Annotated in this window: 70 protein-coding genes and 9 pseudogenes; 36 read left to right on the top strand and 43 right to left on the bottom strand. The window is 59.4% G+C overall.

The window, feature by feature from the left end:
- Window positions 1-274: 274 nt before the first annotated feature.
- From tnpA to AC1VNY_RS18960, 3 genes and pseudogenes are all read left to right on the top strand, one after another.
- Window positions 275-610 (top strand): IS66-like element accessory protein TnpA, encoded by a 336-nt coding sequence (tnpA, locus tag AC1VNY_RS18970; protein ID WP_482406338.1) that lies wholly within the window; start codon window positions 275-277, stop codon window positions 608-610.
- Between the two features lie 23 nt (window positions 611-633).
- Window positions 634-954, top strand: coding sequence for an IS66 family insertion sequence element accessory protein TnpB (gene tnpB / locus AC1VNY_RS18965; protein WP_445707308.1), 321 nt, complete (start codon window positions 634-636; stop codon window positions 952-954).
- A gap of 47 nt (window positions 955-1001) precedes the next feature.
- Window positions 1002-1553: pseudogene (locus tag AC1VNY_RS18960) on the top strand (transposase domain-containing protein); the annotation flags it as partial.
- Between the two features lie 168 nt (window positions 1554-1721).
- Here the strand turns inward: AC1VNY_RS18960 and AC1VNY_RS18955 are convergent.
- The 13 genes and pseudogenes from AC1VNY_RS18955 to AC1VNY_RS18895 all read right to left on the bottom strand — a co-directional run bounded on the left by AC1VNY_RS18955 (window position 1722) and on the right by AC1VNY_RS18895 (window position 17622).
- Complete coding sequence (locus tag AC1VNY_RS18955; protein ID WP_482406337.1) at window positions 1722-3098, bottom strand: ISNCY family transposase; 1377 nt, start codon at window positions 3096-3098, stop codon at window positions 1722-1724.
- A gap of 230 nt (window positions 3099-3328) precedes the next feature.
- On the bottom strand, window positions 3329-5017 hold the full coding sequence (locus AC1VNY_RS18950) for an MFS transporter (protein ID WP_482406336.1): 1689 nt from the start codon (window positions 5015-5017) through the stop codon (window positions 3329-3331).
- A gap of 456 nt (window positions 5018-5473) precedes the next feature.
- A complete protein-coding gene (locus tag AC1VNY_RS18945) occupies window positions 5474-6340 on the bottom strand; it encodes an amino acid ABC transporter ATP-binding protein (protein WP_482406329.1) in 867 nt (288 codons plus the stop codon).
- Window positions 6333-6980, bottom strand: a complete 648-nt coding sequence (locus AC1VNY_RS18940) for an amino acid ABC transporter permease (RefSeq protein WP_482406328.1) — start codon at window positions 6978-6980, stop codon at window positions 6333-6335. The genes AC1VNY_RS18945 and AC1VNY_RS18940 overlap by 8 nt, the downstream gene beginning before the upstream one ends.
- The gene (locus AC1VNY_RS18935; protein WP_482406335.1) at window positions 6977-7618 is read right to left on the bottom strand and encodes an amino acid ABC transporter permease; all 642 of its coding nucleotides are present in this window, start codon (window positions 7616-7618) and stop codon (window positions 6977-6979) included. Before AC1VNY_RS18935 ends, AC1VNY_RS18940 begins: the two co-directional genes overlap by 4 nt.
- A gap of 86 nt (window positions 7619-7704) precedes the next feature.
- Window positions 7705-8550 carry a transporter substrate-binding domain-containing protein gene (locus tag AC1VNY_RS18930; RefSeq protein WP_482406327.1) on the bottom strand — a complete coding sequence of 282 codons (846 nt, stop codon included), beginning with the start codon at window positions 8548-8550 and terminating at the stop codon, window positions 7705-7707.
- Between the two features lie 414 nt (window positions 8551-8964).
- Window positions 8965-10044 carry an alpha/beta hydrolase family protein gene (locus AC1VNY_RS18925; RefSeq protein ID WP_482406326.1) on the bottom strand — a complete coding sequence of 360 codons (1080 nt, stop codon included), beginning with the start codon at window positions 10042-10044 and terminating at the stop codon, window positions 8965-8967.
- A 1855-nt stretch (window positions 10045-11899) separates the two neighbouring features.
- Window positions 11900-13516 carry a class I adenylate-forming enzyme family protein gene (locus AC1VNY_RS18920; RefSeq protein WP_482406325.1) on the bottom strand — a complete coding sequence of 539 codons (1617 nt, stop codon included), beginning with the start codon at window positions 13514-13516 and terminating at the stop codon, window positions 11900-11902.
- Window positions 13517-13539: 23 nt separating this feature from the next.
- The gene (locus AC1VNY_RS18915) at window positions 13540-14637 is read right to left on the bottom strand and encodes a hypothetical protein (RefSeq protein ID WP_482406324.1); all 1098 of its coding nucleotides are present in this window, start codon (window positions 14635-14637) and stop codon (window positions 13540-13542) included.
- Window positions 14638-14767: 130 nt separating this feature from the next.
- Window positions 14768-15409: a helix-turn-helix domain-containing protein gene (locus AC1VNY_RS18910; protein ID WP_482406323.1), complete on the bottom strand. Its 642-nt coding sequence runs from the start codon at window positions 15407-15409 to the stop codon at window positions 14768-14770.
- 137 nt (window positions 15410-15546) lie between these two features.
- A pseudogene (locus AC1VNY_RS18905) lies at window positions 15547-16709 on the bottom strand (acetyl-CoA C-acyltransferase).
- A gap of 87 nt (window positions 16710-16796) precedes the next feature.
- Window positions 16797-16946, bottom strand: coding sequence for a cupin domain-containing protein (locus AC1VNY_RS18900; RefSeq protein ID WP_482406334.1), 150 nt, complete (start codon window positions 16944-16946; stop codon window positions 16797-16799).
- Window positions 16876-17622 carry an FAD-dependent oxidoreductase gene (locus tag AC1VNY_RS18895; RefSeq protein WP_482406322.1) on the bottom strand — a complete coding sequence of 249 codons (747 nt, stop codon included), beginning with the start codon at window positions 17620-17622 and terminating at the stop codon, window positions 16876-16878. The genes AC1VNY_RS18900 and AC1VNY_RS18895 overlap by 71 nt, the downstream gene beginning before the upstream one ends.
- Here AC1VNY_RS18895 and AC1VNY_RS18890 point away from each other — a divergent pair.
- Entirely contained in the window at window positions 17603-17905 is a 303-nt protein-coding gene (locus AC1VNY_RS18890; protein ID WP_482406321.1) for a hypothetical protein, read from the top strand. The genes AC1VNY_RS18895 and AC1VNY_RS18890 overlap by 20 nt on opposite strands.
- A 316-nt stretch (window positions 17906-18221) precedes the next feature.
- Here the strand turns inward: AC1VNY_RS18890 and AC1VNY_RS18885 are convergent, their stop codons facing one another.
- The 4 genes and pseudogenes from AC1VNY_RS18885 to AC1VNY_RS18870 all read right to left on the bottom strand — a co-directional run bounded on the left by AC1VNY_RS18885 (window position 18222) and on the right by AC1VNY_RS18870 (window position 20363).
- A complete protein-coding gene (locus AC1VNY_RS18885) occupies window positions 18222-18401 on the bottom strand; it encodes a hypothetical protein (RefSeq protein ID WP_482406341.1) in 180 nt (59 codons plus the stop codon).
- A 125-nt stretch (window positions 18402-18526) separates the two neighbouring features.
- Window positions 18527-19267: pseudogene (locus tag AC1VNY_RS18880) on the bottom strand (ABC transporter ATP-binding protein); the annotation flags it as partial.
- Between the two features lie 58 nt (window positions 19268-19325).
- A complete protein-coding gene (locus AC1VNY_RS18875) occupies window positions 19326-19829 on the bottom strand; it encodes an ABC transporter substrate-binding protein (protein WP_482406320.1) in 504 nt (167 codons plus the stop codon).
- Window positions 19830-19887: 58 nt separating this feature from the next.
- Window positions 19888-20363 (bottom strand): annotated as a pseudogene (locus AC1VNY_RS18870) (ABC transporter substrate-binding protein).
- Here AC1VNY_RS18870 and AC1VNY_RS18865 point away from each other — a divergent pair.
- The gene (locus tag AC1VNY_RS18865) at window positions 20274-20534 is read left to right on the top strand and encodes a hypothetical protein (RefSeq protein ID WP_482406340.1); all 261 of its coding nucleotides are present in this window, start codon (window positions 20274-20276) and stop codon (window positions 20532-20534) included. The pseudogene AC1VNY_RS18870 and the gene AC1VNY_RS18865 overlap by 90 nt on opposite strands.
- A gap of 152 nt (window positions 20535-20686) precedes the next feature.
- Here AC1VNY_RS18865 and folD read toward each other — a convergent pair whose 3' ends face one another.
- The 3 genes from folD to AC1VNY_RS18850 all read right to left on the bottom strand — a co-directional run bounded on the left by folD (window position 20687) and on the right by AC1VNY_RS18850 (window position 25024).
- A complete protein-coding gene (folD, locus tag AC1VNY_RS18860) occupies window positions 20687-21571 on the bottom strand; it encodes a bifunctional methylenetetrahydrofolate dehydrogenase/methenyltetrahydrofolate cyclohydrolase FolD (protein WP_482406333.1) in 885 nt (294 codons plus the stop codon).
- A gap of 26 nt (window positions 21572-21597) precedes the next feature.
- Entirely contained in the window at window positions 21598-22401 is an 804-nt protein-coding gene (gene purU / locus AC1VNY_RS18855) for a formyltetrahydrofolate deformylase (RefSeq protein ID WP_482406332.1), read from the bottom strand.
- A gap of 136 nt (window positions 22402-22537) precedes the next feature.
- Window positions 22538-25024 carry a GcvT family protein gene (locus AC1VNY_RS18850; RefSeq protein ID WP_482406319.1) on the bottom strand — a complete coding sequence of 829 codons (2487 nt, stop codon included), beginning with the start codon at window positions 25022-25024 and terminating at the stop codon, window positions 22538-22540.
- A 186-nt stretch (window positions 25025-25210) separates the two neighbouring features.
- Here AC1VNY_RS18850 and AC1VNY_RS18845 point away from each other — a divergent pair, with 186 nt between their 5' ends.
- The 3 genes from AC1VNY_RS18845 (at window position 25211) to AC1VNY_RS18835 (ending at window position 28986) form a co-directional block, all read left to right on the top strand.
- Window positions 25211-25903 carry a helix-turn-helix domain-containing protein gene (locus AC1VNY_RS18845; RefSeq protein ID WP_482406318.1) on the top strand — a complete coding sequence of 231 codons (693 nt, stop codon included), beginning with the start codon at window positions 25211-25213 and terminating at the stop codon, window positions 25901-25903.
- Between the two features lie 641 nt (window positions 25904-26544).
- Complete coding sequence (locus AC1VNY_RS18840) at window positions 26545-28008, top strand: amidohydrolase (protein ID WP_482406317.1); 1464 nt, start codon at window positions 26545-26547, stop codon at window positions 28006-28008.
- 9 nt (window positions 28009-28017) lie between these two features.
- Window positions 28018-28986: a CobW family GTP-binding protein gene (locus AC1VNY_RS18835; RefSeq protein ID WP_482406316.1), complete on the top strand. Its 969-nt coding sequence runs from the start codon at window positions 28018-28020 to the stop codon at window positions 28984-28986.
- A 49-nt stretch (window positions 28987-29035) separates the two neighbouring features.
- Here AC1VNY_RS18835 and AC1VNY_RS18830 read toward each other — a convergent pair whose 3' ends face one another.
- Window positions 29036-29923 carry a LysR family transcriptional regulator gene (locus AC1VNY_RS18830; protein WP_482406315.1) on the bottom strand — a complete coding sequence of 296 codons (888 nt, stop codon included), beginning with the start codon at window positions 29921-29923 and terminating at the stop codon, window positions 29036-29038.
- A 105-nt stretch (window positions 29924-30028) separates the two neighbouring features.
- Here AC1VNY_RS18830 and AC1VNY_RS18825 point away from each other — a divergent pair, with 105 nt between their 5' ends.
- The 4 genes and pseudogenes from AC1VNY_RS18825 to tnpC (AC1VNY_RS18810) all read left to right on the top strand — a co-directional run.
- Window positions 30029-31528: a CoA-acylating methylmalonate-semialdehyde dehydrogenase gene (locus AC1VNY_RS18825; protein ID WP_482406314.1), complete on the top strand. Its 1500-nt coding sequence runs from the start codon at window positions 30029-30031 to the stop codon at window positions 31526-31528.
- A gap of 298 nt (window positions 31529-31826) precedes the next feature.
- Window positions 31827-32081: a group II intron maturase-specific domain-containing protein gene (locus tag AC1VNY_RS18820; RefSeq protein WP_482406313.1), complete on the top strand. Its 255-nt coding sequence runs from the start codon at window positions 31827-31829 to the stop codon at window positions 32079-32081.
- Window positions 32082-32114: 33 nt separating this feature from the next.
- The gene (gene tnpB / locus AC1VNY_RS18815) at window positions 32115-32309 is read left to right on the top strand and encodes an IS66 family insertion sequence element accessory protein TnpB (protein WP_482406312.1); all 195 of its coding nucleotides are present in this window, start codon (window positions 32115-32117) and stop codon (window positions 32307-32309) included.
- Window positions 32310-32362: 53 nt separating this feature from the next.
- Window positions 32363-33514, top strand: a pseudogene (gene tnpC / locus AC1VNY_RS18810) (IS66 family transposase); the annotation flags it as partial.
- A gap of 138 nt (window positions 33515-33652) precedes the next feature.
- Here the strand turns inward: tnpC (AC1VNY_RS18810) and AC1VNY_RS18805 are convergent.
- On the bottom strand, window positions 33653-33868 hold the full coding sequence (locus AC1VNY_RS18805; protein WP_482406339.1) for a hypothetical protein: 216 nt from the start codon (window positions 33866-33868) through the stop codon (window positions 33653-33655).
- On the opposite strand from AC1VNY_RS18805, the pseudogene istA reads away from it, so the two are divergent.
- The 4 genes and pseudogenes from istA to AC1VNY_RS18785 all read left to right on the top strand — a co-directional run bounded on the left by istA (window position 33765) and on the right by AC1VNY_RS18785 (window position 36753).
- Window positions 33765-35239 (top strand): annotated as a pseudogene (gene istA, locus AC1VNY_RS18800) (IS21 family transposase). The gene AC1VNY_RS18805 and the pseudogene istA overlap by 104 nt on opposite strands.
- An 11-nt stretch (window positions 35240-35250) precedes the next feature.
- Window positions 35251-35994: an IS21-like element helper ATPase IstB gene (istB, locus tag AC1VNY_RS18795; RefSeq protein ID WP_482406311.1), complete on the top strand. Its 744-nt coding sequence runs from the start codon at window positions 35251-35253 to the stop codon at window positions 35992-35994.
- Window positions 35995-36252: 258 nt separating this feature from the next.
- Window positions 36253-36414 (top strand): annotated as a pseudogene (locus AC1VNY_RS18790) (transposase domain-containing protein); the annotation flags it as partial.
- A gap of 30 nt (window positions 36415-36444) precedes the next feature.
- The gene (locus AC1VNY_RS18785) at window positions 36445-36753 is read left to right on the top strand and encodes a DUF3024 domain-containing protein (protein ID WP_482406310.1); all 309 of its coding nucleotides are present in this window, start codon (window positions 36445-36447) and stop codon (window positions 36751-36753) included.
- 211 nt (window positions 36754-36964) lie between these two features.
- Here the strand turns inward: AC1VNY_RS18785 and AC1VNY_RS18780 are convergent, their stop codons facing one another.
- From AC1VNY_RS18780 to AC1VNY_RS18765, 4 genes are all read right to left on the bottom strand, one after another.
- Window positions 36965-38614, bottom strand: a complete 1650-nt coding sequence (locus tag AC1VNY_RS18780; RefSeq protein WP_482406309.1) for an MFS transporter — start codon at window positions 38612-38614, stop codon at window positions 36965-36967.
- Window positions 38615-38898: 284 nt separating this feature from the next.
- Complete coding sequence (gene ccrA / locus AC1VNY_RS18775) at window positions 38899-40179, bottom strand: crotonyl-CoA carboxylase/reductase (RefSeq protein ID WP_482406308.1); 1281 nt, start codon at window positions 40177-40179, stop codon at window positions 38899-38901.
- A 1560-nt stretch (window positions 40180-41739) separates the two neighbouring features.
- Window positions 41740-41898 carry a hypothetical protein gene (locus AC1VNY_RS18770; protein ID WP_482406307.1) on the bottom strand — a complete coding sequence of 53 codons (159 nt, stop codon included), beginning with the start codon at window positions 41896-41898 and terminating at the stop codon, window positions 41740-41742.
- Window positions 41899-43131: 1233 nt separating this feature from the next.
- Window positions 43132-43620 carry an SET domain-containing protein-lysine N-methyltransferase gene (locus AC1VNY_RS18765; protein WP_482406331.1) on the bottom strand — a complete coding sequence of 163 codons (489 nt, stop codon included), beginning with the start codon at window positions 43618-43620 and terminating at the stop codon, window positions 43132-43134.
- 422 nt (window positions 43621-44042) lie between these two features.
- Here AC1VNY_RS18765 and AC1VNY_RS18760 point away from each other — a divergent pair, with 422 nt between their 5' ends.
- From AC1VNY_RS18760 to AC1VNY_RS18745, 4 genes and pseudogenes are all read left to right on the top strand, one after another.
- On the top strand, window positions 44043-44438 hold the full coding sequence (locus tag AC1VNY_RS18760; protein ID WP_482406306.1) for a transposase: 396 nt from the start codon (window positions 44043-44045) through the stop codon (window positions 44436-44438).
- Window positions 44435-44779: an IS66 family insertion sequence element accessory protein TnpB gene (gene tnpB, locus AC1VNY_RS18755; RefSeq protein ID WP_482406305.1), complete on the top strand. Its 345-nt coding sequence runs from the start codon at window positions 44435-44437 to the stop codon at window positions 44777-44779. The genes AC1VNY_RS18760 and tnpB (AC1VNY_RS18755) overlap by 4 nt, the downstream gene beginning before the upstream one ends.
- Window positions 44780-44853: 74 nt before the next feature.
- Window positions 44854-46457: pseudogene (gene tnpC / locus AC1VNY_RS18750) on the top strand (IS66 family transposase).
- Between the two features lie 229 nt (window positions 46458-46686).
- A pseudogene (locus AC1VNY_RS18745) lies at window positions 46687-46933 on the top strand (IS5/IS1182 family transposase); the annotation flags it as partial.
- Window positions 46934-47587: 654 nt separating this feature from the next.
- Here AC1VNY_RS18745 and AC1VNY_RS18740 read toward each other — a convergent pair.
- The 5 genes from AC1VNY_RS18740 to AC1VNY_RS18720 all read right to left on the bottom strand — a co-directional run bounded on the left by AC1VNY_RS18740 (window position 47588) and on the right by AC1VNY_RS18720 (window position 54998).
- Window positions 47588-48058 (bottom strand): GNAT family N-acetyltransferase, encoded by a 471-nt coding sequence (locus AC1VNY_RS18740; protein ID WP_482406304.1) that lies wholly within the window; start codon window positions 48056-48058, stop codon window positions 47588-47590.
- Window positions 48059-48223: 165 nt separating this feature from the next.
- Window positions 48224-49495, bottom strand: coding sequence for a diaminobutyrate--2-oxoglutarate transaminase (gene ectB, locus AC1VNY_RS18735; RefSeq protein ID WP_482406330.1), 1272 nt, complete (start codon window positions 49493-49495; stop codon window positions 48224-48226).
- 486 nt (window positions 49496-49981) lie between these two features.
- On the bottom strand, window positions 49982-51493 hold the full coding sequence (locus AC1VNY_RS18730; protein ID WP_482406303.1) for a porin: 1512 nt from the start codon (window positions 51491-51493) through the stop codon (window positions 49982-49984).
- 579 nt (window positions 51494-52072) lie between these two features.
- Window positions 52073-53473 (bottom strand): aminotransferase, encoded by a 1401-nt coding sequence (locus AC1VNY_RS18725; protein WP_482406302.1) that lies wholly within the window; start codon window positions 53471-53473, stop codon window positions 52073-52075.
- Between the two features lie 10 nt (window positions 53474-53483).
- Entirely contained in the window at window positions 53484-54998 is a 1515-nt protein-coding gene (locus tag AC1VNY_RS18720; RefSeq protein ID WP_482406301.1) for an NAD-dependent succinate-semialdehyde dehydrogenase, read from the bottom strand.
- A 156-nt stretch (window positions 54999-55154) separates the two neighbouring features.
- Here AC1VNY_RS18720 and AC1VNY_RS18715 point away from each other — a divergent pair, with 156 nt between their 5' ends.
- The 6 genes from AC1VNY_RS18715 (at window position 55155) to mauJ (ending at window position 62668) form a co-directional block, all read left to right on the top strand.
- Window positions 55155-55631 carry an Lrp/AsnC family transcriptional regulator gene (locus tag AC1VNY_RS18715; protein WP_482406300.1) on the top strand — a complete coding sequence of 159 codons (477 nt, stop codon included), beginning with the start codon at window positions 55155-55157 and terminating at the stop codon, window positions 55629-55631.
- 866 nt (window positions 55632-56497) lie between these two features.
- A complete protein-coding gene (locus AC1VNY_RS18710) occupies window positions 56498-57367 on the top strand; it encodes a MurR/RpiR family transcriptional regulator (RefSeq protein WP_482406299.1) in 870 nt (289 codons plus the stop codon).
- The gene (locus tag AC1VNY_RS18705; protein WP_482406298.1) at window positions 57357-58667 is read left to right on the top strand and encodes a type I glutamate--ammonia ligase; all 1311 of its coding nucleotides are present in this window, start codon (window positions 57357-57359) and stop codon (window positions 58665-58667) included. The genes AC1VNY_RS18710 and AC1VNY_RS18705 overlap by 11 nt, the downstream gene beginning before the upstream one ends.
- A gap of 262 nt (window positions 58668-58929) precedes the next feature.
- A complete protein-coding gene (locus tag AC1VNY_RS18700) occupies window positions 58930-59373 on the top strand; it encodes a hypothetical protein (protein WP_482406297.1) in 444 nt (147 codons plus the stop codon).
- Window positions 59374-59729: 356 nt separating this feature from the next.
- Window positions 59730-61118, top strand: a complete 1389-nt coding sequence (locus tag AC1VNY_RS18695; protein ID WP_482406296.1) for a hypothetical protein — start codon at window positions 59730-59732, stop codon at window positions 61116-61118.
- A gap of 227 nt (window positions 61119-61345) precedes the next feature.
- Entirely contained in the window at window positions 61346-62668 is a 1323-nt protein-coding gene (gene mauJ, locus AC1VNY_RS18690) for a methylamine utilization protein MauJ (RefSeq protein WP_482406295.1), read from the top strand.
- Here the strand turns inward: mauJ and AC1VNY_RS18685 are convergent.
- From AC1VNY_RS18685 to AC1VNY_RS18670, 4 genes are all read right to left on the bottom strand, one after another.
- Complete coding sequence (locus AC1VNY_RS18685; RefSeq protein WP_482406294.1) at window positions 62628-63368, bottom strand: Fic family protein; 741 nt, start codon at window positions 63366-63368, stop codon at window positions 62628-62630. The genes mauJ and AC1VNY_RS18685 overlap by 41 nt on opposite strands.
- Complete coding sequence (locus tag AC1VNY_RS18680) at window positions 63365-63619, bottom strand: hypothetical protein (protein WP_482406293.1); 255 nt, start codon at window positions 63617-63619, stop codon at window positions 63365-63367. The genes AC1VNY_RS18685 and AC1VNY_RS18680 overlap by 4 nt, the downstream gene beginning before the upstream one ends.
- Before the next feature lie 663 nt (window positions 63620-64282).
- Complete coding sequence (locus AC1VNY_RS18675; RefSeq protein WP_482406292.1) at window positions 64283-64906, bottom strand: hypothetical protein; 624 nt, start codon at window positions 64904-64906, stop codon at window positions 64283-64285.
- A 22-nt stretch (window positions 64907-64928) separates the two neighbouring features.
- Complete coding sequence (locus AC1VNY_RS18670) at window positions 64929-66092, bottom strand: lipase family protein (RefSeq protein WP_482406291.1); 1164 nt, start codon at window positions 66090-66092, stop codon at window positions 64929-64931.
- A 797-nt stretch (window positions 66093-66889) separates the two neighbouring features.
- Here AC1VNY_RS18670 and AC1VNY_RS18665 point away from each other — a divergent pair.
- Entirely contained in the window at window positions 66890-67909 is a 1020-nt protein-coding gene (locus AC1VNY_RS18665; protein ID WP_482406290.1) for a phenylacetate--CoA ligase family protein, read from the top strand.
- 158 nt (window positions 67910-68067) lie between these two features.
- Here the strand turns inward: AC1VNY_RS18665 and AC1VNY_RS18660 are convergent, their stop codons facing one another.
- On the bottom strand, window positions 68068-68724 hold the full coding sequence (locus tag AC1VNY_RS18660) for a cysteine hydrolase family protein (protein WP_482406289.1): 657 nt from the start codon (window positions 68722-68724) through the stop codon (window positions 68068-68070).
- Window positions 68725-68998: 274 nt separating this feature from the next.
- Entirely contained in the window at window positions 68999-69709 is a 711-nt protein-coding gene (locus AC1VNY_RS18655) for a hypothetical protein (protein WP_482406288.1), read from the bottom strand.
- Window positions 69710-70313: 604 nt separating this feature from the next.
- Between AC1VNY_RS18655 and AC1VNY_RS18650 the strand changes: the two genes are divergently transcribed.
- The 4 genes from AC1VNY_RS18650 to AC1VNY_RS18635 all read left to right on the top strand — a co-directional run bounded on the left by AC1VNY_RS18650 (window position 70314) and on the right by AC1VNY_RS18635 (window position 75815).
- Window positions 70314-70595 carry a hypothetical protein gene (locus AC1VNY_RS18650; RefSeq protein WP_482406287.1) on the top strand — a complete coding sequence of 94 codons (282 nt, stop codon included), beginning with the start codon at window positions 70314-70316 and terminating at the stop codon, window positions 70593-70595.
- A gap of 56 nt (window positions 70596-70651) precedes the next feature.
- On the top strand, window positions 70652-71563 hold the full coding sequence (locus AC1VNY_RS18645; RefSeq protein WP_482406286.1) for a hypothetical protein: 912 nt from the start codon (window positions 70652-70654) through the stop codon (window positions 71561-71563).
- A gap of 828 nt (window positions 71564-72391) precedes the next feature.
- Window positions 72392-73633 carry a hypothetical protein gene (locus AC1VNY_RS18640; protein WP_482406285.1) on the top strand — a complete coding sequence of 414 codons (1242 nt, stop codon included), beginning with the start codon at window positions 72392-72394 and terminating at the stop codon, window positions 73631-73633.
- The gene (locus AC1VNY_RS18635) at window positions 73623-75815 is read left to right on the top strand and encodes a hypothetical protein (RefSeq protein ID WP_482406284.1); all 2193 of its coding nucleotides are present in this window, start codon (window positions 73623-73625) and stop codon (window positions 75813-75815) included. Before AC1VNY_RS18640 ends, AC1VNY_RS18635 begins: the two co-directional genes overlap by 11 nt.
- 71 nt (window positions 75816-75886) lie before the next feature.
- On the opposite strand, the gene AC1VNY_RS18630 is transcribed toward AC1VNY_RS18635, so the two are convergent.
- Entirely contained in the window at window positions 75887-79669 is a 3783-nt protein-coding gene (locus tag AC1VNY_RS18630; protein ID WP_482406283.1) for a trypsin-like peptidase domain-containing protein, read from the bottom strand.
- 1299 nt (window positions 79670-80968) lie between these two features.
- Here AC1VNY_RS18630 and AC1VNY_RS18625 point away from each other — a divergent pair.
- The 3 genes from AC1VNY_RS18625 to AC1VNY_RS18615 are packed head-to-tail and all read left to right on the top strand — an operon-like array spanning window position 80969 to window position 84121.
- Window positions 80969-81649 (top strand): M12 family metallopeptidase, encoded by a 681-nt coding sequence (locus AC1VNY_RS18625; RefSeq protein ID WP_482406282.1) that lies wholly within the window; start codon window positions 80969-80971, stop codon window positions 81647-81649.
- Complete coding sequence (locus AC1VNY_RS18620) at window positions 81649-82704, top strand: caspase family protein (protein ID WP_482406281.1); 1056 nt, start codon at window positions 81649-81651, stop codon at window positions 82702-82704. The genes AC1VNY_RS18625 and AC1VNY_RS18620 overlap by 1 nt, the downstream gene beginning before the upstream one ends.
- Entirely contained in the window at window positions 82691-84121 is a 1431-nt protein-coding gene (locus tag AC1VNY_RS18615; protein WP_482406280.1) for a hypothetical protein, read from the top strand. Before AC1VNY_RS18620 ends, AC1VNY_RS18615 begins: the two co-directional genes overlap by 14 nt.
- Window positions 84122-84636: 515 nt before the next feature.
- Here AC1VNY_RS18615 and AC1VNY_RS18610 read toward each other — a convergent pair.
- Window positions 84637-84885, bottom strand: a complete 249-nt coding sequence (locus AC1VNY_RS18610) for a hypothetical protein (RefSeq protein ID WP_482406279.1) — start codon at window positions 84883-84885, stop codon at window positions 84637-84639.
- A gap of 48 nt (window positions 84886-84933) precedes the next feature.
- A complete protein-coding gene (locus AC1VNY_RS18605; RefSeq protein WP_482406278.1) occupies window positions 84934-86118 on the bottom strand; it encodes a S8 family serine peptidase in 1185 nt (394 codons plus the stop codon).
- A 382-nt stretch (window positions 86119-86500) separates the two neighbouring features.
- Here AC1VNY_RS18605 and AC1VNY_RS18600 point away from each other — a divergent pair, with 382 nt between their 5' ends.
- Window positions 86501-86695 (top strand): hypothetical protein, encoded by a 195-nt coding sequence (locus AC1VNY_RS18600; protein WP_482406277.1) that lies wholly within the window; start codon window positions 86501-86503, stop codon window positions 86693-86695.
- Between the two features lie 1019 nt (window positions 86696-87714).
- Window positions 87715-90171, top strand: a complete 2457-nt coding sequence (locus AC1VNY_RS18595) for a hypothetical protein (protein WP_482406276.1) — start codon at window positions 87715-87717, stop codon at window positions 90169-90171.
- 368 nt (window positions 90172-90539) lie between these two features.
- Here AC1VNY_RS18595 and AC1VNY_RS18590 read toward each other — a convergent pair whose 3' ends face one another.
- From AC1VNY_RS18590 to AC1VNY_RS18580, 3 genes are all read right to left on the bottom strand, one after another.
- Complete coding sequence (locus tag AC1VNY_RS18590) at window positions 90540-91103, bottom strand: murein hydrolase activator EnvC family protein (protein ID WP_482406275.1); 564 nt, start codon at window positions 91101-91103, stop codon at window positions 90540-90542.
- Window positions 91104-91187: 84 nt separating this feature from the next.
- Window positions 91188-99314 (bottom strand): hypothetical protein, encoded by an 8127-nt coding sequence (locus tag AC1VNY_RS18585; protein ID WP_482406274.1) that lies wholly within the window; start codon window positions 99312-99314, stop codon window positions 91188-91190.
- Window positions 99315-99317: 3 nt separating this feature from the next.
- Window positions 99318-103073 (bottom strand): hypothetical protein, encoded by a 3756-nt coding sequence (locus tag AC1VNY_RS18580; protein ID WP_482406273.1) that lies wholly within the window; start codon window positions 103071-103073, stop codon window positions 99318-99320.
- Window positions 103074-103166: the final 93 nt, after the last annotated feature.

Raw genomic sequence — 103166 nt, 5'->3', positions numbered from 1 at the left:
CTGTCAACGCTTCGAAGTCGCCCTCACGGACGCCTCCGCATGACTCGGGGTCAGGGTGGGTCGCTACTCCTTTCCTGTATCGAACTTTCATCGACTATCCTTCGCCAGTTTCACTGGCGCACTACGCATCCGACGGGGGCCGTCTTGCGTGACGGATGGTAATTGGCGAAGCGTGTGACCTTAAGTCTAGCTTTAAGGTCATCAGGCGATGCGGGTCGAGGTTTTGGGCGGGCTGGAGCGGCGGCGGCGCTGGTCGCAGGACGACTAGGCACGGATTGTCGAGGAGACGTTGGCGCCGGGCGCGAAGGTGACTGAGGTTGCGCGTCGCAACGGAGTAGCGGCCAGCCTGGTGTTTACCTGGCGTCGACAAGCACGGACATCGGAACAAGTTGTACCATCTTTTACGCCGGCGCAGATCGCCGCCGTGGCGGCATCGGCTGAGGAAACTCCGAAGCTTTTGCCTACGGTTGACGGCCGAGTTCGCTCCGTGGCAGCCGCGCGTACTGGATTGATAGAGATCGATCTCGGCAACCGACGGTGCATCCGGGTGGATGCGCACGTCGATCCGGAGGCGCTGGCGCGGGTCCTCGATGTGCTTGGACGCCGATGATTGCTATACCGGGGAATGTGCGAGTGTGGCTCGCGACAGGCTACACGGATATGCGCAGAGGCTTTCCGTCGCTGGCACTCCAAGTGCAGGAGGTGCTGCACAAAGACCCGCTCAGCGGTCATCTGTTCGTCTTCCGCGGTCGCCGCAGCGATCTTGTGAAGGCGATCTGGCACGATGGCCAGGGCGCCTGCTTGTTCACAAAAAGACTCGAGAGAGGAAAGTTCATCTGGCCATCGGTTGCCGGTGAATCGGTAACGATCTCGCCGGCGCAGTTGAGCTATCTGCTGTCCGGGATCGATTGGCGTAACCCTCAAGAAACCCAGCGTCCGACGCGGGTCGGATAGCCATTTTACGGGTTTGAATCTGCTGCTTGATCTGATTCAATGGCTTCATGATATCGAAGCCGGACGATCTTCCATCGGACCTTGCGAGTGCCCTGGCGGCGCTGCAGGCCGAGCGTGAGGCGCGGCTGCGAGCCGAGGCGGTGGCTGCCAGTGCGCGGGCGGAGCTGTCGGACAACGAGGCGCTGATCGCGCATCTCGAGCTGCGGATCGAGAAGCTCAAACGCGAACTGTATGGGCAGCGCTCCGAGCGCACGGCACGGCTGCTCGAGCAGCTGGAGTTGGAGCTCGAAGACCTCGTCACCACGGCGAGCGAGGATGAGCTTGCCGCGCAGGCCGCAGCGGCGAAGACGCAGAACGTCCGCCCCTTCATGCGCAAGCGGCCGGTGCGCAAGCCATGGCCGGATGACATCGAACGCGAGCGCGTCGTCATTGAGGCTCCAACGACCTGTGCCTGCTGCGGTGGATCGCGGCTGGCGAAGATCGGTGAGGATTTGACCAAGACGCTGGAGGAGATCCCGCGCCGCTTCAAGCTGATCGAGACGGTGCGCGAGAAGTTCACCTGCCGCGATTGCGAGAAGATCAGCCAGCCGCCCGCGCCTGCCGCGCGGCAATCTGGATGGAAGCGCGTATTGCCTCACATATTGATGCTCCCGGGTGCGATCGGTTGCCTCATTTATTTTGCTCCTGGCTTGGGTTGAGGAGGAGGCCGGGTGCGGAGATGGCCGGGGTTTCGGAGCGCCCGGCCTCCTCCGCCGGCACCTCGCACGTCATTGGGGTGTTGTGACCTCATACCCTGGCAGCAGTTTTTCGCTAGGAGCGAACAGCAGCGCATTCGCTTGCTCGCTGCGCCAGGATTTCAGCCGACGTTGAAGGGTTCGAAGAAGCTTGTTCGGATAGACTCCAGGATATTCCACCTGCAAGCGCGAGAGGAGTTCGCTGCCAGTTCGCCAGGGCTCGGCTTCAAACCATTTTCGCAAATCTGGCGTTGCCCGGATGAGCGGGTCGGGACGACGTCGGCCTCTTTTCGCCTTCACGATTGGCCGATCCGTCGGTCGCATGGCTCCATCCTTCCAGGCCGTGCGCAGGCTTGCCAGGAAGCGATCGATCGATTGCGATGCCGCCGCAGGATGGGTGATTGGTTGGATATCCGCGAGCGCCGCGAGGCGATCCTGCGCGTCGCGGATGTCGCGCAACAACGCGACCGGATCGAGAGCGGCATAGATTTCTTTGAGATGCTGGCGGACCGCATCAGGCGTGCGGGAGTCCGCGGTCAGGCGCTGGTGAGGTGTTGCCGGCGCGCTGTATGTCTTGCGCACACGAGCACCGTCGCGTTGCTTGGCTATCAGTTTGAACGAGGGTTGGAAGAAGTTTACGAAGAGCCGCGCTGATCGATAGAGTTCGGCCAGCAGCTCGGCCGCTTCCAGGCCTTCGAACCGACGATAGCCAACCATCCTGCGCACGACCGCGCCGTTCTTCTGCTCGACGAACGCCTGGTCATTCTTCCGGTAGGGACGGCAACGCGTGAAGACAATGTTGCCCGCCTCGCAGTAGGCTTTCAGCGTCTCGTTCATGAACACGGTATCATTGTCGGTATCGAGGCCGAGCAGCGCAAAAGGCAAATGTTTGCGCAATTCCGTCAGTACCGTGCTCAACAGCGTCTGTTCGCGCACGATCAGAGGAGCGCACTCTGTCCAGCCGGTAGCAATGTCCGTGAGCACGAGGGTCTGGATGAAGCTGCCGCGCGCAGATGGACCGCTATGCGCTACAAGGTCAGCCTCGACGAACCCCGGCGCAGGATCGTTCCAATCTGCCGACGTCCGTATTGGAACACTGCGACGCAGGGAATGCGCTGTGTGCCGTCGGCGCTTGCGACCTAATTGTTCTCGGACCCGCACCAATGCGCGATCGATCGTCGCAGCGCTCATCGCCAAAAGTTTGTCGCGGATCTCAGGGGCAAGGTCGAGGTGGCCGTGCCGTTCCATCGCCTCAATCAGCGCAGGCATTAACACCTTCAACCGCTTCCCGCAGATCCGGTCTGACGCTTCCCAAAGGAGCACGAGCGCGTTGTGTTCTGCCTCATTATAGATCCGACGTCGCGCCCGTCGGCCTGGGCATACGTCTTCCTGGCCTCGAAGTAGACGCATCGCATGCTTGCGATGGCGACATGAATTGCTCGCGGTGCCGCGGCCAGCATGCTCGACGATAACGGAGCGGCTGGCCCTCCCGCTTCGCTGCTGCGCGACTGAGATGTGCTGGTCGCTTTCACCGAACAAAGCCGCAACCTAATTCGGCTGAGGAAAGTCATGTACCTGATCGGGCCGCCCTGCACGCTTTCTCATGAATCGTGTTCACATCGTCTTCTCTTCACGCCAGACTACGTACTGCCGCCCGCCGCGCTTCCGATCACCGGCAGCACGTCGGGGACCGCGCGATCGGGCGTGTCGTCCTTCCAGCGCACCGAGCCGAACGGTCGCTCCAGCATGCGGCGGATGCGCACTGGGTCGGTGCCGACGTGAAAGGCCATGGCCTGCTGTTCTAGCGCACGCTCTGAATGGGTCGAGCGGTTGCGCTGGCGCAGATAATCGAGCCAGGTCGGGCAATGATAGCGCTCAGTCCACAGTTGGGGGTCTGCGATGTCGCGTGCAATCGACCAGCCATAGGCGCCGTTGCGCTGTCGCGACAGCTGCACGTCCTGCATTACGTTGTGGAAGGCCCGTGCGTTCTCCTGCGCAACCCGATATTCGATTTCAACAACCAAAGGCCCGCTGCGCGCGGTCAGCGCCAAGCGCACCTGAGGATCGTCAAGCACCTCGGCCTCTTCACCACGAGCGCCAGTGCGTGGCATGCCCAACCAGCGCCCCAAGAGCGGGGAAGCCAGCATCAGGACGGCAGAGACTAGGAGCGCCGTTTCGACCCCGGCGGCATCGGTCAGATGCCCCCACCCCCAGCTGCCAACGGCAATCCCGCCTGAGCTCGCCGCTTGATAGGCCGCGAGCGAACGCCCGGCGACCCAACGCGGCGCCGATAGCTGCACACCAATATTGAACAGCGCCCAAACCATCATCCACGCGGCTCCCACGACGACCAATGCAGCCGCCGTCAAAAATGGTTCGCGGCTCAGCGCGACTGCGGCAATGGCCCCACCTATCGATAGCGCGCATGCGCGGATCGCCGCTTCCCCGGTCATGCGCTTGCGTACCTCGTTGATGTTGAGAGCGCCGATTACTGCGCCCAGACCGAAGGCGCTGAGCATCAGGCCGTAGGTCTCTGCACCGCCATGCAGGAGATCGCGCGCCACGAGCGGCATCAGTGCCGTGATCGCGCCACCGATCACGCCCGTCACCATGGTGCGGGTCAACACAATCTTGATCGGTGGTGAATTGGTGATGTAGCGCACGCCCGAAATAATTGCGCGGCTCAGCCGTTCAGGCGGTAGACGTGACGATTCGGAGGCGCGTTTCCACAGCAATAGCGCGACTATCAGCGGTAGGTAGAGCAGCGCGTTGAGCGCGAACGCAGCTACCGCACCTGCGGAAGCAACAACCACCCCCCCGATCGCAGGGCCCACGCTTCGCGCGATGTTGTAGCTGATGCCATTTAGCGCGATTGCGGACGGCAGCGCCTCCGTGGGGACCTGCTCACTGACAGAGGATTGCCAGGCCGGCCCCATCAGCGCCATGCCCGTGCCAACGGTGAAACAGAGCGCCAGCAAAAGATTCGGCGTGACCAAGTGAAGCCAAGCGACCATCGTCAGCGCGGTCGCGCCGGCGAGCGCTATGCCCAGCGAGACTATCGCCACAATGCGCCGGTCGTGCATGTCGGCAATGGCGCCGGCCGGCATCGAGATTAACATGACCGGCAGCATCAAGGCGGTCTGGACCAGTGCGACCTTGTCGGCGGATGATGTCATCTGGGTCATCGCCCAGGCCGCACCGATGCCCTGGATCAGAATGCCGAGATTGGAGAGCAGGCTCGCGAGCCAGATGCGCCGGAAGGTGGTATGATGCAACGGCGCGGTGATGCCATCGGCGTTGACCGTCTTGGGCCTGAGTGGACCGGTCATATTGGCCCGTATCTGGCCTGAGCTGGCATGGTTCTGGACCAAACCCATGAAGGAGGTTCCGGCGCGGTATCGCGGTCGAGATAGTGACGCAGTCGTGAGGGGGCAATACGCAGATCGCCTGCGATATGGGCGACAGCCCTGCTGCCTTTCACCGCGCTTAACATTTAACAGCATCGTTCTCGGCGTTCACGAGAAAACCCTGTAGAGCGAGCTCCTACGCCCATCACCGATCCGCTACCACATCGGCCAGTGCCAAACGTCCGCCTTACCTCGGGTTCACGTTCGTCTGCCACACCTGCTTCCGATGCGACCACGTAGTTGCAGCGCTGTAATTGGAAGTCGATCCTGCGGAAGTGCCATTTAGCTTTTTCGCTATCCCTCGAAACGAACACAAGATACTTCGACGGCTATCTTGGAAACAAGTTAAGAGGCACTCAGATACAGGACGTTTTGGATTCAGTGGTTCAGCACGGAATGCAGAAATGCGCGCGTGCGCGGGGATTCCGGATCGGTGAAAATCTTGTCTGGCGAGCCGTGCTCGATGATGCGGCCTCCGTCGAAAACCGCAATGCGGTCGGAGATGTCGCGTGCGAAACGCATCTCGTGCGTGACGATCAGCAGCGTCACCTTCGTCTCGTGCGCTATACCTCGCACCACGTCGAGAACTTCCCCCGCAAGCTCAGGATCAAGCGCCGAGGTGATTTCGTCGAGCAGTAGTATCTGGGGTTTCAAGATCAGCGCTCGCGCGATCGCGATACGCTGCTGCTGCCCCCCGGAAAGCTGGGCGGGATATGCCTGCACTTTGCCTTCTAGGCCTACCATCCGAAGGTACTCGAGCGCGCTCTTCTCAGCCTCCTCCCTGGACTGGCCCAACACGGTCGTTGGCGCCAACAACAGGTTCTGCAGCACTGTCAGATGTGGAAAGAGATTAAATTGCTGGAAAACCATGCCGCACCGACGGCGGATCCGCGCCTCCTGTGAGCTCGAGATCGGTTTGCCTGCCGCATCAAATATGATACTTTCGCCAAAAACCCGAATGTCACCGCTGGTGGGCTTCTCAAGGGTCATCGCCAGTCGCAGCACAGTCGTCTTTCCTGAACCGCTTGGACCGATAAGGGCGAGCTTTTCGCCGGGTCGCACTTGCAGATCGAGATCGACCAGTACGCGGTGAGCCCCGAAGGATTTCGACACCTTATCGAATTCGATAGCCCACCTGGCATCTAACGAGTTGGGGCCGAATGCATGTGCCTCCCTGGGATTGGAAGCAGCGCCCGACGTGCGCTTGAACGATTCTGTCTGGCCTGGTTCCACGGTTTTAAGCATGCTTGTCCTTGAATCTAGAAACGAGATAGAGGCACGGCATATTCATGGCGACATAAATTGCGCCGGCAAGTGTGAAGGGCTCAAGATAGCGGAAGCTCTCGTAGCCGGCCACTTGAGCCTCGCCCAGCAACACCGGCACGCCGATCGCAAAAAGATAGGCGGTGTTCCGAAACAAGCTGAGTACGTAATTGAGCAAGGCTGGGATTGCCCGTTTGATCATCAAAGGAACGAGCACGCGTTGCCATGTAATATACGGGCTCAAATTGAGCGCCACACACGCGTCGCGCAGCTCGACCGGGATCGTGATCAGGCTGCCTCGGTACACCTCAGAGCAGAAGGCAGCATAGACAATACTTAGCACGCCGATGCCAATGGGCAATGCCGGAAGCGTAATCCCGACCTCCGGTAGGACATAGAACGCGAAATAGAGCAGCACCAGGATGGGCACCCCCCGGAAGAGTTCGAGCAGGAAGCGTACGAATGCCCGCCCGAGCTTTGTACTCACACTCTCCAAGATCGCAAGCAAGAGACCGAGTGTTAGCGCAATCGCCGAACTCGCAAGCGTCACCAGAACGGTGTACCATACGCCCACCATCAGCCGCGGCAGGATCTGCACGGCATAGGTCCAATCCCACGTCATCGGGCCGCTCCTGCAATTTGAGCCGACTCTGGGGCAACCTGGACCACGCGCGCGGCTCGCAACGCACGGTTTAGCGGGAGAACCCGCTCAATCGCTCGAAAACCCGCAGCGCAAAGAAGGCACAGGATCCAGTAAGATGCGCCAAGCAGACAAAACACAACTACCGTCTCGTACGTTTGCCCGCGAACGTAATTGCCAACATAGAGCACGTCGTGCACCCCGACGAAGCTCACGATGGATGTCCAATGAACCATATCCCTCGCCATGCTCCCGAACGCAGGCACGATCTGCGAAAGCGCCTGTGGCAGGATAACCTTTACAAGGCTCTGAATTTTGTTCAGCCCAAGCGCATGACACGCATCGATTTGCCCCCTATGCACAGCCTCAATGCCGGCACGAACGATTTCGGCGCCGTACGCGGCTCCGTAGAGTGATAGCACAAGGATCGACGCAGCAAGTGAGCCCAGATGCGGCATGCGGGGTATTAACGGCAACACATAATAGACCCAGAACAAGAGAACTAGAACTGATGGGCCACGAATGAACTCAATCAAGAATATAGACGCCGTTCGTATAGCCGGCGTCCTCGCGAGCCTTAGCGGACCAAGGACTAGCGCTCCTAGCGCACCACCGAGCATAATGCACAACGCCACCGACGCTGTGACCCACAAACCCTGCGCGAATAAGGGCCAATACTCCAATACTGCCGCCACTGCAGCTACCCTCATTCGCAACTCGGCACAACGTCACTGGCCTTATGCATCCCGGAGACGATATTCCAGTTGACTGTCCCGTACCTATCGAAGACCTCTTTCATCGCACCGCTGCTCCGCAAAGCATCAAGCTGCTTGTTGAATTCGTCACGGAAGCGCACATCTTCTTTTCGGAACATCACGCCAAACCCATTGATTGGCCCACCTGCATCAATGACTGCGTCGAGACCTTTCTCGCCCGGATTGCTAACGCTGGTTTCACTGAGCGAAAAGGCGTCAGCGCGACCGCCGGTGATCGTCGCAATGCCCGCCTGAGTGTCAGGCACGCGCACGAGTTGCTCGGGCTTGACGCCCTGCTTCACCGCGTGCGCCTCCTGGGACGACGCGGTAATCACCGCCAATTTGACGTCGGGACGGCCCGCAATTTGCGCGACACTGGCTAGGTGCTTCGGGTTTCCCCGAGGCATATACAGCGCACTTTGGAGCACAACGAAAGGCCCGGAATACAATACGACTTTGCAGCGCGCTTCGGTGTACGACAGACCGGGCGCTATGAGGTCGACCTGATGGGCCTGCAGCGCAGGAATCATGGCATCATAAGCGGTTAGTACCCCCGTAAGCGCCGGGGCACCCATACCTTTGAGCGCCAAGTTCATGATCTCAATATTAAAGCCCTTCGCCTCACCGCTAGGCGACACATACAACCAAGGGGGAGCCGACCCCATCGCCACCTTGACCTGACCGTTCTTACGTATGGCAGCGAGAACAGGGTCATCCGTTTGGGCCAAAGTCGGATACGAATATCCAATTGATGCAAGCAATAGAACAAACGCCGAGAATTTTGATCTCGAATGCATACCCTCTCCTCCCTTTTTCGTGATCGAAGCTATTTTTTTTCTTTCAATGCCGCAAATGATCTTTTCTCAAAAGGTCATTCTCAAATAGAATGGAAACGTAGCCTTCGAAGTCTGCCGGTCGGGCTAACCGTCCGGGAAGAGGCGCGGCAATCCGCTAACCTCACAAATTGTCCAGAGCTCCGCTCGATGGTACAACGTCAGCCTAGAGCGAATTTGCGGCGCCCGCTTCGCCCTTGCGCGTGTGACGCCGCATGTTTCGACAGTTGTGCGTTTCATCCATCACCGCCTGTGACACCTGCCATCGGCCCAATGCCCTTTGGCTGCTTGTGAGGCTTCGGTCGAGCCGGTAGGTCGAAGTCCCAGAGCACGGTCAGTCCGGCCGATGGGCCAAACACGCACGGGGTCGATAAGACTTTAGCTGCTATCCTGGTCGACAATGCTCATACCCGAACCGTTAGCGAGCGTCTGCTCCAGCCATCCAAAGATACGATCGTCGCCGGTTATGAAATTTTCGATCTCGCCCACACTAGTCCGGAGTATTCCCGGCATGACCAACTCCAGATCAACGCCCGCGGCCATACACTCCGCTTGTAATTTGAGCGCCTCCGGGACGCTGACGATGCTACGGCCACCGGCAACCACGAGAGCTGGGCATCTCAATTGTCGTATCATTCGAGAGCGGCGCACCGACACGAATTGCCGATCAGTTACGCTTGTAGCCCTCGTCATCCAGGCGACAGATGCTAGCGTTCGCGCCCAACTCCAAAGCCCCCCGTCGCAAACGGCCGCAGCAACGCGATGATCAGAGATGGCGAATTCAGTCGCTAAAGCAGCCGACAATCCTTCCCCATACACGGCGATGCGAGTGGCATCAACATCGGGCCGAAGTGACAAGTAATCCAAACAGCAAGACAAAAAGGCTTCCGATTGGACGCGCTGCTGATTTGAGACGTCATCGTGAGAGACAACGAGAACCGATAGGGGCCGACCAGTGGCAACCGGCAATAGCCTTCCGAGCAGCGTCGCTGCGGTTTCTTCTTCCTTGCTGATGCAAATGACTGCCGGGGCGCATAGATGGGGACTACAGACGGGCACGTAATAGGCTGAAGATTCGGCTGTTTGATCGCAGTCTGCGATGTGCACCCGCTTGACACCCCGGTCCAAAGACGATCCAAATCTCTGAATCTCGGCCTCGACTTTCGAGGATATGGCCCCATTTTGTGGATCATCTTCATCAACTAGCCGCCTAGCAACTTCAAAAGCGGTTAGCGCGCAAAGCCAGGCATCGGTCGCCCGATTGAAGGCCCGCTTTTTGACATTTAGGTCAGCAAGATGGCAGTGGGCATCTCCGATCTCTGTCCATATCGCGACCCAGCTCCGTCGACCTGCGGTCGCGTTGATGTACCCGACAGGTGGATTGTCCAGGAACAACGCGGCGCCCCGCCGTGTGGACGCAAGATCGCCCCTCACATAACGCCAGGCCGCGTTTTCCATCCGGTTCACCCCTTGGTGCAGACCCTCATCACTGTTGCTCAGCTTCCCAAGTAGTCCAGATCGCTCGTAGGCCTGAAACCCATTTCCTCCTCGGCATACTTCCTCCCCATCAGAAAGTGACTTCCAGGGCCAGTGGCGATCTAGACATGGGCGCAGCACAAGTAAGCCCCTGACAGCGCTCCTTCCTGCCAAGTTTGGACCCGTGTATTGCCCCAGCCGACCTTACGGCCGACAGGCCCAATTATTCTCGTGTTTTCGGGGCAATCAAACAATGATAAGTCAACAGATCATTCCACCGCAGAATGTCTCCAAGCATTGAAAGGGCGTGGCCTTGCCTTCGATACAGTTCTGCTCGTCAGCCTCGAGAGCTTGCAAATTCACGATTGATTTCGAAATACCGAATAGCCGGCTGGCGATCCGGTCTAATCAGAAGCGCCCCGTGTGACTTCCAATCTAACCGTACCGACATCGATTGGTTTGCCGGCACCGTCTGTCTTGTTCACCGCGAAGGACCAGGGTCCAATTCACGAGATAGCCGAAGTGGCCCCCTCGGGCCGGACCAAGGTCAAGCTGTGCCGGGCGTTTTGGTCCTCAAACTGTTGCAGGCGACGTAGCCGAGCGCTGAATGCAATCGGCGCTGTTGTGCGTCTCGTCGATATAGCATGGAAGATACTCGACAACGTATTCGAAAGTAGACCTACGGATAGGTTGGCTCGACCATAATGGCTACCACACGGCTTCGATCATCGCGCTGTCGTAAGGATTGCCGCGCCGGCCCATCGAACGTAATCCGTCCTGGAGCAAGGCTTGGCGATACGCCAAGGCGGCATACTCGGAGCCACGATCGGAGAATCGACGCATCCCAGTGGCAGCGTACGCATCTCAGCTGCGGCGTTGAATGCGGCGAGCGTCAAGCGAACGTCGATCGAGTGGCTGGATCGGATCAGTCGACCGCGCGGCGTGACCTGGCCTCAAGCATCGCCGCGATGTGGGCGAAGCTGTCCACAACACCAACATGGGTGAGACGGCCGACCGGTCTTGGCTATTGGGATAGATCGACTCCTTCAGGTCGCTGTCGGTGGTGGCAACATGACATAGCGCCGGCGCCGCTGCATGTCATGCGTCATGCGTATGAGCCGGCAAATCTTCTTATGGTGACGATGAGACCGTTATCGACCAGCTCGGCGCGAACGAGCCACCATCCGCGCTTCCAGAGGCTTCTCTCGGCGAGACAGCTCTGTGCGACCTGACGCTTGAACTCGATGCGGTTCGGAAGCGTCACGCCGATACGGCCACCTTGCGCACTCCGTAAGCGCGCAGTCCATGTGCATTTTTGCTGGACCAAAAGTCCATCTCGGCTAGGTCGCGCGCTCGTCGCAGTGGCAAACGTAGACGGCGGTCGTTGAGCCGCGTGATCTCGCTCGGCCAGGCAGAGCTGATACATCTGATGGTCTCGTAGGCTGCTTTTAACCATCTCCAAGGTTTCGCCACTCGCCCCTCAGCGCCGTCCTGTCGAACTCAAGGACATCAAAGGTGTCTACGTTTGAAGAAGCGGCGCTTGATCGCCCAAGTGACCGCCGTCTCGCTGCTCTTGGCCGCCAGATACGCAGATTCCGGTACCGCTCGACGGCCTGGTACTCATCGTGCCGCTTGAGCCCTTCGTAGGCTCGGCGGAAGGCAACACCGGGACTCGATTCTCTAGTGTAGCCGCAGTCGTTGAACGCTCCTGGCTTCATTACCGGCCAATCAATCAGAAGCCAGGAATCGATCCGCTGCCCAGCGCAGCGGCGCCGCCCGAGCTGCCTTCGCCCACCTTACGATGCGCGGTACTCGCCGATGGCCCGGCGCAGATCCTCTACCGCCATCGCTTCTCTTCGCTATCGTAGGCGCCGGCAACTGGATCGCCCAAGGCCATCAGCTCACGCTTGAGCACTTTGTTGGCCGCGTTGACTGTGCCTCTCGGAAGCACCGGAATGAAAGCGATGTACCGCGGCACCTTGAACACGGCAAGATGCGTCCGCGCATGATCGAGAATACGCTCTACGGGCAAATCGTCTGGCGTGAGGCCCTCCTTCAACTCCACGTAAATTTTGACCTCTTCGCCTCGCTTGAGGTCCTTAACGGGTACCGCAGCCACATCAGCCACCTCGGGAATCTCGCGAATGACAGTCTCAACCTCGCGCGCGGCGATGTTTTCGCTCGATCGACGGATCATGTCTTTCTTGCGTCCCACGAGATAATGCAGGCCGAGTTCGTCGCAACGCATCAAATCACCAGTCTTGAACCATTCGCCTTCGAACGACTCGGCGTTCGCTTCCGGCCGATTCCAGTAGCCCTTGAGGATTCCGCGACCGCTCACCCACAGCTCCCCGATTTCTCCGATCGGGGTAGGCGTACCATCGTCGTTCACGATCCTCAACTGGCGGAAAGGGCTGCGAATTCCCACTGAGCCGGTCTCGGCCAGTTCTTCGATGTCACTCGGCGTGTGTGTGCCCCCCCCTATTTCTGTCATCCCGTAGGCATCCTGGGTACGCACTCGGAACCGATTGCGGAATAAGCGCAGGGTCTGAGGGCTCCAACCAAAGTTGATGGTTTGCTTGAGGCATGTTGATCCGTCTTCGCTGGCGGACTCTGCCTGGCGCGCTACCAGCTCGGGGAAACTGCACCATTCGATGCTGTAGTGTTTGATCCACCCGAGAAAGCGCGTCGAGCTCAATTGCGGCGCCAAGTAGACCGTGCCTCCCTGTCGATACGACTTCAATAGCTGCCACTGGGCGTCGATATAAAAGAAGGGCTGCGCAGACAGATACTTTCTGTACGGCTGTCCATCATAGGCTTGCCCCTGGTAAGAGCAGATGCCCCAATATTGGTGGGTTAACATGCACCCCTTGGGAAAGCCGGTCGTCCCGGACGTGTATTGGATATTCAGCAGGTCGTCGGGGGCAACGTCCTCTTGAAAAGCCGGGTCATCGCCCCCGTCAACCAAGCTCTCCAGTGTGACGAATGTCCGATCGGCCGATTCTCCGACATGAATCAGTCGGCTTTTCGCAAGCTCCTTTGGCCACGGTGCCATGGCCGAGAATGCGCCCCACCCAGACTCATCGACTACCGCAAACTTGGCCTGTGTATCACTGAGGACGTATTCGATCTCCCTTGGTGTGTAGCGCATGTTGATCGGGACCATCACGGCACCAAGCTTTGCGATCGCAAACCACAAGAGCGGGAACTCGATGCGGTTGGGAAGCATCACGCCGATGCGGTCGCCTTTGCGCACCCCAAATTCCCGCAACGCACGCGCGTATCTGTTGGACCGGAGATCCATTTCCGCGTACGTCGCGCGCTCGCCCCGCTCAAAAACCTCGATCGCAATTGTTGAGCCATGCGTTCGCGCTCTCAGCGACACTAGCTGAGAAACCGTGATGGTTTCGTATGCCGCTTCCATTGCTTCGATTCTGCGCAAGGCGTTCGCCAAGCGCTCCTTCAGTGAATCCGTACTCACCACAGCCAATGCCCTTCGTCGCGAATTTCCCAAATTTCATTCGCGTCGCTCAGTACACGCTTGACCGAAACGCGACCATTAATCATCCGCGCCGCCATCACGGGAAACTCGAACGCCGCGGCAGTCACCCCCTCAGGCGCGTCGTCGTCAAACGGAACGTGCGATCTCAGAACGATCCGGTAAGCCCCCTGGACCTCTGCCAGTTGGACATCCTGACCACAAGCGCGCTGCAGTTTGTAGAAGAAATTCGCTATCGCTTTCGCGTCGGATCCCTCTATATCCGCGTCCCGCTTGAGCTCGTGCGTGTATTGAATAGCCAATGCGCGCATCACCTGGCGCACCAGCGTAAGCGTGGGTTCCAGGCCCACCACCTGAAACAACGCCTTTACAACGCCTCCGACGTTCCTTTGGGAGAAATTTCGCCGCGACTTGAGCTTTCGGACCTCAGGCCACACCTCGGGATCCAATTGCGGCGCTTTCGAGGGATCGTATTCCGGCGTGTGGCTGGTCGGAGCAAACCGATATTCCTCGCCCGGTGCCAGGTCATGGTCGTATTCCATGAAGTAGCACTCATCATACGGCTCTCCATCCATGATGTGCTTTGTACAGACCAGCCCGAGGCGAGGACAGCCCATGACCTTTCCATTGTTGGCGAGCCAGGCTTTGCCGCCTTCGAGGCGTCCGGACGTGGGAATGGCCATCATCGCAATGCCGGGATAGACCCACATCGGCCCCATGTAGCGAACCCAGACCTTCTTGGGTGACTCCTCCACATACTCCAATTTGAGTCCGGCCAACTGGTTGGTCAGGTAGTGATACTTCGCAGCCTGGACAGCAGGCGGCTCATCCTTGCTGATCCCAAGCTTGCGCAGACCCTCCAGATAATGAAGATTCTGATTGCTTCGTAACGTTGTTGCCCAAAGCCTCTTGAATGCTTCTTCGCCTTTCTCCCTGTAGGTCATTGCCGTAAGACCGGAAAACGACCGCGCCCAGAACTTGGTTGCGAGTTCGCAGTCTACACGTAGCCTTGCGATATCTTCATCGGTGACATTGCTCTTACGTGAAGAGCTGCCCTGCGGCGTCTGAGTGGGCATCGAACAATCCTCATTAAGGTCGAGCGCGTAGTTTGGCACTTTGGGCCAAGGTCACCCCAACGCAAATGATTTCTCCGGCTAATGTCATTCCGCTCGCGAATGACTTCTAGACATTCACAGGGTAAGTGATTTACGCCCACGACGCGAGCAAGTTTACGCGTGAGCTGATGACGCAGAGCCTCCGTCCAGCAGACATCACAGTCCGATTTATGGTCGGCCAATTCGAGGGTGCAGAGCGTTTGGGCGGGCGGGACTTGAGTCTTTGCCGGGCAGATAGAGCTTTGTGGACAAAAGCGAGTCTCAGTCTCGATCGACACGATCTGCGGATACTGGAATCGAGGATGGATTGACTGCCTGAGCTGGGCATAGATGAAGCGATAGATCTCCGGTAGGAGATCACCTCGCGGGCCGCGCTCGCGAGCCAGCCGGCTGGCGACCTGGTCGAGGAAATCAGCCACCGCCGAGACGCTTGAACACCTCCCGGCACAGGCCGGCGCACCGTTCGAGGCGAAAGCCCTTCCAGCTCCGCGCGCGTGTCTGTTGCTGCGTGTAGCTTGCTTATAACGACCAGCCTGCTCCGATTGCGGCTCAGTTCCCGAGAGATCGTTGATGTCGAGCGATCCCGAACTGCCGCGATCTGCCCGATCGAACTGCCACTGGCCGAAAGGCAGGCAATCTCGCATCGCTCGTCGAAGGAGACTTGTGGGTCCGCCCCGTGGCAACACGTCCTGCTCGAGATGTTGCACTTCGTTTGTGGACATAGGAGAACCATACCCCCGGGTTGTCATTGCGGCGAGTATGTCCGCACGCGTGCCTCAAGCATGATTCCGCGTATGAGCCCGGGTCGCGATTTCCTCCTTGCTCTTCGAGCTACGGCGGACAAGCCGCTTGCCTGGGGACTACGAAAACTTACTGCAACACCTCGAAGAGGCCGGCGGCGCCCATGCCGCCACCGACGCACATGGTGACACCAACAAATTTCGCCTTGCGGCTGCGACCTTCGAGCAGTGCATGTCCGGTGAGCCGCGCGCCCGACATGCCATAGGTATGACCAACCGCGATCGAGCCGCCATTGACGTTGATCTTCTCGGGATCGATGCCGAGCTTGTCGCGGCAATAAGGCCTCCCAGAGATCGATCTCGTCAACCTTAAGTCCATGACGCTTGAGGAGCCGCGGCACGGCAAAGACCGGGCCGATGCCCATTTCGTCCGGCTCGCAGCCATACGCAACAAAGCCGCGGAAGATGCCCAGCGGTTTCAGGCCGCGCCTGGCCGCTTCCTTGTCGCTCATGATCACACTGGCGCTGGCGCCGTCCGAGAGTTGGCTGGCATTACCGGCAGTGATGGTGAACCCCTCGCCGCGCACCGGCTTCAAGCCGGCGAGACCTTCGGCCGTGGTGCCGGGTCGCGGACCCCCATCCTGCGACAAGGTGACGTCCTCGAAGGACACTTCGCCCGTCGCCTTGTTGGTCACCGCCATTTTGGTAGTGATGGTCGCAAGCTCGCCCTTGAACTTGCCGCCCCGCTGCGCGGCCGCCACGCGGCGCTGGCTCCTGAGCGAGTATTCGTCCTGCTTCTCGCGAGAGATGTGGTCGCGCTTTGTCACGACCTCGGCGGTGTCAATCATGGGCATGTAAACCTCGCCCATGATCTTGAGCAGCGCCGGATCTTGCGCATGAAAGGTGTTCATCTTGTCGTTCTGCACGAGCGAGATCGACTCGCCGCCGCCGCCAACCGCAACTTCAACGCCGTCAAAAATCGCCAACCGCGCGGCGAGCGCAATCGCCTGCAGACCCGAAGGCGCATTGCCGGTCGATGGTTGTGCCGTTGACTGTGACCGGGAGGCCCGCACGCAACAGCGCCCTGCGCGCGACGTTGCCGCCCGTTGCGCCCACCTGTAGCGCGCCCCCCATCACCGCGTCCTCGACCTCCTTCGGGTCGACATTGGCGCGCTTCACCGCCTCGCTGATTGCGTGGCCTAGTAGCGTTGCGTCCTCGGTGGCATTCAGTCCCCAGCGATAGGCCTTGCCAATCGGCGTGCGGGCCGTGGAAATGATGACGGCATCGGTCATGAACGACCTCCTGTTGCGAGTTGTTGCTTCGGTTACTTGGCTTGCGAATTGTCCACGGTTCCTGACGAAATGGCGGGGACGAGCCCTTCAGTAGATAGCGTACACGTTCCGGACGGTTTCGGTCACATCCCAACGGCCGGTCCAACCAGGAGGAAAAACGACTAGATCACCCCCGTGATGGTGTGGGCCGTGCCGGTGATTTCGTCGGTGATGGTTGCGATGCCTGACAAGATGAATGCCAGTGTCTGGGCGATTGTTGACGGGCCAGCCTCCGGCTTGGCATCCCAGATGCCGATGTTTCCGCGCGCGGAACCCCTAGCGCACCGCTCCATCGATGGGTAACCCGGATTCCGCTTAGGCAGGGAAAGAACTCGATCATCGCTGCCTGGATCTTCTCGTGCACGGCGTACTCCGACGAGACCTTCGAGCCGAAATGATAGGGCGCGCCCCTGCCTCCGAAGACGAGGCGGCCGTCCGCCGTCACTTGGGAGTGGGTCCGCAGATGGAGCATATCGTTGAAGACGATACGATGGCCGAGGTTCAACTCGGTTCGCAGATGTTGCGGCAGAGGCTCGGTGGCGAGCACAAGCGAGTACAGCGGGATGAGGGTGCGACGATACTCCTTGAACTGGGTCGTGAATCCCTCGGTCGCGCGAACGACGATGCCGGCCCGAAGCTTGCCACCGGGGGTGATGATGAAGACGCCCAACTGGCTGCCGATTTGCGGCTCTAGGGTCTGCTGTGAGAGTCCCCACATCACCCCGCCGAGACCCGCCAGCGCGCTGCCCGCCACGAAGGTCGCGACGAACAGGCGACGCACTCTATAACCAAGCGCCTCCACCATTTCGCGATCGTGGACGCCTGCTCGGGTCAAGAGTCCCATCCTCGTTCGCGTGAAGACGAAATACCGCACGACGAAAGCGAGAGCACCGACCAGAAAGCCGAAAAACGCGGTAGCGCTCGATCACCACGTCGTCGACGACGAACGCACCGCTCAGGAACGGCGGCAGCACCATAGTGACCTGCTGGACGCCCCAAATGATCTTGATGATTTCCTCGCCGACGATCAGCCCTCCTGCCATCACGAGAATCTGCGTCAAGTGATCGCCTTATACCGGGTTGACCAGCAATCGTTCGAAGGAAAATCCGGCCAGTCCGGCTCCGACCGTAGCCGCCACACGAGCGCCAGGCAATAACGAGCAGATTATCGCCAAGGCGAGGCGATGCGACGTAGCCACTCAGCGCGGCGAAGATAGTGGCAGCGAGGTAGGCACCAACAGTAATGAAAATTCCCTGATCGAAATTGAGGACATCCATTAAGCCGAAGACGATCGTCATGCTGGAAGCGACGGTGAAGATGATTCATCCCCATCGCCAACCCGGCGATCGTCAGGGTGAACCAGGTAGCACGGCTGCCGATGACGAAATAGGCCGCCCCCATCACGACGGGCAACAGGACCAGCGGCATCATATCGGATGCCAAGGGCATCGGATCGGAACGGTTCGTCGACATCATGCGAGTCCCAGTTGCGATTTGAGTAGATTTTCTCGCTCGAAGTATTCTTTCGCCGGCCCCACGTGGATGATCCGTCCCGAGTCGACCATCGCAACATCGTCGCCGACCTCGCGCGCCAGATGCAGATTCTGTTCCACCAGCAAGATGCTGGCGCCGCTTTTCTTGAGCTTGAGCATAGCATTTGCGATGTTTTCGACCAAAGGTTCACGCCGGGCAAAATTTGATACAGTCCGATGTGCGTGTGCACATTCTCGGGCTGAAGGAGGGCTTTGGTCATTTTGCGCCCTTTTTTTTTGAAGCTTCCCAAGTAAGCCTCCTGAACGATCGAGGATTCGATTACGTCTGCCGGCTTACGTCGGCGACCAATTGTCCATTGTGAAGCACGATGATCCGGTTAGCGAGGTTGCGAACGACGTGCATCTTATGTTCGACGAGGAGAAGCGCCTTGTGACTGATGGTCTTAAGCTTGCGGATCAGATCCAGAACGATCGGGACGTCGTCGGCGCTCATACCGGCCGTCGGCTCGTCGAACATGTACACCTTCGGATCCATGGCTATCAGCATGGCGACCTCCAATTCACGCTGATCGCCATGGGAGAGATTGACGACGGGCTCCGTGAGCTGCGTTTCCATCGAGATGGTCCGCAAGATATCGTTCGCTCGCGTGATCAGGTTTTCGCTATCACTCCAGACGTTCCAGAAGTTGAGGCCATGATGGTGCCTGCCGGCATCGATCGACTGCAAGACCAAGCGGACGTTCTCCAGGACCGTCACCCGCGGAAACAGATTTGTGAGCTGAAAGGCATTGACCAAGATCTCCTTTGGCGCGGCGGGCCGCGGACAGAGTTCTCCGCTCCAAGCCACACCTCGCCATGCGTGACGGGATCTGGCCGAAAATCAGATTGAAGAACGTCGTCTTGCCGGCGCCATTCGGACCGACGATCGCAGTCAAAGTACCGCCGTCAAAGGATGAACTCACTGCATCGACTACCCGATGCCCTCCGAAGGAGACACGAGATCGACGTCTCGAGTATCGGAGCACCGGTGTTGACGCTCGTCGGTTGGCTTTTGGCTCGACCGATGGTCATCGCTCAGCCCAACTATTTATCCGTGAGCATTGTGTTCAGCTCCTCACCGCCGAGCTTCTTCATCAGCATCGGTACGGCCCATTCGATGTTCGGATAGGCCACGTAGCGCACGCCGTAGAAGTCATGAAGGGCCTGATGATTGTCCTTCCGGATCGTCAGTTGGCAGCTCGTCCCCTCGAACGACATGCCTTCGAGGGCGGAAATCAGCTTTTCAGTATCCGAGCTTCCTGCCTTGTTGACGGCATTGACGATGGACAAAGCTGCATCGAATGCTAATGCCGTCGCGGTGTCCGGCGGAGTATTGAAGCGCTCCTTATGCTTGGCTACCAACCACGTGTTCGCGGGGGTCTTGATAATATCGTAGTAGTAGGGGACCACACCCGTGAGGTCCGGAACGCCCTTGAACGACACCATTCCGGGCAGCGGGTTCCTGGAGTGGAGAGTTCGATGCCGTAGCGAGCGGGATCCATGGCGTTGATTTTCGCGATCGGCGAGGTACCGATCCAGTTCACCCACAGCCTTTTCTTTCCGGGACGATCCTTCAACGAGTTGAAGAGACGCTGCACAACGCCCGTCAAATCCGTCGTGTTGATCGGCAGAAACTCCTCGCCGGTGATGGTGGCGCCGACCTTTTTCGCGGTTGCCTTGAAAGCTTTGTACTTTCGCGTCCGAAGGCGTAGTCCTGCGCGAGAACTCCGACTGAGGTGTCCTTGTCACCAAGAAGCAACATCGAGGCGACGGCTTCCTGGCCGACGGTTCGACCGGTACGCACAATGTACTTATTCCACTTGCTTCCAGTGATGCTGTCGACGGCCGCGATGTCGACAACGAGCGGTTTCTTGTACTCTTCAGCCACCGGCATCATCGCGAGCGTGGTGGCCGATGACGTGCTTCCGACGGCTACGTCGACCTTTCCTGAAACGCCTCTTCGATCAGCGCTCGGGCACGATCGGGCTTTAGTTGATCGTCCTTTTGAATCACCACGATCGAGCGGCCGTTCACCTTCATGGTGCCCTTCGCTGCGTATTCGAGCCCAAGCTGAAGTCCGATCTGAGCTTGCTTGGCATAGACCTCGAATGCGCCCGTCGTGCTCGTGATCAGGGCGATCTTGAAATCTCCCGCAGCGTTGCCGCCGGCGATCCGGTGATCCCCGCAAGGACCGCCGTGAAGACCAATGTGCCCGCCGCCTTCTTGAAGATTCCAGTCAAGATCGCAATCTGACTACGGCCGATTTTTGTAAATATGAAATTTTTACGATTTGCTTCACGACGGCGCGTTTTTCAGCTGGAGATCGCCGATTATCGGCTTGCGGCGTCGCTCAGGTTTTCCGTCATCGAGAATTCTCGGTTCGCGCGCGGGATGGGCTCGGCCCATCAGCAGGCGACAAACGGCAAGCCGACACCCCGGCGGCGACAGGCCGCCTCGACCGTGTTCCGTAGTAGGCACGTGATGGTCATCGGGCCAACACCACCCGGGACTGGTGTCAGCGCGCCGGCCACGCGCTGAGCTGCGTCGAAATCCACGTCGCCGACCAAACGCTGCTTGCCCTCGCGTTCGACGCGATTGATGCCGACGTCGATGACGATTGAGCCAGGCTTGATCCAATCGCCGCAAATAAGCTCCGGCCGTCCGACCGCGGCAACCAGAACGTCGGCGCTACGACATACCGAGGGGAGATCGTCGGTCTTGGAGTGTGCAAGGGTAACTGTGCAGTCTTCCCGCAGCAGTAGCTGAGCCAGCGGCTTGCCGACGATGTTGGAGCGCCCGACGATCACCGCTGAGGCCCCGGCGAGATCCTTGCGGACGCTCTTGATCAGGAGCATACAACCGAGCGGTGTGCAGGGTATCAATGCGGGCGCGCCGAGCGATAGGCAGCCCACATTTATAGGATGAAAGCCGTCGACGTCTTTTGCTGGATCGATGGCAGCCGTTACCTTCCGAGCGTCGACATGGTCGGGCAACGGCAATTGGACGAGGATGCCGTCGACGTCTGCCGCAGCGTTCAAACGGGCGATGAGTGAGAGAAGATCGTTTTCGCTCGTGCTTGCCGGCAATTCATGGTGGAATGAACGAAACCCCGCATCTACCGACTTGCGGATCTTGTTGCGGACGTAGACCGAGCTTGCCGGATCTTTGCCGACAAGGACGACGGCGAGGCCGGGCGTCGCGCCCCGCTCGGTGAGGTCTTGGACCGCGACGCGCAATTCGGCATGAAGCTGCGCAGCCGCGGCGGTGCCATCGATGAGACTGGCGCCCATTTCCGGTTTGAGTGGCGAGGATCTGTTCATCGAAAGACCACCGTGCGATCACCGTTCAACAGCACCCGATTCTCTACGTGGAATTTGACGGCCCGGGAAAGCACGGCGGCCTCCACATCCCTCCCGACCGCCGAAAGGTCCTCGGGAGTCAGCGAATGATCCACCCGCAATACGTCCTGCTCGATGATCGGCCCCTCATCCAGATCCGCCGTGACGTAGTGGGCCGTTGCACCAATTAGCTTGACGCCTCTCGAGTGCGCCTGATGGTACGGTCGTGCGCCTTTGAAGCTCGGCAAGAAGGAATGGTGAATATTGATGACCCGTCCGGACATTTTGTGACAGAGACCATCCGAAAGGACCTGCATGTAGCGAGCGAGAACGATCACATCGATGCCCTCCTGCTGGACGAGGTCGAGGAGTTTTGCCTCCTGCGCCAGCTTGTTCTCGGCGGTGATCGGGAGATGATGGAATGGGATGTCGTAGGACGCCGAGAGGCGATAGAAGTCCTTGTGATTGGAGACAATCAACGGAATTTCGACACTGAGCATTCCCGTTGCGTATCGAAACAAGAGGTCGTTCAGGCAGTGCCCGGCTCGCGACACCATGATCATCAAGCGCGACTTTGATGCGCGGTCATACATTTTCCAGATCATATCGAATGAGCTGCCGATCTCCGCGAACTCCGTCTGTAATCGCGAGAACGTGGCGCCGGTTTGCGCATCAAATGAGATGCGCATGAACAGCCTGTTGCGATCCGAGAATTGGGCGCTATCGCGGATGTTGCAGCCGTGACCTGCAAGGAATCCGGACACGGCGTGAACTATCCCCATCCTGTCCGGACAGGACAGAGTTAGGACGAAGTCGGGACGATCGCCCCGCCCGGTCGGCGACGTTATCGCGGTCGAACTCCTTGTAGCCGCTTGCTTGGCGGATGCGACATCAATCTGGGACATGACACTCATCCCCTCAGGACACCGCCGCAGAGACGGCGGCCGTATTTTCGACGTCCTTGACCCGATCGTTGGCCGGATCGTAGAAGGCTCGTAGCGAAGCCCGCGCCGGCACGCGCACGCCGGCGACCTCAATCTCGATTTTCCCGCTCTGAAGCCAGGCCGCGTCCACACCGCCGTTTGCGGGATTTTCGACGTAACCCAGGCCGAGACAAGTTCCTATCGTATGGCCGTACATGCCTGACGTGACGCGCCCGACAAGCTGCCCGTCGAACCAAATCGGCTCATTGTGGTAGAGCAAGAGCGCGGGATCATCGAGCGCGATATGGATCATCTTGCGTTTGGGCCCCATTTCCTTCTGACGCAGCAATGCGTCGCGGCCGATGAACCCGTGCGGCTTCGACCAGGAGACCGCGAAGCCGAGCCCGGCCTCGAGCGGGCTATCTTCATCGGTGATATCGTGACCCCAATGGCGATACCCCTTTTCCATGCGCAAGGAATTCATCGCGTGGTAGCCAGCCAGACGCATGTCGAACGGAGCGCCCTCATGGATGAGAACATCGAAGACGCCCTGCACGAACTCGGTTGGAACGTACAGTTCCCACCCGAGTTCGCCGACATAAGTGATACGGCTCGCCCGCACCTTGGCGTATCCGAGATCGATAACCTTGGAGGTGGCAAAGGGAAAGGCAGCATTCGACAGATCCGCGTCCGTGAGCTTGCTCAACAGGTTTCTGGATTTCGGACCCATGACCCCGAGGACTCCATAGGCGGAGCTGACGTCGACGGCGACGGCCCGGGCAGCATCGGGAATGTTGCGTTTCAACCAGGCGAAATCTCTGACCTGCGTAGCGGCTGCAGTGACGATGAGAAAGCGCTTCTCGCTCTCGCGCGTAATGGTCAGATCGGCCTCGATGCCGCCGCGCTCATTGAGCCATTGCGTATAGACGAGGCGACCGATTGGCACCGAGACGTTGTTGGCACAGATCCGGTTCAGAACGTGCTCGGCATCGTCACCTTCCAACACGAACTTCGCGAAGGACGATTGGTCGAACAGCCCGACATTGTCACGCACCGCGCGATGCTCCGCCGCCGAATCATCGAACCAGTTTTGTCGCCCGTAACTGTATTCGTACTTGGCTTCTCGTCCCTGCGAGGCATACCAGTTGGGTCGCTCGAAGCCCGCGACCTCGCCGAAGCAGGCGCCTCGCGCGAGCAATCGATCGTGCAGTGCCGAGCGCCGGACGCCTCTCGCCGACTCCGGCTGCCGGAACGGCCAATGCATCGCGTAGAGCAAGCCTAGCGTCTCGACAGTTCTGTCTTTCAGATAGCGGCGGTTCGACTGGAACGGCACGACGCGCCTGATGTCGACGTCCCACAGGTCCATCGGCGGATGACCATCGACCATCCAGTCGGCGAGCACCTTGCCAGCCCCACCCGCCGATCGGATGCCGATGGAGTTGAAGCCGGCGGCGACAAACAAATTCCGCACCTCGGGCGTCTCGCCCAACATATAGCGATCGTCAGGCGTGAAGCTTTCAGGCCCGTTGAAGAACAACTGGATGCCCGTCTTCGCCAGGATCGGAACCCGACGGATCGCACCTTCGAGCAACGGTTCGATATGCTCCAAATCGTCCGGCAAGGTGTCGAACTCGAAGCTGTCGGGAATGCCGCTCATACCCCACGGCTTGGCGACCGGCTCGAACCAGCCGACCAAAAGCTTGCCGGCATCTTCCTTGACATACGTGCAGGCATCGGCGTCGCGCAGCACGGGAAGATACTTCTTTATTTCGGGCAAAGGTTCGGTGACGATGTAGAAGTGCTCGGCTGCGTGGAGCGGCACGGTCGTGCCCACTTTGGCGCCGAGATCACGAGCCCACATGCCTGCGCAGTTGACGACGTATTCGGCGGCGATGTCGTGATCTTTGGTTCGAACGCCGACCGCTCGACCGCCCTTGACGACAATCTCGGTGACGGGAGCGTTCTCGAAGATCTTCGCGCCGCGAACCCTCGCGCCCTTCGCCAGCGCTTGGGTCGTATCGACAGGATTGGTCTGTCCATCCTTCGGAAGGTGCACCGCTCCCACAAGATCATCGATCGCCATCAGCGGCCAGAGCTCACCCGCTTCTTTCGCGGACATGATGTTAACTTCTAAGCCGAAGCAGCGCGCCATTGACGCGCCGCGCTTCAACTCTTCGAAGCGCTCCAGGTTATTGGCGATCGCCAATGACCCAATTTGTCGATATCCGGTGCCCTGCCCCGTCTCTCTTTCAAGTTGGCTATAGAGTTCGGTCGTATACTGGGCCAACCTCGTCAGATTGTGGGATGGACTAAGTTGACCAACGAGACCGGCAGCATGCCACGTGGTTCCTGACGTAAGCCGTTTGCGTTCGAGCAGAACGACATCCGTCCAGCCGCGAAGGGTCAAATGGTAGGCGAGACTGCACCCCATGATTCCGCCACCGACAATGACGACTTGGGCCGACTTTGGAATATCGATCAAACCTCAACTCCATGAGAGCGAATCAATTCTGACGCAACTACGATCCGTTTATGAAATATTAGACAATATTTTCACAATTGTGAATATGTTTTTCATTTACAAGAAGGTTTTTTTCAAGATTGGACGCCTTATATATCGACTCGAGCAAACGGAGCGCTGTGGTTAACCGCAGCGCGGATGTTTTTCATGCAGCACCCAAACGCACCGCAAGTATGGGTTATGGTGGCGATGCCCTCCTGTTTAGGGACAAAGAAGTCGATGGCGATTAGACCGATACGCGCAGCCGATGAATGGTCGACCTCTGAAGCCAATCCCGGCGTGGACCCGGCGGCCGCGGTTGGCGTGCAGATCCGCGAACTTCGAAAAGTCAAAAAATTGACGCTGACGCAGCTTGCACAAGCAGCAGGGATTTCGGTCGGTTATTTGAGTCAGATCGAGCGAAACCAGTCGAAGCTGCCGATAGGAATTCTCAAGAAACTGAGCGACGTTCTCGGCGTGCACATGAATTGGTTCTTCAACGGCAACATGCACGCCGCGCCCGAAGAGCGGGACGTCATCGTTCGCAAGGCAAACCGTCGACGTCTGACATTCACGGGGCTTGGGGTCACGGAGGAGCTGCTGTCTCCCAATCTTGCTGGGCCGCTCGAACTACTCCTGAGTACGATCGACCCCGGAGCCGATAGCGGCGAATACAGCCATGACGGTCACGAAGCGGGCGTACTCATCGCCGGTCGACTAAATCTGTGGGTCGATGGGAAGCTCTTCCAACTGGAGGAAGGAGATAGCTTCGCCTTCAGCAGCACCTCCCAACACCGTTGCGCAAATCCTGGAAAAGTTCCGGCGAAAGTTGTGTGGGTGATCACGCCGCCCCACTATTAGTCCCGAGAAGATCCGAAACGCGGCATACCAATTGCCGCAGACTTTGCGTGGCTGGAAAGGCGCGATTTTGCACGACATCTCTCCGCTGATCAGCGACCTTATAGCGAAAGAAGGCGCGGGAAAATATATACGAACGTGAAAAAAAGATGTTGAATTTTCACGATCAATGTGAAACCTAGGGAGAGGGCGACATTTCTCGGTCGTTAGTGCTGGCCACGGTCTCATTGTACCGCCAAGTGAAAGCAAATGAAGCTTTGAGGCGCGCGCTTTGCGGCGCGAGCGGAGCTGTCGCAAGGACGATGCGACGTTCGCACCGCAAGAATGCTCTTTGCGATCGGGGCGCCTCGTCGGCGGCAATGCTGCTCTTGTATCGATACTTCAGCCTACAACCTGCCCCGAGTTTCTGGGCCTCGTTGAGGCGCGGCCAATCGTAACCTCATAACCAGAAGGGGAGTCGGGTGGAAAAGACGACCGTCTACAGGGCGAAGATCATTCGCACGATGAACCCATCTATGCCAGTCGCCGACACGGTGGTCGTTCGAGGCTCTCGCATACTCGAGGTGGGTACGGCCGAGTCCGTCCGGAGCTGGTTTTCTGGCCATACACCTGAGGTAGACGACACATTTCGGGACGCGGTCTTGATGCCGGGCTTTATTGATCCCCATGTACATCCCGCCATGGCTTCGTTTCTGCTTCCGATGCATTGGATCACCGGCGTTCAGTGGAAATTGCCCGACCGGTCGCTTACCGCCGTTCGTGGGCAGAACGAATTTCTCAATCGCCTGACCGAGATCGAAAGCCAGCTTCCCGAGGGTGAGCCGCTCGTGAGCTGGGGTTATCACGAATTGTGGCATGGGCAATTGAATGGCGAGGTGCTGTCGCGCATCTCCGGCAGCCGGCCAATCGTCGTTTGGCACCGCGGCTTTCACTCGCTTTACCTCAACGACGCCGCGATGGCATGGACCGGAATAACGCGCGAGGACGCGGAAAAGCACCCTCAGGTGGATGCCGAAAAGAAGTTCTTCTACGAAACCGGCATGGCCATCGTCATGGCACGATTGAGGAACTACCTCTTCGGGTCCGAACGAATTGGAGCTGGATATCAAACGTTCGGCAACGTCATACGCGCCGGCGGAAACACCACAATCGGCGATATGGCCTTTGGTCTTTGCGCCGGAGAGGAGCTGGAGTGGCAGCTTTGCCAAGATGCCTTCGACGAAAACACGCCGTTCAGAGTGCAGATGACTCCGATTGGGATTCCCGTCGGCGCGGAATCGGTCGACATTCCAGCGCGTATGGCTCATCTGAAGTCTCTTCGCGCAAAGAAGACCATCCGTGCGCACTTCGGCAAATCGATCAAATTGTTCGCCGACGGGGGATTCTTTTCGAACCTGATGCAACTCAACTGGCCGGGCCGGATCGATGGCCACGATGGCCACTGGATTACATCGCCCGAGATCCTGCGCCAGGCCGCCGAGGCCTATTGGGACGCGGGAGACGTCGTTCATATTCATACCTCCGCCGACCTGGGTCTCGAACTCGTCCTTGACACGCTCGAGCATCTGCAAGCTCGCCGACCGCGATATGGACGCAAACTCGTGATCGAGCATCTGGGAGTGAGCACCCCGGAACAGATCCAACGTGCGGCCGAGCTGGGAGCCAATGCTTCGGTCAACGTCTACTACGTTCATGAGCTGAGCGACCGCTTCTATAAGGGGATACTCGGTTACGAGAGGGCTTCGCAGATGTCCCGGCTCGGAACCCTGGCACGCAACAACATTCGCTTCTCCTTGCACTCAGACTTCAGCATGGCGCCCGCTGCGCCTTTGGTGAACGCCTGGGTTGCAGTTAACCGCCTGTGCGAAACGGGCAAGATTATGGGAGAATACGAGCGCATTTCGGTCGAGCAGGCGATGAAAGCCATCACCATCGACGCAGCCTACATGCTCGGGATGGATAGCGAAGTCGGGAGTATTCGTTCAGGCAAGAAAGCAGACTTCGCTGTGCTGGACAGTGATCCGTTCCAGGTCCCGCCGGAACGCATCCGCGACATCACAGTGCTTGGCACAGTTTTCGAAGGAAAATACTCGCCGAACAGCTTTTAGGACGCGTCAATGGCGATTGATGTCATCATAATTGGCGGATATCTCGGCTCAGGCAAATCGAGCCTTGCCAATCACCTCCTACGAACGTCGGCCCCGAAAGAGACAGGAGTCATCGTAAACGACCTCGCGCCTGTCAACGTTGACGCTCAACATGTGATCCAACAAGCTGGGCTGACGATCGGCATTCAAGATGGTTGCGTATGCTGCTCGGTTACTGATCGGCTCGGAGATGCCTTCGATTGGATGAGTGCATTTCGTCCTCGACTCAAGCGAATTCTGGTCGAGGCGAGCGGGGTCGGCGACCCATACCGCATTTCTTACTACAGCCGAGGAATGCGAGACCTGAGCCTCAGCGCCATGGTTACCGTGGTCGATGCTTCGACTGTCATTGAGCGCTTGGACGACAAGTTCGTCCGAAATCTAGTCAAACGACAAATCCAAGCGGCCGACCGGCTTATCCTTAACAAGATAGACCTTGTACCCACACATCGGCTGTCCAAAGTTGAAGGGATCCTGCGCAAGCTCAACCAAGAGGCGGTCGTTGTACACGCCCGTCATAGTCAAGTCGATGCCAGTGCCATCTACTTGCGGGATGGCACACCGACTCTGGTGCTGAGCCCATCCAAAATGCTTCCCGCGGCAAGCGACGCCGAGGTCGCTGATAATGCATTCAGCACCATGGTTCTGCGCACGAAAGAATCGGTCGATCAACTTGGGATGCACCGGTCTTTGACTCAACTGGCCGGAACAACAGAGCGAATTAAGGGCGTTATTGTCACATCTGAGGAAGCAAACAATAGGTACCTTGTTCAAGTCGCGGGCGGCGACGTTCAGCTAACGCCGACAGATCCGTCGGCCGCGTACTATGAGAGCGTGCTGGTTTTTGTCCTAAGCGGTGACAACACGAACCTGCAACGACAGTCTATTGAGGCGGTTCTTTCCAAGCACGCCTGTTGGACCAGTTGCGTCATCGGCTAGATTGTTTCGCGAGATTTTTGGTCCATGACGAAATCGGCCTTGCGTCACCTCAGCCCGATACGAACGAGAACCTCGCGGCCTTCACGGCTCCGGAGATGAATCGATGCACCTCTTGGACGCGACGAGTCTCGTGCGTATCGGGATGAGAGGTAATCCAATAATTGCGTACGAACCGGATCTCGGGCAGCAAGCGCTTCAGTTCCGGATACCGTTGCGCTGCATAGTCGTGGAGGATTCCCACGCCATGCCCGGCACGAACCGCTTCCATTTGCGCGACTACGCTACCGCATTCGTATCTACGTGACATAAGGCGACCGAGAACGGAAGCATAGTCCAAAGCGCGGCTGTAGGCCATGTCCTCCACGTGGGTTACGAACAAACGGCCGGCCAGTTCATCCTGGTTTGTGATCTGGCCCTCGCGCCCGAGGTAGCTCTCCGCCGCGTAGACGCTGAGTGTGTAGTCTGTCAGCTTCGACAGGATTAGTCGCCCCTGTTTGGGGCGATCCAACGTAATGGCGACGTCTGCCTCTCGCCGCGACAGCGAAAATGTTCGTGGTAACGGCACCAGTTGAATGACGAGCCCCGAATGTTTCGCGGCAAGCATGCCGAGGCGATCTGCAAGAAAATAGTTGCCAAGCCCGTCGGGTGCACCGACGCGCACCGTACCTGTGATGGCCTGGCTCACATCGCCGATGCCGGAGCCCGCTCTGAGAAATTCGCTCTCCGCGCGCTCCGCCGCGGCGACCAACGACTCGCCTGCCGCAGTCAGAATGCACCCGGACGTATGTCGTTCGAGCAGCTTGGCGTTCAAGCTTCGCTCAAGGGCCGTAAGTTGCCGGGCCACCGTCGCATGATTCAACCGAAGACTCTTCGACGCCTTCAGGATCTGCCCTGATCGCGCGACCTCAAGGAATATCCGAACCCGTTCCCAGTCCATCGACTACAGTTTCTGCACAACGGAGCCGCACATTCGGTCGTTGATGCACAATTTTATGCGCTGCATATCGATCGCGAGCAAGCTCTATTTGGAGAGAAATATTCGATGCCGACGACAATTCAAAACTTCATCAATGGCGACTTGGTACCGAGCCGCGGCACTCGTACTGCGGTGGTGTACAATCCCGCGACCGGCGAACAGTCAGGAACGCTTGGATTGGCTACGACTCAAGACGTCCGTGCGGCGGCGACGGCGGCTCGAGAGGCATTTCCGGCCTGGGCGAACACCTCTCCGTTGCGTCGCGCGCGAATTCTCAACCGCTTTCTGCGAATTCTCGAAGATCGGATTGATGAACTCGCCCAGGTGATCACGGCAGAGCATGGCAAGGTGCTCTCGGACGCAACGGGCGAAATTCAGCGTGGCATGGAAGTCGTGGAGTTTGCCACAGGTGCACCTCAACTTCTCAAGGGAGAGGTTACGGAGAACGTCGGTACGCGCGTCGACAGCCACTCTCTACGTCAACCGCTTGGCGTTGTTGTCGGGATTACACCGTTCAATTTTCCAGCGATGGTACCCATGTGGATGTTTCCGGTCGCTCTCGCGTGCGGCAACACCTTCATTCTCAAGCCGTCCGAACGCGATCCGTCCGCCTCGCTCATACTCGCGCAGTGGCTGAAGGAGGCCGGATTGCCAAACGGCGTCTTCAATGTCGTACATGGAGACAAGGAAGCGGTCGACGCCATCTTGTCCGATCCCGACATAGTCGCCGTGAGCTTCGTCGGGTCCACTCCGATTGCTCGTTACATCTACGAAACGGCTACTCGAAACGGAAAGCGCTGTCAGGCGCTTGGCGGCGCCAAGAACCACATGATCGTCATGCCAGATGCCGATATGGATCAGGCGGTTGACGCGCTGATGGGTGCCGCCTACGGCGCTGCAGGCGAGCGTTGCATGGCGATTTCGGTGGCAGTCCCGATCGGAGACACGACGGCCGACAGGTTGATCGAAAAACTGGCGCCCAAGGTTCGCGCTCTGAACATCGGCCCAGGAACAGATCCGGATGCCGAGATGGGGCCACTTGTGACCAGGCAGCATCTCGATAAGGTCCGTGGCTATATCGACACCGGTGTAGACGAAGGAGCGAAACTGATTGTCGATGGACGCGACTTCCGGCGCCAGGGTTACGACAAGGGATATTTCATCGGCGGAACGCTTTTCGACCACGTCACGACCGATATGAAGATCTACAAGGAGGAGATCTTCGGACCGGTGCTCTCCGTCGCACGTGCCAAATCGTACGACGAGGCCGCCGACATGATCAACGCGCACGAGTTCGGCAACGGCACTGCTATCTTTACGAGGGACGGAGATGCCGCCCGCGAATTTGCACATCAAATTCAAGTCGGCATGATCGGCATCAACGTGCCGATCCCGGTGCCGATGGCATTCCACTCGTTCGGTGGATGGAAGGCGTCCCTCTTTGGTGATCACCACATGCATGGGCCCGAGGGGGTACGATTCTATACCAAGCTAAAGACGATCACGACACGGTGGCCTACTGGCATTCGCTCTGGAGCTGAGTTCGTTATGCCGACGATGAACTGAGGGCGAATATCGCGGCTCTGCGATCTTCGCTTCCCGGCGCAGCGGGGGTCCCGGCATCGCGGTGTAATGTGCAACCGTTGGACCCGAGATGGTACGTCTTAGGAACGCCTCGCGTACCGAGAAGGACTTCATGCAATGGGTTCGAATGTCTCCAAGGCCGGCGCGGCCCACAATACCCGTTTTTCGTCCCTTCCGGGCGTTCTTGCATAAAGAACGCTCAACTAGAGCCCGGCACGTGGTGCCGGGCTCGCTTTTGTCGTGCTGACGATGGGTATCGCGTTAAGTCGACGCAATCGCCTTGGAACTAAATCCTATCCTTCGCGGATGGATGCAGTACTACGGCAGATATGGGCGCGCAGAAATGCACAACCTGTATCGATACGTCGACGAATCTCTGAGCCGCTGGGCGCGACGCAAATACAAAGGGCTGAAGAATGGAAAGGTCAGAGCCTCCTCCTGGCTCAGATTGATCCGCTGCCGTAGGCCGAAGCTGTTCGCTCATTGGTCGAGGTTGAGTTCTGCTTCGTTACTTGTTGAGAGCCGTATGACGTGAGAGCGTCACGTACGGTTCGGAGAGCGGCTCCGGGTGCAACTCCCGGGGCCGACTCACCATGGACTTGGCATGTCGCTTTATGCCAAGCGGCTGGAGCGCGGCCGCTTTTTGTGGCCATCGCTGGCAGACGGCGTTGTGACGATCAGCGTTGCGCAACTATCCTATCTCCTGTCCGGAATTGACTGGCGGATGCCGCAGGCAACCTGGCGTCCACAGGCTTCCGGTTAAGCTGTGGCTCTTCGACTCACGGCAGGAATCCAGCGGGATTATTGGCGGCGAATATGGTTGATTCGTCCTCGACGCCCACCGATCCGCTTCCCGCGACCTTGCCGCTGCGCATGCGATGATATTGCGCAGCGCGAACAGCTGACGCTGGCGAAGAGCGAAGTGACCGTCGGCCGGCTGGAAATCGAGCGGCTGAAGCTGATGCTGGCCAAGGCGCTGCGAGAACAGTTCGGGCAATCGTCTGAACGCGGCAAGCTGCTGGTCGAGCAGCTCGAACTCGCCATCGAGGATCTTGAAGAGACCCAGGCGGAGCAGGAAACCAAAGCCGAGTTCGCAGTGCCGGAAACTGCCAAACAGCAGCGCGCAAAATCCACGGCCGCCGCGGCGTCCGTTGCCGGACAATCTGTCGATCGAACGCGTCGTCGAACCCGCGCCTTGCGTATGTGGCAAGTGCGGCAGCGAGCGACTGCACAAGCTCGGCGAGGTGGTATCGAAGACCCTGGAATGCGAGCCGCGGCCTGGAAGATTATCGAGCATGTCCGCGAAAAGTTCTCCTGCCGAGATTGCGAGGTGATCACAGAGGCGCCGGCGCCCTCCCATCCGATCCCGCGAGGCTTTGCCGGGCCGAGCCTGCTGGCGATGTGCTGGTCAACAAGTTCCTGCTGCATCAGCCGTTGAACCGGCAGAGCAAGACCTATGCCCGTGAAGGGGTCGAGCCCGACGTCTCGACCCTGGCGGATCGGGTCGGCGCCTGCGTGGTAGCACTCGATCCCATTATTGAGGCCATCCGCATGCACATTATCAGCGCGGAACGCATCCACGCCGACGATACGACGGTGCCGGTACTGGCCAAGCTTAAGACGGTTACCGGCCGCATCTGGACCTATGTTCGCGATGACTGGCCGATTGGCGGCACGGATCCGTCGGCGGCCCTGTTCTACTACTCACGCAACCGGGCTGGAGAGCATCCGCAAAGCCATCTTGCCGGCTATTTGGGCCTGATGCAGGACGATGCCTTCGATGGATATAACCAGCTCTACAAAGCTCAACGGAAGCCGGCTCCGATCCTTGAAGCGGCCTATTGGAGCCATGGCCGCAGAAAGTTCTTCGACCTGGCGAAATCTGGAGAGGCGCCGATTGCCAGCGAGGCCGTGCGACGTATCGATATCCTGTTCGAGATCGAGCGCACCATCAACGTGCTGATTCCGGTCGATGTCGCCCAGGATTCCGAGATGATCTCGCCCACCATTCCGATTTGAAGTCGCCCACACGTTCCGAGATGATGTCGCCCACCATTCCGGGATGATGTCGCCCGGGTGACGAGGCCTCTTCTGGCTCCCATAGGGTCAACCCTTTCGGCTTTGCGAAGGGGGACCCTGGATGCCGACGGAGAGGCTTGCGATGCGCCGTGTGCGCGATGTGATCAGGATGAAGGCGGCCGGGCTGCCGAGCCGCGAGATTGCGCGACGGGTGGGCGCGGCGCCCTCGACGGTGCGGCTGGCGATCCGGCGGTTCGAGGCCGCGGGTCTGAGCTGGCCGTTGCCGGACGACGTCACCGACACGGTGCTGGAACTCCGCCTGTTCGCGAAGACCGGCAATGGCAACCGTCAGGGTCACCGCCGCGTCACTGAGCCCGACTGGGCGGCCGTGCACCGCGAGCTCAAACGCAAGCACGTGACGCTGTTGATCCTGTGGGAGGAGTATATCGCCGCCGAGCCCGGCGGATACCGGTACTCGCGCTTCTGTGAGCTCTACCGTGCCTGGGAGGGGCGTCTGTCGGTGACGATGCGCCAGGCGCACGCGGCCGGCGACAAGCTGTTCGTCGATTATGCCGGCGATGGCGTACCAGTGGTGGTCGACCGTCTGACCGGGAGCGCAGGAAGGCGCAGATCTTCGTCGCCGTGCTCGGCGCATCGAGCTTCACCTACGCTCAGGCGACGTGGACGCAGGGGCTCGCCGACTGGATCAGCGCCCATGTTGGCGCCTTCGCGGCGATCGGCGGCATCCCGGCGCTGCTGGTGCCGGACAACACCAAGGTCGCGGTCATCAAGGCGTGTCTCTACGACCCGCAGATCAACCGCACCTATGCCGAGATGGCAGCGCATTACGGCACCGCCATCTTGCCGGCGCGGCCGCGCAAACCGCGCGACAAGGCCAAGGTCGAACAGGCCGTCCTCGTTGTCGAGCGCTGGTTGCTTGGGCGCCTGCGCCATCGCACCTTCTACAACCTCGCCGAGGTCAATACGGCGATCGGCGAACTGCTCACGAGGCTCAACGAAGAGCGGACGATCCGGCGGCTCGGCATAACGCGCCGCCGGCTGCTCGAGGAGGTCGACCGGCCGGCACTCAAGCCGTTGCCGGCATCCCCCTACGTGCTCGCCGAGTGGCGTATCCGCCGTGTCAGTCTCGATTACCACGTCGAGGTGGAGAAGCATTACTACAGCGTTCCCCATCGCTTCGCCCGCGCCGAGGTCGAGGTGCGGTTCACTGCCCGCACCGTGGAGATCTTCCACAAGGGCGAGCGGATCGCCGCGCATCAGCGCATGAGCGGCAATCACAAGCACACCACCGTGCCGGAGCACATGGCTTCCAGCCATCGGCGCTACGCCGGCTGGACCATCGCACGCATCCGCCAGGATGCCACCGCGATCGGGCCGGCGACCCGCGCGTTGTGCGACGTCATTCTCGACGAGCGCTCGCACCCCGAGCAAGGCTTCCGCGCCTGTCTCGGCATTCTCAGGCTTGCCGCCTCCTACGGGCGCGAGCGCCTCGACGCTGCGGCTGCGCGGGCGATCGACATCGGCGCGCGCACCTATGGCTCGGTCAAGTCGATCCTCGCCAACAATCTCGATCGGCGTCCTGCTCACCAGCGCTCCGCGGACGATGCGCCGATCCTGCATGCCAACATCCGTGGACCGCGCTACTACAATTAGGAGACCCTCCCTTGCTCACTCATCCGACCTTCGACCGCCTCAACGCCCTCGACCTGCACGGCATGGCCAAGGCCTTCGCCGACATCGAAGCCACCGGCGAGGCCGCAAGCCTCGGTCACGCCGAATGGCTTGCGCTGCTGCTCGAACGTGAAGCCTCGCTGCGCCACGACAAGCGGCTTGCCACCCGTCTGCGTTACGCCAAGCTGCGCCAGCAGGCGTGCGTCGAGGACGTCGACTACCGCACCCCGCGCGGGCTCGACCGCCCGCTGTTCGCCAGCCTCGTTGAGGGCCGCTGGATCGACGACCGCGTCAATCTCCTGATCTGCGGCCCGGCCGGCGTCGGCAAGAGCTGGCTCGCCTCGGCGCTCGGCCACAAGGCCTGTCGCGACAATCGCTCCGTGCTCTACCAACGCGTCCCGCGTCTGTTCGACGAGCTGGCGCTCGCACGCGGCGACGGCCGCCATCCGCGCCTGTTGCGCGCTCTTGGCCGCGTCGATCTGCTGATCCTTGACGACTGGGGCCTCGCCCCGCTCGATGCAGGCGCCCGCCACGATCTCCTGGAGATCCTGGAGGATCGCTACGGCCGACGTTCCACCCTCGTCACCAGCCAGCTCCCCGTGGATGCATGGCACGTGCTGATTGGAGACCCCACCTACGCTGACGCCGTGCTCGATCGCCTCGTCCACAACGCCCATCGGCTCGACCTCACCGGCGAGAGCCTGCGCCGAACACCGTCATCCGCCCGAAAGACCTGAGCCCGTGGCGCTGTGGACATGCCGCTGCGCTTGGACAACGCAAACGCCTTGCCCACATGCCCACAGCAAACGCAGACGAAGAAAACAGGTTCAAGTTGCGATTCCAGATTGACCATCCGGCTTGACCGATGCCAGAGAGCCACCCGGCCAGAACGCCTCGCCACCGGGCGAGATCAAATCGGAGAGGAGGGCGACATCGTCTCGGAATCGGCGGGCGACTTCATATCGGTACGCCTGGGCGACTTCGTCGGAATCCGCATCTATACCCTGATCGAAACCTGCAAGATGAACGATGTCGATCCGCAGGCCTGGCTCGCTGACGTGCTGGCCAGGCTTCCAGATCACCCCGTCAACACAGTCGCCGACCTGCTCCCGTGGAATTGGAAGGCGACCCAACAGTCCAAAGCGGCTACTGCCTGAGCGCCGCGGCATACCGGTGCGCCTGCCGGAGTGTTGATCGGATGCGTACGTTCCTGCCCACTATCCGGCCGACACAGTTCAACTACCCGTCGACATCCTGGGGAAGTAGCACGGCACCAAATATCGGTTCATTCAACGCTACCGCTCCGGCTTGCCGGAGAATCTTGGCGAAGAGTTCGACGCCTCGTTTCGTTCGCCCGCCTCAACCGGATCAGCCGTAATCGCTTCGACATCCAATGGCACCGTCACACCGGACAATGGTTCCGCCTGCATCGCGGCCTCACCCTTGCCGACGCGATCGACACGCTAAGATCCGACGGATTGCTCCATCCAACTTAACCAGCGGAAGCGTCGGAGCCCTGCAAGTTCACGCACCCCCGCGGCCCTCACCGGATGGATCACTCGATTACGACCTATAACGCCGTCCGGCGGCAAAGTTACCTTCGCTCCGGATCGTATCATCAGAAGCTTCGAGCGCTTTTGCCTCCACCAGAGGAGCGTTCGCCCGACAACTCTTTTAGGTCGCCAACACAAATCGGTCTCTGGTCCGCTAGCTCAGGATCACCGGCAGCACATCGTTGGTCGAGTGGTCGGGAGTGTCATCCTTCCACCGAACCGAGCCGAACGGCCGTTCCAGCATCCGACGGATGCGCACCGGCGTGGATCCGACGTGAAAAGCCACTGCTTGACGTTCCACTGCACGCTCCGGTTCGGTTGAACGGTTGCGGTAGTGCAAATAGTCGAGCCACGTAGGGCATTGATAGCGCTCCGTCCACAATTCAGGATCGGCAATATCCCGGGCAATTGACCAGCCATAGGCGCCGTTGCGCTGCCGCAGCAATTGCACTTCCTGCATCACACGATGGAATGCACGGGCATTGTCCTGAATCACGCGATATTCGATCTCGACTACCAGAGGCCCGCTTCGTGCGGACAGCACGAGCTGCACCTCGGGATCAGCAGGTACCGCAGCCTCCTGCCCCGGCGGATCGATACGCGGCAAACCACACCATAGGCCCAACACGGGAGAGACGAACATAAGAGCGGCCGCAACTAAGAGCGCAATCTCTACCCCGGTCCAGTCGGTCAAGCAGCCCCAGCCCCAGCTGCCAAGGGCAACGCCGCCGGAACTTGCTGCCTGGTATGCCGCAACCGAACGCCCGGCGACCCAGCGCGGCGCCGATAACTGAACGCTGATGTTGAATACCGCCCACGCCATTATCCACGCGGCTCCCGACACGACCAAGGCGACGGCGGTTAAGGCCGGCTCGGGACTTAGCGCCACCCCCGCGAACGCTGCGCCCATCGCCAATGCGCAGGCGCGGATAGCTGTCTCGCCGCTCAAGCGTTTGCATATTCTAGCGATGTTGAGCGCACCGATCACCGCCCCGAGACCAAAGGCGCCAAGCATGATGCCGTAAGTTTGCGCGCCGCCATGCAGCCGGTCGCGGCTCACCAACGGCATCAACGCAATAATCGCGCTTCCGATGACTCCGATCACCATCGAGCGAGCCAGCACGGTTTTAACTGCCGGCGAATTACTGATATAGCGAACTCCGGCGATCATAGCCCGGCTAAGCCGTTGAGGAGGTAAACGTGAGGGCTCGGTGCCCCGTTTCCAAAGGGATAGCGCGAGAATCAGCGGTAGATAAAGCACCGCATTGAGCGCAAAGGCCGATACGGCGCCTGCGCTCGCCACGACGGCGCCGCCGATCGCGGGTCCTACACTACGCGCAACGTTATAGCTGACTGCAGCGAGAGCGACCGCCGCGGGAAGCCTCTCCGAGCTCACCTGTTCACTGAGTGAAGCTTGCCACGCCGGTACCATCAACGCCATGCCACAGCCAAGGACAAAGCAGAGCGCCAATAAGAGAGCTGGCGTGATCAGCTCGAGCCAGGCGAAGACCGTCAGCCCAATCGCCCCTGCGAACGCGATGGCGAGCGCCACCATCGCGACAATACGCCGGTCGTGCACATCAGCAATTGCGCCAGCTGGCATCGAAATCAGCATAACCGGTAGCATCAGCGCCGTCTGTACCAAGGCCACTTTGTCCGCAGAGGACGTCATTTGTGTCATCGCCCAAGCTGCGCCGACGCCTTGGATCAGGCTCCCAAGATTGAATAAGACGCTGGCGAGCCAGATGCGCCGAAACGTGGGATTGCGCAGGGGAGCGGCAAGAGCATCGGCGTTGAGCGTCATGGTGACATGCTCGATGGATTTTTTGGGACGCGGATCATCTCGCTCCGAATTCCCGATCGATGTCAGTCAGGAATTGCCACGATACGTGGCGTGAACATTGCCGTAGCATTTGGCGAGTGCTCTCAGGCCCCCTCTACTTTTTTGTATTGCTCGACGGACTGCGCTCAGTGGTGTTGGCGCAGCCGTGTAGAACTTGTCCCATAGCGCATACTTCGAACCGTTCGACAAGAATGCACCATCAAAGTTCGGGACTAAACATAGAGCAACAGCAGTATCGAATGCCTTCATCTGGCAGGCGGCGCTGTGCTTGCTTGGACAAGAACCGCCATGTTTCCAGGTTGATGCTGGTTCCTCCACATTTTCCGGTGCGCGCGCGACATTTCCTCCCACGGGAACACTTCGGAAAGACACGGATCGATGCGTTGTTCAGTAACAAGGCGGTTCGCTTCCCACACTTCGTACAGACTCGCGTAGTGGCTACCTTGAATTCTCTTTTGCCGTACCCAGACGAAACGCGCATCCATCGTGAGATTGAAACCTGAGGTCCCAGCGCAAAAGACAACCATTCCGCCTCGTTTCACGACGAAGCTGCTGACTGGAAAGGTCGTTTCTCCCGGGTGCTCGAAGACAATGTCGACGTCGTTTCCCTTTCCGGTAATGTCCCAAATGGCTCTGCCAAACCGGCGAACCCTCTTCATGTAGTCGCCGTACATAGTGGGCTCGTTGACATCCGGAAGTCGACCCCAACAGTCGAAATGCATACGGTTTATAACTCCTTTGGCTCCCAATGACATCACAAAATCACGTTTCGATTCGTCCGAAATGACGCCTATTGCATTTGCGCCCGCCACAACTGCGAGTTGGATGGCCATTGAGCCAAGGCCGCCAGCCGCTCCCCACACAAGAACATTTTGGCCCGGTCGGATGATGTGGGGCCGATGACCAAACAACATCCTATATGCGGTGGCCAGCGTGAGCGTATAGCAGGCGCTTTCCGCCCAACTTAGGTGCCTTGGTCGAGGCAGTAGCTGTCGCGATTGAACGCGCGCGAATTGCGCAAAGGATCCGTCTGGAGTTTCATAACCCCAAGCCCTCTGAGAAGCAGATAACATGGGATCGCCGCCATTGCACTCGACATCGTCGCCGTCGTCCTGATGACTCTGTAGAACAACCTCATCACCGGGTTTCCATCTATTCACGCGTTTGCCGATCGCCCAAACAATCCCCGCAGCATCGGAGCCGGCGATGTGAAGGGAGGCGTGATGCAGATCAAACGGCGAGACAGGCTCTCCAAGAGCCGACCAAACGCCATTGTAATTGACTCCTGCAGCCATAATCATAACCAGGACCTCGTCTGGACCAAAGGCGGGCGTATCAACTACTTCCATCTGCATTGCCGACTCTGGATCGCCGTGTCGCTCCCGGCGTATAACCCAGGCATACATGTGCTTCGGTACATGCCCCAACGGTGGAAGTTCTCCGATCTCGTAAAGATCCTTTGCGGCCACCTGGGCATAGTTCGCGGCGGACGGACCGGACTCGCTGTGTTGATTAATTCCGCTCATGTGTCCCTCAACAGAATGAGAATCTACTAATGCGTTGACGAAGTTGGCTGCTCACGTGGCGCTTGCCGCGCCGGTGCCGGGTGCTTGCCTCCTGCGATTTCGTGCTGGAAGCTGGCCGTGGCGAGAGATGGCCCATCAAAGTTCGGACGGGGAGCACGAATGAGCCGCTCCTCAATTGCGCGACATGTCAACCCGCGTGCCTCGTATCGGTGATCTGAAAGTTAACAGATATGTGGAGTACGATTTCGCACCGCACCTCGACGAGGTGTCGCTGGATGATGCGATTCTCGGATAATCTGCCAAAAGCGGCCTTCTCTTTTCAGGCGACCCAGTTGCCACTTCCCTGCCGAGACTATCGACGCCTTTGGACCGCATTGAGGGAGTTTTGTGAAACTTCATGTTCCTGTCCTGCTTTGGAGCGGGATAATCCTCAGCTGGCATCTTACAAACTCAAACTATTTGGAGGTCTTCGGCTGGAACGATGCTTGACTTCTCGCGCTCGAATAAGCGCGCAGTGAAATTTGAATCCGAAGGGCACTGGCATGTCGACCTGATAGAAGCGGCGTAGAGCCACATCGTTACTCCAAACCTTGGTTGATGTTGGTGAGGCCACAAATTTCTCGGTGTTGCTGCAGGGCGCATCGTCCGAGAGAATCACCTGGAGCGACGCGGTTGGATTGATTCGGCCGCAACACCGTGTGCATACGCCGAAGCTCAGCACGACCTTCCGGCAGGCTTTCTGTGTCAAACCTGCAATAGTCTCCTTAGCCGGCTTGCTAAAGTCCTCGGTCCCGTCATCGAAGTTCGTGACTTTGGTGCCGCCGAGTCCAGGCCTCGTCAGCGCACTCGTTACGACTAATCGCGCAAGTCTCATCGGTAGCCCCTGCAGCGAACCACCGCGTTCGCGCCGGCTCTGTGTCCCTCATCCTAGCAATGAGCGTGCCACTCGTGGCATCTGATCCGTGCCTTGTTTGACGGATCAAACCCGGATGGCGACGAACTTCCCGTGGAAAGCTTGGCGCTTCTGTCGGCTTTTCGACGTCGCGGGCATCAATCGAACAAGGATTAGAGGATTAGATTGAAGACAGCGTCGGTCGTCTCTTTTACTGACCTTCAACCATGCTCGTGGACCGCGAGCTGCTGGGTGGAATGACATGACGACAATTAGATAACTGGGCAAGCTGTCCGACGCGTCTGTCTTTCAATGGGCCTGGTCTCGTCTTCAAAGCGAATCGCCGTTTGCCATCAGATCTTCGAAATGGCGACCGACTGCAAAGCCCGAAGCGAGCAGTGGCTGTGTCGGGCGAAGGTCTACGAAGGCGACCGCAACTCTCGTTAGGACGGGTGGCTGACGTATCGTAATGGTACCGAAGGGTAATATTGTCTCAGACTTAGCAGGTAGTGCGCCTGTTCTCCTCGACCTTAGGCCCGCCGTTCGGCATCGAGTTAGCGTCACGCCGGCGTTCCTGCCGTGGCTGCGAACATCGAATCGCCGGAACATGCGCAACCGAGGCGATAGCTGAGGTTTGAGTGGCCGGCACATTTCTAACACGTGCGGAACTATCGTCGCCACTGTGTTTTTTCAGAGCCCCGGCATGGCAAAACGGCAAAAGCAGCGTATAAACCTGTCCACTGGATCAATCGCTCCATCAGGATCACTGCTCCGCATTCGACGCCGCGAACCCCGATCAAACGCGGCTTCCACAGCTTGGCAACCATCCTTTACTCCAAATCAAGCCGCTCTGCAGTGCACTCGCCGGCATCGCGCTTGGTCGAACCCTCGTAGACAGTCTAATTGCGATAGAGGCGCGATGGTGCATCGTTGCCTGCGGGTGTCGCTGATCCCCTCCCTTCTCCCCGGCCGACGATATTGAGCCTTGACCTGCTTACGGCACGCGCGCTGACGGCGTACTCGGTCGATGTCAAGCTTATCCGGCGCTTGCCGGACGTGTCCGGCAAGCAGGCGTACTCAACATATCCTGTCGAGTGCTGCGTAGAACATGCTCGCCAAGACCACGCGGAGAATGTGAGCCGGCGAAACGGCATCAAATGGCAATTGAAAGCTCATTTTCGCGCTGCTGACGCACGGAGGCTCGGTGAGCGCGACATGGTCACTACAATATGCCTATGCTCAGTTTTGAGAAGCGAGACGGCTACATGCGCGCATCGCCCATGTGGGAAGCGAGGTCTCAGCCTGCACCCGACTTTGAGAAGTTTCTAGAGCCTCACGATAGGCGGCAGAATGTTGCTTCTTGTACCTCATTGCCGAAGGTCCAGATGACTGGCCCAAACACGTTGAGCCGAGGCAAGCCGCGCAGTCGTTTGGCTGATCTCCTCATCTTGAACTGGTCCAGCCCGTCTTTCATATTCTGCCAGCCACTGCTGGTACGGCCCAACCCTTGTTAGCAGGATTTGGGACCAGCGGATGATGACGGTCTTTGCTCCGGTCCGTTGTCAATAAGCCCTTCGCAGGTATCAGTTGGACACCGAAGACGTGGCCTTCCGCAACGAGGTCGGGTGAAACTCAGATCCATCCTTCGTGCTCAATCAGAAGATCTCTAGACTGGCGGCAGTCATGCGGCCGCGGACGGATAGGACACGACGGCATATTTGAGCCGACCGATCGCCCTCGATGAGCGTATCACTCCCACAACCGCACGCCCAAGATGCCAGACTGGTGATCGAAGGCGATAGAGCCGTCGTAGATCTTGAGCTCGCCTGGATCCAGGCCGAGAAAAACGCCCTGCACGGCGGACGCCTCGTTCGGCTTCGCAATCTTCGATCTCCGTTGAGGGCATTCCCTTTGGCAAAAACACCCGTACGGGTCGACCTTGCCAGTTCCGCAAGTTCCGTAACGGCCCGCATCTCAAGGGCAATCCTCAGCCGATTCACTGGCGAGAACATTGACTTCAACTAAGGGAATCTGCACGTTCGGCCAGTTCATTGAATTGATCAAAGTCCGCTTATCTTCAGACCCATTTCCGCGAGATGAGGGAGTATGAATCGATTTATGCGACGCAAGTAACCGTCTTGGTTTGTCTCAAACAAGTATTTATATCCGGAAATAAGATTTGGAACCGGACAGCACCGACACGTGAAACTTTCGGCGAGGCAATACTCCGAGCAGTTATAGTCGATCGTTATTTCGTCGCTCTCACTCCGAATCTTCTCGATGGCGTTCAGGACGATGCTATCGTCTTCAACTTGAATGTAAGCGTTAGGGCAGCAACTGTGATTGATGAAGTCGATGTGGTCACTACAAAGATGTCGATGACGGTCGATCTGTATGGTTCTCTTGGTAGCGCGCAGTAGAATAACCCCATTGAGCCTCCCTATTATATCGCAGTTCGATACCGTTCTCCTCGAGAAAAGACCTAATCCGTTAATCTTGGACGGTCCGACAAAGAACCAGTCACTTGTCTTATGAGCATCCTGATTCATATTGCGAGGTCTCCCGCGGTTCCTGATTGACGGCGCGATGTGACAGTGCTCAACCACCTGTTTCGCCGTTGCGTTGCCATCAACATCTCGTCGGCAACGGTCTGGCAAACTAAACAGTGCGGTCACGGCTCGGTCAACCTATGCACTCTGGTAGCCAATATTCTCGGTGCGTCACTCAAGCCCCAGCGCTGCGCGGGGCCTGCTCGACGTGTCATACGGCATGCAAATGGCTCTGACGCGTACTTTGGCGCAGCTCATCGCTCGGCACCTATTAGTTTTGCCTGCCTCGGTTTGTCCGCTGGACCAGGCGAGGCGATTACCTCTCGAACGGCAGTCTTATCGTTAGCGTGTAGGTCACCCCACATAGCGGGCGTTGTTTGATTGTCAGAGAATCTCCTGGTGATTTGTTCCCAGGAGATCATATGAGCGAACATAGGTCTGACACTAAGAACTTCGAAGTTATCATGGCGACATCCGAGCGGCTTGCGGTCAGTCCGGGACGGAGCCATCGCAATTGGTCGCGAGAGGCGAAGGAGCGGATCGTCGGGGAAACGTTCGCGCCGGGGGCGAACGTGTCGGCAATCGCGCGCGCTCACGAGCTTGATCCATCGCAGGTGTTTGCGTGGCGACGCAAGGCGCTGGCTTCGGGAATGGTCGCGCCGCTTTCGAAGCGAGCCCGACCGGTCAAGTTCGCGCGTTTTGAAGCCGTTGCGGGCGAGACGATGGAAATTGTGATAGGCGATGTCGCGGTGCGCATCGGTAGCGACGTGGAGCCTGAGCGTCTTGCCGCGGTCATCCGGGCGGTTCGGCAGGCATGATCCCGGCAGGTGTTCAGGTCTACGTGGCCAGCACGCCGGTCGACTTCCGAAAGGGAGCGACCGGCTTGATGGCGCTGGTGCGACATAGCGGAGCTGACCCATTCAGCGGCGCGCTATACGTGTTCCGGTCGAAAAGAGCGGACCGGATCAAGGCGGTTTGGTGGGACGGCAGCGGGGTCTGCCTGTTTGCCAAGACCCTCGAGGAGGCGAGGTTCTGCTGGCCGAAAATTGCGCCGACCCGGGTGCAGCTGAACCATGCACAGTTGCTCGCGCTGATTGACGGGCTGGACTGGACGAAGGTGCGTCCGGTGGTTGTGAAGCGCCCGCAATCGGTGGGTTGATAACTTGCGGCGAATTGAATCAGGGCGCTGAAAGGTTTGGAAGATTGGCGGCGACTCTGCTGTGATGGACGGCGATGACGCCGCCCGTTGCAGAGCTTCCGACGACCCTTGCCGATGCCCATGCGCTGATCCTTGCCTTGGCGGCAGAGCGGCAGGCGATCGAGGCCGAGATTGCAACACTGACTGCGGCGAATGCCGATCTTGGCGCGGTCAACCAGGCGGCTGACTCGCGGATCGTGGAGCTGACGGCGATCGTGAAGATGTTGGAGCGCACGCTTTACGGCACGCGCTCGGAACGCTTGCGCAGCGACAAGCCCAGCGATGAGCAGATCGCCATCGTATTTGACGAGATTGCTACCGGCGTGGCGGCCATTGAAGCCGAACTGGCCAAGGCAGGCGGCAAGGACAAGCCGCAACGGACCCCGCGGCCGCGCAAGGAGTTCGGAGCGCATCTGGAACGGGTGGAGATCGTCGTCGAACCCGAGGTGCCTCCTGGTTGCGAACGGCTGGAGAAGGTTCTGATCGGCGAGGACGTGTCGAAGCGCCTCGACGTGACGCCGGCGAAGTTCCGCCTGATCGTGACGCGGCGCCCGAAATACATCTATCGCGACCGCGATGGTGTAGTTCAGGCGCCGGCGTCGCCGCACCTGATCGAGAGTGGGCTTCCGACCGAAGCGCTTCTCGCCCAGATCGCGGTGGCCAAATATGCCGACGGGCTGCCGTTGTACCGGCAGGAAGCGATCTACGCGCGTGACGGTGTCGATCTAGACCGATCGCTGATGGCACAATGGATGGGCAAGGTCGGCTTCGAATTGCAGCCGCTGGCCGATTATATGCTGGAGAAGATCAAGCAAGGTGAGCGGGTCTTCGCCGACGAGACGACCTTGCCGACGCTCGCTCCCGGATCCGGCAAGACGCAAAAGGCCTGGCTGTGGGCCTATGCACGCGACGACCGGCCATTTGGCGGCATTGGTCCACCGATGGTCGCCTATCGCTTCGAGGACAGCCGCGGCGGCGAATGCGTCGAGCGCCATCTGACAGGCTTTGCCGGCATCCTGCAGGTCGACGGCTATGCCGCCTATAATCGGCTCGCGAGGTCCGCGGGCGCCAATGAGGGCGTAACGCTGGCAGCCTGCTTTGCCCACGTCAGGAGGCGATTCTACGAGCTTCACGTCAACGAGAGCTCGCAGCTGGCGACACAGACCGTCACGACAATGGCCGGGCTTTGGGCGATCGAGGCCGACATCCGCGGCCAAGATCCTGCAACGCGGGTGCAAGCACGCCAGGAAAAGTCTGCCACCATCGTCAAAGCGCTCTTCGATCTGTGGGAGAAGGAGCTGCCTCGCCTGTCCGGCAAATCCAAACTCGCCGAGGCGATCCGCTATGCCACATCCAGGAGCACCGCTCTCGAGCGCTTCCTGAGCGATGGCCGCATCGAGCTCGACTCCAACACCATTGAGCCGCGATCCGGCCACAAACCATCACGAGAAAAAACGCGCTCTTCGCCGGGTCACATGGCGGCGGCCGGACCTGGGCGACCATCGCCACGCTTCTGCAGACCGCGAAGATGAACGAAGTCGACCCGCACGCCTGGCTCACACAAACTCTCGATCGGATCGCGAAGCGCTGGCCGATCACTCAGATCGATGCGCTCATGCCCTGGAACTTCAAATCCTGAACGGCCTCAGCTTGCCGCTTACGTCTTATCCGATGCAGGTAATATCCCTTAAGCGAGGCGCCAAATGAAGATCTGGCGCCCGCACAGGACAGCGTCGCGGTGGAAGCGGCGAGCGATTACCAGAAGCTGTACGATACGTCCCGAGAGCGGAAGCTCGTTCGCGCGTCGTCGACAGTGGCTATGGACGCCCGAACGACAATGACGACTTTATCGTCTTCGCAGTACGCGCACTCTACAACACGCCGATCATTTGCGCGAAGCCTCCGCTGCCGAGGCGGCGCTGGCTGTCATCCCAACAACCCGTCACGTGCGCTCAAGCATCCACTCGACAAGCGTCTCTATGCCCAGGCCATCTCGTGGAATGTTGCTTCACCAAAATCAAGCAATTTCGCCGCGTCGCAATCCGCTTCGAAAAGACCGCCCGAAATTACCACGCAGTCGTCACTCGCACCACGATTGTCGTTTGGATGCGATAAGTTTCCACACACCTAGTCTAGAGCAGCGCATATCAGCACGACGGAGCGGATATCGATTTGCTGTGCGAAGCCACCTTAGTTTACCGCTGCGAATGCGGCCTCCTCACTATCCACGCCACTGATAGAGCGCGACACTCAACACGATCGAAAGTACCTTCATCGAGCGCACTCGCCAAGAGCGCCCACCACTACTTTTAATTGTGACGAGCGCAAATGCTAGCACTCATTGAGGTCGAACGCGCCGCGGCAAAAAGGCGGAAGGAGTGCCAGGTGCCGGTACGAGGGGGCGTCCCTATCCACATAGTTACTGATGCTGGCGCCGAGTTCCGGTCAGAAGTTGCGTATGCATCGCTTGCGCTCGGCATAGTCGTCAATGCCCCTAAGTGACCCTGCTCATCGCAATAAGGTCGACTATGCCAGGAGCGAGCCCATATGTTTGGTCAACCATCTGCGCAAGCGATTTCCATATCGCTGGTCTGGCTCGTAGTCCGTGCCAGGCATTGATTGAAATTTAATGGATCAACGTACTAACCTTGTGCCACACGACTGCTCCGTGGCTCTCCGTTAGGCCTCTCATCAATTCACGAGGAACAAAACGGCCATAGGAATGTGCAAGAGATCGCACCTGATTTGAGATTATTGGACGATAGCCAATTACGCGAGCGGCTTCATATAGAGGGCTAGCGGGTTCTCTACGGCGGCGGGAAAATGCTCTTCCGTGAGGTAACGGAATCCTATCGCCTCGTAAAACCGGCGTGTGACCTCGTAGGGCTTGTGGTCGCTGCTCGGGTGATCGGTCCAAACAAGGAGGACTTTAAGTCTGTCTGCCAGCGCATTGTCGCACGCCGCATTGACGAGCGCCCCACCGATCCCGGAGCGGTGGCGCCTCGGATCGACGGCTAACCAAAAAATCTCCGCGGCTATATCGGCATGCTTCTTATATAAGAGGAGGCCTTTTGGCTCGCCATCGAGCCGCGCGACATAGCCAGGTAGAACTTCTGCTTTCTCGGCGTATTTCAAACTTGCGTCACCTTGTTTGAACCAATCGGGCAGCAGAGCGGTCAACGATCGTTGAATGGCACGCTTCGCTGCAGGATCGGGTTCGAGCGATACTGTGAGTACCATAGTCCCTCGTATAGGTTGATCTGTCGCGACCTAGCTACATGCGGTCGCCCCCGGTCAATTGCCCATCACGTCTAACGCCTGGCTTTCGAGCGTCGGCGAACCACAGCACCTGGCGCTGTCGCGCTAACATCCGCCACCCTAGCTTCACCGGGATGACCGGTTTTGCTAACTCATGCGACCTCTGGTCTGTTTCATTGTTTCGGCTAAAGCTTCACCGAATATGTCGATACCCTGATTCAATGTCTCCACATCGATCGTGAGCGCAGGCAAGAATTTTATGACCTGATCACTGGGGCCGCATCGCTCGATAATCAATCCCTTTTCAAAGGCTTTGCGTGTCGTCACCTCCGCGATTTCAGCAATTTGGCAATCAAACCCCAGGGCCAGGCCGCGTCCGCGAACCGAAAAGCTGTTTCCATGCTCGGACGCAATGCCATCAAGCCGGCGACGCACAAGTTCTCCCATGCGCTGCACTCCTTGTGAAAACGTTTGGCTGCGCCAATAAATGTTTATCGCTGCCGTAGCAGATACAAGCGCAAGGTTGTTTCCACGAAACGTGGCGGTGTGTTCCCCTGGTCGCCAGACATCGCGCTCCTCTTTGATCAAGAGCATCGACAATGGCAGGCCATACCCACTTAGCGACTTCGACAGCACAACAATGTCAGGCGACAATCCTGCGAACTCGAAGCTGAAGAATTCGCCTGTCCGACCGCACCCCATCTGGATATCATCGACTACAAAGAGGGCCCCTATATCCCTTGCTATGGCCTGAAGCGACAGCAACCATTCCTTTCCAGCTACGTTGATTCCCCCTTCTCCCTGCACAGTTTCGACAAGAATGGCAGCTGGAGCATCGATACCACTACTCTTGTCCGAAAGCACCTTCCGCAGGAATTCGGTCGTGTCAACGCTTCGCCCCAGGTAGCCATCGTAGGGCATGAAGGTCGCACCAGACAGTGACACGCCACTGGCTATGCGAAATTGACGACCACCGGTCACAGCGGTCGCCCCCAGGCTCAAGCCATGATATCCATGCGTGAACGAGATGATGTTCTGACGTCCCGTGATTTTGCGAGAGAGCTTTAGAGCTGCCTCAACGGCATTGGCACCTGTCGGCCCAGTGAACTGGAAACGATAGTTCTGCAGACCCCGTTCGCGAAGTATGACAGAGTCGAAAGTCTCCATGAACTCGCGCTTTGCCGGAGTCGCCATATCAAGCCCGTGGATGACGGCGTCCGACGCGACATACTCAATGATAGCAGCTTTGATCTCATGATTGTTGTGACCGTAGTTCAGCGCTCCAGCACCGGAGAGGAAGTCAATGATCTCCCGGCCACCGTCTGTCAGCATTATAGAACCGCGTGCCCGGCTGAAAACATCCGGAAGCGAACGTGAGTACAAGCGGACGTTCGATTCTAGGGTTTCGAACGCTCGCATGTTAGCTGGCCCGCCAAGTACCTCGCCCATCATCCGTTTCCTTTGCAAGCAAGAGGTCGATTAATAAAGCGCGCTTCGTCAGATGCACCGGCTGTGAAATCAAAGCGACCGAACGCACGCACGTCGAGACTCGCGTCATTTCGCGTTGCGCGACGCACCTTTCCAAGAACGCCCCCTTTCACGTACTTACATGAGAACGGAATATCGCGGACCTACTAAGATCAGCAGTATCCTAGGGGAGCCGGCACATGGCTCGTCACATTCCAGTACCGACTCTAACTCCGCTTGAGGAACACGCGGTGGCAGATCGCGCACTGTCCGGAGACAAGCAAACGCAGTCTGCCGTTCAACAAGTTTGTGACGTTCACATTCAACGCCAAACGCCCCAAAGAAAAGCCCCCGGCGGGCATGCCGGAGGCCTTCTTGGAGGTCAACTTGGATCAATAGAGCCGTTTCGTTTTCTCCCTCCGCTGGTTGACTTGGGACTCACCAGTTGCGCTGAGCGCGGAGCAGAAGCGTAAGGCTGTTCTGGTCTTTCAGCTCATACACAGTCCCCGGCTTGGCGATCCCTGATTGCACCGGCAGCGTCACCGTGCTTCCGCTCGCGTATTTTTGGTCAAGCATCGTGTAAGTAAGGTCGGCTGAGACCGTCAGGTTTTTGACCGGAGTCCAGCCAGTCATGAGACCTATAACCGAATAGTTGAAGTCCGGATTGCAGCCGGCGGCGCCGCTTGATAGCGCAAGGGCTGTGACGAACGCGCCGCAGATATAGCCCTTGGCAGTGTTGTTATATCGCACCGCAGCCCACGCGCCGTAGATGCTGGTCGCCCAGTGCGGATCCCAGTTGTGGGTGTAGCCGCCGCGAAAGCCGTAGGTCGTGGTCAACTCCTGGCCGGAGCCCGCAACGAACACCGAGTCAGAAATTCCACCAAGTCCAACGCTCTGGTACGCACCTGCGAGACCCGTGCCGCCGTACATCGCGTAGGTGGTCGACATATAATCCTGGAAGCTGTAGCGGCTCGCGCCGTTCGTATAAACGCCTGCCAGGTTGATCGTGTCACCCGGACCAGTCGGGATGTTCTTGATCGACAACGCCAGCTGACCAGCCCAGCCCCACTTGTCGGCCGGATGGCCCGTTGTTTCATCGGCGCCGTAGTAGGCGGCGTGATTGTCGTGCGCGGCAACTGCCGCCTGGAACAGGCCCCAAGCCTGATCAACGCGAAGCATGGCAATAATATCAGGAGACGCTGTACCTGCGATGTCGTTCCCGCCATAGGCACCGGTCGCAAGGCCTGCGGCTGTCGCCGCGCTCACGTTCCAGATGTTGGTCGTGTCATGCTGGACCTGATCCTGGGCCGAGAAGGAGACGCTGATGCCTTGACCGAGGTCCGCAGTATAGGTGAACTGGTTGACGGGGTCCCACCCGCCACCGCCTGGCAGGCCGTCAAAATTGTTGCCGGGATAGTTTGCCCAGGGAGCGGAGAATTGCGACTGCGCTTTACCCAGCGTAAAACCAGCGAACTGAATGAACGCGTAGTAGACACCGAGCGTACCACCAGCGACGGTCGCTCCACTGTAAGCAGTCGACCCATTCACCGCAGTTGAGCCGGCACCGGTATAGCCGCCCGCATTCCAGGTGAATACAGCATCGAAGAATGTGCGGACCAGGCCATATTCTGTCGCCGTGCGCGTGTCGATGGTCAGATCTTCACGCGAGCCGGTGCTGTAGGAGTTGCTCAGGCGGTTTCGCGCGCCGGCCGCCCCACTATTGGCCGCGTCATAGAGCGCGTTCGTGGCCAGCCCCGCCTGGACACGCAGATAACCACCAAGCTTGATGCAGGTATCAGTGCCGGGAATATAATAGAAGCCGGCTCCATACAGCGAGCAGGTCTTCACGTACTCGATCGCTTTGGCCTTCACAGGAAGATCAGCCGCCTGCGCTCCAGCGCCAGCGAACATTGCAACAGAACAGAGGACAAGACTCTTCGTCAGTTTCATCGATAACCCCCCTAGGTTGAAAGCATGATCCGTCGCTTACAGATCGTGCTTGGCGAGAACCTTACGTGGTTACCGGAGTCGAGCTTCGTCGATCTGGGCCTTTGGAAGTTCCAAATTATGCGCCGAAGCGAGAAGTCTCGCAGCTTTTGCGCGCTAAGACGTCTACTCGATTCTAAGACGAGGTCCACGATACACTCAGCAGCAGCCGAGTTCAGATCGCTACCCACGCTTGTATAAGGCTATTGCCCGAGATGTTTCACCCATCCTCAAACTCCAGATCGATAGGGCCCAGGCGAGCTTTGTGGCCTATGTAGCCCCGGACGGGTCGGGCGCTGGAACGAGGGGCGCGGCCTCATGCCTTGGCGTCACCAGCAGGCTGCGCGCTTGGCGCGCAGCCTGCTCTGTCGGGCTAAAGCGCGATGAGATTGGGTTGAATCGTCATCGCGCTTTAGCCCTTTGTTTGAGCATGATCTTATCGGAAAATTGCTTCGCACTTTTCCGGATCATGCTTTACCCCAATCTTTCAGGGAAACGTTCAAGCCCAGCAAACGAGCGCATCGCCAAGATTCGAATTCGGCCTCAAGCGATAGCCGACTCTTTCGAGAGCTCGTCGAGCACTTGTTTTGTCGCCCCGTGCGCGAGTTCGACAATCTCATCGATCTCGGCTTCGGATACGACCAGGGGCGGAGCGAAGCCAAGGATGTCCCCGTGCGGCATCGCGCGCGCAATAAGTCCGCGATCGCGGGCGGCTTTCGAGATGCGGGCACCCACCTTGAGCTGCGGGTCAAAACGCCTTTTGGTGTGGCGATCTGCAACGAACTCGACCGCGGCGAGTAGGCCCACGCCTCGCACTTCCCCGACGATCTCGAGCTGCGCGAACCGCTCCTTGAGGCGCTTCTGAAGATGCGAGCCGACGATCCTGGCGCGATCGCTCAGTCGTTCCTGTTCGACGATATCGAGCACGGCGTTGGCCGCTGCGGCTGCAATGGGGTGCCCGGAATAGGTGTATCCATGCGAAAATGCCCCGATACGGTCCGCGGCTTCCTCCATGACCGCATAAACCTTTTCACCGACAATGGCTGCCGAGAGCGGCATGTAGCCGGAGGTCAAGCCCTTAGCGACGGTCACCAGATCCGGTTCGATCTCGTAAAGCGTGCTGCCGAAGTCCGCCCCGGTTCGCCCGAATCCACAAATCACCTCATCGGCGATCAGAAGCACATCGTAACGCCTGAGCACAGTCTGGATTTCACGCCAGTAGCCAGTTGGCGGCGGCGTGATACCGCCCGTGCCCAACACCGGCTCAGCGATGAAGGCGCCAACCGTTTCGGGCCCCTCGCGCAGGATCAGTTCCTCTAGTTCACCAGCACGCCGGCGAGAAAAGGCTTCCTCCGTCTCGCCTAGCTCGGCGCCCCAATAATGGTGCGGTGCGGCTGTGTGCAAGATGCCGGGAAAAGGGAGGTCCATATGATCATGATAGAACGACATGCCGGTCATTGAGCCGGAAACAACCGAACAACCATGATAGCCGCGCTCACGCGAGATGATCTTTTTCTTCTTCGGCTTGCCACGAAGGTTGTTGTAGTACCAAACGAGCTTGGCCTGGGTTTCATTGGCGTCCGATCCGGACAAGCCGAAGAACACTTTGCTTGGCTTCCCCGGCGCCATTCGCACGAGACGATCAGACAAGTTCGCCAGCTCTTCAGTCGTGTGGGCGGCATATGTGTGGTAGTAGGCCAATTTGTGAGCCTGTCGAGCGATGGCCTCAGCCACTTCGGTCCGGCCGTACCCGATGTTGACGCAGTAGAGGCCCGCAAAGGCATCGATGTAGCTGCGTCCCTCGGCATCCTGGATGCGAATGCCTTGGCCACCCGAGACGATCGTAGGATCGCCAATCTTGCCTTGAGTGAATTCTTTGAGCTGGGTGAACGGATGCAGGACACTCGAGCGATCTCGTTCAGCGATGGTTTTTATGTCGATCATTTCAGTTCTCCTAAGCAACCAAATCGCCGAAGCAGACGTATTTGAGTTCCATGTATTCCGCCAATCCGTGTTTCGAGCCCTCGCGACCGAGCCCGGACTGCTTCCACCCCCCAAATGGAATTGGCGGTCCTGTGAATGAGGCCGTGTTGATACCGAGCATGCCGCACTCTATTTGCTCGGAAAGGCGAAGCGCCCGACGTAGATCGTCGGTGTAGATGTATCCAGCCAGCCCCATTTCGTTGGCATTGGCTCGGGCGACGACCTCTTCCTCGGATTCGAACGGAAGTACGGCAGCGACCGGCCCAAACGTTTCCTCACGCGCAATGAGCATGTCTTCAGTGACATCGCTTAGCAGCGTCGGAGAGACAAAGTTCGGACCTAAACTGGCGCCTTGATGCGCACAAAGAGTGCGCGCGCCCTTCTTCACCGCATCGTCGATCTGGGCCCTGCACTTGTTGGCGACCGACAGCTTGGTCATCGGCCCGATGTCTGTCACAGCGTCCAGTCCGTGACCGACTTTCAGGTGAGCCATCGCCGCAGCAAACGCCTCGACGAAGGCCGGATAGATGCCTCTTTGAACATAGATGCGGTTAGCAGCCAGGCAGTCCTGACCTGACGTGGCAAACTTTGCAGCCATCGCTCCGTTGACGACTTTCTCAATGTCAGTGTCATCAAAGACGAGGAAAGGCGCATGTCCACCCAGTTCCAGCGAGACCTTCTTGATCGTATCGGCTACGCCCTCAAGAAGCAGACGACCGACCTGCGTAGAACCAGTGAAAGAAAGGGCGCGTATCCTGGTATCGCGCAATAGCGGCGTCGAAAGTTCGATTGGATGACCAACCACCACTTGAAATACGCCGCGCGGGATGCCCGCCTCGTTGGCCAGCCTGGCCACGGCAAGCGCACAGAGCGGCGTCTCAGGTGCGGGCTTCACAATGATCGGGCACCCGGCGGCAAGAGCGGCCCCGGCCTTTCGGGTAATCATCGCAACAGGAAAGTTCCACGGAGTAATCGCCGCGGCCACACCGATCGGCTGCATTCGCACCTGAAGCAGGCTTCCGGCCTTGTGGCTGGGGATTGTCTCGCCGTATGCGCGCTCCCCCTCCGCGGCGAACCAATCGAGAAATCCGGCACCGTACGCGATTTCCTGGCGGGCCTCCTTCAGTGGCTTGCCCTGCTCGCTCGTCACGAGAACGGCGAGTTCTTCGGAATGGTCGAGCATCAATGACGCCCAGGACCTGAGGATCGCTCCACGCCTCGCCGGCAACAGTCTTCGCCATGCAGCAAAGGATTGATCGGCTGCCGCGATCGCAAGACTCATATCCCGAGCAGAGCAACGAGCCACGTCCGCGATCTCTTCCCCGGTCGCGGGATCGACCACCAGGTCTCTTTGGTCGCCCGCAACCCAGCGTCCGTCGATTAGCGCCTCTCCGGCCACAAAATCGCGTCGGCGCAGATTCAGCAGGTGGCTGGCAGCAAGACCGACCGAACGAGGGCTGACTTGTCGGATAGTTTCAAACGCCATTCGGAGGTCCTAAGCGGTCATCTTGTTGAAATCTCCTGTGCATTCAGGATACTGGTGTCGCAAACGACATTTGCGCCGCATTTCCTGCCGCTTCGATGATTTCCTGCATCGCGCAGGCATTTTGCGGTGAAATTCACCTCAAGGCTGGAGACGACTATGCAGTACGATCGAATAGACGCCCGAATCCTCGAGATCGTGCAAAAGAACAATCGTCTGACATCCGAGGTGATCGGCGAAATGGCGAGCCTTTCCGCGACCGCCTGTCAGCGACGACTGAAGAGGCTCCGTTCAGAGGGCATCATCGAGGCCGATGTCTCTATCGTTTCTGCCAAGGCGGTGGGACGGCCCATTCAAATGCTCGTCCTGGTAAATCTGGAGCGTGAGCGGTCGGATATCATCGACAGGTTCAAGAAGGCGATCAAGTCGTCTGTTGATGTCGTCAACGGGTTCTACGTCACCGGCGATGCCGACTTTGTCCTGTATGTTACCGCGCGCACCATGGAAGAGTATGAGCAGTTCACCCGGCGATTTTTCTATGAGAACCCGGACATAAAAGGCTTCAAAACGATGGTCATCATGGACCGCGTAAAGGCGGGTTTTGCCGTTCCAATTGAGGCTCCGCCCGAGGATTGATTGCGGCGGCGTCTCGCGGATCGATGCGTTGAGTGCTCTTCATTGCCAGGCCGTGCGGTCCTCGGAGGCAACCGCAGATTCTTGCCGTGAGCGGCCGCCAACTCGCTTTGACTTGTTCTTATGAGCGGCTGAGAGCAAGGATAACGCGGTTTCTACCTCAGCTGGCTGACATGCGTCCCAGAGGGGATGGCGCGAAGGATGCTCAGCTGGTTGCCATCCAGGGACGTGCTTTCGTAACTTACGCGCCTATTGGAGCCGTCAAAAATTGCTGCCCGACTATCCGGAAAACGTCGCGGCAAGGTATCCGGAGCTGTTTAGCAAGGCATATGCCTTCACACGTCAATCGGCCGCGCCGCAGATCGCACCGCCGCAGAGCAGTTTCGTACAAAGCAGAAGAGCTAAAGCAAAACGTCTGCAGCGACTTTTCTAGCTAGCTGCTCCTCCCTAAAGTCTCGATCTCGGACCAGCACATGCCTTTCGAGCTAAGTCAGGCAGTGATGCTGCCGCTTGTCACGGCATGCCGCTCCGTTGATGAGATCAGCAATTGCGCTGCCGCGTGGACGCCGGATGGCGCCAGGACGTACGGTCGGCAGAATGAGGATACCTGTTGGCCGTTCGTAACAGCTTGCGCCGCGTCGCGAGGTCGGCCGCGAACGGGAAAGGACTTGGAAACGGAGCAAGGCCTCGAAAACCCGCGGCGCCATCACCGAAGCTAGCGGACGAAGTTCGCCAGAAAGGGTAATAGCGATGAACAAAAATTTCCAATCAGAGTCAAGTTAATTTTTTCGTTTGACTATTTTTTTTCATAATCGATAGTAGTCGGGGATAGATATCCCACTCTTCGCCAATCAGTTGCTGCAGCCATCATGACCGTGCGTGAAACAATAAGGCGTGAAAGCGCCAACCTCACCGCCAGCGAGCGCAAGATATCGAATGCGGTGCTGGCGGACTATCCGTTCGGCGCCCTCCAGACCATTCAGGAGCTGGCCGAGCGGACAGGCGTCAGTGCGCCCTCGATCACGCGCTTTGTCACGAAGATAGGCTTTGCCGGCTATCAGGAGTTTCAGCGTCAGCTGATTGCAGAATTGCGCGAAAGCCGGCGCTCCCCGCTAGAGCTCAAGGCTACTGAAAAGCTCGGCAGCCGTCGTGCATTTCTAGCCGACTACGCACGGCGGGCCTGCGACAGGATACATGAGATGAGCGCAAGCATTCCGCAGGAGCAATTCGACCGGATCCTGGGGCTCATCGCCGATCCAGCTCGAGCAGTTTTCGTGCTGGGCGGGCGCGTCAGTGACAGCATCGCTCATTTCCTGTCGGTGCACCTCAAGCAGATTCGACCGAAGGTGTATCATCTTCCACCCAATCCAGAGCACTGGCCGGACCAGTTACTGGCGATCCGCAAGCAAGACGTCCTCGTCCTGTTCGATTTTCGCCGCTACCAGGCGGACCTGCAGACGCTCGCCGATATCGTCGCAAGGGAATGCCGACCGTCGATTGTGCTGATCACCGACAAGTGGATGTCGCCAATCGCCCGTCACAGCGACCATGTAATTGCCCTGCCGATCGAAATTGAAACGGCGTGGGACACGCTCGTCTGCGCACTTACCCTGGTCGAAGCCTTGATCGTCAAAGTCTCGGAATCGAACTGGTCGACGACGAAAAAGCGGCTGGAGGCCTGGGACAGACTTCGCCTGGCGCCGCCGGGTCAGCCTTCGGAGGAAAAAAATGATCGCTGAGGAAATGCTGATTGCATGTTGCACGGATCTTGCCGGCAAGGTTCGTGGCAAGGCCTTTCCCGCGACGCAATTCGACAAGCGGGTAAAGCGGGGCATTGGCTGGACGCCGACCAACGCCCAGATCACGTGTTTCGACACGATTGCCGAAAGCCCGTTTGGCTCGCTTGGCGACCTCGTCCTCATTCCCGATGAAACCGCGAGGGTGCGCGTACAATTAAGCGATGATCTGCCGGCAGAGCATTTCGCGCTTGGTGACATCCGCCACACCGATGGCCGGCCGTGGGAATTCTGTACGCGTTCAATCCTCAAAGGCGCTCTCGATCGCCTCGATCGGGTGACGGGACTTACGCTACTTGGGGCTTTCGAACACGAATTCCAGTTTCGCAATGACGCCGGTCGCATTGGAGAGGCCTACAGCGTAAATGGCTTCCGTATCGAGCGACGCCTGGCCGAAGCGGTGGTCGCAGCGATGCGCGCGGCAGGTCTAGAGCCGGACACCTTCATGAAGGAGTTTGGTGCGGGTCAGTATGAAGTCACGATGGGACCGTCGCGCGGGATCGCCATAGCGGATCAGTCTACGATCTTACGGGAACTCGTGCGCTTTGTTGCCAACGCTTCCGGAAAGGAGGTGACGTTCACCCCCATCCGGGACCCGGCCGGCGTCGGCAACGGCGTTCACATTCATCTCAGCTTCCTCAATGGCGACCGGCCGGCAACCTGGGATTCGAGCGGCAAACATGAGCTTTCCAAGCCCGCTGGCCAATTCGTTGCCGGTATCCTGAAATATCTCCCCGCGATCGTCGCGATCACGGCGCCGAGCGTCATATCCTACCTGAGGCTCACGCCGCATCGTTGGAGCGCGGCCTTCAATAATCTCGGCTTCCGCGACCGCGAGGCGTCAGTCCGCATCTGCCCCGTTTCTGATTTGAGCGACATTTCCAAAGCAGCTCAGTTCAATTTTGAGTTCCGCGCTGCCGACGCCACGGCGAGCCCGCACTTGCAACTCGCCGCCATCGTGCACGCCGGGATCCAGGGCATTGAAGAAGAACTGCCGACGCCGGAAGCGACGACCGAGGACCTCTCGCTTCTCGATCCATCGGCTTTGGCGGCGCGTGGATACTGCCGTCTGCCAACATCTTTGCCCGAAGCCCTTGATCGCTTGCTGGCGAATTCCACAGTAACCGCGTGGTTTCCTGCCGGGTTCACCGACACCTACGCAAAGCACAAGAAGGGGGAGATGGCGTTCCTTGAGGGAAAACCGCAACGGGAGATCTGCAGCCTGTATGAGCAGGTCTACTGAAGGATGGAAAGTCCAGCTACCAGTCCGATCGGTGATCGGGCTACTGCTTCGGAGTAAAGACTCCGTCGCATCAGCCGTTTTGCGGGGAAACGATGAATAATCGCCCTTGTATGAGAGCAACCCAAACTAGGTCGTGGGACGTGGAGAACTGCACCACAACGATTTATTGTGAACCAAGTTCTTTTTTCCTATCAATCATGTTGGTGAATTTCCTGGACAGATTCAAATCCCTGGGCGTTGCACGCTCTATTGGACGTTTTTGTTGGACGGAATTGCCTCCGTCGCCGGGCAATTGAGATCGGCGTCCGTTCGTGGCGCCCTCTGCAGGGCGCGCAAAGCAGATGGCTCGGTCGCCCCCTATGCCAACCTGGGCAGCGTCGCCACGTCCAGCTCCTCGACGAAGAGCGAAGCGCCTCCCCAGACTGCTGGCTTGAAACCCGAATACCGCGGCTTCGTGCTTTGCCGAAATAGCGATGCGATTCGTCAGCAGCGGATGCCTGGGGAGTTGCGCGAGGATGACGATATGACGTGGATCAGAAGGAAGTCCTTGATCGTATTCCCGAACTTCCTCATCGCGTTGATTGTGATGATTGGGCAAAGAAGCGAGGTCTCGTCAACCTTCTCTCAGCTAGAACGAGCACATCGAAACCGTGGCTTCCTGCCGGATTCTACAGAACGATTAAGGGAGGCAGGTTGTGCGTTTTAGAGGTGCGCCGGTCCATCAAAGGAATAGATCAGGCCGTGTGGCTGGAAAAACCCAAGGTCCGCATCAAAATGCAAACATCAGCGGTGTAGCCCATTGATCATCCTATACCAGGCTAACGTCCCGGCAAAGCCCTGCTCATCGTCGTTACATGGGCTCTGCCTCAAGCTCAGCAGAATATGAACAGGGCTTGCCTTTGTTCGTGCGCCACTCATCCTGCCACCTTGCAATCGTTTCGTAAGCGCTCGCCATTTTGCTGTAGTGACCTTTGGTGCTCAATTCGCCCTTTTGTTGCTCTGGCGGCTTGGCGGCTCTAGCTGACGCACGGTGCTGGGTAAGTAATTCATCCAGGGTGTCCTATGCCAAACATCGAAAGCGGAAAGCCGCTGCACTGCGTCGAGCTCGTCACGGGCAAGGACCTCACCGGAACGGTCCTGGTCTCCGACGACGAGCTCCGCGCCGAGATTTACAGCTATACCGGCCATTTTCATATCAAGGGGGAGCAACCGCTCTTTCTGCAAACGGAGACGAATGAAATCGTCTCACTGCATTCCAACGTCACAACGATTGCCGGAGCGCGCTCACGGAGTATTGCTCCCGAGCGCGTGACCTACCGTCAGGAGATTTTGTCGAACATTGCCGTCATTGGCCACAACCCGTGGACGGCCGAGGACGGGGTCAAGCGGGTCTCCTTCGAGGTCAAGCACACCAAGCAGCTGATGGAGCACGACCGCAAGGTCCGAGCGATCGGTAGCAAACGATTTCCGGGCGAAGAACACCTCACGATCTTCAACGATGCCGCCATGGGGATGACGCTTCAGGCATGGTATGGCGCGACCTATGGCATGGAGTTCGACGCGCCAAAGGAGCTTTGGCCAACCTTTGGCATCGAATTCGATGAGCCGCGTACCATTCAGGACTACATCGTGGCGGTATCGGACTACGTCGCCTTTCTATCGTTTTGCTTTGGCGTGCAGCTGAAGCCTTCGGCGATCCGGATCGACCGCCTTTCGTTCGCGCACATGATGGAAGCGGTCGAAAAACACGAATATCCCGGCAACCATCAAGTTCACTATGTTTGGCCCGAGGTCGCGGTCGACAACCGCGATCTCTGGGTCGGCGGTTCCCCAGTTCGATGCTGGGATGATGAGGAACTCGTCTCGTTCCGGGAATGCCTTGCCGAGTGGATGAACCGGGCCGCGGCCTGGCGGCGTCCCAATGCGCTGATGACCACGAACTTCGGCCTGAAGAACGTGGTCTCCTCGGAAAGGCTTCTCAACGCCTGCCGCTGGCTTGAGGACATCCCTATCGCGAAAGCGCAACCCGTTCTCTCGCAGTCCGACATCGACTCGATCGCGGGCACGGCGGTTGCCAAGGCGCAGGAAGTCGGGCTTGGCCCTTCGATTGGCGAGCGGATCGCGGGCGCCATCCGGAGGATCAGGGCGGAAACGGCCAAGCAGCAATTCGAACGTCTCATCGGCACGGTCGAAGCAAGATTTGGCAGCGGGGTTCTGCCGCCCGAGGCCGCCGACCACCTAAAGCGCGCGAACAACTTTCGCGGAAAAAGCGCCCATGGTCACTTCAATCCAGAGAGTGACGCCGAATTCCGCGCGTTCTCCAAATCTACGCGAGCGATGGAAGCGCTCTGCTATCTCCTGACCGCTCTCGACCTGCCGATTTCCGGGGAAGGAATCAAGCGCATTCGGTCCAATCCCGTGCTCCGGGACTATCGCCTGGCCTACGACTAGATGCTGGACGAGCGCGCGGAAAGACAGTGGCGATGTATGCAAAAACCCTGGCCCGTATTCTTGGGTTGCTCTGCCAGAACAGCGATGTGTCGTACAGCACGCCGCAGGAATTGGACCAGCGATTTGATTCCTTGCGTCGATACGGCTAGCTCCCGCGCGGAAGGGAGCGGCGTGACGAGAAGCTGTCGAACACGCACATAGCCGCCGCCGTGTTCGGATTTGTCCCGATGCATCGCGGTTGGGCCGGGCATGTGGCAATCATATTGGAAGGGCTGCGCCCGGCTGGAGGCGCCGAAGCATCATTCATCATGGCCGGCACGCTCAGCGACGTCGTTGGCGTGCTTCTGTCAGATGAAGAAGCCCCCCGAAAGAGCATCATCCGCATGACGCTGACCGTTGCTGAAACCGGCACAAACAGCCATGGCGGCGCAGAGGTCGTCTACAAGCACGGCGGAGAAAAGCGACGAACCTATTTTGTACCGAAGGAAGCGATTTCGCAGCTCTCGGCAGGACGCGAGGTCGACCACGACTATGACCGCGATCGCATGAATGCGCCCGCGCTGCGCGAAATGTCGTTCACGCAAAAGTTCTTTCGGCGGTTAGCGCGGGAATGTGAGCTTGCCGAGCGCTTTCCCGGGCCGCCAGCCGGCGACGGTTCAGAGTACGACGCCGAGGAAGCTGAGCAGGAACGTTACCGGAAGCTCGGCGTCCGCAACGGCTCGCGCTTTCTCCATATCGGCGTGGATAATCAGGTCACTTGGCCCAAAGAGGAAACGCTTATCACCTTCGACCAATACCGGCTGGTGCTGATGCCAAAGACCAAGGACCACGTACAATCAGTCCACATCGATCTGACGGCTAACCATCTTGACGACCGTGCGGCTCTGACGGTCATCAACCGCTTTCTGAGCATGATGGCATGGTGTGACGATAACTTTGCGATTGCGCAGTATGGATGGTCAGGCAATCCCCTCCCGGTTCCGGTATCAAAGCGCGACCTCGCTTTCACAACGGCACATGACTACATCTTTGACCGGAAAATGCCGGATTCGGAGGAGGCACGGCGCGCGCTGGCACTCTACCGGGAGGCGCGGAACGCTCAGCAAAATGAATTCATCAGCTACGCCGTGCTGAACTACTACAAGATCATCGAGATCCGATATCCCGGCAAGGAAGCTGCGCGAAAATGGTTTCTCACGAATTTTGAAGAGCAGCGCACCGAGTCCAGGGAAGACGACGATATCAGCCGCTTTCTCGCCATATGCGGCAGCGAACCGCCCCATAATCCACGATTCATGCCGTATTGCGGTGGCGCATGCAGGAAAACACTCAAAGTCCGCCCCCGACGATGCCCACGAGATTGTCCGCCTGCATACGGCCGCCCGTGTCATGCACAGGCTGGCGCGCCGCTTCATCGAGCACGAATTCGCCATCTCGGACGTGATGTACGCGGGCACATAGGTGCTTCAAGCAAAATCAAGGAGCCTGGCCGGAAAAGAAGCCTCCTACCTAGTCCTTCTTTGCTGCGCCTTGCGCGCCCTTGCGTTTGACTTCCTGCGCTAGGTATTGCGCCTTGAGCGTTGGGTCGCTTGTCTCGCCCGCAACGGAGACGGCCTCGCTGCCATCGAGGCCCGGCGCTGCCCTGATAGCATGCGCAATGTCTTTCATCTGCGAGCTCTTGCGGATGAATGGCTTCAGATAAGCGTCAAGCTTGCCTTTGCCCGGCTGCTCGAGTTCTTCAGTCAACGCGGCAAGGTACTGACCCTTGTCGGTAGCGGCCCAGTCGATCCCGATGCCCGCGCGGCGCGCAAGCTCCGCATGGATCAACATGATGGTGCGGCCATTGCGGTCGAGGAAGGGCTGACCGTAGGCGAGATAGCCCATAACTTCGCCGGACTTCTCCGCCATGAATGTCTTGTCCTGTTCCTTTTCCAACGCGTAGTCGATAGCTTTGCAAATATCGTTGGGATGGGCGAAGATAATGGAACCCTTCTTAACAAAGATATGGGACGCGTTCGTGTAGCGATCTTCTCCGGGCCATAGAAAGACCGCCTCGAAGAGCGTTTTGTGCGTTTGAAGGATATTGGCGTAGCTCAACGACGGCTGCGCCTTGAGGTCCGCCAGGGCCGCATCGATACCGGTCAGAAAAGAGGTATGCAGAAGGCGTTGGACGATTTGGGGATCTTTGGCTTTTGCCACGTTGCGCAAATAGCCACGCGTCGCAAAATCCCCGAACGGATCAAATGTCACGGACGGCTTTCGCGCAGATAACGCGCCTGAAAGCGCACGGCCTCGACTCGGTCCAAAATCCCGGCTCGCTGAAGCGCGACGATGATATTCTCGATATCGTCGAAATTCACGTCATCGCCGGAGAGCCGCGTCACGTGCTGGGCAAAGACGTCGTTGGCGGTCACGGCGACCGCAACGTTGTTGGTGGCCGCCAGCCTCCGGATTACCTCGGCAGTATAGTGGGGCTTGGTCGCTAAACGATGGCTCGACATGGATTCTCCTCGCCTCCAATATAGTAAGTCAAGACCTGAAAATCCATTAAGTTGCAGTCCTCTAGAGGCATCTGAGAGCGCATAAGCCACTGAAAATCCCCCAACAAATTCCTGATTGCTTGTTGCGATGCCGAGGCCCTTTCGGAAGGACGAAGCGAACGGTGGAAACATCCATCTAAATCAAGGGTTGGCCCTCATTCAGGAACGCTCGACCGCACGGCCAGCATACATCGCTGACTTTCAGGACTTTCCGCCGTTTTCGGCGGGCCGAAGACATTTGCTTGAAGCGCATTTTACGATCAGGAAATTCTTCCAGTTCGGCGAACAACGCGCCGCTGCCGCAAATGACGACCTCTCAGCGGTCGCGTCTGGCCCCGGGTCGGACAACTGATCTTCACGGCTCACCTAATGAACGGCAAGCTTCGACCGTAGTGAAGTCGAATGGGCCGGATAGCCGATAAACAAAATGAAGTGGGCGGCTCTCCGCGCTCCTCAACCAGAGTTCGGGCTACCGCCCGCATTTCGCGGCCGGACGCTTCACGATGAGCCGAAAACTGGTGCGGAGGTCATCGAGCCTGTGGTCGACAACCTGGGCGCTCCGAAGCCGGCGTGAGGTTCATTCGACCTAAAAGCTGCGCTCCAGCTTCCGATAAGATGCTGACACTACTCCAGCCGAAACTGAAAGCGGGATCTCAGGTAAACGACCGGTATCGAGAAGATGTACCGCTCGCCCTCAATCTCTGCCCCAACGACCAAAAGCGGCTGCGTTGGAAAAATTTCAAGCGACCATTTGTTGAATCTTCTGTCGTCTCGATCAGAAACCTGACGGCAAAACGCTCTGTCCCTGTCGAATGAAGAATTTTCGCCGCCTTTCGCGATGCAGCTTTCAAAGTCGCGCAAATATTGTCTCATCTCATTGCCGAAGGTAAGTCTGAGCCTCTCGGGGATGTTTTCGCCCTGGAAAGGGCCGACGAGCAGATCCATGAGAACCGATACTCCATTATCATTGCCACCGCGCCCGAACTCGTCACGCGTGATCGTGTTGACCGCACTGAGCGTACGTCTCCGGATGGCTGCCAGGTCCGGCCTAAACTCGGAGCTCACGCCGTTTACGCTCCAGACACACTTACCATTGCTATGGTTGCTGGATACGCTGCCGTCCGCCCCCAGCCGCGCTTCTGTCTTTGCCTCCGTGCACTTATACGCGGTTGCGAAGGAGACGCTTGCATCAATCGCAACAAACGCCGCTGAGAAAATCACCCTTAAGCAATGCGTTTTGAGCCTCATAGGAGACCTCCTAAATTAAGCTTCAGTTGCCGCGACGAAACTCCTCCACCTTTTCGGGACTACAGTCACATAGCCAGCGATCCCTGACCTTCGTCATATTTTCCGTTCGTGCCAGCAATTCGATCCCGCCAGAAGGGGTGCGTCTGACTGACACGCAGTTCGGGAATTTCTCGCCGATAAGTTCCAGCGCACGAACGGGATCACGCTCGGACGCGCGTTGCCCATACTTGAAATTCGCACACGAGACAGTGCTCTTCACCTGATCAGAATCGGATCGTTCAACCGTGGCAAACTGTCGGCAAGCAAGAAGCCTCATCATCCTAGACTGATCGCCCACAATAGATGCAAGTGCGCACCTATCTTGTGTGTCGTGTAAGAGTGCAGTGATGGTCCCGGTCCAATAAAAGAAGCGGTGATCATCTTCGCCGAACCTGTAGCCAGACCCACTCAAGCCGCATGTTATGCTGACAGAAGCCGCGAAGATCGCCGCCGCGAGCGAAGCGAGAACGACATACTTGATTCTGAGTAACGAAAGAATGCGAAGCCATAGCTTCGGAGACTCCGCCTCCGTCGCGGCGCGAACGATCGTGCCTTCCCGAAGGAACGGCACCCAGAACTTCTTGCAAAAGCTGGAGCAGAGAAAGTAGCCGTGATGTGCGCCGTTGTGCCAGCGGTCCTCCACTCGCGGCCTACGGAAACCATACGTTCCGGCAGAGCCATAACCCCACGTCGCGCTCTCGGCCATTGCTGGCCAGACATCCCTCGTGCCTACATCGTTCACGATGGGTGTGGTGAAGCGATCCGATATTTGCTCGAACGGAAAATTGAACGGCAGAACAGAGCCGCAAAAGATCACGCGGTTGAACTGGAGATCAAACCCCTTCTGCAATATCCGCGCAAAAACATAAGTCCCAAAGCTGTGCGCGATTGCAGAGAAGCGAGCTCCCGGATTAGCTTTGCGGGCATCACGAATCTGCACCCATACAGTTTCGATAGCTTGATTTCTGAACCATTTGACCGGTGCCAAAAAACGAAACAGGTCGAACCGACCATAGTTCGTGGAAACGGGGATGAAGCCTTCATCCTCCAGCGTGTGTTTGATCTCGTTCTGCCATAGCGCGTAGTCGCGAATGCCATGAATGAGCAAGACGACGTGTTGGTCTGGCCCTTTGTACGGATCGGACACTTAGGTAGCCTCCCGTCCATCGAGTGGCGTTTTTGCAGGTTCGCCCGGCAATTCCGTCAGACAAAGCGACAATGAAAAAATTCACGCCGACCGACCCGGGCCAACCCTAGGCGCAGATCGGCCTACGCGCAACCTCTGAATGATAACCATAAATTGCCGATGGCGTCGCAAAGGCACAACGTTGCCTATACCTTCCAATGTTTTGAGGCGGGAAGCTGGCGGACGTCTGATGTGCGGCGGCTTCGACCAGGCCGTGCCGTCATCGGGCAAGCGATGAGCAGCGACCGCGCCACGAGGCGGGGCAGCGGCCGCCACAACGGGCGCCGGCCTAGGGTATTCTCGATATGCCAATTATCAGGAGCTTGCGCGGCGGGCCTGGTACCTTCTGTCCGGACGCAAACCTTTGGCTGTCACGAACCTGCCGATGCGTCGCAAACGCGACACAGCAAGTCTAGCTGCACTCTTCTCCGGCACACTTGGCCCAACTCATGCACTTAGGTGGCGCAGTTCAATGCAACGTCATCGGGAGCGCCGCAGCGCCTTGAGCCTTGTCCCTGAAACCAGTCCTACATACGGCGTCGCCTTAAGGCGGGCATTGTCGGCATCTGTCCTCTCATGCAAGCAAGGCCCATCAGAACCCGCGCAGCGAAACCTTCCCCATTGAGCGAATAATGGCGGATCGCATCTGTTCACCTTCGATAGCAGAGCGGCTGAGTTTCCGGCGGTGTGGAGCTTATGGCAGCTCCGAAAAGACGCGCATCGGATTATGATCAGCGATGATCCACCTGAGGAGGCCCATGGACCCGAAAGTCAACCCAATTGACGTCGACTTCATTCCTGCTCAAAGCCGCGCCGACTACCATCGGCGGTCGTTACTCAGGCTATGGCGCAGAGCAATCCGACATCCTGGTACGCGCCATCAATTTCCGGCCGGGGCCGAACAACCGACGTTGGCCAACATCAAGTTGGCTTGGGCAACGGTGGGCTTAAGCGACATTTACGATCACATTGAACATCTGCATTCGTCTGTTGCCCCTGAGACCGGCCGACCATGCCATGGCTCGGACATTATCCTTCCCACAGGAGGGCAACGGAAGCCGAGGACTCTCATCGGCACGCATGAAGAGATGCTGTACAACGCATGCTTCGATGGAAAGGCGTACTGTCTTTCAGGCATCACCAGCGACGACAGGGTGCTCGTACTGGGGAGCACTGGAACCTATCACGCCGAATATTGCAGTTTCTATGCTTTGTCACGAACGGTGTGCACCATCATCCCCATTCAGGACTATAAGAAAGCGCAAGAAATTGCAGACATCATGGAAGAATTGCGGGCAACCGCAATCCTTGGACCTCTGAGTGCTCTCCTCCCACTCCTGTCCTACCTAGAACTTCGCGGCCTGACTTACGCCGGGATTAGACGCATAATTAAAGGCGCAGAGCCCTTGTCTCAGCAGCTTCGATCGAGACTCGCACAGCGATTCGGAGAAGATTTATCTTTCCACTCGGTATTTGAGACACCGGACCACGGCGCCATCGGTTTCCAATGCTCCTCGTGCGGCCCTGGCGAGTACCACCTTCATGAAGGCCTCATCTACGCGGAGCTCAGTTCAACGAACGATGCGGGCGCGACAGAGCTGGTCATTTCGAACCTGCACCGCTCCCGCATGCCGGTTGTTCGGCTTCGGACCGGCGATCGCGCTGAATGGTCCGATCCAGACGGAACGTGTTCGTGCGGGCTGACCTCCAGGAAAATACGAATTCTAGAAAGAACAAGCCACCTTTCACACGCTCAGGGTGGCGATTGTCTGCCATAAGGGCCCCACGCACTTTATCGGGTAGACTGCCGGCATGCCATCGTGATGTGGCAATCTCGGCCAAGCGCAGCCGCAGCAATCGTCACCATCGAGCTGCACCGCAAGCGCTACCGGCGCATTGCTCCCCACCATGAGCGCCTGTTGCCGGGCGCCGCAGGTCAGCAAGCAGCAGCAATCTCCTCAATCAACGGGTCTGTGCAGACTTGGCGGCAATACCCCTCGATCACCCGCAAACTGTTGTCGTGACGCTCCTGGCTGTAGGTGGCGCAGGCATCCGGCACCAGCGTCACGAGGTAGCCGAGGTCACAAGCGTCACGTACAGCAGATTCCACGCACTCGTCGGTAACCACCCCGGCCAATACCAGCTGCTTAACACCAAGATTGCGCAGCAGGTAATCGATGTTGGTGGCGACGAAGACGCTCGATGACGATTTCGGCAGCACGATTTCGTCATCGCCGGGCGCAAGCTCGTCAATGACCTTCCCGTCCCATGAACCTTTCGGGACATTGAAGCCCACGATCTTGTAGTTCAGGCCGCGATCGCGACCATCCTGTGTGAGGCTCTCGATCGTCGTGTAAAGGACTTCTATCCTTGCCGCACGAAATTCTGCCTGCAGCCGCAGCATGTTAGGTATGGCAACGCTGTTCAAGCGATCGAAATAATAGCCGTACTTGCTGGCAATCTCGGCGTCCGAGATGTTCCTGAACTCACCGCCATCGCGTCGGACGCAAAAGTTCTGCACGTCGATCAGCAACAACGCCGACTGCTCCGGATTGAGCGGCACTTCGCGCGTCGGACATTCGGTCGTTGACATGGCTTATACTCGCGCACCGATCAGCCCAAGAACAATCAAGGCCGCGATCTGCGCGTTGCTCGGGACCATTGATCAGATGATTTACGAATTCAAGGCAGCTTGTGCGGCAAGCGGCGCGCCCCTCAGCAGACCCAAGCAGGCTTTGAAAGACTGCAGGTTCTCACATACGACACCGACAGTGCAAATGGTTCCCAGCGGACCGGGGCTTTGTGGGCGAGGATTGGCCAAGCTTGACCTCCCGTCGCGGTTACATATCGCAGTGCGCCGGCGAAGCTCAGGAGGCCAACATCAGCACGGCCTTCTCTTGACGAACAACACGGTTCCTCAACTCTTCGCCCGTGAGCCAGATCAGCCAATCATCGTCGACAATTTCCTCTTCCACCAGCCGCAAGACCGAGCCGGCTTTCTCATGGTGCGCATATCCGTACTGCGAAACGACGCCTTTATCGATCAGCCAGCGCGCCACCAGCCCACACACGAAGTCAGGCGCCCACATGGCAAAGGACACGCCGAATGCTATTCCTGCCATGATCTCAGGCATGCCCGAACCTCTAAAGTCTGCGCGCACCCAGCCGTCACCGTGATATGCCACTTTCCCGGACATCTTCTTTGCACTTGGTGCCGCACAAGTGCACGCATCCGCCGGATGGGCATGCTTGGTCGGATCGGCGTAGAATGCTTTTAGGGATTCAAGATGCTCGGCGAAGGTGCTGCGCGAAAGATCGTAGAGGCGAACAGCCTGCACGACCGCAACTTCATTGTTCTTGTCGACACCGACCATCCAGAATCCTTCGCCTGATCTGATTGGCGAGCGGTCCGGTCGGAAGTTCGGATATGTAGGCCCCTTCGTTGGTGTCGCCTGCGTAATCGAGATATACTCGTGAAAGTCCATTCCCAAGGAAAGCTTGATGCCTTTTTGGGCGGCAGCAACATCATAGCTGTGAATGAAGCGCGATACGTGCAGCAGGTCGGTTACGCTCGCCATCGCTGCACCTAGCCCTGTTGTGATGCTTCGGGTCCTAGGCTGCTACAGCATGGACGGGTTCGAGACACCTACCGATTCCGATAGGGATGATCAGGGTCCGAGATTCGATCACGTCGTTCTGCCCGGAGGGCCGCACCGTCGCCCGCATGACAATCGAGGCCGCGGATATGTGCGGGCATGCGACGCCGTCCCAAAAACTTCCTCTCGATTTGCATTGGTTTCCGGTTGTGCGCCTCAATCCCTTCACTTTCGCCAATGCCGGTAACTTCCGCAGTAGCCAGACTTTGTCGACCAACGGTTGAAGCTCGGCGGCCACCATCCATCGAACTCGGAGAGGTCGGTCGCGAACGTATTCACGGCGCCCACCGACTTCCGAGTCTGGTTGGTACGGATTGGACAATCGTAATAGCCGAGGAGCTGTACGCGGCCCCCTGAGGCACACAATGTTGCAATGGGTGTCCTCTTGAGGCGCGCCACCCAAAGTTGCCCATCGGCAACACGTCGCTTCTTTTTGTAAGTTGCCGTGTCTTTGGCTTGCACTTTTGCGTGTAGCGGCTCTGATTACGGTACCAGCGTGGGGGCACGCGCAAGAATGGGGCAGATCATGGCGAAGAAGGCAAAGGCAAGCGCGAGAAAGAGCAAGACGGCGAAGAAAGCCTCCGCGAAAAAGACGACCGTCAAGAAGAAGACGACCGTCAAAAAGAAAAAGCCGAGAGCGACAAAAAAGCAAGCCGCGAGGCAGGCGCAGGAGGAAGGGCTCGGCTGCTGTACCATCATCTTTGACGATCACTCCGAACAGGTCCCCAATGTAACCAGGCAGCAATGCATCAGGCTTGGCATACAGCGCGGCGGCACCGGACAATGGAATCCGGGTTCGTGCGCCTGAGCTAACGCAGTTTTTTTATTACCCAGTCATTTTTCGACAATCGATTGAGCTGAGCCATGCGGCAATCAAGGGCGCTTGCCTGTATTTTGTCTTTTGCGTTTGCATCGGTTGTGAGCGGCTGCGCTGTGCCGCACTATGATGTGCCCTATACCAGACTCGGCCATCCAACCGTCACCACGATCGTCGAGCGCATTCAATGCGAAATTAGAGATCTGGTACGCTCCGACATTCCTGATCCTAGCGCACCAGCGAATATCTACGGCCGCTTTCTGGTCAATCAGGATTTTGATGTGCTGACCGCGATGTCGATCGAGGTCAATGAATCCGGCGGTCTCACGCCGACCTTGTCATACATGAATCCTTTGACGTCGTTCACCTTCAGTGCGAGTGGCACCCTGAGCGAGTCCCGCGACCACACCTTCACGGAGAACCTGCAATTCTCGACCCGTCAGATCTATATTGATTGGTATTCCTACCAGCTGGCGGCGAAAGCGGGTCTCGATCCAAAGTCGTTAGGTTTGACAGCGCACGACTGTCCCGAAGCCGATACAAATTTGTCCGGAACGCTCGGAATCGTGGACTTTGTCGCCATGGCGGCCCGATCCGAAGGTCTTGATATGCAGAAAACGTCCGACGGTGTATTCGGCGGCACCATCCAGTTTCTCGTGACCAAGAGCGCAAGTGCGGTCGGGCCCACCTGGGCGCTGGTCCACTTCAACGGACCAGGAGGACTCGGCGGACTATCTCAGGTCAATACGGACAAGATTACGCTCTCGTTTGCGCGAGGTGCCAATGTTGGAAAGCCAATGGTGCTGCCGACACTGTTCCAGCTAACAAGGGGCATTGTACCGAAAGCCGAGAAACGACCAACCAACCTGAAGGCTTATTTGCTTCTGCAGCAGCAACTGACCAGCGGGATCAACAGTCAGCTCAGTATCTTGCAGAATAGTCTGCGGGTAAGACCGTAACCATTACGTCGGGTTTCCTGGCAAGCGATTGGCCGCTTGGATCGGAATCCCACGCGAGATCGCCGGCAGCAAAAAATCGGATGAGGCCCCCAACCATGCTCCAGGTAGAGGCGGACACTTTCGTCGCTGTTCGTGCGTGCAACTGGTTTGACTGACCTATGGGTTTGGATCGAGCCTGCGAGAAATTGCACTATTCGGCCGGCCGATTTGACCTGGCGCTTGTCGATATTTCCAGCGCGCCCTCGGCGGCGTGTCGCTTCGCTTTGGTGATGCCGAAGGCGAGAACTTGTAGGGCGCCCACGAACCGCCTCTTCCAAGTCAATGCATGTTGCATGGAGCGAACGGTGCAGCAAGAAACTGGGGCAAGTCGATATCGTGGTTTGCGGCACCGTGGCTCGCGGCATCGTGCTTCGAATGCGATGCCAGACAAAAGCGGTCTTGGTTCGACCAACTCAGTCTTCTGACGGGGCCGGCTCGCAATGATATTCGCGCCAGGAACGGTTGATCTCGATTTCGTCGAGCCCGTAGCAGCCGATCGGCACCGTCAAAGGCCTTACCGTCCTTCATAATTCATGGCGAGACCGATCGCGAGCTCGGCGGCCGCGAGCGAAATCGAAAAGCCGCTAATGGCCGGTTAGCAACTGAATACAGCGGAGATGCGCCGTGCCGGATCTTCCTGCGCCCCTATGCTGGGCGGCCGCGCAGCGCACTTACGCGCGTCTCCCGCACTGCCGATACCGGGACACAGACCTCAAATTGAGAATTCCAGTATTGCAAATGCTCACTCTCTGGTAGTTTATCAGAAACCGAGAGACCGGGAGAGAAGCGATGCCGATCATCTATCTGCACGGCGTGAACACCCGAGACCCGAAACATTTTGAGCCGGTGCGCGAGTATTTGCTTCGGATCGTTGCGCCAGCGATCGCCAATGATCCGGAACGCGTTTCTATCCGCGCGGTTAACTGGTTTCAGCTGTGTGATCCGCCAAAATGGGAAGGCATCGCGCGTCCGTCTACCTTTCTCGGTCAAGGCGCTGAGATCGAGCGCAACGAATTGCTCGATGCGATTGTCACTAAGGTGCCGAGGGTCGACGCATCGGCGTCGACCCTCACCAGTGGCCAGAGCACCGCGTCGACCCAAGCCGCACGTCTAGACGCGCTCAGCGATAACGACCTCGCCGACCTTGTCGCGTTGGCGACCGGCGGCAACAACGTCGACGAGCTCCAACACGCTCGCATCGGCGTCGCTGCAGATCGAGTGGCGCGTGACCCAGGCATTCGGGCGCAGCTGAAGGCTGCGCCGGATCTCGACGCACAGTTCAAGATCCTTGCGGACGCAGTTCAAGCCGATGTCGAACGGCAATCGACGCTGGCTGGCCAAGGTGCGCTCGACTTGCTTCGCGGCATGCGCGAGCGCGTGAGCGAGAGTCTTTCGCGGGCGGCCGACAGTCCAGGCGCCCTAGGGGGCCTGATCGCGGGCGAGTTACGTCCCAAGCTCAACGATTTCGTTACGCGCTTTCTGGGCGATCTTCTTTTCTACATGACCCGCCGCGGCACGGCTGAAGCGCCCGGACCGATACCGCAGGTCTTGATCGACGAGCTTGCGTTGGCGCAAGAAAACAAGCAGACGCGAAACGGTGAACCAATCGTGCTGTTGACGCACAGCATGGGTGGACAGATCGCCTACGACGTTCTGACCTCGTTTCTGCCCGCCGCGGGCAGCAATATCAAGGTTGATTTCTGGTGCGCGACGGCAAGCCAGGTTGGCTTTTTCGAAGAGCTCAACATGTTCCTTTCAAGTTCTGCCGAATTTTCCAAGGCGAAAGGAAAGCCAACTCCAGTCGCGAGCGCGAACCTGGGCTGTTGGTGGAATGTCTGGGATCGCAATGACATCCTCAGCTTTACCACCAGAGGCATCTTCGCGAAGGGCATTGATGACGAGGAATTTTGGAGCGGGATGTCGATCGCTGCAGCGCATGGCGGCTATCTCGAACGTCCGAGCTTCTACCGGCGCTTTGCCGAAAAGCTGAAGGCCGCCCTTCCAGCCGCCGGGAACGGACATGCCAAGTGAATGGGTTGCCGAAGAGCACGGAGTTTGGGTCAACAAGGGCTGTTCTGCGGCAGGTCCGGGTCTGCATGCACTCATCATCGGGGTGAGCCGGTATGATCACCTCCATGAAGGTGCTGCGCCGGCGCCGCAGACCTATGGACTTGGCCAACTCAGCGTCTCAGCTTTGACCGCCTACCGCTTCTTCGTATGGCTGCGCTGCGCCTACGCTCTGGACGGATGGCCGGTCGCGCGCTTACGGCTGCTGATGTCCCCGTTGCGAAAAGGCATCGGCAGGGCAACCCAGGACGAACTGGAGGGCTGCGATGCCGCGATCTGCGTTCACGCACCTGAAGCGACGTTCGATAATTGTAAACGCGCCATAGAGGGCTGGTACGCGGACATGGAATCGCTGCAGGCCCCCGCCACTGGCAGAAGCCTTTTCCTGTTCAGCGGACATGGCATGGAGCGGCGACAGAACTTCCAGGTGCTGCTGCCGAGCGATTATCTTCGGCCGCCGGGGCGGCTCATGAATAGCGCGATCAGCACCCCCAATCTCACGGATGCCCTATCCTATTTGACGCGTGTGTCTTCTCATATTCTTCTGCTGGACGGCTGCCGCAACGATGTTGACGCGTTGCGCGGGGCGGAGGGTACGAAGATTCTCAATGACGACCAGCCGATTCCAGTCAACCCGCTGTTCGAAAAGGCCGCGCTCTACGCGACCGCGTCGGGTCTTCGCGCCTATTCCCCGAAGTCCGGTGGATTATCACTGTTCGGACAGGCGCTGATCGATGGGTTGAGCAACAAGCCGGAGCCAGAGCTCGATGAGGCGCCGATCGAGCTCACGAATAAAGGCCTCGTTGCCACGATCGAAATCAACAAGCTCGCAAGCTATATGAAGGGCCGCGTCGCCGCCCTGATCAGGGCCGCGAAGGAAAGCGTCGTGCAGGTGGTACGCTCGGAGGTCGCCTCCTCCGACCCGGGACACCCTATCGAGATCGCAGAAGTCACCCTGCCGCGCCCACAAAAGATAAGGATCGGTAGACTTTCGCGTGATACAGTTTGGCGCCCCGCAGGCGCGCCCGTCTTGATAGAACGAGCACGTGCCCAGAGCGACTGGTTTCATGAACGCTATCAGCCGGAGCAGGCCGCGATCGTGGCGCCTCCGAGTGCCAGTCGGCAGGAGCACATCGACCGTTTTCATACGATTTTCGGTTCTGAGGCCCTCACCTATCCGTGGCTCAAACGGCTGCAGATTTTGGGGATGTCGACCAATCAGGCTTTTGATCACCGCGCTGTCGAGATTTTGAGCTATGCTCAGGCGGCTAGAACATCCGAGCTTCACCGGGTTCAGCTCCACATCCGCGTTCGAGCCCCTGACCCAATTGGCCACCTGATGGTGATCGAAAACGAGCGCGGGCAGCGCTTCTGCTGCGTACTGCCGAGCGACATCGACCCGCCGGTCTTTCAACTCGAAATCGATATCGAGGGAAGAGATTACCTTAATTTTGCTGCGTTCTTGTCGCCGCACAATAGTGAATGGACCGGCCGCATCGCGGTCGCTTGGGAGCAACTGCGCGCGCGCGATCCTCTTGCGGCGGCGCAGCGATTGAAAGCCGACCATACAGAGGACACACTGACGCAGGCGTTCCGGGCCGGCGAGCAGGTGCTGCGGTTCAAGCTCCGGGCGCCTCTCGCCGCCACCGTCGCGACCGCATTGCTGCTCAAGGGGAATCAATTCGATCGAATGCACGACTGGGCGCGCAATCTCGCCAACTGGTTTCCCGCAATTCCCGACGGAGTTGTCTTATGGACCGAACAATGTCGGCGCATGGCAGCCCGCACCCCGCTTGATCCCGGGCTGATGCCCTGGTTTGTGCGCGAGATGTCGCGGCGCAGTCTGCCGTTCACCGCTGATGGATTTGGATTGGCAGCCGACATTGTGAGCGAGGTTGTGCGCGGGCGGCTCAAGACCGACGACGAAACGCGGTCTCTGGCACGCACGCTGGCGGCTCGTCTGGATGCGGCTGCGCCATTTTTTCGCCTCGCCGGCCTGTTCAGCGGCTTTGCAGGGTTTCCGGCGGACTGGAATCCAATCCTGACGCTTGGACCGCCGCCGTCTGTGGCACCGACGAGCCACGTGGGCGCAGATGGACGCCAAGGCTATCGAGCGCCCCGCAAACCTCAAGGGCGCGCTGACTAACGTGACGGCGCAGTGATCAGGGCAACGATGAAGGCGCTGCGAAGCTTGGGCTTGTGCACCTATGCCGTCGGTTATGCACTCCCGGCTCGCGTGGATGATGCCGACTGCGGCTCAGATTCTTGGTGCCTCAGGATCTGTTCTATTTCCCGGCGCCGCTGCCAGTAGACTGTCAACGCGGGTTCGGCGCGAATTTGACTCTCGATGGCGACGAGCGCTGCCCAGAAGGCACGCGGGGCAGCATTCAAGGCGCTGTGATTGATCCTGCGCAGCAGTGTGGCTTGCCGGTACGTATCGTCCTTGGCGCTGGTAAGTGCTTCCGTCCATTCATCTAGGCTACCATGACGTCCCGCGGTGATCTTCTCGCGAACGACCCTCACACCGACCCATCCACCCAATCCGAGCGCGACCGCGGCAACGATCGTGAGCACGGCCACGATCGCCCACGTCAGCATCGGCGAAAGCCGGCCAATCTCAAGGGTGAAACCGCGATCGAAAGTCAAATTCCGATTGAGCGCCCACGCTATCAGGAGCCCTCCAACAGCCGGCAACCCGAAAAGTATCGTAAAGCCGATCGCAAGGCGTTTCACCTGGGTGACTTCGGCCATAAATGCTTTCGCGGCAGCCACTGCGCCGTCGCGCCGGATGACCGAGCGATATCTGAACAACAGCGACGCCACCGCGATCAGAAGCAGCGCAACGACAGACCACAGCAGTATCACTTCCAAATTGTCAGAAACGAAATCGACGACGAGCTTGATCCAGTAGCTTGCAAATACCAAGATAGCGCCGGCCGCAACAACACCGAGGCCCACCAACGTCGTCTCGACCATATCCTCATCGAACATCGATAGAATTAGCCGCCTGATGCTCAACCTGGTTTTTCGTGTTGGCCAAGTGCAGAGCGCATACAGCCCGATGACGGCTCCGTCCCACACCATCGTAACTGTTACCAAAAGAGCGAAAAGAAACTTCAATGTCGGCCCACCCCAGAGCCACCCATAGAGAAGAACAGCACCGGGGATGTAGAGATGACTGATCAAGCCTAATCCGAGGAGTTTTGCCAGAAACGACAAGACGAAAACCGCCACCATAACCAATGCGTTTCCGAGCACCACAAGCGCCAACGAGATCCCGGACCTCACGTGAAAAATAAACAGCGTCGCTGCAAACAAAGTCACGGCAACGGCCGTGACCGTCCAATGTATCGAAATGTGATAAACGATCTCGTAGTAGAATAGCGCCGTCTCCAGCATACCGGCGGCCAGGTGGACGGTGCGCAGCCACAACGCGATCAGTCCGAGGGTCGAACCGATGAAGCACAGCCACGCACACGCGTAACACCAGCGGGGCCAGAGCGCCGGTGACGATCGGATCACAGACCAATAGCCGAATGCACGCGTCAGGAAGACATTCTCGGCCAGATCGAGCGCCAGCTCGTAACCCAGATTGGACGGACTGAGACGAAGCCCTTGCCGACTGGTCAAGATGATCAGCGCCTGTCGGCGCGCCCATTGAACTTTCGAGTGCAACAAGCGGTCGAAGACGATGTCCTGCTCGTTAAACGGCGGCAGATTGACGCTTGCCCATAGCATCTTCACCTGCGTGATCGGGTTGCCGTTCACGACAAACCAGAGGATCGCCTGGACACATTGAGCGACGAGGCCAGGCAGTGGTGCAAATGTCCTACCATTGTATGAGCGGACCACTTTTGATGCGAACTCGACGCGATCGGCTATGCGTCTTTCCTGCTCGGCCCGCGCCGCTGCTTCTTTGCTACCAACCTGCTGCTCGACATTGGAAATACTTTGGCTGATCGCAGAGACGGCCAGCGAGCTGGACGCATTCGAAGTCAGATGAATGATAGTTTCCTGCCAGCGCGCTTCGTCAATGTGGGTCAACCAGTCGACATCGCCACCATTCTCATCGATGTAGCGCGCGGTGAAGTACTCCTGGTAGCGATGATGTGTGAAGCCGATGCTGTCGTCGTCCTGCTCAACGACTTCGAACACGCCGCACCGTAGCCCTGCCTCGAGGACGGCCGACGATCCGCCATCGCGCGGCTCCAGCAGTTCGGCCACTGCGGTCCGTGCAATGCTGGTGCCGCGATCGCGAATGCTGATTTCGTACGCAATGCGCGCCCACGCGGAGAAGACCGCAGCCGCCGTGCCAACAGGTCTTTTCAGCTGTTCTAGCTCGGTCGCATACTCGGCAAACTCGGCCTCGAAAAATAGATCGAGCATTTCCTTCCTGGATTGAGGCCACGCTTGCTGCACCTTGAGGAAGAAGATGAACAGATGAAGAAATTGCGGAACGCAAAGCGTCTGCAGCCAATCGTCCGAAACGACCCTTTCGTAGAGTTCCTTTTGATGAATCCGACGATTGTCGACGAGCACGTTCGACTGTCCGTAATTCTTTGCGATAAAATCACGGATCTGAGCGTCGTCGAACGGCAGCAACACGATCTGCCGATGCACGAATTCGGGCGAAAAGTCGTTGATGCGGCAGGAGAAGATGGTCTTGATACGATTTTGATGAGCCCCGGCAAAGTCGCTGAGCACCGAGATGCGCTCACCGTATTGGGTACGGCTCATCTCGTCGATTCCATCGAAGATGACGACAAGTCGCTTGTCCCGGATAAGCGCATCCAGATGCGGTCGCAGGGCTGGTGAGAGCGCATTTGCGATGACGGCACGTACATCTTCCGCATTCGGAATTCGCCGCGGACAAAAGCCGCCGAGTCTGAGATAAACTGGAACGAGGGGCGCCCGGCTGCCCGGCTGCGCCAGTGCGATGTCCTTGGCAACCTCGCGCAACGTCATGCTCTTGCCGGTACCTGGATCCCCGAGCAAAACCAGGGGTTCGCGGGCCCGCATCAGCTCACGAGTCACGTTGCGAATGATTTTGCTGCGGCGGTCGACAATCGCCAACTGTGCGTTGACGAGATCGCCCCCTCTGCGCACGTCCGACACCAATCTGATGATGCGCTTGACCTGTTGCACATAGCCTCGACGCAGTCGGCCTGTGTCAACGGCATTTGCGGATGGATCGACCGGTACCTCCGCAGCATCGAGTGGCAAGTAGGATCGATTCTGCTTGACCATGCTGTTGACGAAATCGGCCAGATAGTCGCTCACCGCCTGTATACTGGGCCCATCATCGGCCCTCTCAGATGGCGCTCGACCTCCTCTTAGCGACTCGACGTGGATCGGCATGAGACCGTACGTCGTTCTCCAGGCTTCGAACGCCGGATCGCGCACAAGCTCGCCGATCGGCGTAGCTTCCAGCTTGCGAGCGCCATAGGCTGGATCGACTACTCGTATGACGCCCAGGAGTTGATGATCCGGCTCCGCGAATACCGCGGTGCCAGAAAAACCGCGCCATAGGTCCGGATGAATCGGAACCGAGTCGGCAACGTCGATATTGAGCCGATTTGCTCTCACCACAAAGCTGGCGCGGCCTGTCAGGAGACGATCGTCGTTCGTTCTGCCTGTCGCCTGCGCTTCGGGAAACCCAACCCCAGTGCAGGCCACGGCCGTTCCCGGCTGGATCGTGGCGAAACGCAGGGGTGACAGCGATGAAGAGAGCTGCTGACCCGGGTCAAGCTCGATGAGAGCGATATCAACGTCGTCGTTGTCACGGACCCACACCACTTTTGCAGTAAGCGCCTCGGGGGGCGCGGGGGCACAGTCCGTGGGCCATTCAGGTACAGCCAACGGCTTGAGAGAACACGCCGTGCCTATGGCACAAGGATCGACGACGTGGGCGCAAGTCATGACCAGGCGCTCGGTCAGGAAATAGCCGCTGCCGTAGCTTCCACTTGCGAACGTGATATCAACAACACGCTGCAGATCCATCGGAACGCACTCGATCTGATGCCGACGGGCGCACCAACTTATTTTATAGAAGTCCACCTGAACCTAGTTTCCCGACCCGCCCCGGCGCGACGCCCGAGCGCTTTTCGGCGCAGCTGTCCGAATGCGTCGCCGATCGGAACAAACTCGTTTCGCATGGAACGCTTCCCGAGCAATCAGATAAGAACTATTTGGTCGAAAAACGGGTAAGGAATAGCATGGCGCCTGAGAGCCGTCGAGCGGCGAACAGCAATCGGTTGTAGCAGCCGTCGCGGCGAGCCTCGGACTTTCCGGACTCACAGAATTTGTCGAGCGGCTTCGCGGCCCTTTGGACTGAGGGCCGGCGCCTTCCGAAGGGGGCCGGGCGGTACCGGCTGGCTCGCCGGCGCCGCATGTTCTTGTGTGTTAGCTAGTAGCGCGAAATCTCATCGTGTGAATGCTGATCGAAAACGCCCCTCATCGGCGTCGTCGTGCCCCCTTCAGCTTGTTGATTTCATCGAATTGAGACGATGGGCCCCCACGCCGATCATGGTTGAGACCCCACGCCGAAACACATGATAGCTACCCCAACGACCGATGAACTGCGCCGTCTAATCGAGCTCGCTACGGCCTGACGGTTTCCACGTGTAGTATCGCCGGCACGGATCTCGGCGAAGGAATGGTCGGCAACGGCCACACGGCCGGCCCCTGTCCCCCGGTAATTGCGGCCCCGCTCAGCGTGAAGCTGAACGAAACCTTGGGAAGCTCTTGCGTCAAGGCTTGGCTGTGCCGCTGGACGCCGCAGAGGAGAGGTGATTCATTACACATGCCGCTCCACGAACCGGATCAATGGTGTCTAGTGCCGCGACGACGTTTGTCCCGTTGGGAAACTCTGTTCGGATAGATGCTTGTCTGCAAACCCATCGTTGGAGCCATTGCCACTGCAAATGGCGATCGAGAAGGAAGCATTTGCAATTTTGGGAATCGTCCTGCCGCGCGACGGCGCAACCGCATAAACACAGGGATACGCCTGTCCAATATCGGGTTGGGCTCGGTTCGATGACGACGACAGCGTCGAGCAAGTCCGGGTCGTGTCACCGAGCTGGCGCCGGTGCATTGCCCGGGCAAGCTGGAAAAGCCCTTTCGCAGTACTTTCGTCCGCTGTGTACCTATTCCGAGTAACAGTCGTTGATTTCCCGCCCAGGATGAGCGATCATCGAGCAATTCAGATCCGCGGACAGTGCTTGCCGCCCTCAGCGTCGTTTGACGCCGGGCGTGAACTTTTTGACGTTTACAATTTTGAATATTCATTGGGAGGCTGCAATGGCCGATGAGACGGAGCGTTGGTGCTTTGCTTGGTTCAAAGACAAAGCCCCTACCGATGGCAATGAGAAAGCGGCGCTCGTCAAAGACAGCAAATGGCAAAAGGGCGATGAGATACGGATCAGTTTTCTCGACGGAACCGACGAACAGAAGGCCCTGGTAAGAAAGTTTGCATCGGAATGGATAGCGCCTGGGATGGCGAACCTGAACTTCTCATGGGTACCAGCGGACGGCGATATCCGTATTTCGTTCAAGTATGACGGATCCTGGTCGGTGATCGGCACGACCTGTCGGCAGGTTGCAAAAGGCGAGCCGACGATGAACTTCGGTTGGCTCGCCCCAGGGATTACCGACGAAGACGCCCGAGCGGTGATCCTGCACGAGTTCGGCCATGCGCTTGGACTGATTCATGAGCACCAGAATCCGGATCAGCCGATCAAGTGGAACAAGCCCGCCGTCATCGCAGATCTATCCGGCACGCCCAACAATTGGGACGACGCCACGATCGAGCACAATATGTTCGAGACTTATCCGCCGAATGAGATCGCGGGAACCAAGCTCGATAAGGACTCGATCATGATGTACCCGATCCCGGCCTCCTGGACGATCGGAGGGTTCTCGGTGGGCTTCAACTCGAAACTCTCCGATGCAGACAAGAGGTTCATCAAGAAGCAATACTGATGCCGCTGGCCGATCGTGCGCTCGTCGTGGGTATCGACAGATACCCCGGAATCTCCGCGCTTTGCGGCGCGGAGAATGACGCTAGGGCGTTCCATACCTGGGTGACGTCCGTCGGAAAGGTGGAAAAACAATACACGCTATTGCTCACCAGTTCTTCCTTCACCGCGGCAACCAATGCCGATGACGAGCGGCCTGCCAAGGAGCAGATCGAGCGCTTTTTTACCGATATCGACAACGCCGCCGAAGCGAACAATCAGGCCGGACTGGGACATCAGGCCGGCCGACGCCTCTGGATGTTCTTCTCGGGGCACGGCCTCTCTCCGTCGCTGGACAAGTCCGCGGTATTGATGGCGAACGCCACGTTGAAGCGCGTCCATAGCATTGCCGCGATGCTCTGGGCCGACCGGTTCTACGAAGGCGGATGGTTCGACGAAGTCATTCTTTTTCAGGACGCCTGCCGGACTGCGATGGCGGACGTCGAATTGACGCCTCCATTTCTTCGCAAACGGCAGGCCGCGATCGGTCGGACCCGTCGCCGCTTCTATGCTTTTTCGGCCAAGGACCGCCTGATCTCAAAAGAAAAGACATTTGGAAACGGCGTGCACGGCGTCTTTTCCGCGACCTTGATGCAGGGACTTGGGGGAGACGCACGAGACCCCAAAACCGGCGCCATCACCACGGCGCAGCTCAAATTGTTCTTGCAAGACAACATGAAAAAGCTGCTCTCCGCAGCAGAGCTGGACGATGATGAAATTGCCAAGATGCCGGAGGTATTCGATCCCGACCCCTTCGATATTCTTGCGGCGGCACCTGACTGGAACGCGGCCGCCACGTTCCCCGTCGAGATTTCCATCGCCAATCCCGGCGCAAGGATTTGGATCGAAGGATCGGGTTTTGCCACGGTCGCCTCAGCCGATCAGGCTCCGCCGGTATGGTCGGCGGCGTTGCCACGCGGCTTCTATAGGGTAAGGTATGGCGGAGCAGAACAAACCTTCGAGGTGACGGGGGCGTTACAGGCAGACGGCAGCCCGGTGATTAAAGATGTCTCCATCTAGCGATCCACCGAAACTCAACACGCTCACTGTTGAAGCTTCCGCTCCAGCAGAGATTTCCGTGCTCGACGGCAGCGCGAACATCGTTGCCCGTGCCGTGGGGCGCTTGAATAGCCCACTGGCTGCGGACATCTACAAGGTTCGGGTTCGCGTCGGTCCGACGCTTGAGGAAAGAATCGTCGCCCTCGACAGAGATCAAGAGCTGAAGATCGCTGCTCCAACAGATCTCTACTCGCCCATACCGCTCGCGAACACAAGCCGCTCGCACGACAGCCACCAGGCAACGGTGCGGCGTGTCAGTGAGAACCTCTCGCAAACCCTGGGAACGGGAGCGTCGATCCTGGTTGTCGCCCGTGCCTGGTCTCGTGCTGGCAACTCGGCTTCGATCAATCCGGCGGAGGGTCTAATCTTCAGCGACGAGGCCGCCGGCATGAAGCTGGATCTCTCTAAGATCGCAAAGCGCGAGACGGATGGCGATCCGATAGCCGCCTGGTCGGCTGCGGTCGCGCCGGGATCGTATCGATTGCAGCTCGCCGGTGGTGTCACCCGCGCCATTTTCGCGACCCGCAATCTGCAGACGCAGGTGTTTTTGCTGCAACGGACGACTTCGACTTACGGACGGTCCGAGAGCGCGATGCTCGACATCGAGAATGCGGCGATTTCGATCTCGCCGGGACAATCGTTCGATCCAGGCAGCGACAAGACCTGGCTGGAAGAGGTCGCGCGCTATGCATTGACGCAAAAGAGACGGATTCTGTCCGACGACGTGCTGGATCAGATTCTGAACGCGAAGTTCGAAGCCCCCATGCTCGGCCTCCTGGGTGCGCATCTTCTGCTTCGGGACCAGCCCGACAATTTGGCCGATTTCGAAACGGTGACCGGAAATCTTTGCGGGATTCTCGGCAGCGACCATCCGGATGTGCGAGCGCTTTGCCTTGCGCGCAAGACGCCTTTGCCGGGGGTGCCCCGGCATATCACCTCACCTCCGATGTTGCGCGCCAGTTGGGATCTCGCCGTGGCATATAGCCTGGTCGAGAAGGATGTGTTTCCTGAAGATTCCGAAGCAAGCCGAATTTCGACGCTCGTGTTGCCGGGCAGCCCCTGGCTTATGTGGAAGGTGTCATCCAACACTGAGGGAAACGTCGCTGCGGATCAGCGGTTGGAGGAGACCTTGCGGGATTTCTTAGCAGCGAGAGCTCGCGCCGACCAAGCGCGATCGAATGCCGCGAGCCCCGTTCTTACCCGGTTGAATTCAGCGTACAGAACGCTCACTCACGGTCTCAATGTGGTCCGCGGCACTGCGGCGACGGTTCGAGACGCAATGCCGGAATTAAGCTTGGACGATAAGGGCGAATTGACCAAGATACTGGGTGTCCCCGCATCGAAACTAGATTCGATGCTGCGTAAGCTCTTTCCTTGAATAGGCCCGTCTACGAGGCACGCGGCGAGGGATGGTCTTTATCCTTCCAGCGCCGCGTGGGAAATGGCTTTGGCGCCAATCGCGGCGCACTGCCGCTCTACGTCCTGAAACAAGAGATCGACACGACAGACGTCTTGGTGCCCTTGCCGGCGGGAGAAGATGCCTGGATAGCCCTTCAGATTGCTAAGTCTGTGCGCGCGCGGGGGAATGCGAGCGACGGACGCCGACTGCGCACTGCAATCCGTGACCTCCCATCGTGGCGTCTATTGATGGTTGACGGCGTGGAAGATGCGAGCGGAGTGCAATCGCTGAGTTCGTTTCCCCTGGCTGCAAACCCGGCAGAAATCTCTTGGCCGCTTGTATTCGCTATTGAGTGCTCGAATTCGACTTGCCGCGTACGGGCACAATTCGTCACTGGACTATTTTACAGTGAACTCAGCGGTCTGCCAGGGCCAACAGCAACCTTGCCGCGAGACGGATTCACGGGACGGCGGCTGCCGTGAGGAAGGCAGTCTTTAGGAGCGACGATATCCCAACGTCCTGAACGCCAGTTCCGGACCTACCGTGCAACGACCGTGGAGGGCCTCGCGGAGACGATCCCTATACCGACCATCGATTTCCACGCTGACCGAGATCGAAGGGTCGCCAGACAGAATCTTGAGACTGGGGATTGATTTCACCATCTCACGGATATTGTGCTGTGCGCCGCCGGCGTTTGCGACCATGAGATCCGAGCTGAGACAAACCACCAATTTCTCTTTCATGGAAACCTCCACCCCGCCATCAACTTAACCGATTCTCCTAAAAGGGCTTTAACGCCCTTCTGCGGCGAAGGGGGAGCCGGAGCCTTCACTTGCATGGTCTAGCCCGACGGACACGCACATGTTGAAGAACGCACTTCTGACGTATTCGGTTCGATCCTGCGAACGAGGCATATTTAGATACTCCTTGTCCTGCCCAAGTGCAACCGCAAGGGTGCCGCACGCCAGCGGCGCCGCAAACGAAGTGCCTGAAACTGCTGCATGAATTCGATTGCTGCACTGCACCAAAATGCCTACGCCGGGCGCGATCGCATCAACCTCTGCTCCGCAGGTACTATTGCACCACAGATAGATCTCGTCCCCGGAGGGAGCTGTGCCGCTGCTATGGCTGTGCTTGCGATCATACGCCACCAGGGTCCCCGCTTCTCCCCATTGCGAACTTCCGAACGCGGTAATGGCGATGCAGCTTTCGTGCCGCGCTGGAAAATAAACCCGCTGCTCGTTGGGGTCGTTGCCTGATGCTGCAAAGATGGTGACGCCCAATCGGCTGGCGGCTTCGATAGCCGCAAGCACGCCTTCATCTTCGAAGGGCTCGCCCCAACTGAGATTGATCAGATCAACGCCAGCTCTGACCAGGAGGTTGATCGCGACCTGTGCGCGCTGCGAGCTTATCGCATCCGGATAGTCGTCGTGCGTCGCATCAGCAAAAAAAATCTCGGCACCGGGGGCGACCGACATCCACTGTCGCGCCCTTTCACTCCGGTCGCCCAACACCCGGCAGACGGTCTCCCCGTGTCCCGCCGGCTCCAGATCGTCCCTGTCTTGTTGCTCCGCTCCAGCAATCTCGTGGACATGCAGAATCCCTTCGGCCTTCGCGAACCCGGTATCCACCACTCCAATCTTGATATTGGCCCCTCGGCTCAGATTGCTCGCGTCGACTCCAAGGCACCTGAGCCACCACGCCGGTTCTTCGATATCCGGCAGGCGTCTCATTGTCACCGAGCCGCAATCCTCGATGTCTTCGCAGTAGGCCGACCAAAATCCGGCTGCTCTGGCGAGAAGAAACTCGAACGTCGCCAATGGCGGGACTGTGAACGATACCAATCCGCGTTCATCGCACATCCCCGGCAAATCCACGACTTCGCCATCAGGATCGCTGATCCTGACAAAGACTTCCGCGGCTACTGCGTTGCCGCCCTCGTCCTCGACTGCGAAATTGATTTCATTCTCGCTCATGCACGGTCAGTCCTCAGACGCAGGCGAACGCTGCGGTAATCGCAAAAACGGGTTGGGTCGATACCCTGGAAACCGACACAGTCGATGCCCTGGAAACCAAAATAGTTGACTATGAACATTCGTCGCTTGCGACGCCTCACCCGCAAACCGCAAACGCCAATGTAAGCGACGACTTGCACCGGTCTCGAGCAAGTCCCTGAAAGCCCCACACTTACTCAAATGTGGGCTCAACTACAAGACGAGCCAAGCAACAGGCGTCACCTGGTGTTCGCAGGGCCACTCTTCTCGCAGGCCCAGCAAAGCGCGGATCTCAGAGCCATCGCGCTATCTGTGGAAAACAATACCCGATGCTACCGACGCCTCGCGTTGACCGCATGCCCCCATGACCACATCACCTCGTTCCGGCCTGCTCAAGCGTGACCGTCTTGATCGTCCCGCCGCTGCAGTGCGCGCCTTACAAGTCACTTCGGTCCCGCTTGGCCAGCAGGGCGCGCAGAAGGAGCGGCCCTCGCTCTACACGCTGGTCGACGAGATCGCCTCCGCGACGCCGGGACATTCGCCGGTCGAGAGCTGGTAGTGGGTCAGTTTTATTTTGGCAGGGTTGGGGCTAGTCTGCGCGAGGCTCCGGGCCCATATTAGTCTGATGGAAAAGGACGTATGCGAAACGAGGAACGCTGTCGGCCAATGGCTGGAGATCGGCCTTGCCGAGGCGAAGCTATTGCCCAATACAGCCCTCAAACGCTGCCCTAGCTGCAAGGGAGCGGTCTACATCTATCCCGAGCCCGAACAGTTCGAGCATGTACAGGCGCACACTGGATGCCCAAGGTCTGGCTATAACTACGGCGGCACTCCGTCGACGCACCCGCAGGCTCTCGAATGACCCCAAACGCCCTGGAGGAAACTGCGAAGCCGCAAGAATTACCCACATGGGTCAGTTTTCAAAACTGACCCGTTTTCAAACTGACCCGCTACCCGAGAGCTCGATTGGCTTTCGCCGACTGCCGCGTCCAGCGATCGGAGGCGAAGAAAGGCCGCTTAAGCCCCTCGAGCCCGGTTGCCGGAGGGCGGACATAGGGCTAATCAGTGTCGGGTGACCCGGCAGCGGAACACGAAGGGTCCCTCTCGAAATCCCTTCCGGACCCCATGACGCCGGCACAGCTCGCTGCCATCATCAGATTTCATCTCGGCGAGCTGGCTTCGCGCAACGGCCACCACGAGTTCGAGCACCTGTCGCGCTATTTGGCGCGAGCCCGCGTCTACAGCAACATCCTGCCGGCAAGCGGCCCGGTCGGTGCCGGCGGCGACCAGGGTCGCGACTTCGAGACCTTCGATACCAACGTCACGCTGCCGGCCATAGCAACATTCAAGAACCGGGCCTCAGATGGACCGGTGGCGTTCGCCTGCTCGCTGGACAAAAGAATCGAGCCGAAGATCCGCCGCGATGTGCGCACGGTTGTCGCCGGCGAACCGGTGCAACAGGTCGTCTATTTCTGCGAAAGCACCGTGCCGGTCGCAAGGCGTCACGCGCTGCAGGCTTGGGCGAGAACCGAATTCGGTCTGAAGCTCCAGATATTCGATGGCTCAGCGATCTCCGAGATGCTCAGCGAGCGCGACGTCTTCTGGATCGCGCAAGAGTTCCTTCACCTTCCGGCGGAGTTGATGCCCGCGGAGGCGGAACGGGCCGATTGGTACGCCGAGCATCTCGATCGCTGGCGCTCCCGGTCCCCGATGATCGTCAGCAACTCGGACTTCGCGGAGATAAAATGGGGTCTTCGCCACGCGACCTCCAGCGACGAAGCACGTCCTCGCCTTTGCTTTTGGATCGCGCTGATGGAACGCTTCATCGATCCGGCGGCACCGCGTCGCCTGCAACGGTTGGCCATCTACGAAGTCGCCGTCGCCCACTTGAGGGGCAAGGGCGACATGACATCGCAGCTGCCGCGCATCAGGGACTACTACGCCGACATGCATGAATGGCCGGCGATCTCCGATCTTCAGGATGCCGCAACGCTGACGACGTACGCGTTCGGAGGCTGGGCGCTGAATCAGTTCTCGGTCACCCCTGACGAAATGTTCGAATGGCGACGGCAAGTGCAGCAAGAGCTCGACAAGCAAATCCTGGAGGCGCCCGGGCACGGCCGCAAAAGCGGTCTTCTCTCGATCCGGGGCTTCCTGCAGATCGTGCCTGAGGGCGCCGGCGAGCCTCCGATCGATCGCGGGTTCGACGATTGGGAACAGATGCTCGATGAAGCCGAGCAGACGCCTCTGTTTCCCATCGAGGATTTCGTCGACCATCTGTCCGCGATAACGTCGCAGCTCGGGCGCCATCCTCGCTTCGAGGCGATCGCCGATCGTGCCGACGGATTGCTGGCGAAGCGTAAAGGACCCGCCTTCGCCGCCGAGAAGACCTTCGAGCGGGCCCTGACGTTCTACGAACAGGACGAGCTGCTGGATGCGATACGCGACCTGCACCGCGTGCACCTGCGATGGTTCACGGGCGACTCGATGGCCCGGTTTCAGAAAGTGACTTTCATCCTCGCGAAGTGCTACCTGGAGCTCGGGCTCGCCTACGCGGCGAAGAACGTGGCTCTTGCGGGAGGCTTCGTGTCCAGGCACTCGGACGACGCCGAAGTGGCGCATATGCTGCCCAGGCTGCTGCTCCTCGCCGCCGATGCCGACGATGGGGCCGGCAATTCGGTCTCCTTCGTGAATATGCTGCTTATGGCCATCGAGGCTCATTTCCGGCTCGATCCGGATCCGTTCGATCCCGAAAAGCATCCGTCGATACAGACCAACTTCGGCCAGGTCGCAGCATTGAGAGGACTTGCCGCGCGGTCCGGCCCCATGCATCTCGCGGCCATCGACGAAGCGCTTGCCGGCTGGCCGGAGCCGCTCCGCGAGCCTATCGTCGTGGCATCGACCGATCCGCAAGGTTTTTGGTCCAAGGGGACTTGGGACGAGGTCTGGTCGACGCTCGAGGAGAACTTCATCGATCGTCCGTTCGGCGATCTCGACGCCAAGCGCGCGGTCACTTGGCGCGCCTTCGGAGTCCGATGGACCGCCACGTTCGACAATGACCATCGCTCGACGAGGCTCGCCGAGGAATTCGTCGCCGAGTTCCAGACCTCGCTGGTCGCGCTGGCCGATCTCGATCTCTGTCTTCTGCCCTCGCGGATCGAGCTCCGGCTTTTGGTTACCCCAAAGGCGCGCGATCCTAAGATCGACAGCTTCGAGGACCTATCGGAGCCAGGCGGCGTGCGGTTTACGATCAAGCTCGCCGGTAATCCCAAGCCGTTCAAGCCGTCCGGCAGCGCATCGGCCACCCTCGCACTCGTCGCCGAGCTGCTCTCGCGAAGTTCGTGTGTTCCCACCGAGAGGCTGCTGACTTCGATGAAGGGCGGCCTGCTCGCCGCGGCGAGCCGGGTGCAGATCGCGCGGCCCTATCGCGAGCTCTACGACGAGTTCGTGGAGGCGCCGCAGTTCGACCGCCCGCGACCCGGCCCCTTCCAGGCAGAGCGGCGCTTCGAGAACCGGGAAAGCCCGCTCCTCGGCGCCAAAACAGGACCTGGGCCAACCTATTCGCACGAGGAATCGCTCAAGCACATCAGGATCCGTTACGAGAAGACGGCAACATGCATCGGGTTCACCGTGCGCGCGCTCATGGCCGATGCGGCCAGACGCGCCGCACTCGTCGCCTGGCACGAGGAGCGCATGCGCGATTGGGAGATACTGTCCATTCTGGCCAATGCCGCCAACAACATCCGCTACCCCATGCCCGAGGACGACGATTGGACGCCGGAACAGATCGAACGGCACCGGGCGGGATTTGACCTGATCGAGGACGCGGACACCGCCCTCGCCCCAAATCTATTCACGGACGAGTTGCTGCTTGCCAGCCGCCAAGCCTATCTGGTCGTGTATTTGAGATCGTGGACACTCGAAGTTCCGTCAGCCTCGAGCGATTTGAAGGCGATCGAGGCTTTCCTGATCGAACGCTATGGACTGCGAGGCGACGACGTCGATCATGCCGACATCTTCGGCTGGTCGTCCTGAAGCGCGGCCTGCAACCGCTTCGGCTTCCCCAGCCGATCCGTGCTGCCCAGGAACCAAAACGTTCCTCTGATGCTTCGATGACCTCGGCGGATCCGGAGCGCGCGCGATCTGCCGCCCGTTTAAGCGATCGAGCCACGCGCCGCATCAAAGCCGCCATCTTGGCGGCAACGCGCGACGGATAATCTCCGCCGTCGATTTGGGCGGCGAAATGCAGCAGCGAGCCCTCGATGGGCTTCGCCAGTCTCCGGGAAGGAGCCTGGACCACTGGCCACGGTCGGCAATTCAGCGGCTCCGCAGGTTCGCCTCAGTTCTTTAAAACCACATGAAATGCGCTGGTCAGCTCCAAGATAGCTTCATAAGCACGCGCGCTAGAATGACTGATAGCCGAGGGCCTGAAGCCGGAGGGTCGGATCGTCGAGCGTACACCCGTCCTTGATATCCTTGAGCGGACCGGTCGAACTGCGCCCCTGGGGGGCTTCGAAGCACTCGATATGCAATTGAATTTTGTCGTAGGGCGCGACCACGTCCGCCAGAACATTTCCGGACGATTTTTCGCCGTTGGCAAGATCGGCAAGATAACCGATGATATCGCCTTGGCCGACAGCCTGCCCCATCGCCACAAGCCCGCTGCTGGCGTTGATGGCCAGGTGGGCATACAACGTATAAAATCCATTCTGATGATCGATGACAACCGTATATCCATAGCCGGTGGTCGCAGAGCCGTTGATTTGGCAATAGGCAACCGTGCCATCCGAGGTCGCACGAACCTGATAGATGCTCTTGTCCGCCGAGCTTTGATTGGCGACGATGTCGACGCCCTGATGGCTGTGTCCGGCGCCCCTTGGTGCACCGAAACTGCCCGGTCCTCCCCGCAACAGAGTGGAAGTCATGAGTGTCGGCGTGATTGCGATGACGTCGTCGATGCTTGCCATGATGCCTCTCCTCAAAGTTGGTTTGCTAAGTATTGATTCTTCAATCTCCCGGAGCGAGGCAGCCACAAATCCGCGTCCGGACGCTCAGCTCTCGTAGACTTGAAAGTCCTGTCGCTCCTGCGGAAGTTGGCCACCTCCGGTCCGGTCGACCTTCACGAGACAGCCAAATTCCTTGCCGGCGACGGGCGCGTCATTGACCGTCAACGGCCACAGGAAAAACCCACGGCGCCTGACGTGACCGGCGACGAGATCATTGAACAGGTCCGGGAAGTCAATTGCCTGCGGAAGCGGCGCGGTCGCAAACAATGCGGTACCGACGGCGGCCGGCAGGCGATGCAGTGTCGCGAGTCCATAGGTCGAAGCCGGCGGCGGCAGCACCGGCTCGGCGATGATCCCGACGCTGAGCGTCAATTGCTGGGTCGGATCGGAGTCGTTGCTTACGGTGATTTGCAGACGATCACCCGCAACAAATTGAACAAGGACGTCGGCCGCGGGTTTCTTGGGATCGACCGGCTCCCGCAATGACGAAAGAGCGATCACATAGGGCTGGCACCCTTCGACGAGATACCGAGCCTTGACAGGCGGCGCTTCCGTAGGCGTCGTCGCCGCGATCTGCAGCTGCCGCGGGGGACTACCGTCACGAGGGACGATCTGGAGCGTCAATGACCAGCCGTTCGCCGACGTCGGCGGCTCCGGTTGTTTGTCCGGCGCCTTCTCCCGCTTCCAGAATGCGAGATAGATTTTCGCGGACGGATCGTATTCCGCGCGATCGACCGCCAGCCAATGCGGCACATTTGCGATGGCATACTGATAGCTGGTTATGGGGCTCCCCAACTCGCGATCATAGGCAGGATCGCCGAAAGCGAGCGTAAATGTCTGGACCGGAAGCCAGCGTTGCCGGCTCGGAATGTGCGGCAGGTTGAACACCAGAACGTGCGGTGGCCCCGGACGGAGCTTTGTGACCGCATTGGGGTCAAGACTGATAGTGCCGTTCGGCTGCGGTGTCGGATCGGTCGTAATCTCGGGCTTTATCGGTGTCGTCCCGCGGATCGTCAATCGCACCGGCGTATCCGCGGAAGCGTTGTTCAAGGCCTGCGCGACCGCAGCTTGAGCCAAAGCCCCCTGCGGTCCCTCCACGGCGAGTTCGACCGGCAGTCGCATCGGATCGGCGACCGGTTTGCCTTTTGCATCGATCCCCCATGTCAATCTTGTGAAGACGATCAGCGTATCTCCCACAGCAAGCTCGCACCGTGGAGATTCGATGACCCCACCGGGCGATGGCAGCAGACCGATCCGCGCCAGCGCTACTGCCGCGGAAGGGTTCGAACCGGGCACCGTCACCATCAATCGGATCTTGCCGTCCCAGTCAGCGGAAAGTCGCCCCTGATCGGGCTGTTGCACCGCGATCGTTACGGCATGCGGGCTGTTGACGTCGCCGCTGCGGTCGAAACGAATAATTTGCGCCGGCCCGAGCACGACCTTGAACGTCTTGAGGTGGCCGCCGGCGCCGATTTCATCGGCCGCGACATAGGTTTTGCGCCGGATCGTCAGATCCGAAATCTCGGGCAGCGCCGACGATCGCGGCGCCCGCACCTGATGGACCGTGAGCGGCGCGCGCCAGGCCGGACGGCCGAAGCGGTCGAACTGCGAATCGAACGGCACCATCGAGGAGGTCAGCAGCAAGCCCTCGAACTGGGTGAGCAACACGCCGGGCCGCTGGCCGGTCACGGTGGCTTCGATCGCGCCCGGAAGCATCGGCGCCAGCCCCGGCCGGTCGGCGGCCTTGTTGGTGTCCGATGGCAGGGGATTGCGAGCCTGTCGGAATGCTCCCGCCATGGCATCGACCGTCGGCGCGCGGGCGCGCGGCGGTGCGAGCACCGACAGCCGGTCGGGCGCCGAGCGCAGATTTTTGGCGGCGGCCCGCCGCAACGCGACGCGCTGCCCGGCGGCAACAAAGGCACTGCTGCGAACTTCGGCGGCATCGTCTGGCCAATACCCGCCTTCGATCGTCTTGTCCGCGGATATCTCTTCCTGAGGAACGACGCTGCGATCCCAGGCAATGGCCGGCCAGGCCGCCGAGCGGACGCGCCCTGCCCATGCCTGATCGTTGCGGCGAACCTCCTCCGCGCCGAGGTCGGCGTGAGCCAAAGCAAGTTCAGCGGCGCGCGGCATCAATGGCCAACCCAGCGCCGGCGACGCATAGATCGTATCGAACATCTTGCGCAGCGTGTGCGCCCTGCGAACCGAAAGCGCGGGCTCCGCTCCCTTTGTCACAAGCCACGAGACGTGCGGAAGCGCTGTGGCGGCAGCCTGCGGCAGCTCGCCCGTATCGTGAATCGTCAAATAGCTGCTGTCCACGCTTGCCAGGATGATCACCCGCGGACTGGCGCTCAATCCAAGTGCAAGCATCTCAGCGTCAGCGCGCTGCGGCCCGTCGAGGACGACGCTGTTGTCGGAGGGATCGACCAGCATTTGGGCCGTCGCGGCAGGCAGTTCTGCCGTATGGATCGCCATATCGTCGGCCACGATGATCGAGACGGCCGGCGCCGGTGTTTCGTCCACCTGCTGCCCCGGCTTCCATGCCGTGACCGAAAACCTGACCTCCTGCGCCAGGCGCATTCCGTTGTCGTTCAGCGGCTCATCGCGCGCCGTGACGCAACTGATCCGCGACGCAAACGGAGCGCCCGGCGCATTTGCCAATCCTGCAAAGGCTTTTGCGACCGCACTCAGGGCCAGCAGCGTGCGCGGAAACAACGGACGGCTGAGAAAAGCCACGCTGGCATCCGTCGGCTGCAGGATCGCCTGATCGACGGGTACCATCGTGCGAGCCCGACCGCCTCCGACGATCGCCGACATCCGGGCTTCGATCAGCCTCTGCGTTCCATCCTGGGCGGCGAACGAACTGACCGGCAAACCGTCGAGCGGGCGCGGTGCGCCGGCCGCAGCATCGTAAAGCGCGATGTCGTAGGTGCGGATCTTGTCATCAGTTTGGGGGCAGCTGGACAAAACGCCGAGCGCCACCTTGCCGTCGGGATCGTTCTTCATCGGTGCCCACGGCAAAATCCATTGCAACACCAGCGGAACGCCGAAGTCCGGTTTCGCCGGCGACGTGACCACTTCGGTGACCGCGGCACCGGTCAGGACGAGTGACGGCTTCGGCGAGGACGTCTTCAATGCCTGCATGACGTATTCGACCGGGAAGCCCGCATCGGCGAGCGCGCGCCGCACGACTCCGGCAATCCGGATGTCCGGGTCGGAGGCGTTGTCCTTGTACCTTGCGAGAAATGCGTAGCGATCGCGGGCGGGATCGGGAGCAAGCTTGGCGCTCTCGACCAGCCGTATCATGTCGAACAATGCCAATTCGTCGATCGACGTCCATTTCAGTTCGCCCGCGGCTGGCTGGCCCGGTTGGACGGGCCACGCCCCGGACGAGGGTTGCAGGACGTGATCCACGACGGCCCTGAAAAGCCAGGGACTGTTGAGAATGATGGTGGAACCGGCTGCGTCGAGCGCGAGCAGATCCGTCGGAAGTTCATGGGCGCAGATCCGCGGCGTGACCTGGTGCGACAGCGTCAGCGTCGGTTGCGCCGGATCGTTCGTGCCGTTGACCTGCAGTTTCGCTTTCCAGTCACCCGGCAAGGCAGCGTCCGGGTTGAAGCGAATATTGGCGGGATCCGAAAATGGCCGCATCGCCGGATCGGAGGCCGCCGGAATCGCAATCGTGACCCGCCCGACCGGCCATGATACCGAGCTGGTATTGAGGTTTGGGGCCGCAAACGCCGCGTCGATCAAGAGGCGCGATCGCCAGCTCGGCTTCTTGGTCTGATCGACGGCGCTCTTGTGTCGATGACGGACCGCGGTAATCCGCTGCGGCAAGTCCGCTGCTCCCTCGGCGTCGAAGGCGAACTCTGCGAATACCGAGCCGAGACCGGGCCTGGGCCAATCAGGCCATTTTACGCCGTCGGGGGCATAGGTTTTCTTGAATACGACTGCTACGGCCCCGCGCAACCGGCCGTCGGGAAGCGGCAACCCGCGGAACAGCGCCGGATCGTCAGCGAGCTTGACGTCGGTCTGGATCTTCATCGTGATCACGCCCAGATCGTGATCGACGATCTCCTCGTCGCCGGCATTCGCGAAGGATAGCCCCAGCCATTGCAGTTTGCCCTCCTTGTCAAAGCTGCGCTTGACGGCGATCGGGCTGTTGGCCTCATCGCGCAGCGGAATGCGAAGTGTGCCTTCGCTGAGATACCATTGCGGACAGGCCGGCGTGCCGTCCGCGTTGCGGGACCAGATCAACTGCATTGTTTTCAGATCGAGCAATCCATTTTGCCCTGCGGGCGCCGTGAACGTCGCCTCCAATCCGTCCGCCGTGAAATGCGCGTCCTTGGTGTCGAGATTGCAATCCTGTCCGAACAGGCGCACGCGAACATTCGCCGCCGCGATATCGGGTGCATTGCCTTTGACGGCGGGCTTGAATTCGAACGTGAGCTGGGCCTGCGATGTCGGAAAGCGGCCTTGGCCGGACGGCCCGTGATTCACGGTCATATCCGAAACCAGCGAAATCGGTCTTGTCGATACGACGAAGGGATCGGAGGCCGCCGCCGGATCGGACGGATCCTTCAGCTCGCACCGTTCCATGGCCTTCAGCCTGAGGCTGCCGGACGGCGCGGCGGGATCCGGATCCGGTTCGAACGTCATCTTCACGAGATTGCCGGTAGTGTAGATCGTCTCCGCGGCGAACGGCGCCACGTCGATGCCATCCGACGATGGCGACCTGTACTGCACCGAGACCAGGATCTCGAGATTCTCCAGCTGGCCGTTCGCAGAAAATCCGACGTCGAGCAGCCGCAGCGGAAGCGCGGCCAAGGGACCTGCGAGATCGAATTCGAACCGGCCGCGCGACGGCTTCGGTTTTGGTGCCGTGGCGCCCGGCTCCGGCGGACCGTAAAAGCTCCACTCGTAAAGCGTCCTGGCCAGCCGGTTGCGATTGATGGCGGCGGGATCCGGCCCAAATGCGGTTTCCAGACCGCCCGACCGGTCGAATATCAGCGTGCTGACATTCGGTGTGTGCGTATCCGGGTTTTGCTGAAGCGGCAGATCGCGGAACCAGAAACTACACACGCTAGTGCCGATCTTGACCCTGGCCGGCTGCCGCAGCGTCGCGAGGATCAGGCTGCGATCATCCGGCGCGGCGCGGAGCATCGCCGCCCGGCCCGTAAACTGGGGCTGGCTCATCAGGTCCGGAGCCTTCGCAAGCGACAGGCCGCGCGCGTCCTGAAGATGTCCGACCGCTGGCGCGGCAGGATCGGCGGACGCAAACGACGACGACGCAAAACCGTTGACCCTGATCTCGCCGGGAGGCGCTGTGGCCGGCACCAGTTGCAGTTCGGCACCGCTGATCCGGAAGCTCGTCGTATCGGGCAGGCCACCCAATGCGGCGGGACCGGACAGCCACCCATCACCCGCCCCGAGGCAATAGGAGCCGAGATTGATGTCCGTGCTCGCGATATTGTTCGGCTTCATCGGTAACGCGCTGAAAGAAAACGTCGCCGGCTTCCAGACATAGGGTTCGGCTATGCCGCGAACCACGCCACCCGCGACACCGGACAATGGATGCCAAAGGTCGACGAGGGATTGGCCGCTTCCGTCGTTTTTTTCCAACAGCACGACCCGGTCCGCTTCGGTCCGCGCGCGCGCCAGCCGCCGCGCATTTTCGGCCCAGACAGCGGACAGCGCGACCATGTCGAGCGCGGTGGGCAGGTTGCTGCCTTTGGGCGCCGCCGCGGGCTGTGGCGCGGCCGGCGGCATTGTCTCGGGCGCCTTGGCGTTTGCGAACAATTCGTCGAGAATCGGCAAATCGAAACGAAGCGAAACCCGCATCTGGCTGTCGGACGTCGGCAGCTTCGCATCCGTCGCAGCCGTGAACTCGATGCCCGGCAGCGTCAGCGAGGCCAGCGCCACACCGGCGGCCTCCGCCGGCGATGATGGATAGGCCTTCTGCGCCATGACCGTCGTCTTTGGCCACGGCCAACGCCAGCGACCGTCACCATGCGCGGTTGCCGGCTGCGGCAGCTTCGCGACGTCGATATGCGGCAACCGCGTGATAGCGCCGTCGGGGCTGACGAAATTGAACACCAGCGGCGCAGTCGAACTGCCGACCACCTCCGATGGCACGAGTTCACGTGTTGCCGAGGGACGCATCGCGCTTTCGGCAGTCCGGGTCATCGAGATCGACGAAACCAGCGCAAGCGTCGGATGCGGCTGCCAGACCAGTACCGGATTGGTGGCCGATCCGAGCAGCGGCAGCGGGAATTTGATCGTGGACGGACCGCGCTCGGTGAACGCATCGACCGTCACTTTCCAGTTGCCCGGGCCGTCCACGCCAAATGAAATGGGAACGCTGGCGAGCGCCGCCGGGCCGGCATCCAGCGGCGGCAGCACGTCGGTCGGTGACGGGCTCGCCTCACCCGACCACAATGCGCCCTCGAGCGTTCCGGCCGCGCCGTTCACGACGGCAACGATCGTGCGCGACGATCCGATATCCGGCTTGCTCCAGGTAACCGTGACCAGAATGTTTTGCGCCGCGACGATTTCAAGTCCGGGCAATTTCGGGTCGTCGGCAGGCACGTCGATGTTGGCGGTCCCGATCGCAAGGCGCAGATAGCCTCGAAAGGCCGAATCCGCAGCCACCAGCGAGAGCTTCGGATCGCTCGGCTGCGGCGCCGGCGGCAACGGCATCTGAACCCAGCCGCGCTCCAGCGCAATGAACGCATAGGGCGGGCGCCTATCGGGCGCGATGGCCCCGGATTGCGCCCAGACATTCTGCAGCCGCGCCGCAAGGGGCGCGCTTTCGACGATACCCGTGAACGACGACATCTCGACCTTGTCGGGATTGATCGAAGGCGGAGCCGTCTCGCTCCACGTCAGGGTGAGATCGGAAGACGCCGGATTCGTCGTGCCGGTCCAGTCCTTTGCCTGCGACTGGATCGTGAGGACGAACCCGTCGGCCGGACGGCGCGCCGACAGCATGGTCTTGTGGCGGGAGAACTCGGCAACACCGGGCTCGCCGCCACCGAAATCCTGACGCGTCAACAAACGCGCGGTCACCGAGTTCTCCAGCAACCGAACCGCCGGAACCAGGCTTGCCGCGGGGATGCCTTGCGGGTTCTCGCAGGTCCAGACCGGCGATCCTGCATTGTTGCCGGTGACGAGCGGCCACGCCAACGGCGGAATGCTGCCCGTGTCGGCCTGAACCAGAAGACAACGGCTCTGCTCGGCGAGGTTGCGCGACAGCGACGCCAGCTTGGCGTTGAGGTAGGTGAACGGCGCCACGGCGCCCGGCGCGGACGAGACATATTGGCCAATCAAATCCAGTTGCAAACCGGCAAGCCCGTCCCCGTTGTCGAACACGACCAGGCGAAACCGCAACGACAGCCCGGATTTCGTGAAGTCGACCGGGTCGGCCGTGCTCTCGCTGAAGGGATCAGGCACCAGCGCGTCGAACTCGACGCCCTCCGGCGTCAGATCGAAAGCGATGGCGTCCGAAACTGCGGCGTGGCCGGGGACGGGTTTTGCGGTCTTGCGACGAGGGATGAACAACCCGCCAAAAATCCTGACGTAATTCCCCGGCACGGTCCAGTCGATCGCAAGCAATCGGGTCAGTGCGTAACGCCTGTCTGCGCCATCGCCGGCTTTCGGCTCGGCATCCCGCGCGCAGCCGACGTGAATGTGCCCGCGGGTCGCAGCAAGCCGGGGCGCCGCCAATTCGAACACGCCACTCGTCGCGGTGAAACCGTCCGCGGTCGGAGGCCAGCCCGACTTCGGAGCGACCCGCAGTTCGGCGTATCGCGACGCGGCAACCGCCGCGGCGGGCTGATGCAATTCGGCCAGCGCGAATGGCGTGAATTGAGCCTTGCCGATCTTGATGAAGGGTGCGCCCGCCGGATTGTTGCGAAAGTCCACCGCCGTCGCCGCGGTCGCGAGCAGCATCGGCTCCTGGAAGAAGACGTCCGGTTTTCCCCGAACATGCACCTGTCGCGGCGAAGCCCGTTGCAGCAGGAGGCGGATCGAATGGTTGCGCAGCGTGGGCGAATTGGCAGGCGCGGCGTTCTCGTAACCGAGGTCGAGCCAGGCCTGCCAGAGCGGATCGTTACTGCCTATAGCCGGGCCGTCGATATGCAGCCTGCGAAATGCGGTCATCGGATCGGCCATAGGTCAGACCTTCCTTGCAAGCTGATCTTGCTGCGGCGTGGATATACCACGATAGGCTTTCACGCGCGGCAACCGGCCGGCGCCGAAAATCTGATCGGTGATGGCGCGGTCGACGAAGCGCTTGAGGGCGTCCTTGTCCGCAAGTCCCGCCAGGCCGTCGATCGCGTTCATGATGCTGGATCGATCCGCATCGTCTGGCGCTTGTCGCAACAGCAGCGACCACGGTTTCTTGCCGCCGATCGCCGCCGGGTCGAGCGCGTTGAGCGCGGACTGAATTGCGGCCTTGGCCAGCGCGCCGCAAGGCAGATGGACCTCGATGGTCTCGGCGACACCGTCTTCGAGGGCGCCGAGATCCATAATCGCAACGGCAGTGAAGTGCTCGGCTTCGACGGCCTTCACCAGGGCCTGGATTCTTGCCGAAAGGCCCGGATCGGGCGGCGTCAGCTTGACCGCGATCGGGATCGCCATGACGACATCCGTGCATGCGGGCAACAGCAGCGCGTCTGCCAGCTTCCGCGCGTCGTCGGCGATCGCGCCGGCCGGCAGCGAAACCGTCAGCGGCGCGTAATTCATGAAGCGGCTGTCAATCTCGTCGCGCGTTGCAAGGACGCGGCGCATCTCCGCGATGATGGGGGTGGCGACGCCCAGCGAGAACTCGGCCATCGTGTAGTTCGCCGCGGTGACCGGGACGATCGCGCGTATCGCGGCACGCTGGTCGACGCCGACATCCGGCTTCAACGGCCACGCCCATTGCGGCGAGACTTGCGCCATCACGACGGCCGGCGATGGACTGGTCAGCCGCGGCAGGCCCGCAGTGAAGGCGCTGGTGCTGAAGCTCTTGAGCAGTGGCGGTGCGGCCGGATTCGCATTGATCCACAGATCGAGGAAATCCGTGATCTCCTTTGCGGCTGCGCTCGCCGCGATATAGGGCGCATAGAGCGCGCGCCATGACGCAACGCCCGCCTTGAATGCGGGCCAACCCGGAGCAGTGGTCGGCGGCAGCACGGTGAACTGAACCGTGGTCGTCGGTGCAATGCCACAAAAGGCGACGAAATCCGTCGGCCTGATTTCGAACAGTTGCAGGGCGTCGGTGACGTTGCCGGATGGATGTTCCGCCGGCTTGATCGAGGGAGCGAACTCCGTGGACAACGCAGCCCCCTGGAAGACTAGCACCTTTGGATAGAGATTCCAGGTTGCCGTGTTCGGCGTCCGCTCCAGATGCGGCGCCGGCACGTTTGCCGGGTCGAACAGCGGACCGACCAGATTCGCCCCGAAGCGAGATGTCGGGCTGCCCGGCGTCGCGGCGCGCTGCTGTCCCATGATGTCGATTTCCGTCGACGCCGACGACAAGCCGGCATCATCAGCAGCGACGACCGCAATTTCGTAGCGAACCACCGGGTCGGGCAGCATGAACACATCCGGAATGGCACGTCCCCGGAGCCATGCCTTTCGCGAGTCCTGCGGCATTGAATCGAACAGGCGGACCAGCGGAAGCCCGAAAGTGACCCAGAGGCCGGGAGGCAGCGGAGCGCTCTGCCGGCTTACCGACCAATATGGCGCCGGCGTCGGCACTTCGAGATCGTCGGCGCCCCCTTGCGTCCAGGGCAATCCGAGTTCGTAGTGGCCCTCCTCGACCGTAGCGACGACAGGATCCGACACCACGACGCCCGCGGAAGCGAACGCCGCAACATGGGTGCGGAAGAAGTACGGAAGCGCCTCCGTCCGTAGCGCGAGCGCGCCGCGCCAACCGTCCGGATACCGTCCGACGCCCCCTTGGTCGTCGCGTGCGAGACCTCCAAAGGCGTCGGCGCTCTCGATGAGCTTGGGAACCGCCGGCCGGTTATTCCAATCGCCAAAGCCCTCGGTGGTCGAGATGTTGGGCTGAACATCGTTCGCCCAGGTCTGCATTGGAAACTCGCGCCAGAACCCGAACGAAACCGTCTCGAACGACAATGCGCCTTCAACGGTGACGTTGGCTTCGGAAAGAATTTCCTCCGTATGCCGCGCGAACAGATACTCGAGGACCTGACGCGGGGGAGGCTTCTTCGTCTGGCCGTGAGGCGTTGGCGGAATGATCTCGACGAGCTTGGCATCCACCAAAACCGGCGGCGCGAGCGGCTCGGTCCGTGGGATCACGACGTCGAAGAACCGGCGGCTCCAATTGTCCTCGAACGCTTGCTGCAGATCCGGGCTCCCGGCGATCGGATCGCTCCAGGCGCCTCCGAGCCGCGGCGGCGCCGGGACCGTATCCGGGTCGCTTGCATGCAACAGCGCGTCGGCGAAGCCGTCATAGCGTCCGAACGGCTTGATCGCGTAGCGCTTGAGACGGCGCTTTCGGTCGTCGTGCACGAACGTTACCTGCATCGTCCCGTCGGGAGCCACACCGACCCGCCACGGCTCCGGTCGCGTGACTTCGGCGATCGCAAACAGCGGAGCTTCCAACAGGTTCGGCGGCGTCGGCGGCCCGCAGTCGAAGAAGCGCCGCGTCCAATCCGGGATACGCGCCACCAAGGTCGGTTCGTCGTCTGCGCTGGGCCAGCCCTCCGGCAGACGCTTGCGGGTATAGCTTTTGAGGCTTGTGATGGCGGCGAGCAACGAAGGATGGCCATTGGTCCCGGTCAGAGCCCGAACCCGTGGCGCAGTCAGGTCGGGGAAGCGGCCGAACGCGCTGACCTCGCTCGAGCTGAAATCGACCGGCTGGGTAATCTGGCTGACCTGCGCATTGCTTGCCCAGGGGACAGACCCGTCCGGGCCGAACAGCGTCGCCGCATCCCCCGAGCTTACGATGACCCGCGCGATCGCGACGGTGACCGGATCGCCGGACCCCGAGCCCTTGGCCGTGATGTCGAGCGTCGTCTGCTCGCCCGTTCCGTCGAGCATCGCGGCGCGCAGATCCTTGAGCGCCGGGTCGAAATTCTTCGGCGCCAGCGTGACGATCGGCGGTTTCGCAAGTCCAGAGGTGAGATCGATGACCTCGGCGACCGCGACCAGGTGCGAGGCTCCGGTGAGCGTGTCGAGGTCGAGTGTGACCTTCACGCCGGGCTTCGCCCGGATCGCGAAATACGCCGCCACCTTATCGATCGACGTTGGCGTCCAGCCTTCCGTTTCCGTCCCCTTGTCGACCCAGGTTTTGGCAAACCGGTCGACGGTCGGACGCAACGAGATCTGGACCAGCGACAGCGCCGGGCCAGCAAGAAACTCGGCAGCGTCGTTCGCGCTGACGCCGCGCATGCCGCCGTCGAACGAGGCCAGCGACAGCGTACCGCCGGCATGGGTCATGACGTCGACGAAGGGACAACCGACGTCGTCGTGCCGGTATCTCGGCAGGACCTCATGGAACGATCCCTGCAGCTGCCGCAAGGTGTCTGCCGGCGTCAGGTAGTCGCGCTTCTCGGTGTCGTAAAGCTTGATGCCGGCGGCGAGGCCGAGCGTGCGCAGGATGCTCCAGCCATACGGATCGCGTTGCACCGGCGTCTCGTCGAACCAGCCGGGCACGTCCTTTGCGTTGACCTTCGGCAACTGCTCGAGCACCGGTTCGTAGCGCCGGTATTTCGGCCCCTTCGCCACGACACCCAGCGCGCTCACCTTGATCTTGAACGGCGCCGGAGCGGGATGCGCCGGGTTCTGTGCAACACCGACATCGACGACCAGACGTGCCGTGACGGCGGCGGTGTTCAATGGATCGGCCAAAGCCTTGAGCTGTCCGCCGTCGAGCTTCACGGCCAGCCGGCCCACGGCGGCCTGGATCTGTCCGGCCACGCCTGTCTTGCTGGACCTGTCGATCGTGAAGACGGCAGCCGAGAAATCAAAGTCACCGCCAATTTGGAACCCGAGCACGGGTTGGGCCGGGGC

The organism is Bradyrhizobium ferriligni (assembly GCF_056837965.1).
The sequence above is the reverse complement of the archived record's forward strand: the minus strand, read 5'-3'. Positions and strand labels throughout refer to the sequence as shown.

Excerpts from the sequence above, each read along its gene's own strand:
- AC1VNY_RS18955 (WP_482406337.1), bottom strand. The coding sequence starts at position 3,098 with ATGCGTCTACTTCGAGGCCAGGAAGACGTATGCCCAGGCCGACGGGCG.
- AC1VNY_RS18950 (WP_482406336.1), bottom strand. The coding sequence starts at position 5,017 with ATGACCGGTCCACTCAGGCCCAAGACGGTCAACGCCGATGGCATCACC.
- AC1VNY_RS18945 (WP_482406329.1), bottom strand. The coding sequence starts at position 6,340 with ATGCTTAAAACCGTGGAACCAGGCCAGACAGAATCGTTCAAGCGCACG.
- AC1VNY_RS18940 (WP_482406328.1), bottom strand. The coding sequence starts at position 6,980 with ATGACGTGGGATTGGACCTATGCCGTGCAGATCCTGCCGCGGCTGATG.
- AC1VNY_RS18935 (WP_482406335.1), bottom strand. The coding sequence starts at position 7,618 with ATGCTCGGTGGTGCGCTAGGAGCGCTAGTCCTTGGTCCGCTAAGGCTC.
- AC1VNY_RS18930 (WP_482406327.1), bottom strand. The coding sequence starts at position 8,550 with ATGCATTCGAGATCAAAATTCTCGGCGTTTGTTCTATTGCTTGCATCA.
- AC1VNY_RS18925 (WP_482406326.1), bottom strand. The coding sequence starts at position 10,044 with ATGGAAAACGCGGCCTGGCGTTATGTGAGGGGCGATCTTGCGTCCACA.
- AC1VNY_RS18915 (WP_482406324.1), bottom strand. The coding sequence starts at position 14,637 with ATGCCCACTCAGACGCCGCAGGGCAGCTCTTCACGTAAGAGCAATGTC.
- AC1VNY_RS18910 (WP_482406323.1), bottom strand. The coding sequence starts at position 15,409 with ATGGTTCTCCTATGTCCACAAACGAAGTGCAACATCTCGAGCAGGACG.
- AC1VNY_RS18885 (WP_482406341.1), bottom strand. The coding sequence starts at position 18,401 with ATGCTCAAGCTCAAGAAAAGCGGCGCCAGCATCTTGCTGGTGGAACAG.
- folD (WP_482406333.1), bottom strand. The coding sequence starts at position 21,571 with ATGGGCGCCAGTCTCATCGATGGCACCGCCGCGGCTGCGCAGCTTCAT.
- purU (WP_482406332.1), bottom strand. The coding sequence starts at position 22,401 with ATGGGGATAGTTCACGCCGTGTCCGGATTCCTTGCAGGTCACGGCTGC.
- AC1VNY_RS18845 (WP_482406318.1), top strand. The coding sequence starts at position 25,211 with ATGCAGCACCCAAACGCACCGCAAGTATGGGTTATGGTGGCGATGCCC.
- AC1VNY_RS18840 (WP_482406317.1), top strand. The coding sequence starts at position 26,545 with ATGCCGGGCTTTATTGATCCCCATGTACATCCCGCCATGGCTTCGTTT.
- AC1VNY_RS18835 (WP_482406316.1), top strand. The coding sequence starts at position 28,018 with ATGGCGATTGATGTCATCATAATTGGCGGATATCTCGGCTCAGGCAAA.
- AC1VNY_RS18830 (WP_482406315.1), bottom strand. The coding sequence starts at position 29,923 with ATGGACTGGGAACGGGTTCGGATATTCCTTGAGGTCGCGCGATCAGGG.
- AC1VNY_RS18825 (WP_482406314.1), top strand. The coding sequence starts at position 30,029 with ATGCCGACGACAATTCAAAACTTCATCAATGGCGACTTGGTACCGAGC.
- AC1VNY_RS18780 (WP_482406309.1), bottom strand. The coding sequence starts at position 38,614 with ATGACGCTCAACGCCGATGCTCTTGCCGCTCCCCTGCGCAATCCCACG.
- ccrA (WP_482406308.1), bottom strand. The coding sequence starts at position 40,179 with ATGAGCGGAATTAATCAACACAGCGAGTCCGGTCCGTCCGCCGCGAAC.
- AC1VNY_RS18770 (WP_482406307.1), bottom strand. The coding sequence starts at position 41,898 with ATGGTTGCCAAGCTGTGGAAGCCGCGTTTGATCGGGGTTCGCGGCGTC.
- AC1VNY_RS18765 (WP_482406331.1), bottom strand. The coding sequence starts at position 43,620 with ATGAATCAGGATGCTCATAAGACAAGTGACTGGTTCTTTGTCGGACCG.
- AC1VNY_RS18760 (WP_482406306.1), top strand. The coding sequence starts at position 44,043 with ATGAGCGAACATAGGTCTGACACTAAGAACTTCGAAGTTATCATGGCG.
- tnpB (WP_482406305.1), top strand. The coding sequence starts at position 44,435 with ATGATCCCGGCAGGTGTTCAGGTCTACGTGGCCAGCACGCCGGTCGAC.
- AC1VNY_RS18740 (WP_482406304.1), bottom strand. The coding sequence starts at position 48,058 with ATGGTACTCACAGTATCGCTCGAACCCGATCCTGCAGCGAAGCGTGCC.
- ectB (WP_482406330.1), bottom strand. The coding sequence starts at position 49,495 with ATGCGAGCGTTCGAAACCCTAGAATCGAACGTCCGCTTGTACTCACGT.
- AC1VNY_RS18730 (WP_482406303.1), bottom strand. The coding sequence starts at position 51,493 with ATGAAACTGACGAAGAGTCTTGTCCTCTGTTCTGTTGCAATGTTCGCT.
- AC1VNY_RS18725 (WP_482406302.1), bottom strand. The coding sequence starts at position 53,473 with ATGATCGACATAAAAACCATCGCTGAACGAGATCGCTCGAGTGTCCTG.
- AC1VNY_RS18720 (WP_482406301.1), bottom strand. The coding sequence starts at position 54,998 with ATGGCGTTTGAAACTATCCGACAAGTCAGCCCTCGTTCGGTCGGTCTT.
- AC1VNY_RS18715 (WP_482406300.1), top strand. The coding sequence starts at position 55,155 with ATGCAGTACGATCGAATAGACGCCCGAATCCTCGAGATCGTGCAAAAG.
- AC1VNY_RS18710 (WP_482406299.1), top strand. The coding sequence starts at position 56,498 with ATGACCGTGCGTGAAACAATAAGGCGTGAAAGCGCCAACCTCACCGCC.
- AC1VNY_RS18705 (WP_482406298.1), top strand. The coding sequence starts at position 57,357 with ATGATCGCTGAGGAAATGCTGATTGCATGTTGCACGGATCTTGCCGGC.
- AC1VNY_RS18695 (WP_482406296.1), top strand. The coding sequence starts at position 59,730 with ATGCCAAACATCGAAAGCGGAAAGCCGCTGCACTGCGTCGAGCTCGTC.
- mauJ (WP_482406295.1), top strand. The coding sequence starts at position 61,346 with ATGCATCGCGGTTGGGCCGGGCATGTGGCAATCATATTGGAAGGGCTG.
- AC1VNY_RS18680 (WP_482406293.1), bottom strand. The coding sequence starts at position 63,619 with ATGTCGAGCCATCGTTTAGCGACCAAGCCCCACTATACTGCCGAGGTA.
- AC1VNY_RS18675 (WP_482406292.1), bottom strand. The coding sequence starts at position 64,906 with ATGAGGCTCAAAACGCATTGCTTAAGGGTGATTTTCTCAGCGGCGTTT.
- AC1VNY_RS18665 (WP_482406290.1), top strand. The coding sequence starts at position 66,890 with ATGGACCCGAAAGTCAACCCAATTGACGTCGACTTCATTCCTGCTCAA.
- AC1VNY_RS18660 (WP_482406289.1), bottom strand. The coding sequence starts at position 68,724 with ATGTCAACGACCGAATGTCCGACGCGCGAAGTGCCGCTCAATCCGGAG.
- AC1VNY_RS18655 (WP_482406288.1), bottom strand. The coding sequence starts at position 69,709 with ATGGCGAGCGTAACCGACCTGCTGCACGTATCGCGCTTCATTCACAGC.
- AC1VNY_RS18650 (WP_482406287.1), top strand. The coding sequence starts at position 70,314 with ATGGCGAAGAAGGCAAAGGCAAGCGCGAGAAAGAGCAAGACGGCGAAG.
- AC1VNY_RS18645 (WP_482406286.1), top strand. The coding sequence starts at position 70,652 with ATGCGGCAATCAAGGGCGCTTGCCTGTATTTTGTCTTTTGCGTTTGCA.
- AC1VNY_RS18640 (WP_482406285.1), top strand. The coding sequence starts at position 72,392 with ATGCCGATCATCTATCTGCACGGCGTGAACACCCGAGACCCGAAACAT.
- AC1VNY_RS18635 (WP_482406284.1), top strand. The coding sequence starts at position 73,623 with ATGCCAAGTGAATGGGTTGCCGAAGAGCACGGAGTTTGGGTCAACAAG.
- AC1VNY_RS18630 (WP_482406283.1), bottom strand. The coding sequence starts at position 79,669 with ATGGATCTGCAGCGTGTTGTTGATATCACGTTCGCAAGTGGAAGCTAC.
- AC1VNY_RS18625 (WP_482406282.1), top strand. The coding sequence starts at position 80,969 with ATGGCCGATGAGACGGAGCGTTGGTGCTTTGCTTGGTTCAAAGACAAA.
- AC1VNY_RS18620 (WP_482406281.1), top strand. The coding sequence starts at position 81,649 with ATGCCGCTGGCCGATCGTGCGCTCGTCGTGGGTATCGACAGATACCCC.
- AC1VNY_RS18615 (WP_482406280.1), top strand. The coding sequence starts at position 82,691 with ATGTCTCCATCTAGCGATCCACCGAAACTCAACACGCTCACTGTTGAA.
- AC1VNY_RS18610 (WP_482406279.1), bottom strand. The coding sequence starts at position 84,885 with ATGAAAGAGAAATTGGTGGTTTGTCTCAGCTCGGATCTCATGGTCGCA.
- AC1VNY_RS18605 (WP_482406278.1), bottom strand. The coding sequence starts at position 86,118 with ATGAGCGAGAATGAAATCAATTTCGCAGTCGAGGACGAGGGCGGCAAC.
- AC1VNY_RS18600 (WP_482406277.1), top strand. The coding sequence starts at position 86,501 with ATGACCACATCACCTCGTTCCGGCCTGCTCAAGCGTGACCGTCTTGAT.
- AC1VNY_RS18595 (WP_482406276.1), top strand. The coding sequence starts at position 87,715 with ATGCTCAGCGAGCGCGACGTCTTCTGGATCGCGCAAGAGTTCCTTCAC.
- AC1VNY_RS18590 (WP_482406275.1), bottom strand. The coding sequence starts at position 91,103 with ATGGCAAGCATCGACGACGTCATCGCAATCACGCCGACACTCATGACT.
- AC1VNY_RS18585 (WP_482406274.1), bottom strand. The coding sequence starts at position 99,314 with ATGGCCGATCCGATGACCGCATTTCGCAGGCTGCATATCGACGGCCCG.